This window comes from Streptomyces sp. NPDC050856, from assembly GCF_040653855.1.
In the GTDB taxonomy this organism is placed as follows: domain Bacteria; phylum Actinomycetota; class Actinomycetes; order Streptomycetales; family Streptomycetaceae; genus Streptomyces.
This window is the reverse complement of record NZ_JBFAGV010000005.1, coordinates 167,366-281,955: the sequence shown is the minus strand read 5'-3', so window position 1 is coordinate 281,955 and position 114,590 is coordinate 167,366. Positions and strand designations below refer to the sequence as shown.

At 73.5% G+C, this 114,590-nt stretch carries 98 protein-coding genes and 1 pseudogene (2 of these 99 running past the window's edge); 59 read left to right on the top strand and 40 right to left on the bottom strand.

The window, feature by feature from the left end; genetic code table 11:
• Together AB0H53_RS07535 and AB0H53_RS07530 are read left to right on the top strand one after the other, a co-directional pair.
• Positions 1-116, top strand: the final stretch of a protein-coding gene (locus AB0H53_RS07535) for an endonuclease domain-containing protein (RefSeq protein ID WP_362108524.1). 523 nt of this gene lie to the left of the window's left edge; 116 of the gene's 639 nt are visible here — the last part of the coding sequence; the start codon falls outside the window, past its left edge; the stop codon is at positions 114-116.
• Positions 117-462: 346 nt separating this feature from the next.
• Positions 463-687: a hypothetical protein gene (locus AB0H53_RS07530; protein WP_362108522.1), complete on the top strand. Its 225-nt coding sequence runs from the start codon at positions 463-465 to the stop codon at positions 685-687.
• A 635-nt stretch (positions 688-1,322) separates the two neighbouring features.
• On the opposite strand, the gene AB0H53_RS07525 is transcribed toward AB0H53_RS07530, so the two are convergent.
• The 3 genes from AB0H53_RS07525 to AB0H53_RS07515 all read right to left on the bottom strand — a co-directional run bounded on the left by AB0H53_RS07525 (position 1,323) and on the right by AB0H53_RS07515 (position 4,749).
• Positions 1,323-2,789, bottom strand: a complete 1,467-nt coding sequence (locus tag AB0H53_RS07525) for a catalase (RefSeq protein ID WP_362108520.1) — start codon at positions 2,787-2,789, stop codon at positions 1,323-1,325.
• Between the two features lie 177 nt (positions 2,790-2,966).
• Entirely contained in the window at positions 2,967-3,857 is an 891-nt protein-coding gene (locus AB0H53_RS07520; protein WP_362108518.1) for a 2-hydroxy-3-oxopropionate reductase, read from the bottom strand.
• 34 nt (positions 3,858-3,891) lie between these two features.
• Positions 3,892-4,749, bottom strand: coding sequence for a TIM barrel protein (locus AB0H53_RS07515; RefSeq protein ID WP_362108516.1), 858 nt, complete (start codon positions 4,747-4,749; stop codon positions 3,892-3,894).
• A gap of 172 nt (positions 4,750-4,921) precedes the next feature.
• On the opposite strand from AB0H53_RS07515, the gene AB0H53_RS07510 reads away from it, so the two are divergent.
• From AB0H53_RS07510 to AB0H53_RS07475, 8 genes are all read left to right on the top strand, one after another.
• Complete coding sequence (locus tag AB0H53_RS07510; RefSeq protein WP_362108514.1) at positions 4,922-5,191, top strand: hypothetical protein; 270 nt, start codon at positions 4,922-4,924, stop codon at positions 5,189-5,191.
• Positions 5,188-5,604: a helix-turn-helix domain-containing protein gene (locus AB0H53_RS07505; protein ID WP_362108512.1), complete on the top strand. Its 417-nt coding sequence runs from the start codon at positions 5,188-5,190 to the stop codon at positions 5,602-5,604. Before AB0H53_RS07510 ends, AB0H53_RS07505 begins: the two co-directional genes overlap by 4 nt.
• Before the next feature lie 151 nt (positions 5,605-5,755).
• Complete coding sequence (uraD, locus tag AB0H53_RS07500) at positions 5,756-6,268, top strand: 2-oxo-4-hydroxy-4-carboxy-5-ureidoimidazoline decarboxylase (protein WP_362108510.1); 513 nt, start codon at positions 5,756-5,758, stop codon at positions 6,266-6,268.
• A complete protein-coding gene (uraH, locus tag AB0H53_RS07495; protein WP_362108508.1) occupies positions 6,265-6,681 on the top strand; it encodes a hydroxyisourate hydrolase in 417 nt (138 codons plus the stop codon). Before uraD ends, uraH begins: the two co-directional genes overlap by 4 nt.
• A 7-nt stretch (positions 6,682-6,688) precedes the next feature.
• The gene (gene pucL, locus AB0H53_RS07490) at positions 6,689-7,612 is read left to right on the top strand and encodes a factor-independent urate hydroxylase (RefSeq protein WP_362108506.1); all 924 of its coding nucleotides are present in this window, start codon (positions 6,689-6,691) and stop codon (positions 7,610-7,612) included.
• Positions 7,613-7,681: 69 nt separating this feature from the next.
• Positions 7,682-9,082 carry a nucleobase:cation symporter-2 family protein gene (locus AB0H53_RS07485; protein ID WP_362108504.1) on the top strand — a complete coding sequence of 467 codons (1,401 nt, stop codon included), beginning with the start codon at positions 7,682-7,684 and terminating at the stop codon, positions 9,080-9,082.
• A gap of 74 nt (positions 9,083-9,156) precedes the next feature.
• Positions 9,157-10,542, top strand: a complete 1,386-nt coding sequence (locus AB0H53_RS07480) for an 8-oxoguanine deaminase (RefSeq protein WP_362108502.1) — start codon at positions 9,157-9,159, stop codon at positions 10,540-10,542.
• A 453-nt stretch (positions 10,543-10,995) separates the two neighbouring features.
• Positions 10,996-12,348, top strand: a complete 1,353-nt coding sequence (locus AB0H53_RS07475) for a nucleobase:cation symporter-2 family protein (protein WP_362108573.1) — start codon at positions 10,996-10,998, stop codon at positions 12,346-12,348.
• A 304-nt stretch (positions 12,349-12,652) separates the two neighbouring features.
• On the opposite strand, the pseudogene AB0H53_RS07470 reads toward AB0H53_RS07475, so the two are convergent.
• Positions 12,653-13,234: pseudogene (locus tag AB0H53_RS07470) on the bottom strand (TIGR03086 family metal-binding protein).
• Positions 13,235-13,338: 104 nt separating this feature from the next.
• Positions 13,339-14,148, bottom strand: a complete 810-nt coding sequence (locus AB0H53_RS07465; protein WP_362108500.1) for a hypothetical protein — start codon at positions 14,146-14,148, stop codon at positions 13,339-13,341.
• A 182-nt stretch (positions 14,149-14,330) separates the two neighbouring features.
• Here AB0H53_RS07465 and AB0H53_RS07460 point away from each other — a divergent pair, with 182 nt between their 5' ends.
• Both AB0H53_RS07460 and AB0H53_RS07455 read left to right on the top strand, forming a co-directional pair.
• Positions 14,331-16,484: a hypothetical protein gene (locus AB0H53_RS07460; protein ID WP_362108498.1), complete on the top strand. Its 2,154-nt coding sequence runs from the start codon at positions 14,331-14,333 to the stop codon at positions 16,482-16,484.
• Between the two features lie 65 nt (positions 16,485-16,549).
• On the top strand, positions 16,550-17,512 hold the full coding sequence (locus AB0H53_RS07455; RefSeq protein ID WP_362108496.1) for a fibronectin type III domain-containing protein: 963 nt from the start codon (positions 16,550-16,552) through the stop codon (positions 17,510-17,512).
• Between the two features lie 146 nt (positions 17,513-17,658).
• Here the strand turns inward: AB0H53_RS07455 and aceB are convergent, their stop codons facing one another.
• Both aceB and AB0H53_RS07445 read right to left on the bottom strand, forming a co-directional pair.
• Positions 17,659-19,290 carry a malate synthase A gene (aceB, locus tag AB0H53_RS07450; protein WP_362108494.1) on the bottom strand — a complete coding sequence of 544 codons (1,632 nt, stop codon included), beginning with the start codon at positions 19,288-19,290 and terminating at the stop codon, positions 17,659-17,661.
• A 236-nt stretch (positions 19,291-19,526) separates the two neighbouring features.
• Positions 19,527-20,159, bottom strand: coding sequence for a nucleotidyltransferase family protein (locus AB0H53_RS07445; protein ID WP_362108492.1), 633 nt, complete (start codon positions 20,157-20,159; stop codon positions 19,527-19,529).
• 340 nt (positions 20,160-20,499) lie between these two features.
• On the opposite strand from AB0H53_RS07445, the gene AB0H53_RS07440 reads away from it, so the two are divergent.
• Entirely contained in the window at positions 20,500-20,823 is a 324-nt protein-coding gene (locus AB0H53_RS07440) for a DUF5955 family protein (RefSeq protein ID WP_362108490.1), read from the top strand.
• 216 nt (positions 20,824-21,039) lie between these two features.
• Here AB0H53_RS07440 and AB0H53_RS07435 read toward each other — a convergent pair whose 3' ends face one another.
• Positions 21,040-21,858, bottom strand: a complete 819-nt coding sequence (locus AB0H53_RS07435) for an IclR family transcriptional regulator (RefSeq protein WP_362108488.1) — start codon at positions 21,856-21,858, stop codon at positions 21,040-21,042.
• Between the two features lie 317 nt (positions 21,859-22,175).
• On the opposite strand from AB0H53_RS07435, the gene allB reads away from it, so the two are divergent.
• Both allB and alc read left to right on the top strand, forming a co-directional pair.
• Complete coding sequence (allB, locus tag AB0H53_RS07430) at positions 22,176-23,522, top strand: allantoinase AllB (protein ID WP_362108486.1); 1,347 nt, start codon at positions 22,176-22,178, stop codon at positions 23,520-23,522.
• A gap of 4 nt (positions 23,523-23,526) precedes the next feature.
• Positions 23,527-24,657, top strand: coding sequence for an allantoicase (gene alc / locus AB0H53_RS07425; RefSeq protein WP_362108484.1), 1,131 nt, complete (start codon positions 23,527-23,529; stop codon positions 24,655-24,657).
• Positions 24,658-24,848: 191 nt separating this feature from the next.
• On the opposite strand, the gene AB0H53_RS07420 is transcribed toward alc, so the two are convergent.
• Positions 24,849-25,589: an SDR family oxidoreductase gene (locus AB0H53_RS07420; protein WP_362108482.1), complete on the bottom strand. Its 741-nt coding sequence runs from the start codon at positions 25,587-25,589 to the stop codon at positions 24,849-24,851.
• Between the two features lie 158 nt (positions 25,590-25,747).
• Here AB0H53_RS07420 and AB0H53_RS07415 point away from each other — a divergent pair, with 158 nt between their 5' ends.
• Both AB0H53_RS07415 and AB0H53_RS07410 read left to right on the top strand, forming a co-directional pair.
• Positions 25,748-26,368: a dihydrofolate reductase family protein gene (locus AB0H53_RS07415; RefSeq protein WP_362108480.1), complete on the top strand. Its 621-nt coding sequence runs from the start codon at positions 25,748-25,750 to the stop codon at positions 26,366-26,368.
• A 186-nt stretch (positions 26,369-26,554) separates the two neighbouring features.
• Entirely contained in the window at positions 26,555-27,736 is a 1,182-nt protein-coding gene (locus AB0H53_RS07410) for a cytochrome P450 (RefSeq protein WP_362108478.1), read from the top strand.
• Positions 27,737-27,812: 76 nt separating this feature from the next.
• Here the strand turns inward: AB0H53_RS07410 and AB0H53_RS07405 are convergent, their stop codons facing one another.
• The gene (locus tag AB0H53_RS07405; protein WP_362108476.1) at positions 27,813-28,838 is read right to left on the bottom strand and encodes a Gfo/Idh/MocA family oxidoreductase; all 1,026 of its coding nucleotides are present in this window, start codon (positions 28,836-28,838) and stop codon (positions 27,813-27,815) included.
• 159 nt (positions 28,839-28,997) lie between these two features.
• Here AB0H53_RS07405 and AB0H53_RS07400 point away from each other — a divergent pair, with 159 nt between their 5' ends.
• The 6 genes from AB0H53_RS07400 to AB0H53_RS07375 all read left to right on the top strand — a co-directional run bounded on the left by AB0H53_RS07400 (position 28,998) and on the right by AB0H53_RS07375 (position 34,716).
• A complete protein-coding gene (locus AB0H53_RS07400) occupies positions 28,998-29,717 on the top strand; it encodes a GntR family transcriptional regulator (RefSeq protein WP_362108571.1) in 720 nt (239 codons plus the stop codon).
• A 193-nt stretch (positions 29,718-29,910) separates the two neighbouring features.
• Positions 29,911-30,936: a substrate-binding domain-containing protein gene (locus AB0H53_RS07395; protein ID WP_362108474.1), complete on the top strand. Its 1,026-nt coding sequence runs from the start codon at positions 29,911-29,913 to the stop codon at positions 30,934-30,936.
• Positions 30,933-31,994 (top strand): ABC transporter permease, encoded by a 1,062-nt coding sequence (locus AB0H53_RS07390; RefSeq protein ID WP_362108472.1) that lies wholly within the window; start codon positions 30,933-30,935, stop codon positions 31,992-31,994. Before AB0H53_RS07395 ends, AB0H53_RS07390 begins: the two co-directional genes overlap by 4 nt.
• Complete coding sequence (locus AB0H53_RS07385) at positions 31,991-32,815, top strand: ATP-binding cassette domain-containing protein (RefSeq protein WP_362108470.1); 825 nt, start codon at positions 31,991-31,993, stop codon at positions 32,813-32,815. Before AB0H53_RS07390 ends, AB0H53_RS07385 begins: the two co-directional genes overlap by 4 nt.
• Positions 32,816-32,989: 174 nt before the next feature.
• Positions 32,990-34,165, top strand: coding sequence for an ROK family glucokinase (locus AB0H53_RS07380; RefSeq protein ID WP_362108468.1), 1,176 nt, complete (start codon positions 32,990-32,992; stop codon positions 34,163-34,165).
• The gene (locus AB0H53_RS07375) at positions 34,162-34,716 is read left to right on the top strand and encodes a hypothetical protein (protein ID WP_362108466.1); all 555 of its coding nucleotides are present in this window, start codon (positions 34,162-34,164) and stop codon (positions 34,714-34,716) included. The genes AB0H53_RS07380 and AB0H53_RS07375 overlap by 4 nt, the downstream gene beginning before the upstream one ends.
• A 225-nt stretch (positions 34,717-34,941) precedes the next feature.
• On the opposite strand, the gene AB0H53_RS07370 is transcribed toward AB0H53_RS07375, so the two are convergent.
• Positions 34,942-35,364: an ATP-binding protein gene (locus AB0H53_RS07370; protein WP_362108464.1), complete on the bottom strand. Its 423-nt coding sequence runs from the start codon at positions 35,362-35,364 to the stop codon at positions 34,942-34,944.
• Positions 35,365-35,516: 152 nt separating this feature from the next.
• On the opposite strand from AB0H53_RS07370, the gene AB0H53_RS07365 reads away from it, so the two are divergent.
• From AB0H53_RS07365 to AB0H53_RS07325, 9 genes are all read left to right on the top strand, one after another.
• The gene (locus AB0H53_RS07365) at positions 35,517-36,764 is read left to right on the top strand and encodes a helix-turn-helix transcriptional regulator (protein WP_362108462.1); all 1,248 of its coding nucleotides are present in this window, start codon (positions 35,517-35,519) and stop codon (positions 36,762-36,764) included.
• Positions 36,765-37,126: 362 nt separating this feature from the next.
• Positions 37,127-38,461: a 4-carboxymuconolactone decarboxylase gene (pcaC, locus tag AB0H53_RS07360; protein WP_362108460.1), complete on the top strand. Its 1,335-nt coding sequence runs from the start codon at positions 37,127-37,129 to the stop codon at positions 38,459-38,461.
• 42 nt (positions 38,462-38,503) lie between these two features.
• On the top strand, positions 38,504-39,136 hold the full coding sequence (locus AB0H53_RS07355) for an MBL fold metallo-hydrolase (protein ID WP_362108458.1): 633 nt from the start codon (positions 38,504-38,506) through the stop codon (positions 39,134-39,136).
• Positions 39,137-39,166: 30 nt separating this feature from the next.
• The gene (locus AB0H53_RS07350) at positions 39,167-39,946 is read left to right on the top strand and encodes an exodeoxyribonuclease III (RefSeq protein ID WP_362108456.1); all 780 of its coding nucleotides are present in this window, start codon (positions 39,167-39,169) and stop codon (positions 39,944-39,946) included.
• A gap of 74 nt (positions 39,947-40,020) precedes the next feature.
• Positions 40,021-40,464, top strand: a complete 444-nt coding sequence (locus tag AB0H53_RS07345) for a DUF6278 family protein (RefSeq protein WP_362108454.1) — start codon at positions 40,021-40,023, stop codon at positions 40,462-40,464.
• A gap of 180 nt (positions 40,465-40,644) precedes the next feature.
• Positions 40,645-41,388, top strand: a complete 744-nt coding sequence (locus AB0H53_RS07340; RefSeq protein WP_362108452.1) for an amino acid ABC transporter ATP-binding protein — start codon at positions 40,645-40,647, stop codon at positions 41,386-41,388.
• Between the two features lie 17 nt (positions 41,389-41,405).
• Entirely contained in the window at positions 41,406-42,329 is a 924-nt protein-coding gene (locus AB0H53_RS07335; protein ID WP_362108450.1) for a glutamate ABC transporter substrate-binding protein, read from the top strand.
• Positions 42,330-42,337: 8 nt separating this feature from the next.
• The gene (locus AB0H53_RS07330; RefSeq protein ID WP_362108448.1) at positions 42,338-42,982 is read left to right on the top strand and encodes an amino acid ABC transporter permease; all 645 of its coding nucleotides are present in this window, start codon (positions 42,338-42,340) and stop codon (positions 42,980-42,982) included.
• A complete protein-coding gene (locus AB0H53_RS07325) occupies positions 42,979-43,836 on the top strand; it encodes an amino acid ABC transporter permease (RefSeq protein ID WP_362108446.1) in 858 nt (285 codons plus the stop codon). The genes AB0H53_RS07330 and AB0H53_RS07325 overlap by 4 nt, the downstream gene beginning before the upstream one ends.
• A 34-nt stretch (positions 43,837-43,870) precedes the next feature.
• On the opposite strand, the gene AB0H53_RS07320 is transcribed toward AB0H53_RS07325, so the two are convergent.
• The 3 genes from AB0H53_RS07320 to AB0H53_RS07310 form a co-directional block, all read right to left on the bottom strand.
• Positions 43,871-45,487 (bottom strand): alpha/beta fold hydrolase, encoded by a 1,617-nt coding sequence (locus AB0H53_RS07320; RefSeq protein WP_362108444.1) that lies wholly within the window; start codon positions 45,485-45,487, stop codon positions 43,871-43,873.
• Between the two features lie 251 nt (positions 45,488-45,738).
• A complete protein-coding gene (locus tag AB0H53_RS07315; protein WP_362108442.1) occupies positions 45,739-46,917 on the bottom strand; it encodes an Ig-like domain-containing protein in 1,179 nt (392 codons plus the stop codon).
• Between the two features lie 144 nt (positions 46,918-47,061).
• On the bottom strand, positions 47,062-47,790 hold the full coding sequence (locus tag AB0H53_RS07310; RefSeq protein WP_362108440.1) for a hypothetical protein: 729 nt from the start codon (positions 47,788-47,790) through the stop codon (positions 47,062-47,064).
• Between the two features lie 104 nt (positions 47,791-47,894).
• Between AB0H53_RS07310 and ggt the strand changes: the two genes are divergently transcribed.
• From ggt to AB0H53_RS07265, 9 genes are all read left to right on the top strand, one after another.
• On the top strand, positions 47,895-49,697 hold the full coding sequence (ggt, locus tag AB0H53_RS07305; RefSeq protein WP_362108438.1) for a gamma-glutamyltransferase: 1,803 nt from the start codon (positions 47,895-47,897) through the stop codon (positions 49,695-49,697).
• 59 nt (positions 49,698-49,756) lie between these two features.
• Positions 49,757-50,149 (top strand): PPOX class F420-dependent oxidoreductase, encoded by a 393-nt coding sequence (locus AB0H53_RS07300; protein ID WP_362108436.1) that lies wholly within the window; start codon positions 49,757-49,759, stop codon positions 50,147-50,149.
• Positions 50,150-50,673: 524 nt separating this feature from the next.
• Positions 50,674-51,516 carry a nitrilase-related carbon-nitrogen hydrolase gene (locus tag AB0H53_RS07295; RefSeq protein ID WP_362108434.1) on the top strand — a complete coding sequence of 281 codons (843 nt, stop codon included), beginning with the start codon at positions 50,674-50,676 and terminating at the stop codon, positions 51,514-51,516.
• Entirely contained in the window at positions 51,513-52,799 is a 1,287-nt protein-coding gene (locus tag AB0H53_RS07290) for an aspartate aminotransferase family protein (protein WP_362108432.1), read from the top strand. The genes AB0H53_RS07295 and AB0H53_RS07290 overlap by 4 nt, the downstream gene beginning before the upstream one ends.
• Before the next feature lie 27 nt (positions 52,800-52,826).
• Positions 52,827-54,230, top strand: coding sequence for a dihydropyrimidinase (hydA, locus tag AB0H53_RS07285; protein ID WP_362108430.1), 1,404 nt, complete (start codon positions 52,827-52,829; stop codon positions 54,228-54,230).
• Between the two features lie 11 nt (positions 54,231-54,241).
• Positions 54,242-55,243 carry a TIGR03842 family LLM class F420-dependent oxidoreductase gene (locus tag AB0H53_RS07280; protein WP_362108428.1) on the top strand — a complete coding sequence of 334 codons (1,002 nt, stop codon included), beginning with the start codon at positions 54,242-54,244 and terminating at the stop codon, positions 55,241-55,243.
• A 173-nt stretch (positions 55,244-55,416) separates the two neighbouring features.
• Positions 55,417-56,874: an amidase gene (locus AB0H53_RS07275; protein WP_362108426.1), complete on the top strand. Its 1,458-nt coding sequence runs from the start codon at positions 55,417-55,419 to the stop codon at positions 56,872-56,874.
• A gap of 7 nt (positions 56,875-56,881) precedes the next feature.
• Positions 56,882-58,183 carry a VWA domain-containing protein gene (locus AB0H53_RS07270; protein ID WP_362108424.1) on the top strand — a complete coding sequence of 434 codons (1,302 nt, stop codon included), beginning with the start codon at positions 56,882-56,884 and terminating at the stop codon, positions 58,181-58,183.
• Positions 58,183-58,965: a hypothetical protein gene (locus AB0H53_RS07265; RefSeq protein WP_362108422.1), complete on the top strand. Its 783-nt coding sequence runs from the start codon at positions 58,183-58,185 to the stop codon at positions 58,963-58,965. Before AB0H53_RS07270 ends, AB0H53_RS07265 begins: the two co-directional genes overlap by 1 nt.
• 232 nt (positions 58,966-59,197) lie before the next feature.
• On the opposite strand, the gene AB0H53_RS07260 is transcribed toward AB0H53_RS07265, so the two are convergent.
• The gene (locus tag AB0H53_RS07260; protein ID WP_362108420.1) at positions 59,198-60,253 is read right to left on the bottom strand and encodes a biotin/lipoate A/B protein ligase family protein; all 1,056 of its coding nucleotides are present in this window, start codon (positions 60,251-60,253) and stop codon (positions 59,198-59,200) included.
• A 292-nt stretch (positions 60,254-60,545) separates the two neighbouring features.
• Between AB0H53_RS07260 and AB0H53_RS07255 the strand changes: the two genes are divergently transcribed.
• The 4 genes from AB0H53_RS07255 to AB0H53_RS07240 all read left to right on the top strand — a co-directional run bounded on the left by AB0H53_RS07255 (position 60,546) and on the right by AB0H53_RS07240 (position 65,275).
• Positions 60,546-62,375: a gamma-glutamyltransferase gene (locus AB0H53_RS07255; RefSeq protein ID WP_362108418.1), complete on the top strand. Its 1,830-nt coding sequence runs from the start codon at positions 60,546-60,548 to the stop codon at positions 62,373-62,375.
• Positions 62,376-62,416: 41 nt separating this feature from the next.
• On the top strand, positions 62,417-63,241 hold the full coding sequence (locus AB0H53_RS07250; RefSeq protein ID WP_362108416.1) for an inositol monophosphatase family protein: 825 nt from the start codon (positions 62,417-62,419) through the stop codon (positions 63,239-63,241).
• Between the two features lie 94 nt (positions 63,242-63,335).
• Positions 63,336-64,757 carry an NAD(P)/FAD-dependent oxidoreductase gene (locus tag AB0H53_RS07245; RefSeq protein ID WP_362108414.1) on the top strand — a complete coding sequence of 474 codons (1,422 nt, stop codon included), beginning with the start codon at positions 63,336-63,338 and terminating at the stop codon, positions 64,755-64,757.
• The gene (locus tag AB0H53_RS07240; protein WP_362108412.1) at positions 64,754-65,275 is read left to right on the top strand and encodes an O-acetyl-ADP-ribose deacetylase; all 522 of its coding nucleotides are present in this window, start codon (positions 64,754-64,756) and stop codon (positions 65,273-65,275) included. Before AB0H53_RS07245 ends, AB0H53_RS07240 begins: the two co-directional genes overlap by 4 nt.
• A 105-nt stretch (positions 65,276-65,380) precedes the next feature.
• Here AB0H53_RS07240 and AB0H53_RS07235 read toward each other — a convergent pair whose 3' ends face one another.
• Positions 65,381-66,631: a cytochrome P450 gene (locus AB0H53_RS07235; protein ID WP_362108410.1), complete on the bottom strand. Its 1,251-nt coding sequence runs from the start codon at positions 66,629-66,631 to the stop codon at positions 65,381-65,383.
• 181 nt (positions 66,632-66,812) lie between these two features.
• Here AB0H53_RS07235 and AB0H53_RS07230 point away from each other — a divergent pair, with 181 nt between their 5' ends.
• On the top strand, positions 66,813-68,936 hold the full coding sequence (locus AB0H53_RS07230; protein WP_362108408.1) for a SpoIIE family protein phosphatase: 2,124 nt from the start codon (positions 66,813-66,815) through the stop codon (positions 68,934-68,936).
• 543 nt (positions 68,937-69,479) lie between these two features.
• Here AB0H53_RS07230 and AB0H53_RS07225 read toward each other — a convergent pair.
• Entirely contained in the window at positions 69,480-69,650 is a 171-nt protein-coding gene (locus tag AB0H53_RS07225) for a hypothetical protein (protein WP_362108406.1), read from the bottom strand.
• A 295-nt stretch (positions 69,651-69,945) separates the two neighbouring features.
• Between AB0H53_RS07225 and AB0H53_RS07220 the strand changes: the two genes are divergently transcribed.
• The 4 genes from AB0H53_RS07220 (at position 69,946) to AB0H53_RS07205 (ending at position 76,510) form a co-directional block, all read left to right on the top strand.
• Positions 69,946-74,016 (top strand): SpoIIE family protein phosphatase, encoded by a 4,071-nt coding sequence (locus AB0H53_RS07220; RefSeq protein ID WP_362108569.1) that lies wholly within the window; start codon positions 69,946-69,948, stop codon positions 74,014-74,016.
• Complete coding sequence (locus AB0H53_RS07215) at positions 74,013-74,321, top strand: STAS domain-containing protein (protein ID WP_362108404.1); 309 nt, start codon at positions 74,013-74,015, stop codon at positions 74,319-74,321. Before AB0H53_RS07220 ends, AB0H53_RS07215 begins: the two co-directional genes overlap by 4 nt.
• A 204-nt stretch (positions 74,322-74,525) precedes the next feature.
• Positions 74,526-76,016: an AlkA N-terminal domain-containing protein gene (locus AB0H53_RS07210; RefSeq protein ID WP_362108402.1), complete on the top strand. Its 1,491-nt coding sequence runs from the start codon at positions 74,526-74,528 to the stop codon at positions 76,014-76,016.
• Entirely contained in the window at positions 76,013-76,510 is a 498-nt protein-coding gene (locus AB0H53_RS07205; protein WP_362108400.1) for a methylated-DNA--[protein]-cysteine S-methyltransferase, read from the top strand. Before AB0H53_RS07210 ends, AB0H53_RS07205 begins: the two co-directional genes overlap by 4 nt.
• Here AB0H53_RS07205 and AB0H53_RS07200 read toward each other — a convergent pair.
• The 3 genes from AB0H53_RS07200 to AB0H53_RS07190 form a co-directional block, all read right to left on the bottom strand.
• On the bottom strand, positions 76,507-77,238 hold the full coding sequence (locus AB0H53_RS07200; protein ID WP_362108398.1) for a Sir2 family NAD-dependent protein deacetylase: 732 nt from the start codon (positions 77,236-77,238) through the stop codon (positions 76,507-76,509). The genes AB0H53_RS07205 and AB0H53_RS07200 overlap by 4 nt on opposite strands.
• A 293-nt stretch (positions 77,239-77,531) precedes the next feature.
• A complete protein-coding gene (locus AB0H53_RS07195; protein WP_362108396.1) occupies positions 77,532-78,023 on the bottom strand; it encodes an NUDIX hydrolase in 492 nt (163 codons plus the stop codon).
• Positions 78,024-78,046: 23 nt separating this feature from the next.
• The gene (locus tag AB0H53_RS07190) at positions 78,047-79,120 is read right to left on the bottom strand and encodes an ADP-ribosylglycohydrolase family protein (protein WP_362108394.1); all 1,074 of its coding nucleotides are present in this window, start codon (positions 79,118-79,120) and stop codon (positions 78,047-78,049) included.
• A gap of 167 nt (positions 79,121-79,287) precedes the next feature.
• Here AB0H53_RS07190 and AB0H53_RS07185 point away from each other — a divergent pair, with 167 nt between their 5' ends.
• Positions 79,288-80,442 (top strand): glycerate kinase, encoded by a 1,155-nt coding sequence (locus AB0H53_RS07185; RefSeq protein WP_362108392.1) that lies wholly within the window; start codon positions 79,288-79,290, stop codon positions 80,440-80,442.
• A 217-nt stretch (positions 80,443-80,659) separates the two neighbouring features.
• The gene (locus AB0H53_RS07180; protein WP_362108390.1) at positions 80,660-81,208 is read left to right on the top strand and encodes a GNAT family N-acetyltransferase; all 549 of its coding nucleotides are present in this window, start codon (positions 80,660-80,662) and stop codon (positions 81,206-81,208) included.
• A 123-nt stretch (positions 81,209-81,331) separates the two neighbouring features.
• Here the strand turns inward: AB0H53_RS07180 and pssA are convergent, their stop codons facing one another.
• From pssA to AB0H53_RS07135, 9 genes are all read right to left on the bottom strand, one after another.
• Complete coding sequence (gene pssA / locus AB0H53_RS07175) at positions 81,332-82,192, bottom strand: CDP-diacylglycerol--serine O-phosphatidyltransferase (protein WP_362108567.1); 861 nt, start codon at positions 82,190-82,192, stop codon at positions 81,332-81,334.
• Positions 82,185-82,841: a phosphatidylserine decarboxylase gene (locus AB0H53_RS07170; protein ID WP_362108388.1), complete on the bottom strand. Its 657-nt coding sequence runs from the start codon at positions 82,839-82,841 to the stop codon at positions 82,185-82,187. Before AB0H53_RS07170 ends, pssA begins: the two co-directional genes overlap by 8 nt.
• A gap of 169 nt (positions 82,842-83,010) precedes the next feature.
• Positions 83,011-84,216: an acyl-CoA dehydrogenase family protein gene (locus AB0H53_RS07165; RefSeq protein ID WP_362108386.1), complete on the bottom strand. Its 1,206-nt coding sequence runs from the start codon at positions 84,214-84,216 to the stop codon at positions 83,011-83,013.
• A 2-nt stretch (positions 84,217-84,218) separates the two neighbouring features.
• Positions 84,219-84,731: a MaoC family dehydratase gene (locus AB0H53_RS07160; RefSeq protein WP_362108565.1), complete on the bottom strand. Its 513-nt coding sequence runs from the start codon at positions 84,729-84,731 to the stop codon at positions 84,219-84,221.
• Between the two features lie 5 nt (positions 84,732-84,736).
• Complete coding sequence (locus tag AB0H53_RS07155; RefSeq protein ID WP_362108384.1) at positions 84,737-85,696, bottom strand: CoA ester lyase; 960 nt, start codon at positions 85,694-85,696, stop codon at positions 84,737-84,739.
• The gene (locus AB0H53_RS07150; protein WP_362108382.1) at positions 85,693-87,705 is read right to left on the bottom strand and encodes a protein meaA; all 2,013 of its coding nucleotides are present in this window, start codon (positions 87,703-87,705) and stop codon (positions 85,693-85,695) included. The genes AB0H53_RS07155 and AB0H53_RS07150 overlap by 4 nt, the downstream gene beginning before the upstream one ends.
• On the bottom strand, positions 87,705-89,042 hold the full coding sequence (gene ccrA / locus AB0H53_RS07145; RefSeq protein WP_362108380.1) for a crotonyl-CoA carboxylase/reductase: 1,338 nt from the start codon (positions 89,040-89,042) through the stop codon (positions 87,705-87,707). Before ccrA ends, AB0H53_RS07150 begins: the two co-directional genes overlap by 1 nt.
• A gap of 447 nt (positions 89,043-89,489) precedes the next feature.
• A complete protein-coding gene (locus AB0H53_RS07140; RefSeq protein ID WP_362108378.1) occupies positions 89,490-90,317 on the bottom strand; it encodes a TetR family transcriptional regulator in 828 nt (275 codons plus the stop codon).
• A 91-nt stretch (positions 90,318-90,408) separates the two neighbouring features.
• A complete protein-coding gene (locus AB0H53_RS07135) occupies positions 90,409-92,190 on the bottom strand; it encodes a 3-hydroxybutyryl-CoA dehydrogenase (protein WP_362108376.1) in 1,782 nt (593 codons plus the stop codon).
• 349 nt (positions 92,191-92,539) lie between these two features.
• Between AB0H53_RS07135 and AB0H53_RS07130 the strand changes: the two genes are divergently transcribed.
• Positions 92,540-93,115: an adenylosuccinate lyase gene (locus tag AB0H53_RS07130; protein WP_362108563.1), complete on the top strand. Its 576-nt coding sequence runs from the start codon at positions 92,540-92,542 to the stop codon at positions 93,113-93,115.
• Positions 93,116-93,222: 107 nt separating this feature from the next.
• On the opposite strand, the gene AB0H53_RS07125 is transcribed toward AB0H53_RS07130, so the two are convergent.
• The 4 genes from AB0H53_RS07125 to AB0H53_RS07110 form a co-directional block, all read right to left on the bottom strand.
• A complete protein-coding gene (locus tag AB0H53_RS07125) occupies positions 93,223-93,753 on the bottom strand; it encodes a GNAT family N-acetyltransferase (RefSeq protein ID WP_362108374.1) in 531 nt (176 codons plus the stop codon).
• Complete coding sequence (locus AB0H53_RS07120) at positions 93,750-94,163, bottom strand: RidA family protein (RefSeq protein WP_362108372.1); 414 nt, start codon at positions 94,161-94,163, stop codon at positions 93,750-93,752. The genes AB0H53_RS07125 and AB0H53_RS07120 overlap by 4 nt, the downstream gene beginning before the upstream one ends.
• Positions 94,164-94,202: 39 nt before the next feature.
• Positions 94,203-95,816 carry an alpha/beta hydrolase gene (locus AB0H53_RS07115; RefSeq protein WP_362108370.1) on the bottom strand — a complete coding sequence of 538 codons (1,614 nt, stop codon included), beginning with the start codon at positions 95,814-95,816 and terminating at the stop codon, positions 94,203-94,205.
• A 105-nt stretch (positions 95,817-95,921) separates the two neighbouring features.
• The gene (locus tag AB0H53_RS07110) at positions 95,922-96,956 is read right to left on the bottom strand and encodes an Rv2578c family radical SAM protein (RefSeq protein ID WP_362108369.1); all 1,035 of its coding nucleotides are present in this window, start codon (positions 96,954-96,956) and stop codon (positions 95,922-95,924) included.
• 141 nt (positions 96,957-97,097) lie between these two features.
• On the opposite strand from AB0H53_RS07110, the gene AB0H53_RS07105 reads away from it, so the two are divergent.
• The 3 genes from AB0H53_RS07105 (at position 97,098) to AB0H53_RS07095 (ending at position 102,683) form a co-directional block, all read left to right on the top strand.
• The gene (locus tag AB0H53_RS07105) at positions 97,098-97,541 is read left to right on the top strand and encodes an SRPBCC family protein (RefSeq protein ID WP_362108367.1); all 444 of its coding nucleotides are present in this window, start codon (positions 97,098-97,100) and stop codon (positions 97,539-97,541) included.
• Positions 97,542-97,795: 254 nt separating this feature from the next.
• Positions 97,796-100,177, top strand: a complete 2,382-nt coding sequence (locus AB0H53_RS07100) for an MFS transporter (protein ID WP_362108365.1) — start codon at positions 97,796-97,798, stop codon at positions 100,175-100,177.
• A gap of 121 nt (positions 100,178-100,298) precedes the next feature.
• Complete coding sequence (locus AB0H53_RS07095; protein WP_362108363.1) at positions 100,299-102,683, top strand: SpoIIE family protein phosphatase; 2,385 nt, start codon at positions 100,299-100,301, stop codon at positions 102,681-102,683.
• A gap of 115 nt (positions 102,684-102,798) precedes the next feature.
• Here AB0H53_RS07095 and AB0H53_RS07090 read toward each other — a convergent pair whose 3' ends face one another.
• Positions 102,799-103,359, bottom strand: a complete 561-nt coding sequence (locus tag AB0H53_RS07090) for a hemerythrin domain-containing protein (protein WP_362108361.1) — start codon at positions 103,357-103,359, stop codon at positions 102,799-102,801.
• 203 nt (positions 103,360-103,562) lie between these two features.
• Between AB0H53_RS07090 and AB0H53_RS07085 the strand changes: the two genes are divergently transcribed.
• Positions 103,563-104,090, top strand: a complete 528-nt coding sequence (locus tag AB0H53_RS07085) for a hypothetical protein (protein WP_362108359.1) — start codon at positions 103,563-103,565, stop codon at positions 104,088-104,090.
• Positions 104,091-104,139: 49 nt separating this feature from the next.
• Here the strand turns inward: AB0H53_RS07085 and AB0H53_RS07080 are convergent, their stop codons facing one another.
• Together AB0H53_RS07080 and AB0H53_RS07075 are read right to left on the bottom strand one after the other, a co-directional pair.
• Positions 104,140-105,123 carry a TIGR03557 family F420-dependent LLM class oxidoreductase gene (locus AB0H53_RS07080; RefSeq protein WP_362108357.1) on the bottom strand — a complete coding sequence of 328 codons (984 nt, stop codon included), beginning with the start codon at positions 105,121-105,123 and terminating at the stop codon, positions 104,140-104,142.
• 179 nt (positions 105,124-105,302) lie between these two features.
• Positions 105,303-106,712: a PLP-dependent aminotransferase family protein gene (locus AB0H53_RS07075; RefSeq protein WP_362108355.1), complete on the bottom strand. Its 1,410-nt coding sequence runs from the start codon at positions 106,710-106,712 to the stop codon at positions 105,303-105,305.
• Positions 106,713-106,759: 47 nt separating this feature from the next.
• Between AB0H53_RS07075 and AB0H53_RS07070 the strand changes: the two genes are divergently transcribed.
• Both AB0H53_RS07070 and AB0H53_RS07065 read left to right on the top strand, forming a co-directional pair.
• Complete coding sequence (locus AB0H53_RS07070; protein ID WP_362108353.1) at positions 106,760-107,965, top strand: MFS transporter; 1,206 nt, start codon at positions 106,760-106,762, stop codon at positions 107,963-107,965.
• Between the two features lie 378 nt (positions 107,966-108,343).
• Positions 108,344-109,135 carry a response regulator transcription factor gene (locus AB0H53_RS07065; protein ID WP_362108351.1) on the top strand — a complete coding sequence of 264 codons (792 nt, stop codon included), beginning with the start codon at positions 108,344-108,346 and terminating at the stop codon, positions 109,133-109,135.
• Here the strand turns inward: AB0H53_RS07065 and AB0H53_RS07060 are convergent.
• The 4 genes in view from AB0H53_RS07060 to AB0H53_RS07045 are tightly spaced (at most 24 nt apart) and all read right to left on the bottom strand, a layout consistent with a single transcriptional unit that may run on beyond the window.
• Positions 109,092-110,429 (bottom strand): ATP-grasp domain-containing protein, encoded by a 1,338-nt coding sequence (locus tag AB0H53_RS07060; RefSeq protein ID WP_362108349.1) that lies wholly within the window; start codon positions 110,427-110,429, stop codon positions 109,092-109,094. The two genes, AB0H53_RS07065 and AB0H53_RS07060, sit on opposite strands and share 44 nt — an antisense overlap.
• Before the next feature lie 24 nt (positions 110,430-110,453).
• Entirely contained in the window at positions 110,454-111,992 is a 1,539-nt protein-coding gene (locus AB0H53_RS07055) for an amino acid adenylation domain-containing protein (RefSeq protein ID WP_362108347.1), read from the bottom strand.
• Positions 111,993-111,996: 4 nt separating this feature from the next.
• The gene (locus AB0H53_RS07050; protein ID WP_362108345.1) at positions 111,997-113,250 is read right to left on the bottom strand and encodes an MFS transporter; all 1,254 of its coding nucleotides are present in this window, start codon (positions 113,248-113,250) and stop codon (positions 111,997-111,999) included.
• Positions 113,247-114,590, bottom strand: partial view of a condensation domain-containing protein gene (locus AB0H53_RS07045; protein WP_362108343.1) — the 3' portion only. Its footprint extends 12 nt past the window's final position; 1,344 of the gene's 1,356 nt are visible here — the last part of the coding sequence; its start codon lies beyond the right edge, outside the window; it ends in the stop codon at positions 113,247-113,249. Before AB0H53_RS07045 ends, AB0H53_RS07050 begins: the two co-directional genes overlap by 4 nt.

Below are 114,590 nucleotides of genomic sequence, written 5' to 3'. Positions count from 1 at the left end.
TGTCCGTCGACCACGATCACGGCTGCTGCCCGGATGGTGCTGGGACTTGCGGGAGGGAAATGCGTCCGCGGCCTGGTGTGCCGTGCGTGCGACCACGGACTCGGGAAGGCCCCTGACAGCCCGGAACTCCCGCGCGCCGCAGCGCTGTACCTGGAAGGGCGCGCTTCCCGGTAGCCGTGCGAGGCACCCTCCTCGCTGCCGCGCCAGTACTCGTCCATCCGCCGCGCGGTCCACGGCGCGGCGATGCTGTGCGTGATGGACCGGGTGGGGCGGATGGCCGCCTGGGCGTCCGACTCGGGCTGTAACTCCATGCGCGTCGCAGCGGGATACCACGCCATGAACCCCCCTCTCAAGGAGCTCCCCTCGGTCTTACGTTCGGTAGTGATATACCCACAGTGTGTAGCCGTTTACTCATATGGCGGCACCCCGGGGTATCCCGGGAATCGGGGGTACCCGCTCCACATGGCTGAGGTTGTGGACGCGGACGAACTGCTCAGGCGGATCAGGGTGGCCCGGGACTGGGCGGCGGACGAGGAACAGCGCTGCGCGGACCGGGCCCGGGCGGGCGCGGACGGCGCCCCGGACGGCGCCCCGTCGTCCGACGAGGTGTCGGCGGCGGCGTACCGGGCGGTGCGCGTGGTGCTCGACAAGCTGATCGACCCCAGTGGGCACAGCGGCGGGACATGACGGCGCGCGCCCCACGGGCGCGGAGCCCGGCGCCGGACCGGGCCGGCGGCCGTGCCGACGCGGGGCCTCCCGCCCCGGGCGGGCGATTGCCGCGAGGCGCGGGGCCCTGGGGCGCGCCGCAGCGGGCCACGCGGGTGCGGACGTCGTCCACCGCGGTGCCGGGCGCGGGACCGTTGCCGGCCGTGCCTCCCTCGTCCGCTGACGCGCCGTCCGTTTGCCGTACCGTCCGTCTGCCGTGCTGGGCGGGAGAGGGCCGGACACGACGAAGCGCGGAGCCGGCGTGTGCGCCGGTTCCGCGCTTCGCCTGCCCCGGAGGGCTCGGCGACATGGGACCGCCCGACGGCGCGAGGCTGGCGCGACAGGACGTTCGCGCCGCCGGGCGGAGTGCAGGGGGAGGTGGTGGGGACCGCGGCGACGGAGGCCGCCGGCCGCCTTCCCTCAGGTCGAGAAGGGGGCCGGTGCTTCCTTACCACCGCACTGGCTCGCTCGCCGCCGCGGTCCTCCAGCCGTCCGCTCCGCCGGCCACCCCTCATCCGGGCCCGCGGTGCGGACTGCGTACGGCGGCTGACCTCCCGCCAGGTGCCGTACGCGGTCTCGGTTGCCGACCCGGCGCCGTGTCGCGGCGCCGGTGGGGCTCAGTCCTCGCGCAGGGCGCGGACCGCTTCCTCGACGCGCTTGCCGTACTCGGGGTCGGCGGCGTGGAAGTGGGCGAGGTTCTTCTCGATCACGTCGTCGCGGCCGACCTGGGACAGGCCGCCGGCGATGTTGGCGACCAGCCGGTCCTTCTCGTCCTTCGACATCAGCCGGTACAGCTCGCCCGCCTGGAAGAAGTCGTCGTCCTTCACGTGCAGGGGTGCCGGGTGGGTGCCGGTGTAGCCGGCGACGGCCAGCGGGGCGGAGAGCGCCGCGTCGGTCTGGGCCGGGCCGGCGTAGGAGTTGGGCTCGTAGTTCTTGTCGCGGCGGGAGCCGTTGCGGGTGGCCATGAGGCCGTCGCGGCCGTAGTTGTCCGCGGACCCGCCGGGAACGGCCTTGGGGGCGTTGACCGGCAGCTGGGTGTGGTTGACGCCGAGGCGGTAGCGGTGGGCGTCGGCGTAGGCGAACAGACGGCCCTGGAGCATCTTGTCCGGCGACGGACCGATGCCGGGCACGAAGTTGTTCGGCGAGAAGGCGGCCTGCTCGACCTCGGCGAAGACGTTGTCCGGGTTGCGGTCCAGGACCATCCGGCCCACGCGCTGGAGCGGGTAGTCGGCGTGCGGCCAGACCTTGGTCAGGTCGAAGGGGTTGAAGCGGTAGTCGGCCGCTTCGTGCGCCGGCATGACCTGCACGTACAGGGTCCACGAGGGGTGCATTCCGCGCTCGATGGCCTGGAGCAGGTCGGTCTGGTGCGAGTTGGCGTCCTTGCCGCCGACCTCGGCGGCCTGCTCGCTGCTCAGGCAGCGGATGCCCTGGTTGGTCTTGAAGTGGTACTTGACGAAGAAGGCCTCGCCCTGCGCGTTCGTCCACTGGTACGTGTGCGAGCCGTAGCCGTTCATGTGGCGGTACGAGGCGGGGATGCCCCGGTCGCCCATCAGCCAGGTGACCTGGTGCGTCGCCTCGGGGGCGTGTGCCCAGAAGTCCCAGACGTTGTCCGGCTCCTGCTTGCCGGTGAACGGGTCGCGCTTCTGCGAGTGGATGAAGTCGGGGAACTTGATCGGGTCCTTGATGAAGAACACCGGGGTGTTGTTGCCGACGAGGTCGTAATTGCCCTCCTCGGTGTAGAACTTGACGGCGAAGCCGCGCGGGTCGCGGACCGCGTCGGCGCCGCCCAGGGAGTCGGCGACGGTGGAGAAGCGTATGAAGAGCTCGGTGCGCCTGCCGACCTGGGAGAGGAAATCCGCCTTGGTGAAGCCGGTGACGTCGTCGGTCACCTCGAAGTAGCCGTACGCGCCGGAACCGCGCGCGTGCACCACGCGCTCCGGGATGCGCTCGCGGTTGAAGCGGGCGAGCTTCTCCAGCAGGTGCTGGTCCTGGAGGAGGAGCGGGCCACCGACGCCTGCGGTGGCGGAGTTCTGGTTGTCGGCGACCGGGGCGCCGGACTCGGTCGTAAGCACACGCTTCGACATGGTGACCTTCCGTACGTACGGGACCTGCTGGCGGTGCGAGGAGCGTAAATTCGCCTCGAACATCACGTCAACAGTTTGTTGAAAGTGAAGAGGGTGTTCCGGACGGCGCCGGCGCCTGGGCGCGACAGGACAGGTGTCGGCGACGGCACCGCCCGGAGCTCTGGGGAGGCGGGAGCCTCAGACCTGCCCGCCGGAGAGGCGCTCGACGGCACGCAGCAGGGCGGAGTGGTCGAGACCGCCGTCGCCCTGGGCGCGCAGCGAGGCGACCAGCTGGGCGACCACGGCACCGACCGGCAGCGCGGCGCCGACATTGCGGGCCGCGTCGGTGACGATGCCCATGTCCTTGTGGTGCAGGTCGATACGGAAGCCCGGTGCGAAGTCCCGGTTGAGGAAGTTGTCTTTCTTGCGGGTGAGCACGGTGGAGCCGGCCAGGCCGCCGTTGAGCACGTCCAGCGCGGCCCCGAGGTCCACGCCGGACTTCTCCAGGAAGACCACGGCCTCGGCGCACGCCTGGATGTTGACCGCCACGATGAGCTGGTTGGCGGCCTTCACCGTCTGGCCCGAGCCGTGCGGACCGCACAGCACGATGGTCCGGCCCAGCGCCTCGAAGAGCGGCCTGGCCTCGTCGAAGTCGGCCCGCTCACCGCCGACCATGATGGAGAGCACCGCCTCGATGGCGCCCGCCTCGCCGCCGGAGACCGGGGCGTCGAGGACGCGGATGCCCTTGTCGGCCGCGGCCTTCGCCAGGTCGACCGAGGTCTGCGGGGTGATCGAGGACATGTCGATCAGCAGCGCACCCCGCCCGGCGTTCTCCAGGATGCCGTCGGGGCCGTAGGCGATGGCCTCGACCTGGGGGGACGCCGGCACCATGGTGATGATGACGTCGGCGTCGGAGACGGCCTCGGCGATCGACGTCGCCGCCTTGCCGCCGGCCTTGGCCAGCCGGTCCAGCTTGTCCTGCTCCAGCGTGTAGCCGGTGACCTGGTAGCCGGCCTTGACCAGGTTCTCGGACATGGGGGAGCCCATGATGCCGAGACCGATCCAGGCGACCTTCGGGAGCGTGCTCATGCGGGTACCTCTCTCAAAACTCTGGTGCGTGACGTCAGTTGGCGGCCCGGAGCGGCCGGGGGAGCCACTCGAAGCTGTCCGCGCTCGGCCGGTCGCCGGCCTTGTACTCCAGGCCCACCCAGCCGTCGTAGCCGGCCGCGTCCAGGCGGCCGAGCAGGTCGGTGAAGTCGAGGCCGCCGGTGTCCGGCGCGCCCCGGCCCGGGTTGTCCGCGATCTGGACGTGGCCGGTCCGGTCGGTGTACTTCGCGATCACCTCGGTCAGGTCCTCGCCGTTCATCGACAGGTGGTACAGGTCCATCAGGAACTTGGCGTTGCCGAGCCCGGTGGCCGCGTTGACCCTGTCGACGACCTCGACCGCGGCCGGGGCGCTGACGAGCGGGTAGCGCGGTGATTCCGGCTTGTTGAGGGCCTCGATCAGCAGGATCGCCCCGATCCGGTCGGCGGCGCGGGCCGCCAGGGCCAGGTTCTCCAGGGCGAGTTCGTCCTGGGCGGCCGGGTCGGCACCGTCGACCCGGTTGCCGTAGAGCGCGTTGAGCGCGGTGCAGCCCACCGAGGCGGCGAAGCCGGCCGCCACGTCGATGTTGGCGCGGAAGCGCGCGGACTCCTCGCCGGGTACGGACAGGGCGCCACGGTCCGGGCCGGGCAGCTGCCCGGCGTAGAAGTTCAGCCCCACCAGCCGCGTGCCGGCGTCGTCCAGCGCCCGTTTCAGGGCGTCGAGCTCACTCTGCTCGGGCGTGGGGGTGTCGATCCAGGGCCACCACAGCTCGACCGCGGTGAAGCCCGCGGCGGCGGCCGCCGCGGGGCGCTCCAGGAGCGGGAGTTCCGTGAAGAGGATCGACAGGTTCACATCGAAGCGCTGGGCCTTGCCTGCGTCTTCTGAAAAGCGGGCCATGAGGGCGGCGCTCCTTCCGTATCGCGGAAGTTCGTTTCTGCGTATTGGAAGATTGCATGTGGGTCGGGAGGGCTGTCAAGAGGGGCCCGCCAGCCGGGCCCCCCGCACAACGGGTCATACCGTCCTGTTCCTGGCCGTCGGAGCGCCTTCGTGGCGGCGCTACGGTGTGGGCATGCAGCGATTGAGGGTCGAATTCACGACAGAGCCGTTCGATCTCGACGAGGCGCCCGCCCATGCCGTGGTGGCCCGCGAGGTGATTCAGGGCGCCGAGCTGGACGCCGTGGACGTCGGACCGTTCGGCAACACCGCCGAAGGCCGCGCGGAGGCCGTCCTGGGCGCGGTGGACGCGCTGCTGCGGCGCGCCCTGGAGGCCGGGGCCACCCGGGTCTCCCTCCAGGTCAACGTGGTGGACGGGAACGGGGCCGGGGAGGGGGAGAAGTGACCGAGCCGCGCGACCACCCCCTGGTCACCGCCGTCAAGCCGCTGGTGGACGCCATGGGCGGCGCCATGCTCCCGCCCGAGCGGGCCGAGCCCGACGACGTGGTCCTGGCCTGGGAGGGCGAGGAGGTGCTGGCCGTGCGGTTGCCCCAGCTCGCCGACTCGCTCGACCACATCCTGGCCGCGCTGGAGCGGCGGCACGGGATGCCGCTGTCCGAGCTCGACCGCAAGACCAAGCAGGCGGTCGTCCGCACGCTGGAGGCGCGGGGCGCCTTCTCCGTGCGGCACGGGGTGGAGACGGTGGCCGGCGCGCTGGGCGTCAGCCGGTTCACTGTGTACAACTATCTGAACCGGGAGAACGCGGCCAGGGGTGGCCGGGAGGTGTCCGGCGGGGCGGGCGCGGAAACCACTGAATGACCGCCCGGTGGCGCGGAGCCGTCGTCCGGGTGTCCGGGCGGCGGCTTTTGTGTTCCCGACTTTTCAACAAAGTGTTGACGTGATGTCGTCGCAGGGCGTTAGCTATCCGCAGCCCGTCCGAGTACGACGAAAAACAGCCACGGAGGCTCCCGTGACTTCGAGTCCGACACCGGGCCTCACCCGGTTCAACACCTCGGCGGACGGTGACGCGCTCGCCGCCCTGCACGAGGTGTGTGCCAGCTCGGCCTGGGCGAGCGCACTGCTCGCCCGCCGCCCCTACGCCACCACCGACGCCCTCCTCGCCGCCAGTGACGCCGCCACGGCCCGGCTGACCGCGCGGGACCTGGCCGAGGCGATGGCCGGGCACCCGCCGATCGGCCGGCCGAAGCCCGGAGACCCGGCCTCCTCCCGCGAGCAGAGCGGAATGGCCGGCGCCTCCGAGGCGCTCAAGGCCGAGATGCTCGAACTGAACCTGGCCTACCAGGAGAAGTTCGGGCATGTCTTCCTGATCTGCGCCACCGGCAGGACCGGTGAGCAGATGCGCGACGCGGCACGGACCCGGATCGGCAACTCGCCCGACCAGGAGCGGGAGATCGTCCGCGCCGAACTGGGCAGGATCAACCGCATCCGGCTCACCCGTCTCGTGGAGGAGGCAAGCGCATGAGCACGGAAACCACGGCATCGGTGTCCACGCACATCCTGGACACCAGCATCGGCCGCCCCGCCCGGGGCGTCACCGTCTCGCTCGCGGCCCGCAACGGCTCCGGCGCGGACTGGGCGGCGCTCGGCGGTTCCCGGACCGACGCCGACGGGCGGTGCAAGGACCTGCCGGCCCTGCCGGAGGGAACCACCCACGTACGTCTCGACTTCGAGACCGAGGCGTACTTCTCGACCCAGCACGGCGCCCAGCCGGGCGCCGACCAGCAAGCCGAGGCGCAGCAGGACGCCCCCCGCGTAAGGGACAGCGGTGCGTTCTTCCCCGAGGTGGCGATCACCTTCGCCGTCGTACCGGGCGAGCACTACCACGTACCGCTGCTGCTCAACCCGTTCGGCTACTCCGTTTACCGAGGGAGCTAGCAGACACATGCCCACGATTCTCGGCCAGAACCAGTACGGCAAAGCAGAGAACCGCGTCGTCAAGATCACGCGGGACGGCGACACCCACCACATCAAGGACCTGAACGTCTCGGTCGCCCTCTCCGGCGACATGGACGAGGTGCACTACTCCGGCTCCAACGCCAACGTGCTGCCCACCGACACCACCAAGAACACGGTGTACGCGTTGGCCAAGGAGCACGGCATCGAGTCCGCCGAGCAGTTCGGCATCCACCTGGCCCGCCACTTCGTCACCAGCCAGGAGCCGATCCACCGGGCGCGCATCCGTATCGAGGAGTACGCCTGGGAGCGCATAGAGACCTCCGACGCCAACTCCAGGTTCATCGGCGCCGACGAGGTCAAGCACTCCTTCGTGCGCAAGGGCCAGGAGACCCGCGTCTCGCAGATCACCTACGACGGTGAGAAGTGGGAGGTCATCTCGGGGCTCAAGGACCTGGTCGTGATGAACTCGACGAACTCCGAGTTCTGGGGTTACGTCAAGGACAAGTACACCACCCTCCAGGAGGCGTACGACCGCATCCTGGCCACCCAGGTCTCCGGCCGCTGGCGGTTCAACTGGACCGATGACGAGCAGCGCATGCCCAACTGGGAGAAGTCCTACGAGCAGGTCAGGAAGCACATGCTCCAGGCCTTCGCCGAGACCTACTCGCTCTCGCTGCAGCAGACGCTGTACCAGATGGGCGCGCGGATCATCAACAACCGGTCGGAGATCGACGAGGTTCGCTTCTCCCTCCCCAACAAGCACCACTTCCTGGTCGACCTCGAGCCCTTCGGGCTGAAGAACGACAACGAGGTCTACTTCGCGGCGGACCGTCCGTACGGTCTGATCGAGGCCACGATCCTGCGGGACGGCGTGGAGCCGCGGATCCCGGTCGACATGACCAACCTCTGACGCCAGGCCGCCCGCCGTCCACCAGCCCGCACCGGGCGGGGGACGGCGGGCGGACCGGAGGGAACACTCATGGCACAGCCTGCAAAGGGACCGGCGGAAGGCCCGTGTCCCACCCCACCGGCCCCGGGGGCGACCCCCTGCCACCCGGTGGACGAGAAGCCCCCCTTCCCGCGGCTCGTCCCCGCCGCGCTCCAGCACATCGCCGCCATGTACGCGGGCGTCGTCACCCCTCCGCTCATCATCGGCCAGGCCGTCGGCCTGGACGGGGGCGGGACGACCCGGCTGATCGCGGCGAGCCTGCTCGTCGCCGGCCTCGCCACCCTCCTGCAGACGCTCGGCGTCGCGGCGTTCGCCGGGAACCGGCTGCCGTTCGTCAACGCCGCGTCCTCCGCCGGCATCGCACCCATGCTCGCCATCGCCGAGACCAGCGCCCCCGGACACCAACTGCCCGCCATCTACGGCGCGGTGATGGTCGCCGGAGTGTTCTGTCTCGCCGTCGGGCCCTTCTTCGGCCGGTTGCTGCGCTTCTTCCCACCACTCGTCACCGGCGTCGTCATCACCCTCATCGGGGTGACCCTGATGCCGGTACCGGTGGCCTGGGCGCAGGGCGGGAACGAGCACACCGCCGATTTCGGTGCCATGAGGCACCTGGCGCTGGCCGCCTTCACCCTCGTCGTCATCCTGCTCTTCCAGCGCTTCGGCAGGGGCTTCGTCCAGCAGATCGCGCTGCTGCTGGGCCTGTTCACCGGCACCCTGGCGGCGATCCCGTTCGGAATGGCCGACTTCACCGCCTTGCGGGAAGCGCCCGTCGCCGCGCTGCCGGCCCCCTTCGCCTTCGGGGCCCCCGAGTTCCAGCCCGCCGCGATCCTCTCCCTGTGCGTCGTGATGCTGGTCCTGATGACGGAGTCGAGCGCCGGCATGCTCGCCCTCGGCGAGATCTGCGAGCGCCCCACCGACGGCGGGACCATCACCCGGGGCCTGCGCACGGACGGCTTCGCCACCCTCATCGGCCCGGTCTTCGGCGGCTTCCCGACCTCCGCCTTCGCCCAGAACGTCGGCGTGGTCTCGCTGACCCGTGTCCGCAGCCGCTACGTCGTCGCGGTCGCCGGCGGGGCGCTGCTGGTGCTCGGGGCCTTCCCGGTCCTCGGCGCGGTCGTCTCGCTCGTGCCGATGCCCGTCCTCGGCGGCGCGGGTATCGTCCTGTTCGGCTCCATCGCGGTCAGCGGCATCCGTACGCTCTCCGAGGCCGGACTGGACGACAGCTCCAACATCATCCTGGTCGCCGTCGCGCTCGGCGCGGGCATCATCCCGCTCGCCGCGCCCACCTTCTACGCCGGTTTCCCGGCCTGGGCACAGACCGTGCTCGGCTCCGGGATCAGCGCCGGAGCGCTGGTCGCGGTCCTGCTCAATCTGTTCTTCCACCACCTCGGCACCCGCAGCCGCCCGGCTGTGGCACTCAAATCCTCCTAGGGTCCTGCCGTGCCCTCCCCCGAGGACCCCGTCCAGGGGAATTCCCGCCACCATTGAACGAAGAAGGAAGCGCCATGGCACCTTCGGCAGCCCAGCGCATCGTGATCGAGAACTGCGCGATCGCGACCGTCGACGCCAACGACACCGAGTACGCCTCGGGTCACCTCGTCATCGCGGACAACAGGATCGAGTCCATCGGGGCCGGCCGGGCGCCCGGGGACCTGACGGATGTCGTGCGGCGCGTCGACGCCACCGGTCACCTGGCCACCCCCGGCCTGGTCAACACGCACCACCACTTCTACCAGTGGATCACCCGTGGCCTGGCCACCGACCACAACCTGTTCAACTGGCTCGTCGCCCTCTACCCGACGTGGGCACGCATCGACGAGCCGATGGCCTACGCGGCGGCCCAGGGCTCGCTCGCGATGATGGCCCGCGGTGGTGTCACCACCGCCATGGACCACCACTACGTCTTCCCCAAGGGCTCCGGCGACCTGTCCGGCGCGATCATCAAGGCCGCGTCCGAGATGGGCGTGCGCTTCACCCTCGCCCGGGGCTCGATGGACCGCAGCGAGAAGGACGGCGGTCTGCCGCCGGACTTCGCGGTCGAGACCCTCGAAGGCGCGCTCGCCGCCACCGAGGAGACCGTCAGGAAGCACCACGACGCCTCCTTCGACGCCATGACCCAGATCGCGGTCGCCCCCTGCTCCCCCTTCTCCGTCTCCACCGAACTGCTCAGGCAGGGTGCCGAGCTGGCCCGCCGCCTCGGCGTACGGCTGCACACCCACGGCTCGGAGACGGTGGAGGAGGAGAAGTTCTGCCACGAGCTGTTCGGCATGGGCCCCACCGACTACTTCGAGTCCACCGGCTGGCTCGGCGAGGACGTGTGGATGGCGCACTGCGTCCACATGAACGACTCCGACATCGCCGCCTTCGCCCGTACGAGGACCGGTGTCGCCCACTGCCCGTCCTCCAACGCGCGCCTCGCCGCCGGTATCGCCCGCGTCCCCGACATGCTCAGGGCGGGCGTCCCGGTCGGCCTGGGCGTCGACGGCACGGCCTCCAACGAGTCCGGTGAGCTGCACACCGAGCTGCGCAACGCGCTGCTGATCAACCGCCTGGGTGCCCACCGCGAAGCCGCCCTGAACGCCCGCCAGGCACTGCGCCTGGGTACGTACGGGGGCGCCCAGGTGCTCGGCCGAGCCGACCAGATCGGCTCGCTGGAGGCGGGCAAGCTCGCCGACCTCGTGCTGTGGAAGGTCGACGGCCTGGCCCACGCCTCCATCGCCGACCCGGTCACCGCCATCGTCTTCGGCGCGGCGGCCCCCGTCACCGCGTCGTTCGTCAACGGCCGGCAGATCGTCCAGGACAACCGGCTGCTGACCGCCGACGAGGACGCCATCGCCCGCTCGACCCGCGACGAGGCCCGGCGCCTCGCCCGTATCGCCGCCCAGGGCTGACCCGGGCGTACCACGCGCCCGGGCCGTCCCGGGCGCCCGTCGCCACCCGGCAGCGAGCCGGGTGGGCGATCCACCGAGTCCGGTCGGGGGGGACGGCCCTCGACCGGTCGCCGGGGACCCGAGCGGGGTCCACGGCAGCCGCGCCGGGGGGTGCCGGTCCGAAGAACGGAACGGCACCTCCCGGACGGTGAAGCACGCCCGTCCCCTGGTCGACCCCCCACGTCGCTGTTCGCACCACCTGTCACACAAGCACCACTCGCACCACCTCCCTGACACCCGCGTCGCGCCGCCGACGTGTAACCGACCGGAGGAACCGCCGTGGCCGCCGAGCCCAGGTTTCGCAACGACGCAGATGCCACCGACCCAGCCGGTACCGCCGGGGCCGACCCCGCGGGCCCCGAAGCCCCCGCCGACCGCAAACACCCGGTCGACGAGAAGCTCCCGCCCCTCAGGATGTTCACCAGCGGCCTCCAGCACGTGGCCGCGATGTACGCGGGTGTGGTGGCCCCGCCGCTGATCGTCGGAGCGGCCGTGGGGCTCTCCGCGACCGAACTCACCTTCCTCACCGGCGCCAGCCTCTTCACCGCGGGCCTCGCCACCTTCCTCCAGACCCTCGGCGTGTGGAAGATCGGCGCCCGGCTGCCGTTCGTCAACGGCGTCACCTTCGCGGGCGTCGCCCCGATGCTCGCCATCATCGACACCACCGACGACAAGGCCGATGCCATCCCCGTCATCTTCGGCGCGATCATCGTCGCCGGGATCCTGGGCTTCATCGCCGCTCCCTTCTTCAGCAAGCTGGTCCGGTTCTTCCCGCCGGTCGTCACCGGAACGGTCATCACACTGATCGGCCTGTCGCTGCTGCCGGTCGCCTTCGGCTGGGCGCAGGGACCCGACCCCAAGGCGGTGGACTACGGCTCCACCACCTACCTCACCCTCGCGGCCGTCACCCTCCTGCTCGTCCTGGTGCTGCGCCGGTTCACGCACGGCTTCGTCAAACAGATCGCCGTCCTGATCGGCCTGGTCCTGGGCACGCTGATCGCCATACCCTTCGGCGTCACCGACTTCAGCCCGGTCACCGAGGCGGACATCGTCGGCTTCCCGGCCCCGTTCCACTTCGGGGCCCCGCAGTTCGCCCTCGCCGCCATCGTCTCCATGTGCGTGGTGATGCTCGTGTCGATGACCGAGTCGACCGCCGACATGCTGGCGCTGGGCGAGATCGTGGAGAAGCCCGCCGACGAGAGGACCATCGCGGCCGGCCTGCGCGCGGACACCCTCGGCTCGGCGATCAGCCCGCTGTTCAACGGCTTCATGTGCAGCGCCTTCGCGCAGAACATCGGACTGGTCGCCATGACGGGGATCCGCAGCCGCTTCGTGGTCGCGGCGGGCGGCGGCTTCCTGGTCCTGATGGGCCTGTGCCCGGTCGCGGCCTCCCTCATCGCCGTCGTACCGCGCCCGGTGCTGGGCGGCGCGGGGGTGGTCCTCTTCGGTTCGGTCGCCGCCAGCGGTGTGCAGACCCTGGTCAGGGCGGGTCTGGAGAAGGACAACAACGTCCTGATCGTGGCCGTCTCCCTGGCGGTCGGGATCATCCCCATCACGGCGCCGGAGTTCTACCACGCCTTCCCGGAGACCGCGAAGATCATCCTGGACTCCGGCATATCGACGGGCTGCGTCGCCGCCGTCCTGCTGAACCTGGTCTTCAACCACCTGGGCGGGCACGGCGACGCCGACGAGGTGACGGCCCCGATGGAGCCGGGCGACGAGATCTCCGGGACCCGCGCCGCGAAGGCGCTGCCGACGACGCACTGACGGTGTCCGTGCCGTGCCCGGGCGCCTGCCCCGGCACGGCACGGGCGGCCGGGGCAGGTGCCCCGGAGCGCGCTCGCTCCGCACGGGTGACGCCCACACCGGGGGCCACGACCGTGCGGAGCCGACACCGTCGCGGTGGGGAGACCGGGTGAGTCCGGCTGCCGCTGTGCCCGGTGACCGGGCGGCCGGGCGGCCGGCGGCCGGTGGCGCGCCACCGGCGGTCCGGTGGCCCGTGGGGCGGGGCCGGCGGTCCGGTGGCGCGGCTCCGGGCGCGCCCCGCCTGCCCGGCCCGCGGGGACGCCGGTCAGCCGGCTGCCGGCTGCCAGTCCGGTCGCCGTCCGCTCAGACCGACCACCCGGTCCAGCAGTGGCGCGTCGTCCGGCACCGGGACGGGCACGCCGAACAGGCCCTCGCTTCCAGGACCCTCGGCGGCCGGGGCCAGCAGCGCGTACGAGACCCGGAGCGAGGCATCGTCCGGCGCGTACGGCAGGCCCGTGGCGCGCGCCAGGTCCCAGCCGTGGACCAGCACCTCGTTCAGGGCGACCGCGCCCGCCACCTCGCCCGGCAGTGTGACCCCACCCGCTCGGGTGGTGCCCCGTCAGGCGTCCGGCGCCCGCCACGCCTCGGCGAGTTCGGCGAGGCGGCGGGGCAGGGAGACCCGCCAGTCCTCGTCGAGCACCGGCCGGACGGACTGCGGGGGTGTGTCGGTGGTCGGTCCGAGGTCCTTCCTCGCGGCGTCCCGGAAGGCGACCGCGAGCCCCGTGAGGTGCCCGAGCAACTCCCGCACGGCATAACCGGGACAAGGGGTCGGCGCGCCGAGCCGGTCGTCGGTGACGCCGTCCAGCAGCCGGGACACCCGACGGGTCACCGGTACGAGATCGTGCATGGTCGCCTCCATGTGTGCCTGGTCCGTACGAGTACTGACCGCCACGCGCCCCGGAACTCATCGCCGATGCGCCCATCGCCGTTTCCCCTTTCCCTCGCGGTCTGTCAGCCGATCCTGCGCCGGCACTCGGCCGCCAGGCGCGGATACGCCTGCGCGATCGCCCCGTACACCCGCTCCCGCAGCAGCCGCTCGGCCTCCGCCCGGCCGGACGTGCCGAACAACCCGTCCAGCAGCGCGTCGTACCGCTTGAGCGCGTACCGCAGGTAGTCCACCTGCCACCGCACCAGCGCTCCTGGTTCTCCGGGGGGCTCGGAACCCGGCAATCCGGACCCAGCGGCCGGTCGCCCGGCCGGGCGGGCGACCGGCGCCCCCGCCGCCGGGGCCCGAGGCACCCCTTCCCGCCGGGTGCCCGGGCCCGGCGCCTGCCCGGCGCCCCGTGGTCCGGCGGCCCGCGCCCCTCGCGCGCCGGGCGACCCGGCCCACGGTCCTGCACCCGGCTCGACCCCCGCCCCCGGCCGGCCAGGGGGGCGGCCCGGCGTGCCGGGTGCCGACCGGCCGGCGGCCAGGAACTGCCGGTGCCGCACCGCCCGTTTCTCCAGCTCGGCCGCGGGCAGGATGGGCACCTCGATCGGCTGCGCGCGGATCGCCGTGAGCACGGCCCGGCGTCTCCGGTCGGCGGCCACCCGGGTGGCCGCCGAGCCACGTCCGGCCGCGGCGGCGCACACCGCGAACTCCGGAGCCCGCTCCACCGCCTCCACACGCGCCAGCAGGTACAGCCGTACCGGCGCGACCGACCACTGGCGCGGGTTGCGCCCCTGCACGTCCGGATCGCCGAGCAGCTCCCGCACCATGGCATCGGTCCAGCCGCGCTCGCGCAGACCGGCGTGCGTCACATACGTCATACGGTCCGTCACAATCCCCCCTTGATTGCTACAGAGAGTGACCAGACCAGTGAAGCGCACCCCACTGACACTCACCGTCCCGGAGCCCGTGGACCTCCCGCCCGGCAGGCGCACAGGCTCCCGCCCATCACCCGATAGGGCAACGCGCTCGCGGCAACGCCCCCCGTCCGGCCGGGCGCCCATACGCTCCCCGCGTGACCCGTACCACTGCCACCACCCACGACCTGAACACCGGGCTCGACGACTTCCTCGCCCGGGCGAGGACCGGGCAGGGCGTCACCCTGCCGGCGCGCCCCGCCGACGCCGTGCTCACCCTGCTGGCACTGCGCGGCGCGGACCGTCGCACGGGCGTGCCGGAACCGACGCCCGAGCTGCTGCGGCGCGTGCTCCACGAGGACCTGCCCGGACTGCTGCACGCCGGCCCGGACGAGCTCGCCATGGTGCCCGCCGTGTTCACCGCACTGGCCGACCGGGTGCGGGCGGCGAACCGGCTGAACGCCAAGCGCCACGCGCGCCTGCTCGCGGCGGTCGACGAGGCCGTCCCGGAGTTCCGGCGGGCCATGGCCGATCCCCACAACCTGACCTGGCCCCGCTGGTACGCCGCACTGCTCGACGCGGACGGCGTCGACACGTCCGACCCCGCGGCCGTCCGGGCGTGGCTGGCCGCCCATGCCGCCGCACCCCGCGCGGAGCGCCCGGCGCTGCCCCCGCAGGTGCGCCGCGCCAACGTGGCCTGCCGTACCTTCACCGCCCGGACGCTGCTCACCGAAGCGCTGCTCGCCGCGCCGGCGCCGGCGCCGGAGCCCGGGTCCGGTACCGGCCCCGCCCCCGCCTGGGACGCCGACGAACTCGAACAGCGCGCGGCCGAGCTGACCGACCGCTGGACCGCCGCGGGCCTCAGCGCGGCGCTCGCCGGCCCGTACGCCGAGCTCGCTCCGGGCCCCGAGGAGCTTCCGCACGCCGCCCTGGCGGACCTGATGCTCAACGAGCACCTCGACTACTACGGCTATTCGGGGGTGCCGCTGCCCCCGCTGTCCGGGCTCCCCGCCCCCGAGGAGGTCCGGGGCCTGGTGCGCGCGGCTCCCCTCCCGGCCGCCCTGGCGGCGGGGGCGGTCGACCCGTCCCTGCGGGAACTCGCCGAGCGGTGCGGGTTCCCCGGCCCGGCCTCCGCCGTCTGGGCCGAGGGGACCCCGCGGGAACTGACCGAGCTGGCCGCCGACGTCCTGGCCGCCACCGTGGAGCGCGTCGCGGCGGACGCGGAGCCGTCCGACCCGTACGCCCTCGACGCGGCCCACCTCCTCTACTCGCTCCACGAGCGGGGCGGCACACCGGAGTCGGTGGCGCGGAAGGCCTCCGACATGGCCGACTGGCCGGTCGACCCCGAACTGGAGGACGCCCCGTTCCCCGTGCCCGACAGCGCGCCGGCCGAGTACACCGCCCCGTCGGCGCGGGAGCTCTCCGCCCTGCTCCGCCAGCCGGAGGTGACCGAGGCGCAGCGCGGCGAACTGGCGGCGCACGCACGCGAGTTGGCGGCGGTCGTGGACCGGCTGGCCGGGACCGGGTGTGTCTTCCGCACCGGCGACGCCTACGGCCTGACCGCGCTCGGCAAGGCGGTCATGTGCCACGTCATGGCCGTCGCCGGGATCCCCGCCCCCGGCCCGGAGGACATCGTCGCCTGGGACGCGCACGAGACCGTCGCCGCGGTCAGGAACTGGCCTCCCGCCATCGCCGCCGCGGCCGTCACCGCGTGGACCGCCGGGCGCGGCGGCACCGACGAGGCGTGGGCGGAGCTGCTCGCGGCCGTCTCCGCCGCCAAGGCCGGCACCTTCCACGACATCTCGACGCCCACCCTCCTGGCCCACCTCGACCTCGCCGGGGTTCCCGCCGGTCCGCTCCACGCCGCCCTCGCCGACCCGGTCACGGGCGCCTACGTCCAGCGCCTCCTGGCCTCGCGCGGTGCGGACGTGGCGGCGGAGGGGGTGCCGCTCGGCGCCCGTGCGGTCCTGGTCCTCGACGAACTGCACCTGCGCTGGACCGAGGACATGCGGGCGGCCATCGCCGTGGCCGCCGAGGGACGGGCGGCCGAACCGGCGCCGAGCGCCCTTCTCGACGCCTTCGACACGGCCGCCGCCGACTGGCCGGGCGGCGCGCCCGCCCTGGTCCGGGCCTTGGCCGCCGCCGATCCTGCCGGATCGGCGCGCCTGCTGGAGGACCTGCGCGACCGCCACCCCGACAGCCGGGTGGCGGAAGCGGCGGGGCGGGCGGTGAGGACCGCCAGGAGCGCCCGGACCGCGACCGGCGCCAGGAAACGGCGGGCCGGCGGCAGTCGGCCGCCGCACAGGGGTTGATGGCGGGGCCGCCCTTGTGACATATAGGTCTGGACCAATCAGTGTCCGGACCCGGAGGCCCGACCGTGCGACGACCCCCCACCCTCACGGCCACGGCCTGCGCGGCCGCCCTGCTGCTCACCGCCTGCGGAACCGACGGGCCCCCGGCGGACACCGAGCGGCCCTCCACCCCCACGGGCGTGACCGCGCAGGCCGGCAGCGCCTCCTCGGTGCACGTGATGTGGCAGCCCGCCACCGACAACAGGGCGGTCACCGGGTACGAGGTGTTCCAGAAGGGCGCGAAGGTGAAGTCCCTGCCGGCCGGCCGGACGATGGTCGACATCGAACGGCTCGCGCCCTCGACCGCGTACAGCTTCACCGTCCGGGCCCGGGACGCCGCCGGGAACCTGTCCGCGCCGAGCGCCGCCATACCCGTCACCACCCCGGCGGCCAGCCCCGGCGACCGCACCCCGCCGTCCCGCCCTCCGGCTCCGCGCGGCACGGTCCAGGGGGCCAGGGCGGTCACCCTGAGCTGGGGGCGGGCCTCTGACAACGAGGCGGTCACCGCGTACGACATCTACCAGGAGGACTCCCGCGTCCACAGTGTCCCCGGCACCACCACCAGCGCGCGGCTCACCGGACTGCGCCCCGGCACCGTCTACACCTTCACCGTGCGGGCCCGCGACGCGGCCGAGAACACCTCCCCCGACAGTGAGCCGGTGGACCTCACCACGGCGTCCGCGCCCGGCGACGACACCCCCACCGCCCCCACCGGTCTCACGGCCACCGCCCGCGGCGACACCGTCCGGCTCAGCTGGACTCCCCCCAGGACGGGCGCACCGGTCAAGGAGCACCAGCTCTTCCTGAACGGCAGGTTCGCCACCACCGTCGTCTGGGGGGACGCCCCGCCTCCCGGCACGGCGACGTACACCTTCACCGTGACCGACAAGCCGGGCACCCGTTACAGCGTCAAGCTCCGGGCCAAGCTCCCGGACGGCACGTGGGGCGACTTCTCCGCCCAGCGCACGGTGGTGGCCGGCGAGCGCTGAACCCCCGCGTCGTTCGTGCGGGCCGCCGGCCGCGGGCCGCCGGCCGCGGGTCGCGCGTCGCGGGGGTCGCCAGCCGCCGGTCGCGGGTACGCCGCCGCCCCCTGGTGCTGTGCGGTACCAGGGGGCGGCGGGGTCCGGCCGGGGCGTCAGCCGACCAGGCGCTCGTAGGCGGGGAGGGTCAGGAAGTCCGCGTAGTCCTCGTCCAGGGAGACCTGCAGGAGCAGGTCGTGGGCCTGCTGCCACTTGCCGGCGGTGAAGGCGTCGTCGCCCAGTTCGGCGCGGATCGCGGCCAGTTCCCCGGCGGCGACCTCGCGGGCCAGTTCCGGGGTGGCCCGCACGGTCCGCCCTTCGTGCGCGAACTCGACACCCGCGTTGATCCACTGCCAGATCTGCGAGCGTGAGATCTCGGCCGTGGCCGCGTCCTCCATCAGGTTGAAGATCGCCACCGCGCCCAGCCCGCGCAGCCATGCCTCGATGTAGCGGATGCCCACCTGGACGGCGTTGCGCAGGCCCTCGTAGGTCGGCTCTGCGTCGAGCGAGTCGACGGCGATCAGATCGGCGGCCGACACCGACACGTCCTCGCGGAGGCGGTGCTTCTGGTGGGGCCGGTCGCCCAGCACCGCGTCGAAGGAGGCCATGGCGATCGGGACCAGGTCGGGGTGGGCGACCCAGGAACCGTCGAAGCCGTCGCCGGCCTCGCGGTCCTTGTCGGCCTTGACCTTCTCGAAGGCCACCTTGTTGACCTCGGGGTCCTTGCGGGACGGGATGAACGCCGCCATGCCGCCGATCGCGTGGGCGCCGCGCTTGTGGCAGGTGCGCACCAACAGTTCGGTGTACGCGCGCATGAACGGGGCGGTCATCGTCACCGCGTTGCGGTCCGGGAGGACGAACTTCCGGCCGCCGTCACGGAAGTTCTTGACGATCGAGAAGAGGTAGTCCCAGCGGCCGGCGTTCAGGCCCGAGGCGTGGTCGCGCAGCTCGTAGAGGATCTCCTCCATCTCGTACGCCGCCGTGATCGTCTCGATCAGGACGGTCGCGCGGACGGTGCCCTGCGGGATGCCGACGTAGTCCTGGGCGAAGACGAAGATGTCGTTCCAGAGGCGGGCCTCCAGGTGCGACTCCGTCTTCGGGAGGTAGAAGTACGGGCCCTTGCCCAGGTCCAGCAGGCGCCGCGCGTTGTGGAAGAAGTACAGGCCGAAGTCGACCAGCGCGCCGGGGACCGGCCGGCCGTCGAAGCGCAGGTGACGCTCCTCCAGGTGCCAGCCGCGCGGGCGCATGACGACCGTGGCGAGCTCCTCGGCGGGCCCGAGGGCGTACGACTTGCCCGTGCGGGGGTCGGTGAAGTCGATCCGCCGCTCGTACGCGTCGATCAGGTTGAGCTGGCCCAGGACGACGTTCTCCCAGGTGGGGGCGGAGGCGTCTTCGAAGTCCGCGAGCCAGACCCGGGCGCCCGAGTTCAGGGCGTTGACGGTCATCTTGCGGTCCGTCGGGCCGGTGATCTCGACTCGGCGGTCGTCGAGCGCGGCCGGGGCCGGCGCGACCCGCCAGCTCTCGTCCTCCCGGATCCGCGCGGTCTCGGGGAGGAAGTCCAGGGTGCTGGTACGGGCGATCTCGGCGCGGCGCTCGGCCCGGCGGGCGAGGAGCTCGTCACGACGTGGCGTGAAGCGCCGGTGCAGCTCGGACACGAAGGCCAGGGCCGCGTCGGTGAGGACCTCTTCCTGCCGGGGCAGGGGCTCGGCTTCGACGATGGCCAGCGGGGACGGCGCCGGTGCGGACATGAGATGTCACTTCCTTCAGCGGGCTTCAGAGGGCGCCGGGCGGTCGCCGGGCAGTTTCGCGGGCGGCACTGAGTGCCGCTGGAGCCGAGATACGGTCGCGGGCGCCTTTTGACGTTCAGGAGCTTCTGATCAGTGGATACTAGTTTCCTCATGGTGGAAGCTCAATGGTCTGTTGATGTCGAGATTCTCCGGCTCGACACAATGTGGCGCTGGGTGCCACCGCGCACACGCGCCGTTCACTCCAGGCGCCCCAAGTCGGCCTCCGTGTCGATGTCGTAGGGCTCCGCCACATCCGAACAGTCGACGAGCTCGATCGCACCCTCGTGCTCCTTCAGGTAGGCGCGGGCCCCCCGGTCGCCGGTGGCGCTCTCCGCGACATCCGTCCACCGCTCGGCGCCGAACAGCACCGGGTGGCCGCGCTTCCCGCCGTAGTACGCCGAGGCCAGGGAGGCGGGGGAGTGGTGGGCGGCGAGCAGCCGGGCCACCGCCGCCGGGCCGATCCCCGGCTGGTCCACCAGGGTGACGACGACCGCCTCCGCGTCCGTCCCGGCCAGCGACGCCAGGCCGGCGCGGAGCGACGAACCCATGCCCTCCTCCCAGGCCGGGTTGACGACCAGCACGCAGCCGGGCAGCGGGGCCCGCTCCCGTACGGTGCCGGCGGCGGCCCCCAGCACCACGTGCACCGTCCGGCAACCGCCCTCCCGCAACGCCGCCACCCCGTGCTCCACCAGGGGCCGGCCGCGGTGCTCCAACAGTGCCTTGGGGCGGCCGCCCAGCCGCCGCCCGCCGCCTGCCGCGAGCAGCAGCCCGGCGACCGGCGGTGCGCCGGGTGGGTTCGGTGTGCCGTGCGTTGTCGTCGTAGGTCCCATGGGCAGTGCATACCCCATGGGTCGCCGGAGCGGGGAGGGGCCGCCGGCCGCCGAACGGGGCGATCCGGGCCGGACCGGAGCTCGTTGGTGATGTCGGACTTGTCACAGCCCAGCGGGACTCCTGAACCGGGCTAACTCCGACATGTATCGCGTTTTGCCCCGCTGGACGCGCCGCAACGCGTCCGAATATCGAACAGAACGGCTAGGCCACCCCCTTCCGTGTGGCACGGGGGTCGGGCACATGCCGATAATCTTTCCGCGAGCCGGGTGACCGACCATCACCGGGACGGGCCGCACCGCGCGGGCATGTGCGCAGACGCAGAAGAAGGTGGGGAGAGCTTTGTTGCCGAGCGTGGGACAGAGGCGCGTGACCGGCACCGGCGCCGACGCCGGCGAGGACCCGAGGGTCATGGAGCTGAGCGCCGCCGTGTCCCGGCTCCGGCGTGAGCTGGCCGGGCACCCGGCGGAGTTCATGGACCGGGGAATCGCGGAGGACGAGCTCGCCGCGCTGGCCGCGATGGCGGCCGACGGCGCCCCCGAGGTCCGCCGGCTGCGCCGCTCGCTGCTGCTGGTCGCGGGGGCCATCGGCTCGGTCAGCGCCCTGGCCACCGCCCTGGCCGCCGTACGCAACGCGGTCGAGCTGTTCGGCGACGCGCCCCGCTAGCCGGGCAGACCGATCCGGCCGGGCGGGCCGCCCGGCCCGACCGCCGCGCGGCAGTGATCCGCCCGGCCCGACCGCACCGCGCTTGAGCGTCCGGCCGGGCATGCCGCCCGGCCCTACCGGGCGCGGACGACCGGTGCTCCCTGTCCCGCCCGCCCGGAACGCGCCGGACCGGAAGGCCCTGGCCCCTGCTGCCCGGCCCGCCGCCCGTGCGCGGGCTCAGCCCTGCGGGCCGTTGGCCGAGGTGCTCGCCAGGGCCGCCGACAGGTCCCGCGCCACCTCCTGGAGGACCGGGACGATCCTCTCGGTGGCCGCCTCCGTCACCCGGCCCGCCGGGCCCGAGATGGAGATGGCGGCGGAGGTGGGCATGTCGGGCACCGGGACCGCGAGGCAGCGCACCCCGATCTCCTGCTCGTTGTCGTCCACCGCGTACCCGGCCCGGCGCACCAGCTCCAGGGCGTCCAGGAAGCCCTCGGGCGTGGTGATCGTCCTCTCGGTGGCGGCCGGCATGCCGGTGCGGGCGAGCAGCGCCCGTACCTCCTCCGGCGGTGTGTGCGCGAGCAGCGCCTTGCCCACGCCGGTGGAGTGCGGCAGCACCCGGCGGCCCACCTCGGTGAACATCCGCATGGAGTGCTTCGAGGGGACCTGGGCGACGTAGACGATCTCGTCGCCGTCGAGCAGCGCCATGTTGGCGGTCTCGCCGGTCTCCTCGACCAGGCGGGCCAGGTAGGGGCGGGCCCAGGTGCCGAGCAGCCGGGAGGCGGACTCGCCGAGGCGGATCAGGCGGGGGCCGAGCGCGTAGCGGCGGTTGGCCTGCTGGCGTACGTAGCCGCAGGCGACCAGGGTGCGCATCAGGCGGTGGATGGTGGGCAGCGGCAGGCCGCTGCTGGTGGAGAGCTCGCTCAGCCCGACCTCGCCCCCGGCGTCGGCCATCCGCTCCAGAAGGTCGAAGGCACGCTCAAGGGACTGCACACCGCCGTTCCCGTTCCCGGAGGCGGGCTTGGCGGCGTCGGTGGTGCTGGCGCTGGACGTCGGCACGTCAACGGTCCTTTCGAGGCGGATGGACAAGCCAGCAGCCTACCGGTCCGCCCGGCCGGGCACACTGCCCGAACCCGGGCGTCCTCGCCGGTCAGGGCCTGTTTGTCCAGGTGTCCGCGGGGCCGCGCGGGGGCCCGCCGGCGCCGTGGGTGTGGATAGCTACGTGCTCTTGAGTGAAAACCTCTTTCCACTTCATGGAAACATCCAAGCCGCCCTGGCGCCACCCCCGCGGCGGCGGGAGGCTCTTGACGGGGCAGGTCCGGAGGTGAAGACTCCTTCAACAGTTCGTTGAAATCCAAGGTCGTGGACGGGGATGGATGGGGAACGTGGACGTGAACCTGGTACTGCGCTCGACGCGCGTCGTCACTCCTGAGGGGACGCGGGCCGCGTCGGTCGCCGTCGCCGGCGGGAAGATCGCGGCGGTGCTGCCGTACGACGCCGAGGTGCCCGCGGGCGCCCGACTGGAGGACGTCGGCGACGACGCCGTGCTCCCCGGCCTCGTCGACACGCACGTCCATGTGAACGACCCGGGCCGGACGGAGTGGGAGGGCTTCTGGACCGCCACCCGCGCCGCGGCGGCGGGCGGCATCACCACCCTGCTCGACATGCCGCTCAACTCGCTCCCGCCCACCACCACCGTGGCGCACCTGCGGACCAAGCAGGACGTGGCCCGGCCCAAGGCGCACATCGACGTGGGCTTCTGGGGCGGTGCCCTGCCGGACAACGTCAAGGACCTCCGTCCGCTGCACGACGCCGGCGTCTTCGGCTTCAAGTGCTTCCTGTCGCCGTCCGGCGTGGAGGAGTTCCCGCAGCTCGACCAGGAACAGCTCGCCACCTCGCTGGCCGAGATCGCCGGCTTCGGCGGCCTGATGATCGTCCACGCCGAGGACCCGCACCACCTGGCCGCCGCGCCCCAGCGCAAGGGCCCGCGGTACGCCGACTTCCTCGCCTCCCGGCCGCGCGACGCCGAGAACACCGCCGTCGAGAACCTGATCGACCAGGCCCGGCGGCTCGACGCGCGCGTGCACGTCCTGCACCTGTCGTCCAGTGACGCGCTGCCGCTGATCGCCGCCGCCAAGCGTGAGGGGGTGCGGATCACCGTGGAGTCCTGTCCGCACTTCCTCACCCTCACGGCCGAGGAAGTGCCCGACGGGGCGACCGAGTTCAAGTGCTGCCCGCCCATCCGGGAGGCCGAGAACCAGGACGCCCTGTGGCAGGGGCTCCTCGACGGCACCATCGACTGCGTCGTCTCCGACCACTCGCCCTGCACCAGCGACCTCAAGGTCCCCGACTTCGCCGACGCCTGGGGTGGCATCTCGTCCCTCCAGCTGGGCCTGCCCGCCATCTGGACCGAGGCCCGGCGCCGCGGCCGCACGCTGGAGGACGTCGCCCGCTGGATGTCCACCGCCCCGGCCCGGCTCGCGGGCCTGGACGACCGCAAGGGCGCCATCGAGCCCGGGCGCGACGCCGACTTCGCGGTCCTCGCGCCCGAGCGGACCTTCACCGTCGACCCGGCCGAGCTGCACCACCGCAACCAGGTCACGGCGTACGCGGGCAAGACCCTGCACGGCGTCGTGAAGTCCACCTGGCTGCGCGGGACGCGCATCGCGCAGGGCGGAACCCTCGCCGAGCCCAGCGGCCGGCTGCTCGAAAGGAACCAGTGACATCGTGACCGCCATTGCCCGCTTCACCGGCGACGCCCGCCCGTACGGCGGCGGTGACCCCTACGCCGACTACCGCACCGCCGACTTCCCCTTCACCGACCTGGTCGACCTGGCCGACCGGCGGCTCGGCGGTGGCGTCGTCGCGGCCAACGACGAGTTCTTCGCCGAGCGCGAGAACCTGCTCAAGCCGGAGCCCGCGGAGTTCGACCCCGAGCACTTCGGCCACAAGGGCAAGATCATGGACGGCTGGGAGACCCGCCGCCGGCGCGGCGTCTCCGCCTCCGAGCCGCACCCCACGGACCACGACCACGACTGGGCGCTGGTACGCCTCGGCGCTCCCGGAGTCGTACGCGGCGTCGTCGTCGACACCGCGCACTTCCGCGGCAACTACCCCCAGGCCGTGTCCGTGGAGGCCACGTCCCTGGCGGGCTCCCCGTCGCCGGACGACCTGCTCGCCGACGGCGTGGAGTGGACCACCCTCGTACCGCGCACGGCGGTCGGCGGCCACGCGGCCAACGGCTTCGCCGTCGACGTCGAGCGGCGCTTCACCCACCTGCGCGTCAAGCAGCACCCCGACGGCGGCATCGCGCGGCTGCGGGTGTACGGCGAAGTCGCCCCCGACCCGGCGTGGCTGGGCGTGCTCGGCGCCTTCGACGTCGTCGCGCTGGAGAACGGCGGCCGGGTCGAGGACGCCTCCGACCGCTTCTACTCCCCGGCCACCAACACCATCCAGCCCGGGCGCTCCCGCAAGATGGACGACGGCTGGGAGACCCGCCGCCGCCGCGACAAGGGCAACGACTGGATCCGCTACCGGCTGGTCGAACGGTCCGAGATCCGCGCGGTCGAGATCGACACCGCGTACCTCAAGGGCAACAGCGCCGGCTGGGCCGCCCTGTCGGTGAGCGACGGCTCGGACACCTGGACCGAGGTGCTGCCCCGCACCCGCCTCCAGCCCGACACCAATCACCGGTTCGTCCTGCCCGCCCCGGCCACCGGCACGCACGTCCGCGTCGACATCTATCCCGACGGCGGCATCTCCCGACTGCGCCTGTTCGGCTCCCTGACGGACGACGGCGCCGAGCGCCTGTCGGCCCGCCACGAGCGGCTGGACCGGGGGGACGCCCCCGCCGAGTGACCCGGGCGGTCACGACACCCGCCCGTTCCCGCGGGGGCGCACCGGCCGACAGCACCGGCGCGCCCTCGCGGCCCCCGTCCCCGGCGCGCCCCCGTTCCCGGCCCTCCGGGCGGTCCCTCGCACCTGCGGCACCCGGGTCGCTTCCCGGCACGCCGGTCGTGCCTGGCCGTGACCGGCGCGCCGGTCACGGCTCAGGCGGCGTGGCCGCCGTCCACCGCGAACTCCGCGCCCGTCACGTACGCGGCCTCCTCGCCCGCGAGGAACGCCACCAGCGCGGCCACCTCGCCCGGCGCCCCGAACCGGCCCAGTGCCGTCAGCGCGCTCTGGCCCTCCGCGTACGGCCCGTCCGCCGGGTTCATGTCGGTGTCCACCGGACCGGGGTGGACGATGTTCGCCGTGATGCCCCGGTCGCCCAGCTCCCGGGCCAGCGCCTTGGTCAGGCCGACCAGCGCCGACTTGCTCGTGGTGTACAGCGTCCCTCCCGGGCCGGGCACGCGCTGGGTCATGCAACTGCCGATCGTGATGATCCGCCCGCCCCGGCCCATCCGCGCGGCCGCCGCCTGCGACGCCAGGAAGGTGCCTCGCACATTCACCGCGAGGACCCGGTCGACGTCCGCCCCGGTCAGGCCCTCCAGCGGACCGATCAGGCCGACCCCGGCGTTGTTGACGAGGACGTCCAGCCGCCCGAACGCGTCGGCCGCCCGCCGCACCGCCCCCGCCACCTGGGCCGCCTCCGCCGAGTCGGCGCGCAGGGCGAGCGCCCGCCGGCCCGTCGCCTCGATGCCCGCCGCGACCTCGCGGGCCGCCTCCGTACCGCGTAGGTAGGTGAAGGCGACGTCCGCGCCCTCCCGCGCCAGCCGCAGCGCGATCGACGCGCCGATACCCCGGCTGCCGCCGGTGACCAGTACCGCCCGTGTGTCCGTCGTGGACATCCCGTACCTCCGTCAGAAGTGGTTACGGGCTCCATCACAGCCGAGCGGCGCACGCGGCACCGGCGGGAAACGGACCCCGCCCCCACCGATGAGTTCCGTCCGCGGGCGCGGTCCGCACTGGTGGCAGACGATGAAGACCTGAACGAAAGGCACCGGCCATGGCTCAGCTCACCCTCACCACCTTCCTGTCGCTCGACGGCGTCACGCAGGCCCCCGGCGGCCCCGACGAGGACCGCAGTGGCGGCTTCGAGTACGGCGGCTGGCTCGTTCCCTTCGCGGACGAGGACATGGGCCGCTTCATGGACGAGGTCTTCGACCGCGCGGACGCCTTCCTGCTGGGACGCCGGACGTACGAGATCTTCGCCGGGTACTGGCCGCAGGTCACCGACGAGGACGACCCCGTGGCCTCCCGGCTCAACGCCCTGCCCAAGCACGTCGTCTCCACGACCCTGGAGAGGGCCGACTGGCACAACTCCACCGTGCTCCACGGCGATCTGGTCCAGGAGGTGAACCGGCTCAAGCGGGCACCCGGCCGCGAGATCCAGGTCCACGGCAGCGCCCGGCTCGCCCAGAGCCTGATCCGGCACGGGCTGGTCGACGCGTACAACCTCCTCGTCTTCCCCGTCCTCCTCGGTAAGGGGCGCCGCCTCTTCCCCGACGGCGGCCTGCCCACCGCCTGCGAACTCACCGGACACCGCACCACCTCCACCGGTGTCACCATCCAGACCTACCGCCCCACCGGGCCCGCCCGGTTCGGCACGTTCGAGCCGGGGGAGTGACGCCGGCGCCGGCAGCCCCCGCCCGCTCCGGGCCGGCCGGGGCGCCGGGGTGGCGCGGCGTTGCCGCCGGCACGCGCGGGGAGCGCCGCTGGCTGCCGCCGCCGGACCTGGCCGGCCTTCGGCCCCGAGCTCCTGGCGCACGACGCGGGCCTGCCGGACACCGACGACTGCGCATAGGCTGGGCCGATGGCGGTCATCGATCTGGGCGAGTACGGGGCGCGGTTCACCGCCGACCCGTACCCCTACTACGCCGAGCTGCGCGCGAAGGGCCCCGCCCACCAGGTGCGCACCCCGGACGGTGGTGAGGTGTGGCTGATCGTCGGCCACGCGGAGGCGCGGGCCGCGCTCGCCGACCCGCGGCTGTCCAAGTCGCCCGCCACGGCGGGCCTCACCATGCTGGACGAGCAGGTCGTCGGCCCCAACCTGCTGGTGCTGGACCCGCCGGACCACACCCGGCTGCGCAGGCTGGTGGCCCGCGAGTTCACCGCGCGGCGCGTGGAGAGCCTGCGCCCGCGCATCCAGCGGATCACCGACGACCTGATCGACGCCATGGCCCCGGCGGGGCGGGCGGACCTGGTGGACGCCCTCGCCTTCCCGCTGCCCATCACCGTCATCTGCGAACTGCTGGGAGTGCCCACCGCCGACCGGGAGGCGTTCCGCGCCTGGTCCACCGAGATCGTCGCCCCCACCGGCGCGCAGGCCGAGGGCCGGGCCGTGCACGATCTGGCGGCCTACCTGGACGCCCTCATCGAGGACAAGCGCCGCACCGAGCGCGCCGACGACCTGATCGGCGCGCTGCTGCGCACCCGCGCCGAGGGCGGCGACCGGCTCTCGGCCGCCGAACTGCGCGCCATGGCCTACCTGTTGCTGATCGCCGGCCATGAGACCACGGTCAACCTGCTCTCCAACGGGGTGCGCGCGCTGCTCGGCGACCCCGGCCAACTGGCCGATCTGCGCGCCGAACCGGAGCTGATCGACGGCGCGGTGGAGGAGATGCTGCGGTACGACGGCCCGGTGGAGACCGGCACGCTACGGTTCGCCCGCGAACCGGTTCCGGTCGGCGACACCGTCGTCATCCCGGCGGGCGCGGCGGTACTGGTGGGCATCGCCGCCGGCGACCGCGACCCGGCCAGGTTCCCCGACCCGGACCGGTTCGACATCCGCCGCGACACCACCGGCCACCTGGCCTTCGGTCACGGCATCCACTACTGCCTGGGCGCGCCGCTGGCCCGTATGGAGGCCCGCGTCGCGCTCCGCGCCCTGCTTCAGCGGCTCCCGTCCCTCTCCCTCGACCCGTCGGACGGCCCCCTGGAGTGGCTGCCCGGCCTGCTCATCCGCGGCGTCCGCCGCCTGCCGGTCCGATGGTGAACGGGTGACCGGGTCGAGCCGGCCCGACCGGAGCCCGGCCCGGCCCAGGGGCGGTCGGGGCAGCGCGGGGGCCTGGTCAGCGGGCGGCGGCGACCCGGGCCGTCTGCTCGATCTCGTCCGGCCGCACCGGGCGCCGCTCCCTGCGTGACAGCTCGCACGCCTCGGCCACGCACAGCGCCCGCAGCGCCTCGCGGCCGTCGCAGGGGTTGCCGATCGCGCCGCGCGCCAGCCGGAGGAACGCGTCCAGCTCCGCCTCGTACGCCGGGGCGAACCGCGCCAGGAACCCCGGCCAGGGGCTGCCGGCCGGGGGTGGGCCGAGCGGTTCGGTGGAGGTGATCGGGGTGCGGTCGTCCAGGCCCACCGCGATCTGGTCCCGCTCGCCGGACAGCTCCATCCGTACGTCGTAACCGGCGCCGTTGCAGCGGGTGGCCGTGGCGGTGGCGAGCGTGCCGTCGTCCAGGGTGAGCAGCGCGGCTGCCGTGTCCACATCACCCGCCTCGCGGAACATCGGCGCGCCGCCGTCCGCGCCCGTGGCGTACACCTCCACGATCTCCCGCCCGGTGACCCAGCGCAGGATGTCGAAGTCGTGCACCAGGCAGTCCCGGAACAGGCCGCCGGAGAGCGGGAGGTACGCGGCCGGCGGCGGCGCCGGGTCGGAGGTGATCGACCGGACGGTGTGCAGCCGGCCGAGCCGCCCGTCCCGTACCGCTTCACGGGCCGCGCGGTAGCCGGTGTCGAAGCGGCGCATGAAGCCGATCTGGAGCGGGGTGCCGGCCGCCTCGACCGCGCGCAGCGCGCCGAGCGTCGCGGCCGGACCCAGCGCGATGGGCTTCTCGCAGAAGGTGGGCAGACCGGCGCGGGCGGCCCGGGCGATCAGCTCGGCGTGGGAGGCGGTGGCCGAGGCGATCACCACCGCGTCCACGCCCCAGGCGAAGACGTCGTCGACGGCCGGAGCGGCGGTCGCGCCGATCGCGGCGGCGACCCCTGCCGCCCGCGCGGCGTCGGCGTCTGCGACGACCAGTGCCCCGACCTCGGGGTGGCGGCTGAGCACCCCCGCGTGGAAGGCCCCGATACGTCCCGTGCCGATCAGTCCGATGCGCATGGCCCCCAAGGTGGGGCCGGCGCCGGCACCCTGTCAAGCATTTGTCCTGACAAATGGACTTCACAACTTCCCGTCAACATGGCCGGCCGATACGCTCGGGCCGTGTCCAAGCAGACGAGAGATGACGAGACCGATCCCGTCGCACGGCTGCCGCTGCGCGTGGACCGCACCAGCCCGGTCCCCCTCTACTTCCAGCTCTCCCAGCAGCTGGAGGCGGCGATCGAACACGGGGCGCTCACCCCGGGAAGCCTGCTCGGCAACGAGATCGAGCTGGCCGGCCGGCTCGGCCTGTCCCGGCCCACCGTCCGCCAGGCCATCCAGTCCCTCGTCGAGAAGGGCCTCCTCGTCCGCCGCAGGGGCGTCGGCACCCAGGTGGTGCACAGCCAGGTCAAGCGCCCGCTGGAGCTCAGCAGCCTGTACGACGACCTGGAGGCGGCCGGCCAGCGTCCCGCCACCGTCGTCCTGGCCAACCGGGTCGAGCCGGCCACCGCCGAGGTCGCCGCCGTCCTCGGCGTACCCGAGGGCAGCGACGTACGGTTCCTGGAGCGGCTGCGGAGCGCGCACGACGAGCCCATGGCGCGGCTGCGCAACCACCTGCCGCTCGGGCTGCTGGACCCCGGCACCGAGCAACTGGAGGCCACCGGGCTGTACCGGATGATGCGCGGCGCGGGCGTCACCCTGCACAGCGCCCGCCAGCGGGTCGGGGCGCGGGCCGCCACCGGCGCGGAGGCGGACCTGCTCGGCGAGGAGGAGGGCGCCCCGCTGCTGACGATGGAGCGCACCACCTTCGACGACACCGGCCGGGCCGTCGAATTCGGCTCGCACGTCTACCGGGCGTCGCGGTACGCCTTCGAGTTCCAGCTCCTGGTCCGGCCGTGACACCCGGAGCGCGCGAGAGGCGCGAGGCACCGGGGGTGAGGCGTCCGGCCCGCGAGCGGCCGGGGGCCGCCCCAACCCCCTGGACATCCGGAATATCCCCATGACCGATACTTGGCCAGTCGGGACGCGGCGTATCGCCCCCCGGCCGCTCCAAGGAGCACACCCAGCAGTACAGGGAGAAGGGCACGGCGTCGTGGCAAGGGTTGGGACAGGAGTACGCGCGTTCCGCGCGGTGCTGGCGGCGGTGCTCGGAGCCTCCCTCGTGGGAGCGCTCGCCGGCTGCAGCAGCACCGGCGGCAAGCGCGCCGAGGACGCCCGCAAGGCGGCGGCCGCACAGGGACGCTCGGCGGTGAACACCCCGAAGTGGACCATCGCCATGGTCACGCACTCCGGAGACGGCGACACGTTCTGGGACATCGTCCAGAGCGGCGCCAAGCAGGCCGCCGTGAAGGACAACATCAACTTCCTCTACGCGCACAGCGACGAGGGACAGCAGCAGGCGCAGCTCGTCGACTCCTACATAGACAAGAAGGTCGACGGCCTGATCGTCACGCTCGCCAAGCCCGACGCCATGAAGGCCGCCGTGGCCAAGGCTGTCAGGGCGGGCATCCCGGTCGTCACCGTGAACTCGGGCGCCGAGCAGTCCAAGGCCTTCGGCGCGCTCACCCACATCGGCCAGGACGAGACCGTGGCCGGTGAGGCGGTCGGCGAGGAGCTGGACCGGCGCGGCCGCAAGAAGGCCCTGTGCGTCCTGCACGAGCAGGGCAACGTCGGCCACGAGCAGCGCTGCGCCGGGGTGCGCGAGACCTTCGGCGGCGACCTGCAGAACCTCTACGTCGACGGCACCAACATGCCCGACGTCCAGGCGTCCATCGAGGCCAAGCTCCAGACCGACCGGGCCATCGACGCCGTGGTCACGCTGGGCGCGCCCTTCGCGGACGCCGCCGTCCAGGCCGGGAAGTCCGCCGGGTCGAAGGCCGAGGTCGACACCTTCGACCTCAACGCCAAGGTCGCCACCGGACTGCGCGACGGCTCCCTCGGCTTCGCCGTCGACCAGCAGCCCTACCTCCAGGGGTACGAGGCCGTCGACCTGCTGTGGCTCTACCGCTACAACGCCGACGTCCTCGGCGGCGGCCGTCCCGTCCTCACCGGCCCGCAGATCATCACCGAGAAGGACGCCGCCCGGCTCCAGGGGTACACGGAGCGGGGGACCCGATGACCACCCAGGCGCCACCCGCGAAGGACCGCGCGGCCACCACCGGTGACGAGCGGCTGCTGCGCACCTCACCGCTGCGCAGGCTGCTGGGGCGCCCCGAGCTCGGCTCGGTCGTCGGCGCCCTCGCCGTCTTCCTCTTCTTCGCCGTCGTCGCCGACGGCTTCCTGCGCGCCTCCAGCTTCGGCACCGTCCTGTACGCGGCGTCGACCATCGGCATCATGGCCGTTCCGGTCGCCCTGCTGATGATCGGCGGGGAGTTCGACCTGTCGGCCGGTGTGATGGTGACCAGCTCCGCGCTGATCTCCTCGATGACCAGCTTCCAGCTCACCGCGAACGTCTGGGTGGGCGTCGGGGTGTCGCTGCTGCTCACGCTGGCCATCGGGTTCTTCAACGGCTTCATGCTGACCCGCACCAAGCTGCCGAGCTTCATCATCACGCTCGGTACGTTCCTGATGCTGACCGGCCTGAACCTGGGCCTCACCAAGCTGATCAGCGGCACGGTGTCGACCAAGTCGATCGCCGACATGGAGGGCTTCGCCTCCGCCCGGAAGCTGTTCGCCTCCCACGTCACCGTGGGCGGCGTCGACCTGAAGGTGACCATCCTGTGGTGGTTCGCCCTGGTGGCCCTCGCCACCTGGGTCCTGCTGCGCACCCGTTTCGGCAACTGGATCTTCGCCGTCGGCGGCGGCGCGGACGCCGCCCGGGCCGTCGGCGTCCCGGTCCACCGGACCAAGATCGGCCTCTATACGGGCGTGGCGTTCTGCGCCTGGGTCTCCGGGCAGCACCTGCTGCTCTCCTTCGACGTCGTCCAGTCCGGCGAGGGCGTCGGCAACGAGCTCATCTACATCATCGCGGCGGTGATCGGCGGCTGCCTGATCACCGGCGGATACGGCTCCGCGATCGGCTCGGCGGTCGGCGCGTTCATCTTCGGCATGACCAGCAAGGGCATCGTGTATGCGGAGTGGAACCCGGACTGGTTCAAGTTCTTCCTCGGAGCGATGCTCCTTCTGGCGACCCTGCTCAACGCCTGGGTCCGCAAGCGCGCGGAGGCCACCGCATGACCGCCCTGGTGGAACTGGACGACGTCAGCAAGTACTACGGCAACATCCGCGCCCTGGAGGGCGTCTCCCTGGAGGTCCACGCCGGTGAGATCTCCTGCGTCCTGGGGGACAACGGCGCGGGCAAGTCCACCCTGATCAAAATCATCGCCGGGCTGCACACCCACGACGGCGGGACCTTCCGCATCGACGGCGAGGAGACCTCCCTGGCGTCGCCGCGCGAGGCCCTGGACCGGGGCATCGCCACGGTCTACCAGGACCTCGCCGTCGTCCCCCTCATGCCGGTGTGGCGCAACTTCTTCCTCGGCTCCGAGCCCACCAGGGGCGCCGGCCCCTTCAAGCGCCTCGACGTCGACCTCATGCGCGAGACCACCCGCGCGGAGCTGCTGCGCATGGGCATCGACCTGCGCGACGTCGACCAGCCCATCGGCACCCTGTCGGGCGGCGAGCGCCAGTGCGTGGCCATCGCGCGCGCGGTCCACTTCGGCGCCAAGGTACTGGTCCTGGACGAGCCGACGGCGGCCCTGGGCGTCAAGCAGTCCGGTGTGGTCCTGAAGTACGTGGCGGCGGCGCGCGACGCGGGTCTCGGCGTGGTCCTCATCACGCACAACCCGCACCACGCGTACCTGGTGGGTGACCGCTTCGTGCTGCTCAAGCGGGGCCGGATGGCCGCCGCCCACACCAGGGACTCCGTCACGCTCGACGAACTGACCCGCCAGATGGCGGGCGGCAGCGAGCTGGAGGACCTCCGCCACGAGCTGGAACGGGCCCCCGCCCCGGGTCGGACCGGCGGCCACGACACCGCCCCGCCGTCCGGCCCCTGATCGCGCGCGCCGCCGCCCCCCTCCGCGTACCTGGCAGAATCGGGGGCGGCGGGCGCCGTCCGCCGCCGGATGCCCAGCCAGCCGGCTGCCCCCCACACCCGCAGGGACGACAGGACTCGTGCGAGCACCCAGCCGCCACAGCACCCGATTCGTGCGTGGGAAGGAGTCCGGCCGATGAGCACCTACCGCGACCTCACCCACCGCGGCTCCGCCCGTGCCACCGTGCTGCGCACCGTCGGCACCCGTGAACGCCGCTCGCACCTGACCGCGCCCCGCGTGCCCACCGTCGGCATCGACATCGGCGGTACGAAGGTGATGGCGGGCGTCGTCGACGCGGACGGCGTCATCCTGGAGACCCTGCGCACCGAGACCCCCGACAAGTCCAAGAGCCCGAAGGTCGTCGAGGACACCATCGTCGAGCTGGTCCTGGACCTGTCGGACCGGCACGACGTCCATGCCGTCGGCATCGGCGCCGCGGGCTGGGTCGACGCCGACCGCAGCCGTGTCCTGTTCGCCCCGCACCTGGCGTGGCGCAACGAGCCGCTGCGGGATTCGCTCCAGGGCCGCCTCGCCGTCCCCGTCATGGTCGACAACGACGCCAACACGGCGGCCTGGGCGGAGTGGCGGTTCGGCGCGGGTCGGGGTGAGGACCACCTCGTCATGATCACTCTCGGCACCGGCATCGGCGGCGCCATCCTGGAGAACGGCCAGGTCAAGCGGGGCAAGTACGGAGTCGCCGGCGAGTTCGGGCATATGCAGGTGGTGCCCGGCGGCCACCGCTGCCCGTGCGGCAACCGGGGCTGCTGGGAGCAGTACAGCTCCGGCAACGCCCTGGTGCGCGAGGCCCGCGAGATGGCGGCGGCCGACTCACCCGTCGCCTACAACATCATCGAGCGGGTCAAGGGCCACGTCCCCGACATCACCGGACCGCTGATCACCGAGCTGGCCCGCGAGGGCGACGCCATGTGCGTGGAGCTGCTCCAGGACATCGGCCAGTGGCTCGGCGTCGGCATCGCCAACCTGGCCGCCGCCCTGGACCCCTCCTGCTTCGTGATCGGCGGCGGCGTGAGTGCCGCCGACGACCTGCTCATCGGCCCGGCCAGGGACGCCTTCCGCCGCCACCTCACCGGCCGCGGGTACCGCCCCGAGGCCCGGATCGCCAAGGCCGAACTGGGTCCCGAGGCCGGCATGGTCGGCGCCGCCGACCTCGCCCGGCTCGTGGCCCGCCGCTTCCGCCGCACCAACCGCCGCCGCGTGGAGCGCCATGAGCGCTACGAGCGGTACGCGCAGGTCATCCGGAACGGCGGGATCACCCGCACCGACCGCACCACCCAGGAACCCTCGTCATGAGCGTGCCCTCCCAGCCCCTCTGTCCCCGGCAGCGCCGGCGCATGATCCGGCGCCGGGTGCTGACCGCCGTCGTCATCGTGCTGCTGATCGGCATTCCGGCGGGCTACCTGGTGATCTCCGCCCAGCAGAGCCGCGACAGCGGCCGGGACAAGGAGGCGGAGTCCTCCGTCACCGGCCTCCGGGACAGCTGGCCCTCCAAGATGAAGCGCCGGGTCTTCGAGGTGCCGATCCCGGCGAAGTCGACCGACGTGGCCTACTTCGAGACCAGCAACTGGAGGACGAGCAGGCTGTACGTCCAGTTCACCACCAGCGGCGCGGGGCTCGACGACTTCCTGGACGACGTCGGCACCAGCCGCTCGGCACTCGAAGCCGGGGACGTCACGATCAGCGAGCGCGACGCCGGGACGGTCGGCTGGGAGTTCCCGCCGCGCAAGGACTGGGCCGCCACCACGCACCGCCAGGCCGACCCCCGGCCCAGCCAGGACATCACCGTCGACCTCACCGAACCGGCCGCCCCGCGCGTGTACGTCGTCTCCACCGCGACCCCCTGACAGCCGCGCCCGGCCGGCGACCGGGTCCGCCCGGTGTTCCGGCGGGCCCCCGATCCCGCTGCCGGGCCAGTGGTACCGCAGCACGTCGGGGCCGGGCGGCACCTGCCGCGAACTACGGCCGCAGCAGCCACGTGTCGCCCCGGACGTCCGTGACGATGCCGCGCCGGTCGGCGTCCGTGTCGTGGACCAGGTCACCCACCCACGCGCGCCGTTCCCGCTCGCCGGTCATCGGTGGTCCTTCCCGCGCAGCTCCGCCCACACCCGTTTCCCCCACGGCAGCGGCTCGGTGCCCCAGTCCGCCGCCAGGGCCGCCACGAGCACCAGGCCGCGTCCGCCCTCGTCCTCCGGGCCCGGCTCCCCGCGCATCGGAGGCGCCTTGGACAAGTCCACGACACCGATTCGCACGCGCGACGCCCCGGGGCGCTCCACGACGACTCGGACGGAGTCCCGCCGGGCGTGCCGGACCGCGTTGGCCACCAGCTCGGTGACGATCAGGGCGCCGTCCTCGGCCACGTCGTCCAAGCCCCAGGCGGTCAGTGCGACGCGCACCAGACGCCGGGCGGTCGCGGCGCTCCCGGGCTCACGCGGCAGGGTCTGGCTGTACCCGGGGTGCCCGGTCGGGCGTGCCCGCGTCGTGGGTTGCTGCATGTCGGTCTGCTTCCTCGGATCGGCCGAGCCCCGGGGCCGTGCACACGGTCACCGGAGCGCTGTCCGTTCATGCAAGCAGGGCCGCCCGATCACGCGGAGGAGCCAACCAGGGGGCCAGGGAGGGGCCACACTGGTCAGCGAAGGGGGCCAGCATGACAAGCACTGACCGGCGGCGGGAATTCGGCGCCTACCTTGCCAGCCTGCGGCGGCACTCCCGCCGCTCGCAGCCGCAGTTAGCTGCCGCGCTGTGCGCCGTTTCCGGTGCCCAGTCGATCACCCGGAACGAGGTGTCCCGGTGGGAGCGCGGCGAGCGCATCCCGGACGTGTGGCTGCCCACCTTCGCCCAAGTACTCGGCGTGCCGCTGCACGAGCTGGAGCAGGCCGCCGCATACGCGCGGGGTGATGCCCAGGCCGCTCTTCCCGGAGTCGCGGCCACCCTGGCCGACCTTTGCCCCGCCGGAGAGGCGCTGGAACCCCCGACGGCCCCCTGCGGCCGCCGGATTGGCGCTACCACCGTGGAGGGGCTGGCGGCCCGTGTGCACGGCCTCCGGCTCGCCGACGACGTGCTGTCCGGCGGCGATCTGATCGTCCCAGCCTTCCGTGAACTGCATGCCGCTGTGCGCCTGTTCCGCGAATCGAGCCATTCCGAGAACACCGGGCGTGACCTGCTGGTCCAGATTGGCGAGTTGGGTCAGATCGCCGGTTGGATCGCCTCGGACGCCGGGCGCGGAGAAGACGCGGAACGGGCGTACCGGCTCGGGATCTCCGCCGCTCGGCAGGCGGGTGACGCGGTGCTCGTGGCACAACTCGCGAGCAGCCTCGGCTACCACCTGTCGAACACCGGTCGGGAGCGGCCGGGGCTGGACCTGGCGAAGGCGGCGGTGGCCGAGGCCGGAACGGACGCTCCGGCCGCGACGCGTGCCCTGTTCCTGGACCGCGTGGCCTGGGCGCACACGCGCGCCGGAGAGCCGCAATCGGCCCTCCGGGCACTCGGGCAGGCACACACCGCCCTTGACACCCCGGGCGGTGCTCCGGCGCCCTCATGGGCCTACTGGGTGAACCGGCAGGAACTGGAAGTCATGGACGCCCGAGTGCTCACGGAACTGCACCGGCCGCTGCGCGCCGTGCCCCTTCTCCAGGACGTGCTGGGACGCTACGACGTCACTCACACCCGGGAGGTGGCGTTGTACCGGTCGTGGCTGGCGGTGGCGCTGGCCGACGCCAACGAGCCCGAGCAAGCGGCTGAGGAAGCCCGTCTGGTCATCGAGACGTCCGGAGACCTGTCCTCGGAGCGGACGGCGGCGCGGGCCCGGACAGTGCTGCACCGCTTGAAGGCTTTCGAAGACGTGCCGGAGGCGCGCGAGGTGCTGATCGACCACGGACATCTGCTGCTTACGTAAGGGTGGCAGGTGCCCGCGCCTGCTGCAGCGGCGAGTGGCACGAGGGCAGCGGGTACGTGCTGCGTGGACGCACGTGGCGCCGCGCTGGACGGCCGGCGACCGGGCGCCCGCGCCCACCGGGGCATGGACGGCAACGGCCCGCGCGGGGTCCGTCTGTACGATGCCCGGGCGTCCTGCTTGACGTACCTCGCCACGACGGCGTGCCCCGCCGCCGCCCGCCGGGCGGGCCGGGCACTCCGATGTGAGGACCACGGGGAGTGGTACGCGCAGCCGGACGCGGCCGACCTGCTTCCAGCGGCGAGGGCGTGGGGAGGTCCAGTGGGAGGCGTGCGACAGATCGTGACAGACGAAGGTGTGAACCGGTGAGCGAAGCCAAGATCGAGACGCTGCAGTACCGCTTTGACGGGCCGGAAGACGCCCCTGTCCTGATCCTGGGCCCGTCCCTGGGCACCACCTGGCACATGTGGGACCGGCAGATACCCGAGCTGACCCGGCAGTGGCGGGTCGTCCGTTTCGACCTGCCGGGCCACGGCGGCGCCCCCGCCCGCCCCGCGTCCGCCGTCGCCGAACTCACCGACCGGCTGCTCGCCACCCTGGACGGGCTGGGCGTCCAGCGCTTCGGTTACGCCGGCTGCTCCATCGGCGGGGCCATCGGGACCGACCTGGCCCTGCGTGCCCCGCACCGGCTGGCCTCGCTCGCGCTGATCGCGTCCTCGCCCCGGTTCGGCACCGCCGACGAGTTCCGCCAGCGCGGCGTGATCGTCCGTACCAACGGTCTGGACCCGATGGCCCGCACCGCTCCCGAGCGGTGGTTCACACCGGGCTTCGCCGCCGCCCAGCCCGCCATCGTCGAATGGGCCGTGCAGATGGTCCGCACCACCGACCCGGGCTGCTACGTCGCCGCCTGTGAGGCGCTCGCGGCCTTCGACGTCCGCTCCGCGCTGGGCCGGGTCGGCGTGCCCACCCTGGTCCTGGTGGGCTCCGACGACCGGGTCACCGGTCCTGCCGAGGCGCGCACCCTGGTGGCCGGCATCCCCGACGCCCGCCTCGCGGTGGTCCCCGGCGCCTCCCATCTCGCCCCGGTCGAGCAGCCCGCAGCCGTCACCGACCTGCTCGTCCACCACTTCTCCACCTCGTGGCAGGACACCGTGGCGGCGCTCGCCGCACCGCCCGTCGTACCGCTCGCGGTACCGGCCGCCGCCGTCCCCGCCGCGTCCCCGCCCGGCCCGGTCGCCGCGCCGCCGATCGGACCGCCGGCCGTACCGGCCGCCGAGACCGCGACGGCCGCGCCCGCCCCGGTCGCCGCCCCGGGGCGCCCCGACCCGTACGAGGCCGGGATGAAGGTGCGCCGGGAGGTGCTCGGCGACGCGCACGTGGACCGTGCCATGGCCGCCGCGGACGACTTCACCGGCGACTTCCAGGAACTGATCACCCGCTACGCCTGGGGCGAGGTGTGGACCCGCGAGGGTCTGGACCGCCGCACCCGCAGCTGCGTCACCCTGACGGCGCTGGCCGCCGGGGGCCACCTGGACGAGCTGGCCTTCCACACCCGCGCGGCCCTGCGCAACGGACTGTCGCCCGCGGAGATCAAGGAAGTGCTGCTGCAGACCGCGATCTACTGCGGTGTCCCGGCCGCCAACTCGGCCTTCCGGGTCGCCCAGCGGGTCATCCGCGAGGAGACCACCCCGGAGGGGTGACGGACCGGGGCGCGACCGTACGACGAGGAGGAGGATGCCGCCATGAAGCTGACGAAGAAGTCCCACGCCTGCGTCCGGCTCGAGAAGGACGGGCGGACACTCGTCATCGACCCGGGCGGGTTCAGCGAACCGGACGCGGCACTGGGCGCCGACGCGGTCCTCGTCACCCATGAGCACCCCGACCACTTCGACGAGGGCCGGCTGCGGGCCGCCCTGGAGGCCGACCCGGCCGCCGAGATCTGGACGCTCCGCAGCGTCGCCGACCGGCTCTCGGCGGCCTTCCCCGGCCGCGTCCGCACCGTCGGCCACGGAGACACCTTCAGCGCGGCGGGTTTCGAGGTCGAGGTACACGGCGAACTGCACGCCGTCATTCACCCCGACATCCCCCGGATCACCAACATCGGCTTCCTGGTCGACGGATCGGTCTTCCACCCCGGCGACGCGCTCACGGTCCCCGGCCGGCCGGTGCGGACGCTGATGCTCCCGGTGATGGCCCCCTGGAACAAGACCTCCGAGGTCGTCGACTACGTACGGGAGGTCGCGCCGCAGCGGGCCATCGACATCCACGACGCCCTGCTCACCGACCTCGCCCGGCCGATCTACGACCGCCAGATCGGGCTGCTGGCCGGCGCCGACCACGGCCGGCTGGCCCCGGGGGAGTCCACGGATCTGTGACTGTCACACCTCGCCGCTAGGCTGTGGGACATGCGCATCGCCACCTGGAACGTCAATTCGATCACCGCTCGGCTGCCCCGTCTGCTGGCCTGGCTGGAGAGCAGCGGCACCGACGTGCTGTGCGTCCAGGAGACCAAGTGCACCCCGGAGCAGTTCCCCACCGACGAGCTGCGCGAGCTCGGTTACGAGTCGGCGGTGCACGCCACCGGCCGGTGGAACGGCGTGGCGCTGGTCTCCCGGATCGGCCTGGACGACGTCGTGGCGGGCCTGCCGGGCGGGCCTGAGTACGAAGGCGCGCTGGAGCCCCGCGCCATCTCCGCGACCTGCGGCCCGGTACGGCTGTGGTCGGTGTACGTGCCCAACGGCCGCGAGGTCGCCCACGACCACTACGCCTACAAGCTGCGCTGGCTGGAGGCGCTCCAGGCCGCCGTCGCCCCCGACGCGGCCGGACAGCGCCCGTTCGCGGTGCTCGGTGACTTCAACATCGCACCGACCGACGACGACGTCTTCGACCGCTCCTTCTTCGAGGGGTCCACCCATGTCACCGAGCCCGAGCGGGCCGCGCTGAGCGGGTTGCGCGGGACCGGACTCACCGATGTGGTGCCGCGTCCGCTGAAGTACGAGCACCCCTTCACCTACTGGGACTACCGCCAGCTCGCCTTCCCCAAGAACCGGGGCATGCGCATCGACCTGGTGTACGGCAACAAGCCGTTCGCCGACGCGGTCAAGGACAGCTACGTCGACCGCGAGGAGCGCAAGGGCAAGGGCGCGTCCGACCACGCGCCGGTCGTCGTCGACCTCGACGTCTGAAGGCCCCGGGGCCCCGGTCCGGCATCCGCGCGCCCTGTGGTGCGCCGGGCCCCCGAAGTGCGAGGCTGGGCGGTATGAACATCCCCTTCCTGGACGCCTGGCGCAGACGGCACGGCGAGGAGCGGAGCCGGGCCCTGGTCACCGCCGCCGTCATGGCCGACCCGGAGGGCATCACCGAGCTGCTCTCCGAGTGCGGTCTGCTGCGCTCCCGTGCCCAGGAGTCGGGCGTCCGGCTGGACGACACCCCCAGGTCGTTGCAGGCCGTCGACCAGTTGCCGCCGCGCTGGCGCGACGACCCCGAGGAGCTGCCCTCGCTGGGCAACGACGCCGGCCTCTATCTGGGCACCGTGATCGTGCGTACGGTGCCGGGCGCGGCCTGGCACGTCTGGCCGGGCGGGCAGCCGGTGGTGCGGCTCGGCTCGGGGCGGGAGATCGATGTCGTGGGAGCCGGACTGGAGTGGGCGATGAGCGGTTCGCCGGAGCTCTCCCAGGTCTACGCGGAGGCCGCCGAGGGCTGATTCCGCCCTCCTCCCGCCCTCCCCGGACTTCCCCGGTGGTCGCCCCGCGGGCCTCTGATTCCCGTTGTTTCAGTAAATACGGCTAATGCCCGGTTCATGCGTGTCGGCGAGTGAAGTCCCTTTTCGCGATGGATAGTTTGCGCGGACCTCGACACAGGTGAGAAGGGGGCGGGGCAGCGTATGGCCGTCGATCCGTTGATCGAGCTGCGGGACGTGAACAAGCACTTCGGGGCCCTGCACGTCCTGCGGGACATCGATCTGACCGTCGGCCGCGGGGAGGTGGTCGTCGTCATCGGCCCCTCCGGCTCGGGCAAGTCGACGCTGTGCCGGACGATGAACCGGCTGGAGACGATCGAATCGGGCCGGATCACGATCGACGGACAGCCCCTCCCCGGCGAGGGCAGGGCGCTGGCCGGGTTGCGCGCCGACGTCGGCATGGTCTTCCAGTCGTTCAACCTCTTCGCCCACAAGACCGTGCTGGAGAACCTCTCGCTGGCCCCCGTCAAGGTCCGCAGGCGCGGCAAGGAGGACGCCGACCGGCGCTCCCGCGAACTGCTGGACCGGGTCGGCCTGGCCGACCAGGCGGACAAGTACCCGGCACAGCTCTCCGGTGGCCAGCAGCAGCGGGTGGCCATCGCCCGGGCCCTCGCCATGGAGCCCAAGGTCATGCTCTTCGACGAGCCGACATCGGCCCTCGACCCCGAGATGATCAACGAGGTGCTGGAGGTCATGCTGCAACTCGCCCGGGACGGCATGACCATGGTCGTCGTCACCCATGAGATGGGCTTCGCCCGTTCCGCCGCCCACCGTGTCGTCTTCATGGCCGACGGCCGGATCGTGGAGGAGCGCACCCCCGAGGAGTTCTTCACCAGCCCGCGCAGCGACCGCGCCAGGGACTTCCTCGCCAAGATCCTCAAGCACTGACCGGGGGTGCCGGACCGATGACGCGTACGCGTACCGCACGAGCCCTGGCGGCACTCGCGCTCGCCGCGCTGCTCGCCACCGCGAGTGCCGCCTGCGGCAAGGAGGGCAGCCCGCCGGTCAAGGGCCCGCGAGCCGGGCAACTGCCCCGCTACCGGGTGGCCGAGGGCTTCCGGCTGCCGGACTCCCCGACCTGGAACCGGGCGAAGCGGCGCGGCCACCTCGTCGTCGGGGCCAAGGAGGACCAGCCGTACCTGGGCGAGAAGGACCCGGCCACCGGCCGCTACGCGGGGTTCGACATCGAGATCGCCAGGATGACCGCGGCCTCCCTCGGCTTCGACCCGGCCGGGACCGAGTTCCGGACGATCGCCTCCGCCAACCGCGAGACCGCCCTGCAGAACGGGCAGATCGACTACTACGTCGGCACCTACACCATCAACGACAACCGCAAGAAGCTCGTCGGCTTCGCCGGCCCCTACTACCTGGCCGGCCAGTCCCTCCTGGTGCGGGCCGGCGACGACGACATCCGCGGCCCCGGCGACCTCGCCGGGAAGAGGGTCTGCTCGGCCGCCGGTTCCACCCCGTTCCAGCGGATGGAGGCGGACCATCCCGAGGCGGACCTGGTCGCCTACGACACCTACTCCGTCTGCGTGGACAACCTCCTGACCTACCAGGTCGACGCGGTCACCACCGACGACACCATTCTCATGGGGTACGCGGCCAAGGTCCCCGACGAGCTGAAGGTGGTCGGTGAGCCCTTCTCGGAGGAGCCCTACGGCATCGGCGTCCCCCGCCCCGACAACGCCCTGCGCTTCGCCGTCGACGACGCCGTCGAGGCGCACGGGAGGAACGGCGACTGGAAGAGGGCGTACGACGCGACGCTCGGCCTGTCCGGCGTGCCGGCGCCCGAGCCCCCCGCCGTCGACCGCTACCCGGCGAGCTGAGGCACACCATGGACGTACTGACGCAGAACTTCTCCCTGTACGGCAGGGGATTCCTCGGCACCGTCGAACTCACCGCCTACTCCTCCCTGCTGGCCCTGGCGCTGGGCTTCCTGATGGCCTCGTTCCGCGTCTCACCCGTCGGCCCGCTGCGGGCCCTCGGCACGGTGTGGGTGACCGTCCTGCGCAACACCCCGCTCACGCTGCTGTTCTTCGCCGTCCTGCTCGGCCTGCCGCGCTTCGGGCTGGTGCTCCCGTTCACCCTGTTCGCGGTGCTCGCGCTGGGCTGCTACACCTCCGCCTTCATCTGCGAGGCACTGCGCTCGGGCATCAACACCGTGCCCAGGGGCCAGGGAGAGGCGGCCCGCAGCCTGGGCATGTCGTTCGGCCGGACGCTCCGCCACGTCGTGCTGCCGCAGGCGTTCCGCGCCGTGATCCCGCCGGTCGGCTCCACGCTGATCGCACTCGCCAAGAACTCGGCCATCGCCGGCGCCTTCAGCGTCACCGAGCTGCTCGGCACCTACAAGACGCTCAACGAACTGGGGTACAGCATCATCTGGACCTTCGTCTGGATCGCCCTGGGATACCTGATCATCACCCTCACCATCAGCGCGCTCTTCAACGTGCTGGAGCAGCGCTGGGGAGTCGCCCGATGACCGAGTCCACCGCCCTGTACGACCTTCCCGGCCCCCGGGCGCGCCGGCGCCACCTCGGGTACGGGGCCGCGGCGTCGCTGCTCATCCTGGTTCTGCTCGGCTGGCTCGCCCACCTGCTGTGGGACACCGGGCAGTTCACCGCCACCAAGTGGACGCCGTTCCAGTACCAGGGGATCCAGGAACTGCTGCTGCGGGGCCTGGGCAACACCCTCAAGGCGTTCGCCTGCGCGGCGGTCCTCTCGGTCGCCCTCGGTGCCGTACTGGCCGCCGGGCGGCTCTCCGAGCACCGGGCGCCGCGCTGGGCGGCCACGCTCGTCGTCGAGTTCTTCCGGGCCATGCCCGTGCTGGTGATGATCTTCTTCATCTTCGTGGCGCTGAAGGCGCACCCGCTGCCCGCGCTGGTGGCCGGGCTGACCCTGTACAACGGCGCGGTACTGGCCGAGGTGTTCCGTACCGGCGTCAACTCGGTGGAGCGCGGGCAGCGGGAGGCGGCGTACTCGCTGGGCATGCGCAAGACGCAGGTCATGGCGTACGTCCTGGTGCCACAGGGAGTCCGTGCCATGCTGCCCGCCGTCATCAGCCAGCTCGTCGTCGCCCTGAAGGACACCTCGCTCGGCTTCCTCATCACCTACGAGGAGTTCCTGCACGCGGGGAAGCTGATCGCGTCCAGTCTCGACTACGATCTACCGTTCATCCCCGTGGTGATGGTGATCTCGCCGATCTACATCGGGATGTGCATGCTGCTCTCCTGGTCCGCCACCCGGGTGGCCAGAAGACAGCGCCGCAGTCCCACGACGGAGGCCGTTGCTGTCGCACCGGCCGAACCAGGGACGCTGCTGCCGGGAAAGCAGTAGCGGGGGGCCATGCCCGCCCGGCAGCGGCCGGAGATCACTTCTCGCGCAGCGGTACCGACACGTAGGACGGGTCGGACGGCGGCGAGGAGAAGGTCAGCCGCGCGCCGGACGGGTTGTGCTCGATGTACAGCGGGTCGACGGTGTCGACGACCAGCGCGAGCCGGTGGCCGGCCGGGACGTCGTAGGCGGTGGAGTACAGCTCCAGGTCCACGGCGAACGGCCGGCCGGGCGTCTTGCCGTGGAAGGTGTACGGCGCGGTGCTGACCAGCTTGCCGAGGCCGAGCGGCCCCACGTCGTAGAGGTACGCGACGAGGGTGCCGCTCTCCTTGGTGGCGGTGACGGTGGTGTGCAGCTTCGCCGTGCCCCGCACCCGCTGGGCCGCGTCGTACCGCTCGGACTGCCAGACCGCGGCGACGGAGCGGGGCAGCAGCGGAATGGAGGCCACCGGGGGCAGCTTCAGGAACTGGTCCAGGGCGCTGGAGAGCATGATGACGCCGCCGTTGGCGCCCGAGTCGATGTTGGCCGTGATGTCCTTCGTGCCGTCGAGCGCGATCCGGCGCTCACCGGCGGCAACGGACTTCCAGTCCGGGTAGCCCTCGTAACCGCCGCCGGTGCGGGACCGCAACTGGACCGGCTGCTCCCGGTCGATGCCGTTGTCGGCGCCCTTGAGGTGGCGGTCGAACCAGCGGTGGGCGTTGGTCCAGGTGTCGTTGGGCAGGCCGAGCAGGCCGGCCGCCTCGGCGGTGGCGTGGTCGCCGGGTATCAGCTCCAGGCGCTTGGGGCCCTTGAGCTTCTCGTAGAACGAGGCGTACTGGTTGGGCGGGAAGATGGTGTCGCCCCAGGCGTTGCCGAGCATGATGGCGGCGCCGTTGGCGTTGATCTGCTCCAGTGTGAAGGCGGGGGAGCGCTTGGCGCCCCACGCGATCATCTCCTGCTCCTTGTCCAGGTTGGAGGAGAGGAAATCCTTGAGGGTCTGCTGGAGTTCGGGGCTCGGACGGCCGGTGAGGTGGCCGGTGACACCCAGCATGGCGGTGGCCTGGAGGTGCTGGGTGCGGCCGCTGTAGATGGAGTCGATGAGGTCGGCCCAGCCGCTCATCGCCACCACGGCCTTGACGCGCTTGTCGTGCCCGGCGGCCAGCAGGCTGATGCCGGCGCCGTAACTCACGCCCGCCATACCGACCCTGTCCGGGTCGGCGGGGGTGTTGGCCAGCGCCCAGTCGATGACCTTGGAGGCGTCGGCGACGTCGGGCGGGCCCGCCACCTCGATGTGGCCGCCGGACTGCCAGAAGCCGCGCGAGTTGTAACTGACCACCACATAGCCGGCCGCGGCCAGCTTCCTGGCCTGGGCGAGGTACTCGACCTGCGGCATGGCCCAGCTCGTGGGCAGCACGATCACCGGGAAGCGCCGGGTGCCGTCGGCGCCGGCCGGGGTCACCACATTGGCCTTGAGCACGGTGCCGCCGTCACCGGTGATGTCGACGAACCGGACACCGGCGGATTCGGCGGCTTGGGCGCTCGGGACCGCGCCCGGGTCGGTGCCGGAGGGCGCGGCGGCCGTGGCGGGCGCGGCCGCGAAGGCCACCCCGGCCACCAGTGCCGCCGAAACGGCGCCGGTCGTCGTCGTACGCAGGGCCTTGCGCGGCTGTACCACGGGCCACTCCCTCGCTCGAAGGCTGAAAAGTGACCCGACGGTAACCGCGTTGGCTTACCGATGGTAACCACCCGGCAAGTTACGGCCGGGTAACGATATTGAACCGCATGTCAATCGCCTGGTCAACGGCCCGGGCACGGAGACCCCCACCTCGGGGCGGGGCCGGGCGGACCGGCCGTCAGGACCTGTCGCCCGCACGGCCGTCCCGGCCGGCCTCCGGACCGGCCCCGGGACCGGAGCGCCGCCGTCCGTCAGCGCAGCGCGCTCTTCGCCCGCCACTCGGGCCAGGAGATGTTCCACTCCCCGTATCCGTTGTTGAGCGCCTGGGTGCCCTTGGCGTCCTCGCCGGTCACCTCGAAGGGGTCGCCGACCTGCGCCTCGTCGTAGACCCACTTGGCGTCGCCGTCGCTCATGCCGATGCAGCCGGAGCTCCGGTTGGCGTTGCCGAAGTACGCCCGGTTCCACGGCGCCGCGTGCGCGTACATGCCCGACCAGGTCAGCCGCATCGAGTAGTCGACCATCTTGTCGTAGGCGTCGCCCAGGCCGACCGTCTCGGAGCGCATGTTGATCGTGCCCTCCTTCGCCATGAGCACGGTCTTCCCCCGCCAGGACGCCTTGTCGCCGCCGGGCGTGCCGCCGGACATCGGCACGTCCCTGACCTCCTGGCCGTCACGCACCAGCTTCAGCCGGTGGTGGTCGAGGTCCACCTCGACCACCTGGCTCCTGCCGATGGTGATGTCGGTCCTGTAGTCCCGCACGAACCAGCCGCCCGCGCCCGAGTCGACGCCGTTCAGCTCGGCCTTGAGGGTGACCTTGGTACCGGGCTTCCAGTACTTCTCGGGGCGCCAGTCCACCCGGTCCTTGCCCGACCAGTCCCGCATCCATCCCCAGGAGCCGACCGTGTTGTTCGAGGTGGTCACCTTGAGGTGCTTCTCCACCTCCGCCCTGTTCTTCACCGGGTTGTCGAAGACGATCGACAGCGGGTGGGCGATGCCGACGGTGGTGTTCTTGCCGGGGGCGAGGTTCAGCTTGTTGACCCTGTCGGGCGCGGCGGTCGTGAAGTCGGCCTTGGCGCTGCCGCCCCTGTCGTCGCGCGCCTCGACCGTGTAGCCGGTGCCCGGAGCGGCCTTGCGGGCCGACGTCCACGTCCTGCCGTCCGCCGCGACCCGGCCGCCCAGCGTCGCGCCCTTGGAGTCGGTCACCGTGACCTGCTGGAGCCTGCCCTCGGCGAGGGTCACCCGGACGGGCTCACCGGCCCTGGCCTGCTTGCCGGACGGGTTCACCGAGATCCGGGCACCGGGATCGGGCTTCTCGTCGGCGCCGGCGCTAGGCGAGCCGCCCGAGCACGCGGTGAGGGCGGCCGCGGCGATGACCGCGGTGCCGGCCAGGGCGGCGGTGCGGAACGGGGTGCGCGGGCGTGTGCGGCTCAACTGGAAAACCTCCGATGTGTTCTGTCGTCCCTGGGGGAGAGGGCGATCAGAGGTCACGGGTTGCCGGAAATCCGGAAATTCCCTGCTCTGCCCGCTGTGACAAGTCCGACATCGGCCACCGCGCCGGTCGCACAAGCCCGCACGCTATGGCGCCGCCGCCGCCGGCGCGGGCTGCCGTGCCGTGTCCGTCACATCCGCCACCAGCTCCACCACGTCCGGCCCGTACGCCTCCGAGTTGACCACCTTCAGCAGCAGGACGAAGGAACCGTCACCGTGCCGGCGGGCCAGCGGCTCGTGGTGGCGGGCCAGGTAGCGGGCGGCGGCCTGGTTGGTGATGGCGCGCTGGCCGCACAGGAGGAACACCGGGCGGGCGCCCTCGCCGGCGGTGAGGCGGGCCAGGATGACGTACTCACAGGTGCCCGCCTCCAGCCGGTACGTCTCCGGGCCGATCCGGAACGCGCCGCGGTCCGGGCCCGGCTCCGTCCGGGTGTCCACCAGCACCCCCGGCAGCAGGGTCCGCAGATGGGCCTCCATGCGGCGGTTCGAATAGGGCCCGCCCAGGCAGAACTCCGTACGCTCCCCGAAGCCCTGCTGCGCGGTGTCGTGGTGCACGATCCGCGCGTGGGCGTCGCAGTCCTTGATCAGGGCGGACAGTTCGAGGAGCGCGAACACGTCGAAGCGGTGCACCGCCCCGTCGCCCCCCGCCTCCCGGTTGACCACGAGCAGGCACTCGGCGTTCTGCGGCAGCCCGAAGAAGCCCTGCTTGCGGCGGAGCCGGCGGCGCCACAGGGCCGTACGGGCCAGCCAGCCGAGCGAGGCACTGACACCGGTGGCGATGACGCCGAGCGCGATGTTGAGCAGGTCTTCGTACATGGCCGCGCATGCTAGCGGGGGCGCGGACCGTTGTTCGAGGCGGTCCTGGTATCGGGCCCGGTGTGAAGTTACGCTCGCCGGACGGTCGTTGACTGGAGGTATGGATGCGTCGGTCCACAGCACGGAACGTCTCGCTCGCCGCGGTCGCCGCGACGGTCCTCTCGGTGGGCGCGGCGGCGCCACCCGCCGACCGGACCGCACCGGCCAAGGTGCCGGTCGCCGTCGGGTACGGCGGGGCGGTCGCCAGTGTGGACCCGGACGCCTCGGCCGCCGGCATCGAGGTGCTGCGGCGCGGCGGCAACGCCGTGGACGCGGCGGTGGCCACCGCCGCGGCGCTGGGTGTCACCGAGCCGTACTCGGCGGGCATCGGCGGTGGCGGCTACCTCGTCTACTACGACGCCCGAAGCCGCCGGGTCCACACCGTCGACGGCCGTGAGACCGCCCCGCTGTCCGCCGACGCCTCCCTCTTCCTGGAGGACGGCAAGCCCATCCCGTTCGAGGAGGGCATGACCAGCGGGCTGAGCGTCGGGACCCCGGGCACGCCCGCCACCTGGGACACGGCACTCGACGCCTGGGGCAGCAAGTCGCTGCGGGACCTGCTGAAGCCGGCCCAGCGGCTGGCCAGGGACGGCTTCACCGTCGACGCCACGTTCCGGGCGCAGACGCAGGCCAACGAGGCGCGCTTCCGGGACTTCCCGGCGTCGGCCGACCTTTTCCTGCCGGGCGGACGGCTGCCGGTGGTCGGGTCGGTCATCAGGAACCCGGACCTCGCCCGTACGTACGAGAAGCTCGGCCGGCACGGGGCGGACGCCCTGTACCGGGGCGACCTGGCCCGCGACATCGTCCGGACCGTGCGCAGACCGCCGGTGCGCGAGGGCGCCACCCGCGAGGTGCGCGCCGGTGACCTGACCATGCGTGACCTCGCCCGGTACCGGACCGAGCGGCGCCGGCCCACGAAGGTCTCGTACCGGGGCCTGGACGTCTACGGCATGGCGCCCTCGTCGTCGGGCGGCACGACCATGGGCGAGGCGCTGAACATCCTGGAGCGGACCGACCTGTCACCGGAGGCCGCCTCCCAGGACCGCTACCTCCACCGCTTCATCGAGGCGAGCCGGATCGCCTTCGCGGACCGGGGCCGCTGGGTCGGCGACCCGGCCTTCGAGGACGTACCGGTCAAGGGCCTGCTGTCGCAGCGCTTCGCGGACTCGCGAGGCTGCCTGATCCGGGACGACAAGGCCCTGACCAGCCCGCTGGCCCCGGGCGACCCCCGGCACCCGAAGCGGTGCGCGACCGGCGGCACCGCGGTCCCGACGACGTACGAGGGCGAGAACACCACGCACCTCACGGTGTCCGACAAATGGGGCAACGTCGTCAGCTACACGCTCACCATCGAGATGACCGGCGGCAGCGGCATCACCGTGCCCGGGCGGGGCTTCCTGCTCAACAACGAGCTGACCGACTTCTCCTTCTCGCCCGCCGACCCGGCGGTCCACGACCCGAACCTGCCCGGCCCGGGCAAGCGCCCGCGCTCCTCGATGTCCCCGACGATCGTGCTGGACGACCGGGACCGCCCGGTCCTGGCGCTCGGCTCGCCGGGCGGCGCCACCATCATCACCACGGTCCTGCAGACCCTGACGGGCGTGCTGGACCGCGAGCTGCCGCTGGTCGAGGCCATCGCGGCGCCCCGGGCCAGCCAGCGCAACCAGGCGACCACGGAGCTCGAACCCGCCCTGTACACCGGCCCGTCGCGGGCCCGGCTGGAAGCCCTGGGGCACGCGTTCCGGCAGAACCCGGAGATCGGCGCGGCGACCGGCGTCCAGCGCCTGCCCGACGGCCGCTGGCTGGCCGCAGCGGAGAAGGCCCGCCGGGGCGGCGGCTCGGCGATGGTGGTCCACCCGGCGGGGTGAGCCCGCGCCGTCCGGGCGCCGCCGCGCCCGGACGGCCGCCCGGGGCGTAGTCTCGCCGGGTGATACCCCAAGGCCTGCGGCACGGCCGCTACATCAGTCTGACCACCTTCCGCAAGGACGGCACCGGGGTCGCCACTCCGGTGTGGTACGCGGTGGAGGGTGACGAGATGTTCGTCTGGACGCGCGCCGACTCCTGGAAGGTCAAGCGGCTGCGCCGCGACAGCCGGGTCCTCGTGGCACCCTGCGACGCGCGGGGCAACGTGGCCGAGGGGGCGGAGCGGATGGCGGGCACCGCCCGGCTGTCGACCGACCTGAAGCAGGTCCGCCGACTGCTGGCCCGCAAGTACACCTGGCAGTTCTGGCTGGTGGACGTGCCGGCGACCGTCGTGCGGCGGGGCAGGCGCCCGCACATCGCCATCGTGGTGCGGCCGGCCGACGAGCACCGCCCCTAGCCTGCCGTGACCCGTGCGGCGCCGCAGCCCGGGCCCGCGCCCGGGGCGGGCCGGGTCGGGGCGGGTCGGCCCGTTCCCGCCGTCGTCCCGGACGCGGCCCGCCGCGCCGCGTTCCGGCGCCCGGCCGCCCGCACCGCGCTCCGACGCCCGCGCGGGCGCTGAAACGAGAACCGGTCGTCGGCCCCCGGCGTGCCGTGCCGAGCCGCCGCCCGGCCCGCCGGATACGCCCGCCACCGCCGTTGCCGCCGTTGCCGGCCGCCGACCGGGCCGTGCACCCGCCGTCCGCGCCGTGTCGCCGCCGCACGAGCGCCGCCCCTCGGCACGCCGTGGCCCGGCATCCGTACGCCCCGACGGGGCGAGGTCCGAATTCGATCACTGTGGACCACTTGGGTACGAAACATGATCGACTCCGTCGGTTCCCGGCGGCGGTCTTGCTCAGCGATGTGACCGGGCTTACGTTCTCCCTCTACGCACCGCGTCTACATGCGTAGAGGCTCTCTGACGCCGTGCCGAAGGAGCAGCTCATGTCCCACGTCGTGCGCGCCGCACTGGTCCAGGCGACCTGGACCGGCGACACCGAGTCGATGATCGCCAAGCATGAGGAGCACGCCCGCGAGGCGGCCCGGCAGGGGGCCAGGGTCATCGGCTTCCAGGAGGTGTTCAACGCTCCGTACTTCTGCCAGGTGCAGGAGCCCGAACACTACCGCTGGGCCGAACCCGTCCCGGACGGCCCGACCGCCCGCCGCATGCGGGACCTCGCCCGGGAGACCGGCATGGTGATCGTCGTGCCCGTCTTCGAGGTCGAGGGAGCCGGCTTCTACTACAACACCGCCGCCGTGATCGACGCCGACGGCTCGTACCTCGGCAAGTACCGCAAGCACCACATCCCGCAGGTCAGGGGTTTCTGGGAGAAGTACTACTTCAGGCCGGGCAACCTCGGCTGGCCGGTCTTCGACACCGCCGCGGGCAAGGTCGGCGTCTACATCTGCTACGACCGGCACTTCCCCGAGGGGTGGCGTCAACTCGGCCTCAACGGCGCCCAGTTGGTGTACAACCCCTCCGCCACCCACCGCGGGCTCTCCGCGCACCTGTGGCAGCTCGAACAGCCGGCCGCGGCCGTGGCCAACGAGTACTACATCGCCGCCATCAACCGCGTCGGCCGCGAGGAGTACGGGGACAACGACTTCTACGGCACCAGCTACTTCGTCGACCCGCGCGGCCAGTTCGTCGGTGACCCGGCCTCCGACAAGGAGGAGGAACTGCTCGTCCGCGACCTCGACCTCGGCCTCATCGACGACGTACGGCAGACCTGGGCGTTCTACCGGGACCGCAGGCCCGACGCGTACGAGGGGCTGGTGCGGCCGTGAACGACCTGCACGCCCGCCACCGGGCCGTCCTGCCGGACTGGCTCACGCTGTACTACGACGACCCGGTGGAGATCACCCACGGTGAGGGCCGGTACGTCTGGGACGCCCACGGCAGGCGCTACCTCGACTTCTTCGGCGGCATCCTCACCACCATGACCGCCCACGCCCTGCCCGAGGTCACCAAGGCCGTCACCGAACAGGCCGGGCGGATCCTCCACACCTCCACCCTCTACCTCAACCGCCCCATGGTCGAGCTGGCCGAGCGCGTGGCGAGCCTGTCCGGCATCCCCGACGCCCGGGTCTTCTTCACCACCTCCGGCACGGAGGCGAACGACACCGCCCTGCTCCTGGCCACCGCCCACCGCCGCTCCGGCCAGATCCTCGCCATGCGCAACAGCTACCACGGACGGTCCTTCTCCGCCGTCTCCGTCACCGGCAACCGCGCCTGGTCGCCCACCGGCCTGTCCCCGCTCCAGACGCTGTACGTGCACGGCGGAGTGCGCACCCGGGGGCCCTACGCCCACCTGTCCGACGCGCGGTTCATCGAGGCGTGCGTCGCCGACCTGGAGGACCTGCTCGGCCACACCGGTGACGTCGCCGCGCTGATCGCCGAACCCGTCCAGGGCGTCGGCGGCTTCACCTCCCCGCCCGACGGGCTGTTCGCGGCGTTCCGCGAGGTACTGGACCGCCACGGCGTCCTGTGGATCAGCGACGAGGTGCAGACCGGCTGGGGCCGGACCGGGGACCACTTCTGGGGCTGGCAGGCGCACGCCGCGGCCGGCCCGCCCGACCTGCTCACCTTCGCCAAGGGCATCGGCAACGGCATGTCCGTCGGCGGCGTCGTCGCCCGCGCCGGCATCATGAACTGCCTGACCGCCAACTCCATCTCCACGTTCGGCGGCTCGCCGGTCACCATGGCCGCCGGTCTCGCCAACCTCTCGTACCTCCTCGAACACGACCTCCAGGGCAACGCCCGGCGGGTCGGAGGGCTGCTGCTCGCCCGGCTGCGCGCCGTCACGGCGGGCGTCCCCCGGGTACGGGAGGTGCGCGGCCGCGGCCTGATGATCGGGATCGAGCTGGTGCGGCCCGGCACGGACGAGGCCGACCCGCGGGCCGCCGCCGCCGTCCTGGAGGCGGCCCGCGAACAGGGGCTGCTCATCGGCAAGGGCGGCGGCCACGACACCAGCGTCCTGCGCGTCGCCCCGCCGCTCTCGCTGACCGTCGCGGAGGCCGAGGAGGGCGCCGCCGCCCTGGAACGGGCCCTGCGCTCCATCGACCTGTGACCGCCGACCTCACAAGGGGCCGAAGCCATGAGTACCCGCACCCTGATCCGAGGCGGCCTGGTCGTCACCGCCGCAGACGAGATCCACGCCGACGTCCTCGTCGAGGACGGCCGCGTCGCCGCGCTCGCCGCCCACCACACCGCCGTGGCCGACGCCTGGACCGCCGACCGGACGATCGACGCGACCGGGAAGTACGTCGTCCCCGGCGGCGTCGACGCCCACACCCACATGGAGATGCCGTTCGGCGGGACCTTCGCCTCCGACGACTTCGAGACCGGCACCCGGGCCGCCGCCTGGGGCGGCACCACCACCATCGTGGACTTCGCCATCCAGCGGCGCGGCCAGACCCTGCGCGAAGGGCTCGACACCTGGCACGCCAAGGCCGACGGCAGGTGCGCCGTCGACTACGGCTTCCACATGATCATGGCGGACGTCAACGAGCGGTCGCTCAAGGAGATGGACCTGCTCGTCGAGGAGGGCGTGGCCAGCTTCAAACTGTTCATGGCCTACCCCGGTGACCTGTACAGCGACGACGGGCAGATCCTGCGGGCCATGCAGCGCGCCTCGTACAACGGCGGGCTGATCATGATGCACGCCGAGAACGGCATCGCCATCGACGTCCTGGTCGAACAGGCGCTGGCGCGCGGCGAGACCGACCCCCGCCACCACGGCGAGGTGCGCAAGGTCCTGCTGGAGGCGGAGGCCACGCACCGCGCCATCCAGCTCGCCCGGGTCGCCGGCGCCCCGCTGTACGTCGTGCACGTCTCCGCGGAGGAGGCCGTCGCCGAGCTCGCCGCCGCCCGTGACAAGGGCCTGCCGGTCTTCGGCGAGACCTGCCCGCAGTACCTGTTCCTGTCCACCGACAACCTCGCCGAACCGGGGTTCGAGGGCGCCAAGTACGTCTGCTCCACACCGCTGCGGCCGCGCGCGCACCAGGCCGCGCTCTGGCGCGGCCTGCGCACCGACGACCTCCAGGTGGTCTCCACCGACCACTGCCCCTTCTGCTTCAGCGGCCAGAAGGAGCTGGGCCGCGGCGACTTCTCCCGGATCCCCAACGGGCTTCCCGGGGTCGAGCACCGGATGGACCTGCTGCACCAGGCCGTCGTGGACGGGCACATCAGCCGCCGCCGGTGGATCGACATCGCCTGCGCCGCCCCGGCCCGGATGTTCGGCCTCTACCCGAAGAAGGGCACCATCGCCCCCGGTGCCGACGCCGACATCGTCGTCTACGACCCGCACACCGAGCAGACGCTGTCGGCCGGCACCCACCACATGAACGTCGACTACTCCGTGTACGAGGGCAGGACCGTCACCGGCCAGGTGGAGACCGTCCTGTCGCGCGGCGACGTCGTCATCGACGGCCGCGCCTTCACCGGCCGGGCCGGCCACGGCGTCTACGTCCCGCGTTCCACCTGCCAGTACCTGAGCTAGAGGGGCCGGACATGGACTTCGGACTCGTCCTGCAGACCGACCCGCCCGCCTCGGCCGTCGTCGGCCTGATGCGCCGCGCGGAGCGCAACGGCTTCCGCTACGGCTGGACCTTCGACTCGGCCGTGCTGTGGCAGGAGCCGTTCGTCATCCACAGCCGGATCCTGGAACACACCCGGAAGCTGACCGTGGGGCCCATGGTCACCAATCCCACCACCCGGACGTGGGAGGTCACCGCGTCGACGTTCGCCACGCTCAACGACATGTACGGCAACCGGACGGTGTGCGGCATCGGACGCGGCGACTCCGCGATGCGCGTCGCCGGCCGCCGGCCCGACACCCTGGCCCGGCTCGGTGAGGCGATCGACGCCATCCGCGACCTGGCCGAGGGCCGGGAGGCGGTCGTCGAGGGGCGGCCGCTGCGGCTGCCCTGGGTGCGCGAGGGCAGGCTGCCGGTCTGGATGGCGGCGTACGGGCCGAAGGCGCTCGCCCTGGCGGGGCGCAAGGCGGACGGGTTCATCCTCCAGCTCGCCGACCCGTACCTCACCGAGTGGATGGTCGGGGCGGTGCGCCGGGCTGCCGAGGACGCCGGGCGGGACCCCGCCTCGGTGACGGTCTGCGTCGCCGCACCCGCGTACGTCGGGGACGACCTCGGGCACGCCCGCGAGCAGTGCCGCTGGTTCGGCGGAATGGTCGGCAACCACGTCGCCGACCTGGTCGGCCGGTACGGCGAGCACTCCGGGCTGGTGCCCGAGGCCCTCACCTCGTACATCGAGCGGCGCGAGGGGTACGACTACGGCCACCACGGCCGGGCCGGCAACCCGTCCGCCGCCTTCGTGCCCGACGAGATCGTGGACCGCTTCTGCCTGCTGGGGCCGCCCGCCGCGCACATCGAGAAGCTCACGGCCCTGCGTGAGCTGGGGGTGGACCAGTTCGCGGTGTACGCCATGCACGACGCCAAGGAGGCGACGATCGACGCGTACGGCGCCGAGGTCATCCCCGCGCTGAACGGCTGACCGTCCGCTCCGGGGCACGCCCCGCCCGGCACCCGCCCCGGCCCGCGCCGCCCCGCACGTTCCCCGGCGCACACCCCGTGACGGCCGGACTCGGGGTGACGGGCGGCTTCGGGTGACGGGCGGCTTCGGTGACCGGCTGACAGCCTCCTCGGCCGGTCAGTAGCCTTCCTGTCATGTCCACTGAGGGAATGGCGGCGCTGGCAAGGAAGTTGACGGAAGGTCAGGCCACGTCGGTCGCGCTGGTCCAGGAGTGTCTCGACCGTATCGGGAGGAGCCAGGACTCGCTCAACGCCTTCCGCTGCGTACGCGCCGAAGCCGCCCTCACCGAGGCGGCGGCCGCCGACCGCAGGCTCGCGGCGGGGGAGAGGCTGCCGCTCCTGGGCGTACCGGTCGCCGTCAAGGACGACACGGACGTCGCGGGCCTGCCCACCGCCTTCGGCTGCGACGGCGGCATTCCGCCCGCCGGGGCCGACGGCGAGGTGGTGCGCCGGTTACGGGCCGCCGGCGCGATCGTCGTGGGCAAGACCAACTCCTGCGAGCTGGGCCAGTGGCCGTTCACCGAGGGTCCCGCCTTCGGCGCCACCCGCAACCCGTGGCACACCGACCACACACCGGGCGGCTCGTCCGGCGGATCGGCCGCCGCGGTCGCCGCGGGCCTGGTGCCCGCCGCCCTGGGCTCCGACGGCGCCGGTTCCATCCGGATACCCGCCGCCTGGACCCACCTCGTCGGCATCAAACCGCAGCGCGGCCGGGTCTCCGTCCACCCCTACACCGACTGCTTCGAAGGCCTCACCGTCAACGGTCCCCTGGCCCGTACGGTCGCCGACGCCGCGCTGCTGCTGGACGCCGTGCGCGGCGCGCACCCCGACGAGCGGTACCACCCGGCGCCCATCGACGCCTCCGCGGCCGCCCGCCGCGACCCCGGGCGGCTGCGCGTCGCCCTCGCCTGGCGCCCCGCGTTCACCGCCACCCGCAACCCGGTGCACCCGGACGTCCGCCGGGCCGTCACCGGTGTCGCCGAGGCCCTGGCCGGGCTCGGCCACACCGTCGAGGAGGCCCGGCCCCGCTACGGGCTGATCGGGCTCGGTTTCCTGCCCCGCGCCACGGCCGGTATCGCCGCCTACGCCGACCGGCACCCCGCACCCGACCTGCTGGACCCGCGCACCCGCAGCGCCACCCGCACCGGCCACCGGCTCGGCGGCTGGGTGCTGCGCGCCGCCCGGGCCCGCGAGCGGCACCAGCAGCGGCGCGTCGGCGCCGTGTTCGACCGGTACGACGTGGTCCTCACCCCCACCACGGCGGCCCCGCCGCCCCGGATCGGCGCCTTCGACTCCCTGTCCGCCTGGCGCACCGACATCGCGATGGCGGCGGCCTGCCCGTACGCCTGGCCCTGGAACGTCCTGGGCTGGCCGGGCGTGAACGTCCCGGCCGGCTTCACCCGGGACGGGCTCCCGGTCGGGGCGCAGCTCCTCGGGCCGGAGGGCGGCGAGGAGCGGCTCATCTCACTGGCCGCGCAACTGGAGGACGACCGCCGGTGGTACGAGCAGCGCCCGCCCGCCCTCGGCACGGCGCCCGGTGCCTCCCGCGCCCCCCGCGGGCGACTTGGGGAGCGCTCACCGCGATCACTATGATCCGGCGATGATCATAAGAAAACGGCTGGCCGCCGCGGTCTGCGGCCTGCTGGTCACCCTGACGGGCGGACCGTCCCCGGCAGCCGCCCTGGCCGATGACGGGGAACCGGCGCGGAAGCAGGCGCCCAAGGTCGAGCTGGTGCTGGACGTCAGCGGCTCGATGCGGGCCCGGGACATCGACGGCATGACCCGCATGGCGGCCGCCAAACAGGCGTTCAACGAGGTGCTGGACGCCGTGCCCGCCGACGTCCTCCTGGGCATCCGTACCCTCGGTGCCGACTACCCCGGCAAGGACCGCCGGACCGGCTGCAAGGACACCCGGCAGCTCCACCCGGTCGGCCCGCTGGACCGCACCGAGGCGAAAGCCGCCGTGGCCACCCTGGCGCCCACCGGCTGGACGCCGATCGGACCCGCGCTGCTCGGCGCCGCCGACGACCTGAAGGGCGGCGAGGCCACCCGCCGCATCGTCCTCATCACCGACGGCGAGGACACCTGCGCGCCCCTCGACCCGTGCCAGGTCGCCCGGGAGATCGCCGCCAAGGGCATCCACCTCACCATCGACACACTCGGGCTGGTCCCGGACGCCAAGACCCGCGCCCAGCTGGTCTGCATCGCCGAGGCCACCGGCGGTACGTACACCTCGGTACGGCACACCGAGGAACTGTCCGAGCGGGTCAGCCAACTCGTCGACCGGGCCGCCGAGCCCACCCTCACCCCGGTCGCCACCCGGGGCGCGGACAGCTGCGAGAAGGCGCCCCTGCTCCGGCCGGGCCTCCACACCGACCGCGAGACGTTCGGCGAACACCGCTGGTACCGGGTCGACGTCCTGCCCGGCCAGGAGCTGCGCGCCTCGGTGAGCGTCGCCGCCGACCGGGCGGTCAACCAGGACTACGGGGTGCTGCTGCGCGCCTCGACCACCCACGGCCGCGAGATCGTGCGCGGCGAGGCGGCCGGCGACGGCCGCACCGACGTCATCTCCACCGGCCTGCGCTACCCCCGGCCGGACGCGGACGACTCCTTCTTCGGCTCCGGCTCGGACTCCGACACCGACAAGCCCGCCGCGGAGACCGTCTGTCTGCGCGTCAGCAACTCCTTCTCCGCACCCGCCTCGGTCAGGACCTCTCCGGGCCTGCCCGTCGAACTCAGCGTCGACATCGTGGACGGACCCGACGAGGCCGGTGACGCCGCCTTCCTCGGGCTCGGCCGCGGCTGGTGGCTGCTCGGCGTGCTCGTCCTGGCCGGCTTCGCGGCCGGGCTGCTGTGGGGCTGGGTCTCACGCTGGCGCGTCTCCGTCTGGAGGACCAACTGATGCGTACCGCACGGAAGACCACCGTCATCGCCCTGCTGGCGGGCAGCGCCCTGCTCGGCCTCCCGGGCGGCGCGGCGGCGGACAGCCCCACCCCGGACCCGACCGCCTCCGGCGGCGAGACCGCCGCGCCCACCGAGGCCGGCACCTCGTTCCGGACGGCCACCGCGGTACGCCCGGGGCAGCGCGCCACCGCACCGGCCTCGACCGGTGACTACCTCTACTGGCAGTTTCCCGCCGACGCCACCGAGCGGGCCACCGTGCGCGCGTCGGTGAAGCTGCCGGCCGCGCCCCGCTCGGCGCCCGCCACCTGGCAGATCGACGTCTACGACGGACTGCGCCGCCGCCAGGCCTGCCGCCACGGCAGCCAGACCCGCGCGGTGCCGGCCACGGCGACGTCGGTCGAACTCACCTGCCACCTGCGTACCGTGCGGGCCTGGGCCGAGCCCTGGTCGGACGATCCGCTGCCGGGCGCCTACTACGTCCGGCTGACCGCGGTGCGCCTCGCCGTGGCCGACACCGGACTGCCCTTCGACGCCTCCCTGGACGTCACCACCGCCTCCGCGGGCGGTGCGGCGGCGGTGGACGGGGGCCTGTCCACGCCGCTGGCGCAGGGCAGCGCCGCCCGGGTGGAGCCGGCGGACGGCTGGTCGTCGGGCCGGTGGTCCACCCGCTGGCTGTGGACCGCCGGCGGCGCGGCCCTGGCGGCGCTGGCCGGTATCGGCGGCTACACCCTCACCCGCGGCGCCGGTCGCCCGGCCGGAGTCCCGGGCACCCGCGCCTGACGGGGGCGCCGCGCACCTGGGCGCGGCCGGCGCGCGCCCAGGCCGCTCCCGGTCGCCGCCCCGGGAGGCCGGACCCGTACGGTGCCGGACCCGCACGGCCCACGTGCCGGACCCGCACGGCGCCGGCACGTGGGCCGGCCCGGTGGGGGCGTGCGGTTCGCGCCCCGGTGCCGGCGGGGCGGGCGGGCCCGTGCGGCGCGCCGTCGGGCCGGACCGGCACCGGCGGGGCCGCTTACGGCACGCGCGCCGTCCACTCGGAGGAGGCGAACTTCGTTTCCGCCAGGTCCCGGGCGCGGGCCAGCTCCTCGTCCGTGACGGTGCCGTCGGCCAGCCCGTACCGCTCGCGGAACGAGCCGATCATCCGCTCGATCACCGTCGTGCGCGGCAGGCCCGTCTGGCGGCGCAACGGGTCCACGCGCTTCTTGGCGCTCCTGGTGCCCTTGTCGGAGAGCTTCTCGCGGCCGATGCGCAGCACCTCCGTCATCTTCTCGGCGTCGATGTCGTACGCCATGGTCACGTGGTGCAGGACCGCTCCGTCCCCGCCGACCATCCGCTTCTGCGCCGCGCCGGCGATCTTGCCCGCTTCGGTGGCGATGTCGTTGAGCGGCTGGTACCAGGCCTTGATGCCCATGTCGCCGAGGGCGCCGAGCACCCAGTCGTCCAGGTAGGCGTAACTGTCGGTGAAGGAGAGCCCCTGCACCAGGGCGTCCGGCACCGACAGCGAGTACGTGATGGTGTTGCCGGGTTCGATGAACATCGCGCCGCCACCGCTGATCCGGCGGACCACGGTGATGCCGTGCCGCTCGGCGGCCTCGGTGTCGACCTCGTTGCGCAGTGACTGGAAGCTGCCGATGACCACCGCCGGGGCGCCCCACTCCCACACCCGCAGGGTCGGCGGCCGGCGCCCGGCCGCCACCTCGGCGGTCAGGACCTCGTCCAGGGCCATGTGGAGGGCGGGCGGCTGGGGCTCGTCGTGGATGAGCTGCCAGTCGTAGTCGGTCCAGTCGGTCGCGTGCGCGAGGGCGCGCCGCACGGCCACCCCGATGCCCTCGGTGGTCAGTCCGAACAACTGCGTCCCGGGCGGCAGCGCCGCGTCGATCCGCGCCGCGAGCCCGGACGCGTCGGTGTCCACGGGCGCGCCCTCCAGGGCTTCGTCGATGGCGTACAGCGCCTCGTCCGGTTCCAGGAAGAAGTCCCCGGCGACCCTCACGTTCCGCAGGGCGCCGTCCTCCGCGTCCAGGTCGACCACGACCAGCTTGCCGCCGGGGACCTTGTACTCACCGTGCACCGTTCACCTCTCCTGTCACACCGGAACCGGGCCCTCATGTCACCCTATGCGCCACCCCGTGCCGTTCCGCCCCCGTTCGGCGGTCCCGCCGGACGCCGCCCGGCCCGTCCTTCGGGTGATCGCTTACGGCCGGGCGCCCGGCGCCCCGCCGCCCGGCCGGGCCGAGCCGCCGGGGCGGGGCGCCCTTGCGCCGACGGGTGTCCCGGTGCCGTACTGCACTGCCGGGCCCGGGGCGGTGGCACCACCCCGGGCCCGGCACGCACCGTCCCCCGCACCCCTCGGAGAGGCCCGCATGTTCACCACCCGGCCCACCCTGCGGGGCACCTTCGGCATGGTGTCCTCCACCCACTGGCTCGCCTCGCAGTCCGCCATGGCCGTCCTGGAGGGCGGCGGCAACGCCTTCGACGCCGCGGTGGCCGCCGGATTCGTCCTCCATGTCGTCGAGCCCCACCTCAACGGCCCGGCCGGTGAGGTGCCGGTCCTGCTGGCGCCCGCCGGCGGGCGGGTCCGGGTGCTGTGCGGACAGGGACCCGCCCCGGCCGGCGCCACCCCCGGCCACTACCGCTCCCTCGGGCTGGACCTGGTCCCCGGCACCGGCCCGCTGGCCGCCGCCGTGCCCGGGGCCTTCGACGCCTGGATGCTGCTGCTGCGCGACCACGGCTCCCAGTCCCTGGCCGAGGTCCTGCGGTACGCCATCGGCTACGCCGAGCACGGGCACCCGCCCGTGGCCCGGGTCGGCGAGACGGTCGCGACGGTGCGCGCGCTCTTCGAGCGGGAGTGGACCTCGTCCGCCGAGCTGTACCTGCCGGACGGCCGGCCCCCGGCCCCGGGGAGGCTGCTGCGCAACCCCGCCCTCGCGCGCACCTGGCGCCGGCTGGTGGACGAGGCGACGGCCGCCGCCGGCGACCGCGCCGGCCAGATCGAGGAGGCCCGCCGGATCTGGCGCACCGGGTTCATCGCCGAGGCACTGGTACGGCAGTCCCGGCGGCCCACGCTGGACACCAGCGGAACCCGCCACACCGGCACCCTCACCGCCTCCGACCTGGCCGGCTGGTCCGCGACGTACGAGGACCCCGTCACCCACGACTGGAACGGCTGGACCCTGTGCAAGGCCGGCCCCTGGAGCCAGGGACCGGTGTTCCTCCAGCAGCTCGCGCTCCTCCCCGGGCGTCTGCCCGCCCACGGCTCCGCCGACTACGTCCACCTCCTCGTGGAGGGCTGCAAGCTCGCCATGGCCGACCGCGAGGCCTGGTACGGGGACGCGGCCGGTGTCCCGCTGGACGCCCTGCTGTCGGCCGCGTACAACGCCCGCCGGCGGACGCTGATCGGCGCCCGGGCCTCGTTCGAACTGCGCCCAGGCAGCCCCGACGGGCGGCCCCCGAGGCTGAGCGCGCACGCCGCCGCCGTCGCCCGGGGCGGCCCCGGACGCCACGCGGCGGGCGTCCCGGACGCTCCCGGGCCCGTCCCGGACGCCCCCGGGCTCCCGTACGCCGCCGGGGCGGGGGAGCCGACCGTGACCGGCGACGGCACCACCCGAGGCGACACCTGCCACCTCGACGTCGTCGACCGGTGGGGCAACATGGTGGCGGCCACCCCGAGCGGCGGCTGGCTCCAGTCCAACCCGGTCGTCCCGGAACTGGGCTTCCCGCTCGGCACCCGGCTCCAGATGGCCTGGCTGGACCCCGGCCTGCCGAACACCCTGACCCCGGGGCGCCGCCCGCGCACCACCCTCACCCCGTCGCTGGCGCTGCGCGACGGCGTGCCCGTCATGGCCTTCGGTACGCCGGGCGGCGACCAGCAGGACCAGTGGCAGCTCCACTTCTTCCTCGCCGTCGCCCACGGCGGGCTCGACCTCCAGGCCGCCATCGACGCGCCCAACTGGCACAACGACAGCTTCCCCGGCTCCTTCCACCCGCGCGCCATGCGGCCGGGCTCCGTCACCGTCGAGGCCCGGATGGCGGAGACGGTGGTGGCGGAACTGCGCCGCCGGGGCCACCACGTCACCGTCGGCGGGCCCTGGTCCGAGGGGCGGCTGTGCGCGGTCGCCCGGGACCCGCGCACCGGTGTCCTGTCGGCGGCGGCCAACCCCCGCGGAGCGCAGGGTTACGCGGTGGGGCGCTGAGCACACGACGGGATGTCGGTGAAGCGTGCTTAGCTGGACACATGATCGATGAGTTTCTCGACGGATCCCTGTCCGATGTCGAAGAGGCGGTGCGCAAGGCGGCGGCCGCCGAGATCGTGCCGCGCTGGCGCCAGCTCGCCGCCCACGAGATCATCGAGAAGACCGGCCCGCACGACCTGGTGACGATCGCCGACCGCGCCGCCGAGGAGCACCTGACCCAGTCGCTCACCGCGCTGCTGCCCGGCTCCGTGGTGGTCGGCGAGGAAGCCGTGCACGCCGACCCGCGGGTGTACGAAGCGCTGCGGGGCGACGCGCCGGTCTGGATCGTGGACCCGGTCGACGGCACCCGGCAGTTCGTGCGCGGTGAGGCCGGCTTCTGCACGCTCGTCGCGCTCGCCGTGCGCGGTGAGGTGCTGGCGTCCTGGACGTTCGCGGCCGCGCGCGACCAGATGGCCGTCGCGGTGCGCGGCGGCGGCGCGACGCTGAACGGCACGGCGATGCGGGCGGGATCCCCCGCCCCCGGCGCCGAGCTGCGAGTCGCGATGTCCCACCCCGACTACACCACCCCGGAGCAGAAGGCCGCCCTGCTGGGGCTGCGCGCCGAGGGCGTCCGGGCCCGGCCGTGCGGTTCGGCCGGGATGGAGTACCTGGCCGTGGCCCGGGGCGAACTGGACGCGGTCGCCTTCAACTGGGAACTCGCCTGGGACCACGCGGCGGGCCTGCTGCTGGTCACCGAGGCGGGCGGTGCCCAGACGACCCTGTCGGGCGAGCCGTACCGTGTCACCGGCGGCAACACCCTGCCGTTCACCGCGGCCCGCGACGCGGGCACGGCGGCGCGGATACGCGCCTTGCTGAGCGCCCGGTAGCCGTGGCCCCGCCGACGCGGGCCCGGCCCCCGGCCGGCCGCCGCACCCGAATATCCTGAACACCTTGGCCATCGGCTGACGAAGGAGTGCGAACGTGCCGTCGATGCTCGATGCCGTCGTCGTGGGGGCGGGCCCCAACGGACTGACCGCCGCCGCCGAACTGGCCCGCAGGGGCTTCTCCGTCGCCGTCTTCGAAGCCCACGGCACCGTGGGCGGCGGGGCCAGGACCGAGGAGCTCACCCTGCCCGGCTTCCGCCACGACCCGTGCTCCGCCGTGCACCCCCTGGGTGTCGGCTCACCCGCCTTCAAGGCGATGCCACTGGCCCGGTACGGACTGGAGTGGCTGCACCCCGAGCTGCCGATGGCGCACCCCTTCGACGACGGCACGGCCGCCGTGCTGTCCCGCTCCGTGGCCGAGACCGCCGCCTCCTTCGGCCCCCGGGACGCCGGCACGTACCGCAGGCTGGTCGAGCCCTTCCTGGGCAAGTGGGACACCCTCGCCCGGGACTTCATGTCCCTGCCGCTCACCGCCCTGCCGCGCGACCCGGTCACCCTGGCCCGCTTCGGCCTGGCCGGGCTGCCACCGTCCACCTGGCTGATGCGCCGGTTCCGCGACGACCGGGCCCGCGCCCTGTTCGCCGGACTCGTCGCCCATGTCATCGCCCCGCTGTCCGGCCCGGCGACCGGTGCGATCGGGCTGGTCTTCGCGCTCGCCGCGCACGCCGGCGGCTGGCCGATGCCGCGCGGCGGCTCGCAGGCCGTCGCGGACGCCCTCGCCGGGTACGTGGCGGACCTCGGCGGCAGCGTCCACACCTCCTACGAGGTCAAGCGCCTGGACGATCTGCCGCCCGCCCGCGCGTACGTCTTCGACACCTCCCCGACCGCCCTGGCGCGTATCGCCGGTTTCGGCGGCTTCTACGACCGGTACCGCTACGGTGCCTCCGTCTTCAAGATCGACTACGCCCTGGACGGCCCCGTCCCCTGGACCGCCGCCGAGCCCCGCCGCGCCGGCACCGTCCAGATCGGCCCCAGCAGCCGGGAGATCAGCACCGCGCTCGTCCAGGCGTCGAGCGGCACCGCCCCCCGCACCCCGTTCCTGATCACCGCCCAGCCCAGTCTGGTCGACCCCTCCCGGGCCCCCGAGGGCAAGCACGTCTTCTGGGCCTACGGCCATGTGCCCAATTCCTGGCGGGGTGACCTCACCGACGCCGTCGAGCGGCAGATCGAACGCTTCGCCCCCGGCTTCCGTGACCGCGTCCTCGCCCGCGCCACGGCGGGGCCGCCCCAACTGGCCGCGCGCAACGCCAACTACATCGGCGGCGACATCGCCTGCGGCGCCGCCAGCGGCCTCCAACTGCTGCTGCGGCCCCGACTCTCGCTCTTCCCCTACAACACCCCGCACCCGGCGGTCTTCCTCTGCTCCGCCGCGACCCCGCCCGGCCCCGGCGTGCACGGCATGTCCGGGCACAACGCCGCCAAGGCGGTCTGGCGCCACCTCCGCAAGGCCCCGTCATGACCGGCCACCACCCCGTCCTCACCCTGGTGCGCGGCGACATCACCGAGCAGCACGTCGACGCCGTCGTCAACGCCGCCAACTCCTCGCTCCTGGGCGGCGGCGGGGTCGACGGCGCCATCCACCGCCGCGGCGGCCCCGAGATCCTCGCGGAGTGCCGCCGGCTGCGCGCCTCGCACTACGGCCGCGGCCTGCCCACCGGGCAGGCCGTCGCCACCACGGCGGGCCGGCTGGCCGCCCGCTGGGTCATTCACACCGTGGGCCCGGTCCACAGCCCCGGCGACGACCGTGCGCACCTCCTCGCCTCCTGCTACCGCGAGTCCCTGCGCGTGGCGGACGAGCTGGGCGCCGGGACGGTCGCCTTCCCCGCCATCTCCACCGGCGTCTACGGCTGGCCCATGGACGACGCCGCCCGCGTCGCGGTGGAGACGGTCCGCGACACCGCGACGGCGGTGGCCGAGATCCGCTTCGTCCTCTTCGACGAGCGGGCGTACGAGGCGTTCGCCGCCCGGGTGCGCTGACGCCGCACGGCGCCGACGGCCCCCGGCGCGCCGACGCCGACCGCACGCGGCGCCGGTCCGGGACGCCGTCGCGGGGCGGCCGGCACGGCCGGGTCGCGCGGTGCGCTACCCGGCGGCGGGGCGCACTCCGGTGATCGTGAGGCCGCTGCGAGGACGGGTCGGGACGCGGCGCAGGGGAATGGTCAGGTCCTGCGGCGGTACGTCGTACTCCAGCCGGGAGAGCCGGACGCAGACGGCCTCCAGGAGGGCGATCGTGACGGCCTCGCCGGGGCAGCGGTGGCCGGTGGAGGGATCGCCGCCGCCCTGGGGGACCAGCTCGTCGCGTTCGACGGGCCGCTCCAGGAAGCGTTCGGGGCGGAAGGCGTACGGGTCGCCCCACAGCCCGGCGTCGTGGTTCTGGCCGTACAGGTCGAGCATGACCAGGGCGCCGGCCGGGATGTCCTCGCCCCGCCAGGTCAGGTCGGCGGCAGCCCGGCCGCCGGTGAACGGCGCGAAGGGGTAGAAGCGGCGCACCTCGTGCACGAACGCCGCCGCGAAGGCGGTGTCCCCGGCCCGGAGCCGCTCGCGGTTGCCGGGCCAGCGGTGCAGGGCGTGGCCGGCGAAGGCGACGAACCAGGCGACCGCGACCGTCGGGCGGATGACGTTGAGGAGCTCCACCGCGGCCGTACGGGCGTCCAGCCGCCGGCCGTCGGCGTCGCGGTGCTCCGCGACCGTGGCGAGGACCGAGCCGTCCGGCACGGCGCGGGTGCCCGCGCGCACCTCGTCCACCAGGCCCGCCAGCCAGGCCTCGCGCCGGCCCCGCGCCCTGCGGGCGCGCCAGTGACGCGGCCCGGCGGTGGCGAAGCCGTCCACCAGGGCCACCAGGTCCCGGGCCAGTGGATCGACCCCGGCGGGCTCCAGCGGCACCCCGGCCCAGCGGCACACCCCGGCGGTCAGCACCTTCGCCGCCTCGTCGAACAGCACGACGGCCGGCCGCCGGGCCCAAGACGCCACGGCCTCGTCCCACGCCCCGGTGACCTGCTCGACCAGGTCGGCGACCCGCGCCGGGGGCGCGAGCAGGGACAGGAACATCGCCTTGCGCGCCCGGTGGGCCTCGCCGTCCAGTGTGTGGACCGGCCCCTCGCCGAACAGGGTGGCGCGCACCGGCTCGGGAACGGCCTGGTGGCGGCGCACGTGCCGCTCGTCGTAGAAGAACCGGACGGCGTCCGGCCCCCGCAGGGCCACCGCGTGCCGGCCCATCACCCGCCCGCGCGCCACGGGACCCGTGGCGCGCCGCATCCGGTCGGGCAGCCAGCCGTAGCCCTCCAGCAGAAGGGCCGCGGTTCGGTCGAGGACGGGGTGACGGCTGGGGCGCATGGGCAGCGGGTGCCCTGAGGGGACACCGGAAAACGCGCGCCCGACCCGGCCCCCGAGCCGTACCGCCGCCGGGGAGATCGGGAAGACTGGGCGTATTGTCCATTTATGACGGCTTCTGGACGCGGTGCGGGCGGGCTCCTCAGGGAGCCCGACGTGTGTACCGCCGGGAGGTGGTGAACCCATGCCGGACTCCGCCGGAGACGGGGTGCGGATGCTGGAACCGGCCGTGGCCCGCATCGTCCGTGACACCGGGGCGTCCGTGGCCATGGTCTACCTCCTGCCGCCGGGGGAGCGGACCCTCCAGCTCGCCCTGCTCAGCGGTGTCTCCCGGGAGTTCGCCGCGCCGTGGACCCGGGTGGCGCTGGCGGACCCGATCCCGGTGGCCGACGCCGTACGGGAGGAGGACCTGATCTGGATCGGCAGCCAGGAGGAGATGGGCCGGCGCTACCCCCGGCCCGCGCTCGTCCTGCCCTACCCGTTCGCCCTGGCGGCCGCCCCCATCACGGCGGACTCCGCACCACTGGGAGGACTGGTGCTGCTGTGGCCGGGCGGGGGCCCGGCGCAACTCGGGCAGCGGGAACGTGAGGCGGTGCGGGGCGGCTGCGACCACCTGGCGGAGCTGCTGCGGCGGGCGGCCGACGGCGGCCGCCCGGTACGGCCCGGGCACCGGCCGCGCGTCCTCGCCCCGCGGCGCGCCCGCACCCCCGACCCGGCCGAGGCCGAGGCGGCGGTGGCGTTCGTCGACCGCCTGCCGGGCGGAAGCTGCGCGCTGGACCTGGAGGGCCGCATCACCTTCCTCACCTCCGCCGCCGCGGGTCTTCTGGGGGAGGACGCCCGGCGGCTGATCGGCGCCCTGCCGTGGGAGGTCCTGCCCTGGATGGACAACCCCACCGTGGAGGACCGCTACCGGGCCGCGCTCATCAGCCGCCAGAGCACGTCCTTCACCGTGTTGCGCCCCCCGGCCCAGTGGCTGACCTTCGCCCTCCACCCGGACGACTCCGGGATCAGTGTGCGCATCACTCCGGCGCCCGCCCCCGGGAGCGCCGCGCACCCGGCCGATCCCCCCACCGCCGCGTCCCTGCCGAGCCGGGCGACCGCCCTCTACCACCTGATGCACCTGGCGGCCACGCTGACCGAGGCGGCCGGCGTGCGCGATGTCGCGGACCAGGCCGCCGACCAGCTCGTCCCCGCCCTGGGCGCCCAGGCGATGACCCTGTTCGTGGCGGAGGAAGGACGGCTGAGGATCATCGGTCACCGCGGGCACCGCGGCCACCCCGCCGAGGTCCTGGCCCGGTTCGACGGGGCTCCCCTCGATTCCGACGCCCCCACCGCGCGGGTGCTGTCCACCGGCATGCCCCTGTTCTTCGCCAGCCCCGCGGAGCTGCACGCCGACTTTCCCACCGCCGTCATCCTGGGCGACATGAAGGCGTGGGCCTTCCTGCCCCTGGTGGCGTCCGGTCGGCCGGTCGGCTCCCTCGTACTCGCCTACGGGCGAGCCCGGCCCTTCTCGCCGGGCGAACGCGCCATCCTCAGCTCGCTCGCCGGGCTGATCGCCCAGGCGCTCGACCGGGCGCGTCTCTACGACGCCAAGCAGGAGCTCGCCCACAGCCTCCAGGCCAGCCTGCTGCCGCACACCCTGCCCCGGATCGACGGGCTCGACGTGGCGGCCCGCTACCTCCCCGCCGGGCACGGCGTGGGTGTCGGCGGCGACTTCTACGACCTGATCCGCCTCGACAGCACCACGGCCGCCGCCGCCATCGGTGACGTACAGGGGCACAACGTCGAGGCGGCGGCCCTGATGGGCCAGGTGCGCACCGCCGTCCACGCCTCCGCCGGCGCACCCCCGGGCGAGGTTCTCGCCCGTACCAACCGCCTGCTCACCGACCTCGACACCGACCTGTTCACCAGCTGCGCGTACGCCCACATCGACCTGGCCGGCCACCGGGTGCTCCTGGCCACCGCCGGTCACCCGCCACCGCTGCTGCGCCACCCGGACGGGCACACCGAGGTGGTCCCGGTCCCACCCGGGCTGCTGCTCGGTATCGACCCCGCCGCCCGGTACGGCACGACGGACATCGCGTTCCCGCCGGGAGCCCTGCTCGCCCTCTACACCGACGGCCTGGTGGAGACCCCGGGGGTCGACATCGACCACGCCATCGGCGCCCTGGCGGAGCGGCTCACCCAGTGCCGGGGCACCGGACTGGCCGGCATCGCCGAGACCCTGGCCCACCGGGACCGCCCCGAGACCTCCCATCACGACGACATCGCGCTGCTGCTCATCGGCGCCGCCGCGACCGGCGGCTGAGGGCCCCGGCCCCGGACCGGGAGGCCGCGCCGCCCACCGTGCGGCACGCCGGCCACCGCCGGTGGCCGCCGGGCGAGAGCCGGGGCGCGCCGATCCGTACGGGGCCCAAACCCCGGACCCCGTACCCGGGCCCCGTACCCGGACCCCGTACCCGGCCCGGTACGCCGGGCGCCCTGTGCCCCGGACCCAATGCCCCGAGGGGGCCGGGCGAGTTGGCTCGGCTGCCGGACTTCCGCGGCCCGGCCGGCCACCCGTGGCCCGGAAGTGGCCCGCCGTGCCCGCCCGCCCGTGGCGCCACCGGCGAGGCGGCCCGCTCCCGGACACGCGCGTCCGCCCGCCGGGGAACCCGACGGGCGGACGGTCGGACCTCTCCGGCGCACCCGGCGCGCCCGCCGCCGACCGGCCGGGAACGCCGGGTCGCGGCCCCGCCGAGCGCGGGGCGGGTCGAGCGCGGGGCGGGTCGAGCGCGGACGCGGGTCGGGCACCGCCCCGGTCGGCGCGGCGCGGGGCCGGGGCGGCGGGGGTCCCGCCCGGGGCGCGGGACTACTTCTCCTCGAAGTCCTCGCGGCTCACACCCGCTTCCTCCAGCGCCTCCTTGATCGTGCGACCGGTCCCGCCGGCCGACTCCTCGGCGGCGTCGGCGGCGTCGCCGGTGTCCTTCACGATCTCGTCGGTCGTCCCGGTCTTCGGCCGGTTCTCCTCGGGCACAGTCACGGCGACTCCCTTTCTCCTGTGGTGCGTGGGGGCCACGGGGTGCGACACCGCCGCGGCACACCGCACGACTGTCCGCACAAAAGCAACATAAACCGCAAAACCTCCGTGCCTGCGGTGTGGGGACCCTCACTCGTGCGGGTGCGCGCGGCCGCCGGTCCGATCACCGATGATGAGTCCGTCGTTTCGGGGCAGGCTGCCCGATGGCGCCCGGTGGGGCGGTGGTGGCCGGAGAAGGGCAGGAGAATTGGCCGAGCGGACCAGGTCGTCCGAGCTGGTGTTCCCCGGGGACGGCCAGATGGCGCGGCGCATGCGGGACCACGACTGGGGCAGGGAGCCGGGCCCGGTGGAGACGTGGCCGGAGAGCCTGCGGGCCGCCTGCCGCATCTGCCTGACGTCCCGCTTCCCCATGGTCCTGTGGTGGGGGCCGGATCTGCGGTTCTTCTACAACGACGCCTACCTGCCCCTGCTGGGCACCAAGCATCCCGCGCTGGGCAAGCCGGGCGCGGAGGTGTGGCCGGACATCTGGCACATCATCGGCCCGATGCTCGACTCGGTGCTGGCCACCGGGCAGGCCACCTGGTCCGAGGACCTGCTGCTGCCGATGAACCGGCACGGCTACCTGGAGGAGTCGTACTGGACGTACTCCTACAGCCCCCTCCACGACGACGACGGCAGGGTGCGCGGGGTGTTCACCGCCGTCAGTGACACCACCGAACGGGTCATCGGCGAGCGCCGCCTGGCCGCGCTGCGCGACCTCGGCGCGCAGGCCGGCACCGCCCGCAGCGCCGAAGAGGCCTGCCAGTTGGTGGCGCAGGCGCTCACCCGTGCCGGGCGGGACGTGCCGTACGCCGAGATCCACCTGCGCCGGCCCGAGACGGGGCAGCTCACCCTCGCCGCGGCCAGCCCGCCGGGCGCCGTCCCGCCGCCGTCGCCGGACGGCCCCGGCGGGTGGCCGCTCGCCGAGGCGCTGAGCGGGGGCCGTCCGGTGGTGCTGGACGACGTGGCCGCCCGGTTCGGCGCGCTGCCCGCCGGCGGCTGGCAGACGCCGCCGAAGCAGGCGATGGTGTTCCCGCTGCCGGGTGAGACGGGCGCGGAGCCGGTCGGTGCCATCGTCCTGACGGCCAGTGCCGGACGGCGCCTGGACGACTCGTACCGCACCTTCCTCGACCTGGTGGCCCGGCAGACCGCCGATCTGGTCAACGGGGCGGTGGCCTACCAGCTCCAGCGGCGGCGGGTGGAGGAGCTGGCCGAGCTGGACCGGGCGAAGACGGTGTTCTTCTCCAACATCAGCCACGAGTTCCGCACCCCCCTCACGCTGATCATGGGGCCGGTCCAGGAGCTGCTGGACGAGCCGGCCGCCGCCGACCGGGACGTCCGCGAGGAACTCGGCCTGATCCGGCGCAACGCCATGAGGCTGGGCAAACTCGTCAACACCCTGCTCGACTTCTCCCGCATCGAGGCCGGCCGTATGCAGGCCCGCTTCCAGCCGGTCGACCTGGCCGAGTTCACCGCCGAGCTCGCCAGCGTCTTCCGCGCCGCGATCGAGAAGGCGGGACTGGACTTCGACGTGGACTGCCCCCCACTGCCCGAACCGGTGTACGTGGACCGGGAGATGTGGGAGAAGGCCGTACTGAACCTGCTCAGCAACGCGCTGAAGTTCACCTTCCACGGCTCCGTCCGCGTCCGGCTGCGCGCCGAGGACGGGCAGGCCGTGCTGCGGGTGTCCGACACCGGGATCGGTATCGCGGCGGAGGAGATGCCCCGCCTGTTCGAACGGTTCCACCGCGTCTCCAGCGTCCGCGCCCGTTCCCACGAGGGCAGCGGCATCGGGCTGGCCCTGGTGCGCGAGCTGATGGGCCTGCACGGCGGGACGATCACCGCGCGGAGCCGGCCGGGCGAGGGCACCACGTTCACCGTCCGCCTGCCGTTCGGCAGCGCCCACCTGCCGCAGGACAGCCTGGCGCCGTCCGAAGCCGACGGGTTCTCCGGCGCGGTGGAGCCGTTCGTCCAGGAGGCCCTGCGCTGGCTGCCCGACGAACCCGACGCCCCCTCGCCCGGCCTGGCCCCGCCCCCGGCGCCCCTGCCGTCCCAGCTCGGCACGCCGGCGCCCCGCCCGCGCGTCCTGATCGCCGACGACAACGCCGACATGCGCGAGTACCTCCGGCGGCTGCTGCGCGCCGGCTGCGAGGTGGAGGCGGTCAGCGACGGCGAGTCGGCGCTGGCCGCCGTCCGGGCCCGGCCGCCGCACCTGGTCATCAGCGATGTGATGATGCCGGGCCTGGACGGGCTGCAACTGGTCCGGGCACTGCGCGGCGACCCCCGCACCGCGGGCGTGCCCGTCCTGCTGCTGTCCGCGCGGGCCGGGCAGGAGGCGGCCATCGAGGGCCTGGAAGCGGGCGCGGACGACTACCTGGTCAAGCCCTTCTCCGCCCAGGAACTCCTCGCCCGGGTACGGGCCAACGTCAAGCTCGCCCGGCTGCGCAACCACCACGCCACCTGGCGCGCGGCCCTGATCGACTCCCTCCAGGAGGCGTTCTTCGTCTGCGACGAGACCGGTGCCGTCGTCGAGATCAACACCGCCTTCACCGACATCCTGGGATACGGGCCCGAAGACCTGCCCTACCGGCCGCAGCACCCCTGGTGGCCGGACGAGAAGGCCGACCCCGAGGCACACCGCCAGGTCAGCGAGGCGTTCACCCGGGTCGTGGCGGAGTCGAAGGGCGCGTACACCATCCCGGTCACCCACCGCGCCGGGCACCGGCTGTGGGTCGCCGCGAACTTCAACGAGGTGCGTGACCCCGACACCGGCCGGCGCCTGGTGGTGGGCACCTTCCGCGACGTCACCACCGAGCACTTCGCCGCCCAGCGGGAGGCCGCGCTGGCGGCCCTGAGCGTGCGGCTGGCCGGCGCGGAGAGCCTGGACGCGGCACTGCGGGCCTCGGTGGACGAACTGCGCCAGCTCTGGCAGGCACGCCTGGTCGTGGCCGCCGCCTGGAACGAGCGCGGCGAGGTGCACCGCGTCGCCGCCACCCCGGAAGCCGACTGGGAGGACCTGCCGCAGGACGTGCGCGCGGCCGTCGCCGCCCTGCGCGGCACCATCCCGCTCAAACCGGTCAGCGAGGCCGCCGGGGTGGGCATCGCCCTGGACCACCTCGGCGGGCCGCTGGCCCTGTGGATCGTGCCCGACCCGCACCGGCCCCTCAACGGCGAGGACCACGCGGTACTGACCATCCTGTCGGGCCACCTGGGCCAGGCCCTCCAGCGCATCCACTCCTTCGACCAGCAGCGCGAGGTCGCGCTCACCCTCCAGCGCGCCATCCTGGGCCCGCCCCGCCTGCCCCCCGGCTTCGCCGTCCGCTACGAGCCCGCCGCCCGCCCGCTGGAGGTGGGCGGTGACTGGTACGACACGGTGGAACTGGCCGACGGGCGGATCGGCATCGTGGTCGGGGACTGCGTCGGCCGCGGCCTGGCGGCCGCCACCGTCATGGGCCAACTGCGCAGCGCCTGCCGGGCGCTGCTGCTCCAGTCCACCGGCCCCGCGCAGACCCTGGCCGCACTGGACCACTTCGCCGCCCTCATCCCCGGCGCGCTGTGCACCACCGTCTTCTGCGGCATCCTCGATCCCCACACCGGGGAACTCACCTACAGCAGCGCGGGCCACCCGCCGGGCATCGTCGCCCGGCCCGACGGCACCACCGAACTGCTGGACGGGGGACGGGCCACCCCGCTCGCCGTCCGCCCCGGCCACCCGCGCCCCGAGGCCACCCGCACCCTGCCCCCCTCGTCGGTGCTGCTGCTGTACACCGACGGACTGGTCGAACGCCGCCGGCTGTCCCTCGACTCCGGCATCGCCCAGGCGGCCCGGGCCGCGGGGGAGGGCGTCGACGACCCGCTGGACGCCCTCGCCGACAGGCTCATGGCGCACCTGGAGCCGCAGTCCGGGTACGACGACGACGTCGCCGTCCTCCTCTACCGCCACCCGCAGCCGCTGGAGGTCGTCTTCGCCGCCGAGTCGGCCGAGCTCGGCCCGGTCCGCGACCGGCTGCGCCAGTGGCTCGCCCGGCTGGATCTCGCGCCCCGGCTCGCCCAGGACATCCTGATCGCCGCCGGGGAGGCCTGCGCCAACGCGATCGAACACGGGCACCGCGACAGCCCCGGCGGGCAGGTGCGCCTGGCCGCCTCGGCGAGCGCGGAGACCCTCCGGCTGACCGTGTCCGACTCCGGCCGCTGGAAGGAGCCCACCCCCGGCGCCAACCCGCACCGGGGCCACGGCCTGGGCCTCATGCGGGCCCTGATGGACGAGGTCGCCCTCACGACGGACGAGACGGGTACCACCGTCGACATGCGAACCAGGAGCCGCCGATGAGCACACCGCTGACCGTGACCCTCCACCACCGGGACGACGGCACCCCCGTCGTCGCCGTGTCCGGGGAGATCGACATGAGCAACGCCGCGACCTTCCGCGGCGCGCTCGACCGGGCGGCCGAGGAGGCGTCGTCCGACGGCGACCGGCTGGTGGTCGACCTCACCGAGGTCGAGTACCTGGACAGCGCCGGGCTGACCGCGCTGTTCGGCCACGCGGAACGGCTCGACGTCCTGGCCCCGCCGCTGCTCGACTCGGTACTCACCGTCTCGGGCCTGGCCGACCTGGCCCGCGTCCGCATCGGCTGAGCCCCGGCCGCCCGGCCCGCCACCGGGGTGTGCCGGGGCCGGCCGCCGCCCCCTCCCGGCCGGTGGGTGTGGCCGGGGCGGATCGCGGCCGGCGGCCCGGGCGGCCCGGCCGCCGACAGGGGCGGGAACGCGCTCCTGCCCGGGGGAAGGCTGATGTCGTTTTTCCGCCAGCCCTCCGCCGCCCCCGTCCACGATGCTTGAGCCATGCACACCGACACCGAGCGCTGCGTGCGGGCCGTCCGGTCCAAGGACGCCCGCTTCGACGGCTGGTTCTTCACCGCCGTGCTGACCACCGGGATCTACTGCCGTCCGAGCTGCCCGGTGGTGCCGCCGAAGGCCGAGAACATGGTCTTCCACCCGAGCGCCGCCGCCTGCCAGCAGGCGGGATTCCGGGCCTGCAAACGGTGCCGCCCCGACACCAGCCCCGGCTCCCCGGAGTGGAACGCCCGCGCCGACGCCGTCGCCCGGGCCATGCGCCTCATCCGGGACGGCGTGGTCGACCGCGAGGGCGTACCGGGCCTGGCGGCCCGGCTCGGCTACTCCACCCGGCAGGTCGAACGCCAGCTCCTCGCCGAACTGGGCGCCGGCCCGCTCGCCCTGGCCCGCGCCCAGCGCGCGCAGACCGCGCGCCTGCTGATCGAGACCACCGCGCTGCCCATGGCGGACGTCGCCTTCGCGGCCGGGTTCTCCTCGGTCCGCGCCTTCAACGACACCGTCCGCGAGGTCTTCGCGCTCGCCCCCGGCGCGCTGCGCGCCCGAGCCGCCCCGGGCCGGTCCGGGCCTCCCGCCACCCCCGGGGTCATCGCGCTGCGACTGCCGTACCGCGCCCCGCTCAACCCCGACAACCTCTTCGGCCACCTGGCCGCGACCGCCGTCCCCGGCGTCGAGGAGTGGCGTGACGGTGCCTACCGCCGCACGCTCGCCCTCCCGCACGGGCACGGCATCGTCGCCCTCGCCCCCGGTCCCGGCCACATCGCCTGCCGCCTCCTGCTGACCGACCCGCGCGACCTCACCCTGGCGATCAGCCGGTGCCGCTGGCTGCTCGACCTGGACGCCGACCCGGTCGCCGTCGACGACCGCCTGCGCACCGACCCGCTGCTGGCGCCGCTCGTCGACCGGGCCCCGGGCCGGCGCGTCCCCCGTACCGTCGACGCCGCCGAGTTCGCGGTACGGGCGGTGCTCGGCCAGCAGGTCTCCACTGCCGCCGCCCGCACCCACGCCGCCCGCCTCGTCGCCGCCCACGGCCACCCCGTCGACGACCCCGAGGGCGGCCTCACCCACCTCTTCCCGGACCCGGCCGCGCTCGCCGCCCTGGATCCCGGAGCCCTCGCCCTGCCGCGCAGCCGCCGCGCCACGCTCACCACCCTGGTGGGCGCCCTCGCCGGCGGCTCGCTCCGCCTCGGCCTGGACAGCGACTGGGAGGAGGCGCGCGCCGACCTCCTGGCGCTGCCCGGTTTCGGGCCGTGGACCGCCGAGGTGATCGCCATGCGCGCCCTCGGTGACCCCGACGCCTTCCCGGCCACGGACCTCGGTGTCCGGCGCGCCGCCGCCGGGCTGGGCCTGCCGGCCACCCCCGCCGCGCTCACCGCCCGCGCCACCGGGTGGCGGCCCTGGCGCGCGTACGCCGTCCAGTACCTCTGGGCCACCGGCACCCACCCCGTCAACCACCTGCCCGCCCGAGGACCCCACCGATGATGCGACAGCACACCGTCGTCGACAGCCCGTACGGCCCGCTCACCCTGGTCGCCACCGATGGCGTCCTCAGCGGCCTCTACATGACCGGCCAGCGCCACCGCCCGCCGGAGGAGACCTTCGGGCAGCCCGACCCGCGCCCCTCCGGCGAGGTGGTCCGCCAGCTCGACGCCTACTGCGCGGGCCGGCTGACCGCCTTCGACCTGCCTCTGCACCTGGCCGGTACGCCGTTCCAGCGCCGCGTCTGGGAGCTGCTGCGGACCATCCCGTACGGCGAGACCCGCAGCTACGGCGAACTGGCCGGCGCGCTCGGCGCACCCCGCGCCTCCCGCGCCGTCGGCCTCGCCAACGGGCGCAATCCGATCGGCATCATCGTGCCGTGCCACCGCGTCGTCGGCGCGAGCGGCGGCCTGACCGGATACGGCGGCGGCCTCGACCGCAAGCGGCGCCTGCTCGCCTTCGAGAGCGGCCGGCCCGCGGACAACGCGCTGTTCTAGGCGGAGCCGTCGGCCAGCCGCCGCAGCAGCGCCGGCAGCGCGGTGCCGATCGGCTCGCGGACGACCTCGTCCGCCAGCTCGTCGTACGGGGTGGGCTCGGCGTTCACGATGATCAGCCGGGCCCCGTGCTGGGCCGCCAGTCCCGCCAGCGAGGCGGCCGGCCGCACCTGGAGCGTCGAACCCACCACGACGAAGACCTCGGCCGCCTTGGTGACCGCCACCGCCTCGCCCAGCACCACCGGATCCAGCCGCTGCCCGAACATCACGGTCGCCGACTTCAGGATCCCGCCGCACGCCTCGCACGCCGGGTCCTCCTCACCCGCCTCGACCCGGGCCAGCGCGTCGGCCATCGAGGACCGCGCCCCGCACCCCGTGCAGACCACCGCGCGGGCGGTGCCGTGCAGTTCGAGCACCTTGCGCTCCGGCATCCCGGCGAGCTGGTGCAGCCCGTCCACGTTCTGCGTGATCACCCGCACGGCGAAGCCGGGGGTCCGCGCCAGCTCGGCGACGGCCCGGTGCGCGGCGTTCGGGCCGGCCGACAGCGCGCCGGTGTCGCGCCGCATCCGCCAGGCCCGGCGCCGGATCTCCGGGTCGGCCATGTAGTACCCGTAGGTGACCAGCTTCTCCGCGTCCGGATCACGCCGCCACAGCCCGTCGGGGCCGCGGTAGTCGCTGATACCGGAGTCGGTGGAGATACCGGCACCGCTCAGGACCGCGACAAGAGTCATGCCGCGAGGTTACGCAGCCCCGCCCCACCGCCGCGAACGGGATTCCGCGCCCGGTGCCGGGGCCCGGGCCCGGCCGGGGTCACCGCCGGTCTCGATGCCGCACGCGGGGTGGACCTCACGGTGCCGGCGGGTCCCGGCAGACCGCGGGTCACCGCCGGGCCCGTCGTGCGCGACCCGTCCGGCGGGATCACCGGAGGCGCGCCGGGAGGCGGCCGCACGGCCGGGGCCGAGCCGTGGGACCGCCACCGCCGAGCCTGCCGCCCGGCCCGTCCGGCGCCCCGCCCGGGCCGCGGTCAGCGCGCCGGGCGGCCGTTCTCCAGCTCCACCGCGCCCCCGCCCCGCGCCAGCGCGTCCAGCGCGGCGAGCACCCGCGGACCCAGCGAGCCGAGCAGGTAGGTGGTGAGCTCCTCGCGCTCCACCAGCTTCCAGGAGATCAGCTCCTCCTCCTGGAGCCGGATCGACCGGAACTGCTCACCGCTGAGCACTCCGCCGTCGTACACGTACGCGACGATCGGTGGCCGGGCGGCCCCGTGCGCCCAGTCCACCGCGAGCAGCGGACCCAGGTCGACGTCCAGGCCGATCTCCTCCAGCGTCTCCCGCCGGGCGGCCTCGCGCGGGGTCTCACCCGCGTCGGACTCGATGGTTCCGCCCGGCAGGGCCCAGCCCTCGCGGTAGTTCGGCTCGACGAGCAGGACACGGCCCTCCCCGTCCCGGAAGAGGGCGGCCGCCCCGGCCAGGACACGGGGCAGTCCGGCGAGGTACGCGGCGTAATCGGTGGTCGTCACCCTGACCAGCCTAGGGGGTGTCCTCAGTGCGCCTGCGCCAGCCGGACCGTCCGCGCCGCCAGCTCACCGATGCGCACACCGTCGAACCCGAACACGGCGCTGCGCACCAGGTCCTCCAGCGGGTCCGTCCAGTGGCGCGGGATCCCGGAGGCCCCGTACAGCACGCCCGCGACCGAGCCCGCCGTGGCACCGTTGGAGTCGGTGTCCAGGCCGCCCCGTACGGTCAGCGCCACGGTTCGGGTGAAGTCCCCGGCCCCGTACAGCAGGCCGGCGGTGATGACGGCGGCGTTGGGGACCGTGTGTATCCAGTGCAGCCCCGCCGTCTCCCGCTCCAGCTCCGCCAGGGCCGCGGCCCACGGCAGGCCCGCCTCGTGGAGCGCGGTCGTGTGCCGGACGGTGCGCGCGAGGCGGCTGCTCGCCGGGACGGCCGTGAGCGCCGTGTCGAGGGCGGCGCGCGGGCCCGCGGAGGTGAAGGCCGCCGCGATCAGGGCGGCCGCCCACATCGCGCCGTACACGCCGTTGCCGGTGTGCGAGAGCACCGCGTCGCGCCGGGCCAGGGCGGCGGCGCGGCGCGGGTCGCCGGGACAGGTCCAGCCGAAGATGTCGGCGCGGATGAGCGCGCCGATCCACTCCCGGTACGGATTGTCGCGGGTGGCCGTGAGCGGCGGCCGGAGCCCGTTGGCGAGGTTGCGGTAGGCCGCCCGTTCGGCGGTGAACGTCTGCCGGTAGGGCAGGCACAGCAGCCACAGCTCGCCGACCTGCTCGGTGGTGAAGGTGAAACCGTGCGTCTCCAGCAGGTGCAGCCCGAGGATCGCGTAGTCGACGTCGTCGTCGCGGCAGCTGCCGTGGATGCGCCCGCGCACGCACTCGCGCCACTCCGGGCGCAGCTCGAACCGCTCGAAGCCGAGCGCGTCCGGCGGTGGCCCGGGGAGGTAGTCGGTGAGGGGCAGGGCGCCGGTGGCGCGCAGGTAGCGGTCGATCCGCTCGCGCGTCCAGTAGTCGCCGCGCTCGACCGGCTTGCCGAGCATGTTGCCGGCGACGCGCCCCGACCAGCCGCCCAGGATCCGGTCGGTGAGTTCCGCGTGCTGTAGGCCCATACCTCCGGCGTACACCCCTCCCTCGTCCCGGCGCGACCGCGACCGGCCGCCGGAAGGCGGCCACCATGGCGGGACATATGGGGGTATCCGGGGGTGGCATGCCGTCTGACCATGCGGATAGGGTCGGCCTCGGCGCGACTGCACGTTCGAAAGCAAGGGATGCAAGGGTGACGGACGGAGCAGTAACCGAGGCCGCGCGGGTTCTGGTCGCGGCTGACAAGTTCAAGGGTTCGCTCACGGCCGTACAGGTCGCGGAGCGGGTGACGGCCGGGCTCCGGCACGTCGTCCCCGGGGTCGAGGTCGTGACGCTGCCCGTCGCGGACGGCGGCGACGGCACGGTCGCGGCGGCGGTGGCGGCCGGCTTCCGGCGCCACGAGGTTCGGGTGACCGGGCCGCTGGGCGAACCGGTGACCGCCGCGTTCGCACTGCGCGACGGCACCGCCGTGGTCGAGATGGCGGAGGCGTCCGGGCTCCAGCTCCTGCCGGAGGGGGTCTTCGCGCCGCTCACGGCCACCACCCACGGCTCGGGCGAGTTGCTGCGCGCCGCGCTGGACGCGGGCGCGCGCACCATCGTCTTCGGCGTGGGCGGCAGCGCGACCACCGACGGCGGCGCGGGGATGCTCGCCGCGCTGGGCGCCCGTTTCCTGGACGCCGACGGCAGGCCGGTGGGGCCGGGCGGCGGCGGTCTGCGGGACCTGGCCTCCGCCGACCTGTCGGAGCTGGACGCCCGCTTCGGCTCCGTCGACCTGGTGCTGGCCAGCGACGTGGACAACCCGCTGACCGGCCCGAAGGGCGCGCCCGCGGTCTACGGCCCGCAGAAGGGCGCCTCGCCGGGAGAGGTGGCCGAGCTGGACGCGGCGCTGACCCGTTTCGCCTCCGTCCTGGCCGGCTCGCTCGGTCCCCGGGCCACCGCCCTGGCCGAGGCGCCGGGCGCGGGCGCGGCGGGCGGCATCGGGTACGGGGCGCTGGTCGCCCTGGGGGCCCGCTTCCGGCCGGGCATCGAGGTCATGCTCGACGTGCTGGGCTTCGCCCCCGCGCTGTCCCGGGCCACCTTGGTCATCACCGGAGAGGGCTCCCTGGACGAGCAGACCCTGCACGGCAAGGCCCCGGCGGGCGTCGCCGCCGCGGCCCGGGCGGCGGGCGTGGAGGTCGTCGCCGTCTGCGGCCGGCTGGCCCTCCCGCCGGAGGCCCTGGGCCGCGCGGGCATCCGCCGGGCGTACCCGCTGACCGCGCTGGAACCGGACCCGGCGAAGTGCATCGCCCAGGCCGGCCCCCTGCTGGAGCGGGTGGCGGCCGACCTCGCACGGGACTTCCTGTCCTGACACCACGCCCCGGGGCGGCCTCGCGGCGGGGCGATGGCACCGGTCAGCAGCGGCGCGGGCCGTGGGCCCAGTGCGGGCGTCGAAGGAGGACGAGGTGTTGTCCACCCACCCCCGGGGGTCACGCCCGCACCCGGTGTCCCGGTACTCACACCCGGGGCCGGCCGACCGGGGAAGCCCGCGTCACCGGGCGGTAACGCGCGCGTGTGAGGCTGTGCCCATGAGTGATCACACCCGGCTGGAACACCGTGTCGAGCAGCTCACCGCCGACTCCGTCCACCACGCCCGGGACGGGCTCGCCGCCCTGCTGGTGGACGCGGTGGACAGCGGCGCCTCCGTCGGCTTCCTGGCGGGCCTCGGGCGGGCCGATGCCGCCGCCTGGTGGCGGGACGTCGCCGGGGAGGTCGAGCGGGGCGGTCGGAGCGTCTGGGCGGCGTACGGGGCGGACGGCCGGGTCCACGGGGTGGTGACGCTCGTCCGGGCGGCCGCGCCGAACCAGCCGCACCGTGCGGAGATCTCCAAGCTGCTGGTCCACCGCGACGCCCGCGGCCGGGGGCTGGGCGGACGGCTGCTGGCGGCGGCCGAACGGGCGGCGGCCGAGGAGGGTCGGACCCTGCTGGTGCTGGACACCGAGTCGGGCAGCGGGGCGGAGCGGCTGTACCGCGCGGCGGGCTGGACGCGGGCCGGGTCGGTCCCCGGCTACGCGCTCGACCCGTCGGGCGTCCCCAGGCCCACCACGTACTACTACAAGGCACTCGGCCGGCCCTGAGGGCACGCGCGGGTCCTGCGGGCACTGGAACGGGCCGGGCACACCGGAAAGGGCTCGTCCGGCACACGAAAGGGCCCGGGCACCTCTTCCGAGGTGCCCGGGCCCTTCACTCGCGTACCGGGGCTACGGCAGCTGCGCCGCCCGCGCCTCCCGGTTCACCCGCCGGTTGTCGCGGAAGGTGTTCACCCGCCGCGCCGTGGCGAACAGCGGGATGACCGCGCCCAGGACCACCTGGAGCGCGCAGCCGGTCTGGAGCAGCAGCTGGCCGCCCGGGGCGTCGAACGCCCACGCCGCCAGCAGACCCATCGCGCCCACGATCCAGCTGAGCATCGCCACCGCGAGGACGCCGCGCGGCTTGGGGTACTCCACCCGGCTCACCATCAGCCAGGCGGTACCGATGATCGCCAGCAGGGTCGGGATGAACGGCAGCTCCAGCAGCACGATCGACACGACCGTCAGCGCGCCGAAGGGGCTCGGCATGCCCTGGAACATGCCGTCCTTCATGGTCACGCAGGAGAATCTGGCCAGCCGCAGCACCACCGCCAGCAGCACCACGATGGCGGCCACCGCGGAGACCCGCTGGTGCGCGTCGTCCGCGACCATCCCGTAGACGAGCACGAAGTACGCCGGGGCCAGCCCGAAGCTGATCAGGTCCGACAGGTTGTCCAGCTCGGCGCCCATCGGCGAGCTGCGGAGCTTGCGCGCCACCAGCCCGTCGCACAGGTCGAAGATCGCCGCCAGCAGCATCAGGATCACGGCGGTCGCGGCGCTGTGCCGCGCCATGCCGGTCTCCTGGCTGCCCGTGAGGTGCGGGATGAGGATCCCCGTGGTGGTGAAGTACACCGCCATGAAGCCGCACGTGGCGTTGCCCAGCGTCAGCGTGTCCGCTATCGAGAGGCGGAGCGAGAGAGGCATCTCCTCCGCCTCGTCGGCCTCCGCCTCCGCGTCGGCGACCCAGGTCGCCTGTGTGTCGGGATCAATCACGGTCAATTCGAGTCACCCCCGCAGTCGTGGTCTGACCGACCTCGACAGCGACGTCGACACCTTCCGGAAGGTAGATGTCAACGCGCGATCCGAAGCGGATCAGACCGATGCGGTCGCCCTGCTCGACCTTGGCGCCCTGTGCCAGGTACGGCACGATGCGCCGGGCGACGGCACCCGCGATCTGCACCATCTCGATGTCACCGAGCTCGGTGTCGAAGTGCCAGACAACGCGCTCGTTGTTCTCGCTCTCCTTGTTGAACGCCGGCACGAACCCGCCGGGAATGTGCTCGACGGACGTCACCGTGCCCGCCAGCGGGGCGCGGTTGACGTGGACGTTCAGCGGGCTCATGAAGATGGCGACCCGGGTCCGGCCGTCCTTCCACGGCATGATGCTCTGCACCACACCGTCGGCGGGCGAGATGACCCGGCCCTGCGCGATCTCGCGCTCGGGGTCGCGGAAGAACCACAGCATGCCGGCCGCCAGGGCGGTGGTGGGCACAGCGATGGCCGCGGCGCGCCTGGAACGGCGCGAGCGGGCGAGGCTGAGTGCTGCGGTGGCGACGGTCGGCAGGAGCCACGGCGATGCTCCGCGCGCGAGGCGTACGCCGACACGGCTGTCGCGAGGTGCAGAGGTTTGGCTGTGGGGCATGGATGACCTTCGTAGCGGATGATGCCGCGCGAATGCGGGGGACGGCGGCGTTTCCGGCGATGCTATCGGTTGCGAGCCGCAACTGGGCAAGCCAGAAGCCGAGTCGGCGGCCGGAAGACGATGACAGGGTGTGATCTTCTTCGCGGCCGAACCGCCTCAAAACAGACAATCAACCCTGGAATCGGTACTCCTCGAGCAGCCGACGACCAATGATCATTTTCTGGATCTCGGCGGTACCTTCGCCGATCAGCAGCATCGGTGCCTCCCGGTAGAGGCGCTCGATCTCGTACTCCTTGGAGAACCCGTAGCCGCCATGGATACGGAAGGCATCCTCGACCACTTCCTTGCAGTACTCGGAGGCGAGGTACTTCGCCATCCCTGCTTCCAGGTCGTTTCGCTGCCCGGAGTCCTTTTTGCGCGCTGCGTTCACCATCATGGCATGAGCGGCCTCGACCTTGGTAGCCATCTCGGCCAGTTTGAACTGAATGGCCTGGTGCTGGGCGATCGGCTTGCCGAAGGTGTGGCGCTGCTGGGCGTAGGAGACGCCGAGCTCGAACGCACGCTGCGCGACGCCACAGCCACGTGCCGCCACATTCACCCGCCCGACCTCGACACCGTCCATCATTTGGTAGAAGCCCCGGCCGGTGGTCCCACCCAGGACACGATTGGCCGGAATGCGCAGTCCGTCCATGATCAGTTCGGTGGTGTCGACACCCTTATAGCCCATTTTGTCGATTTTCCCGGGGATGGTGAGACCCGGCCGGACCTCGCCGAAGCCGGGCTCCTTCTCCACCAGGAAGGTCGTCATGGACTTGTGCGGGGCGGTTCCCTCGGGGTGCCCTTCGTCACTTCGGACGAGAACGGCCACCAGGGTTGACGTGCCGCCGTTGGTCAGCCACATCTTCTGGCCGTTCAGGACGTACTCGTCGCCGTCCTTGACCGCCTTCGATGTGATCGCGGACACGTCCGAGCCGAGCGCCGGCTCCGACATCGAGAACGCGCCCCGTACCTCGCCGGCCGCCATCCGGGGCAGGAAGGTGTCCTTCTGCTCCTGGGTGCCGTGCTGCTTGAGCATGTACGCCACGATGAAGTGGGTGTTGATGATCCCCGAGACGGACATCCAGCCGCGGGCGATCTCCTCCACGCACAGGGCGTACGTGAGCAGGGACTCGCCCAGACCCCCGTACTCCTCGGGGATCATCAGACCGAAGACGCCCAGCTCCTTCAGGCCGTCGACGATGTCCTGCGGGTACTCGTCGCGGTGCTCCAACTGGGTGGCGACCGGGATGATCTCCTTGTCGACGAAGTCCCGGACGGTGGAGATGATCTCCTGCTGCACGTCGGTGAGGCCGGGGGTCTGCGCGAGTCGGGCCATGGCTACTTCTCCTGCTGCTTCAACTCGGGGCGGCCGGGCTGCTCGCCGCCGCGCTCCTTGATGTACTGCTCGGTGGGCACCATCACCTTGCGGCGGAACACGCACACCAGCGTGCCGTCCTGCTTGTAGCCCTTGGTCTCGACGTACACGATCCCGCGGTCCGACTTCGACCTGGACGGCGTCTTGTCGAGCACGGTGGTCTCGCCGTAGACGGTGTCGCCGTGGAAGGTCGGCGCCACGTGGCGCAGCGACTCGACCTCCAGGTTGGCGATCGCCTTGCCCGAGACGTCCGGTACGGACATTCCCAGCAGCAGCGAGTAGATGTAGTTGCCGACGACGACGTTCCTGCCGAAGTCCGTCGTCCTCTCCGCGTAGTTGGTGTCCATGTGGAGCGGGTGGTGGTTCATGGTGAGCAGGCAGAAGAGGTGGTCGTCGTACTCGGTGACCGTCTTCCCGGGCCAGTGCTTGTAGACGGCTCCGACTTCGAACTCTTCGTAGGTGCGGCCGAACTGCATGGTGCTCACGCCTCCGGGGCTTCGAACTTGGAGGTACGGGTCATGCCGGCCGCGCGGCCCTTGCCGGAGATGACCAGGGCCATCTTGCGGCTGGCCTCGTCGATCATCTCGTCGCCGAGCATCGCCGAGCCCTTCTTGCCGCCCGCCTCGGAGGTGTAGTACTCGTACGCGTCCAGGATGAGCTCGGCGTGGTCGAAGTCCTCCTGGGAGGGTGAGAACACCTCGTTGGCCGCCTCGACCTGACCGGGGTGCAGCACCCACTTGCCGTCGAAGCCGAGGGCCGCGGCGCGCTGCGCGACCGCCTTGTAGCCCTCGACGTTCTTGATCTGCAGGTACGGGCCGTCGATCGCCTGGAGGTCGTTGGCGCGGGCCGCCATCAGGATCTTCATCAGGATGTAGTGGTACGCGTCGGCCGGGTACCCGGGCGGCTGCTCGCCGACCACCAGCGACTTCATGTTGATGGACGCCATGAAGTCCGCCGGGCCGAAGATGATGGTCTCCAGGCGCGGCGACGCCTGGGCGATCGCGTTGACGTTGTTGAGACCCTGGGCGTTCTCGATCTGCGCCTCGATGCCGATCCGGCCGACCTCGAAGCCCATCGTCTTCTCGATCTGCGTCAGCAGCAGGTCCAGCGCCACGACCTGCTGGGCGTCCTGCACCTTCGGCAGCATGACGCAGTCGAGGTTCTGACCCGCGCCCTCGACGACCGTGACCACGTCGCGGTACGTCCACTCGGTGGTCCAGTCGTTGACCCGTACGACCCTGGTCTTGCCCGTCCAGTCGCCCTCGTTGAGGAACTTCACGATGGTGTGCCGCGCCTCGGGCTTGGCCAGCGGCGCGCAGGCGTCCTCCAGGTCCAGGAACACCTGGTCGGCGGGGAGGCCCTGGGCCTTCTCCAGGAAGCGCGGGTTGGAGCCGGGTACCGCCAGGCAGGAGCGGCGCGGGCGGAGACGGTTGACCGTCATGCGGGGACCTCCAGAGGGTCGAGCTTGTTCGCGTTGCGGATCTCGTCGACGATACGGCCGATGATCTCCGTGATGCCGAAGTCCTTCGGGGTGAAGACGGCGGCCACTCCCGCCCGCTTCAGTGCGGCGGCGTCGGCACTGGGGATGATCCCGCCGACGATGACCGGAATGTCCGTGGCGCCCGCCTCGCGCAGCCGGGACAGCACGTCCGGCACCAGCTCGGCGTGCGAACCGGACAGGATCGACAGACCCACGCAGTGCACGTCCTCGGCCAGCGCGGCGTCCACGATCTGCTCCGGGGTCAGCCGGATGCCCTGGTAGACCACCTCGAAGCCGGCGTCGCGCGCGCGTACCGCGATCTGCTCGGCGCCGTTGGAGTGCCCGTCCAGGCCGGGCTTGCCCACCAGCAGCCGCAGCCGGCCGGAGCCCAGCTCGGCGGCCGTCCGGGTGACCTTCTCCCGCACCGCGGCCAGCGGGGTGCCCTGCTCGGCGGCGACCGCGACCGGCGCGGACGACACGCCCGTCGGGGCCCGGAACTCGCCGAACACGTCCCGCAGGGCCCAGGACCACTCGCCGGTGGTGACGCCCGCGCGGGCGCACTCCAGGGTGGCCTCGAAGAGGTTGCCGTCGCCGGCTGCCGTCGCCTTGAGCCGGGCCAGGGCCTCCTGCGCGCGGTTCTCGTCGCGGTTGTCGCGCCACTCGTGGAGCTTGGCGACGACGCGGGCCTCGTTGGCCGGGTCCACCGTCATGATGGCGGTGTCCAGGTCGGCGGTGAGCGGGTTGGGCTCGGTCGTCCGGTGGATGTTGACGCCGACGATCTTCTCCTCGCCGGACTCGATCCGGGCGCGCCGCTCGGCGTGCGAGGAGACGAGCTGCGACTTGAGGTAGCCGGACTCGACGGCGGCCATCGCGCCGCCCATCTCCTGGATCCGGTCGATCTCGGCCAGGCACTCCTCGACCAGGGCGTCGACCTTGGCCTCGACGACGTGCGAGCCGGCGAAGATGTCCTCGTACTCCAGCAGGTCGCTCTCGTGCGCCAGGACCTGCTGGATGCGCAGGCTCCACTGCTGGTCCCAGGGCCGGGGCAGGCCCAGCGCCTCGTTCCACGCCGGGAGCTGCACCGCCCGCGCGCGGGCGTCCTTGGAGAGGGTCACGGCCAGCATCTCCAGGACGATGCGCTGGACGTTGTTCTCCGGCTGCGCCTCGGTCAGACCGAGGGAGTTGACCTGGACGCCGTAACGGAACCGGCGCTGCTTGGGGTCCTCGATGCCGTACCGCTCCCGCGTGATGCGGTCCCAGATGCGGCCGAAGGCGCGCATCTTGCACATCTCCTCGATGAACCGGACGCCCGCGTTCACGAAGAAGGAGATACGGGCGACCACATCACCCTTGCGCTCCTGGGGCACCTGCCCGGAGGCGAACACCGCGTCGAGGACCGCGATGGCCGTCGACATGGCGTAGGAGATCTCCTGGACCGGTGTGGCGCCCGCCTCCTGCAGGTGGTAGCTGCAGATGTTGATCGGGTTCCACTTGGGGATGTGGTTCACCGTGTAGGTGATCATGTCGGTGGTCAGCCGCAGCGACGGACCGGGCGGGAAGACGTGCGTCCCGCGCGACAGGTACTCCTTGACGATGTCGTTCTGCGTCGTCCCCTGGAGCTTGGTGATGTCCGCGCCCTGCTCCTCCGCGACCACCTGGTACAGCGCCAGCAGCCACATGGCGGTGGCGTTGATGGTCATGGAGGTGTTCATCTGCTCCAGGGGGATGTCCTGGAACAGCCGGCGCATGTCACCGAGGTGCGAGACCGGGACCCCGACCCGGCCCACCTCGCCGCGGGCGAGGATGTGGTCCGGGTCGTAGCCCGTCTGCGTCGGCAGGTCGAAGGCGACCGACAGACCGGTCTGCCCCTTGGCGAGGTTGCGCCGGTACAGCTCGTTGGACGCCTCGGCGGTCGAGTGACCGGCGTACGTCCGCATGAGCCAGGGGCGGTCCTTCTTCCGTTCCGTCATCAGATGTTCCGGAAGCGGTTGATGGCGTCGATGTGCTTGTCCCGCATCTCCTGGTTCTTCACGCCCATGCCCTCCTCGGGAGCCAGGCACAGCACGCCGACCTTGCCCTGGTGGAGGTTGCGGTGGACGTCGTACGCGGCCTGGCCGGTGTCCTCCAGGGAGTACACCTTCGACAGGGTGGGGTGGATCTTGCCCTTGGCGATCAGGCGGTTGGCCTCCCACGCCTCGCGGTAGTTCGCGAAGTGCGAGCCGATGATGCGCTTCAGCGACATCCACAGGTAGCGGTTGTCGTACTCGTGCATGTAGCCGGAGGTCGAGGCACAGGTGGTGATCGTGCCGCCCTTGCGGGTGACGTACACGGACGCGCCGAAGGTCTCGCGGCCGGGGTGCTCGAAGACGATGTCGATGTCCTCGCCGCCGGTGAACTCGCGGATGCGCTTGCCGAAGCGCTTCCACTCCTTGGGGTCCTGGGTGCGCTCGTCCTTCCAGAACTTGTAGCCCTCGGCGCTGCGGTCGATGATCGCCTCGGCGCCCATCGCGCGGCAGATGTCCGCCTTCTGCTCGCTGGAGACCACACAGATCGGGTTGGCGCCGCCTGCCAGCGCGAACTGCGTCGCGTAGGAGCCGAGGCCGCCGCTGGCGCCCCAGATCAGCACGTTGTCGCCCTGCTTCATGCCGGCGCCGTTGCGGGAGACGAGCTGGCGGTAGGCGGTGGAGTTCACCAGGCCCGGTGCCGCCGCCTCCTCCCAGCTGAGGTGGTCCGGCTTGGGCATCAGCTGGTTGGACTTGACCAGCGCGATCTCCGCCAGGCCGCCGAAGTTGGTCTCGAAGCCCCAGATGCGCTGCTCGGGGTCGAGCATCGTGTCGTTGTGGCCGTCGGAGGACTCCAGCTCGACCGACAGGCAGTGCGCGACGACCTCGTCGCCCGGCCGCCAGGCGTTCACCCCGGGGCCGGTGCGCAGCACGACGCCCGCGAGGTCCGAACCGATGATGTGGTACGGGAGGTCGTGGCGCTTGGTCAGCTCCGAGAGCCTGCCGTACCGCTCCAGGAAGCTGAAGGTCGAGACCGGCTCGAAGATCGAGGTCCAGACGGAGTTGTAGTTGACCGACGACGCCATCACGGCCACCAGGGCCTCGCCCGGGCCCAGCTCGGGCAGCGGCACGCTGTCGACGTGCAGGGACTTCCGCGGGTCCTTCTCGCGGGTGGTGAGACCGGCGAACATCTCGGTCTCGTCCTTGTGCACGGTCACCGCGCGGTAGGACTCGGGGAGCGGCAGCGCGGCGAAGTCGGCGGAAGTGGTGTCCGGCGACTGGATCGCGTCCAGGATTTCCTTCACGGTGTTGCCTCCGGCGAAGCGGTCCGGGAATCGACGAGGGGATCCCGGTGGGGTTGACGGGTGGTGCTGCTGTGGAGGTGTGCCGTCGGTTCGGCGGGTGGTGCTCGGCGGCGCTGGTGGCGCGGGAGGTTGCCTGTGACGCAGGCGTCCGGGCGCGCGACCCGGGTGACCCTGGACGGGGAGGGTTGCGGGGACAGCCGGCGTGCGAGAGGTCTCTGCACGCCGGCCGCCCGGACACCCTCAACGTATGGCACGGCGTGCCAGCTCGCAAGACACTGGGTGCCAACAATTTCACTCAGTTGTCATCCGCCGATCACAGATGAGCGATGATCGATCGAGCATGCCCCATGTCGGCCGGTAAACGGCGAACGCCCGCCCGGCTGGAGGTGATGTCCAGCCGGGCGGGCGTACGAGGGAGGGCGGCGGCCGGCCGGCGGCCGGCCGGGCTCAGCGGTCCCTGAGGGCCTTCTCGATGGTGCGCATGACCTCGTCCAGCGGCGCGTCCGTACGGGCCACCGCCACCAGTACGTCGCCGGTGGTGCCGGTACTCGCGGCCGGGGGCTTCGCGGGGGCGGTGCCGGCGGCGCGGCCGGCGCCTATGCCGGTGCCGAACGTCTCCCGCACGATCGCGAACGCGTGGTCGAGCTGCGCCTCCACGTCGCCCTGGCCGCCGGCCCGCAGCCAGCGGCGCAGTACGTGGTTGTGCGCCGTGACGACCGCGGACGCGGCCACCTCCGCCAGCAGCGGGTCGTCGTTGCCGGCGTGGTGGTCGCGCTCGTCGAAGTGGCCCAGCAGATAGCGGGTGAACAGCCGCTCGTAGCGGGCCACCGAGGCGATCTCGCGCTCCCGCAGGGTGGGCACCTCGCGGGTGAGGCGGTAGCGCTCCACCGAGACCGCGGGGGAGGCCGCGTACATCTTCATGACTTCCTTGATGCCCCGGCAGACCGTGTCCAGCGGGTGCTCGTGCGCCGGGGCCGCGTTCAGGACCGCCTCCGCCCGCACCAGGGTGTCGTCGTGGTCGGGGAAGATCGCCTCTTCCTTGGAGCGGAAGTGGCGGAAGAAGGTGCGGCGGGCGACCCCGGCCGCGGCGGCGATCTCGTCGACCGTGGTCGCCTCGTACCCCTTGGTGGCGAACAGTTCCATGGCCGCGGCCGCCAGCTCACGGCGCATCTTGAGCCGTTGGGCGGCGGCGCGGCTGCCCGCGGCGCTTTCCGGGGCGTCGGTCGCGGCCGGGGGGCGGGAAGTCCGGCGGGCGGAGTCAGCGGGCTGGGACATGACCTGAACGTACTGCATCCGTGCAGGAGAGCGCGCCTGCGGGGCCGGGCCGCCCGCGCCGTCGAGCAGCCCGCCCCACTCCCCGTACGGCTCAGCGCCGGGCATATTCGCGGAAGCCACGTCCCGTCTTGCGGCCCAGGCAGCCCGCGGCCACCAGGTGCTCCAGCAGGGGCGCCGGGGCCAGGCCCGGGTCGCGGAACTCCCGGTGCAGCACCCGCTCGATGGCGAGCGAGACGTCGAGGCCGACCACGTCGAGCAGTTCGAACGGCCCCATCGGATAGCCGCCGCCCAGCTTCATCGCCGCGTCGATGTCGTCGAGCGAGGCGTAGTGCTGCTCGACCATCTTGATCGCGTTGTTCAGGTACGGGAAGAGCAGCGCGTTCACGATGAAGCCGGCGCGGTCCCCGCAGTCCACCGGGTGCTTGCGGATCCTCGTCGTGACCTCCCGGACGGTGGCGTGGACGTCGTCGGCGGTCAGCACCGTACGCACCACCTCGACCAGCTTCATCGCCGGCGCCGGGTTGAAGAAGTGCATCCCGATGACGTTCTGCGGACGGGAGGTGGCGCGGGCGCAGGCCACGACCGGCAGCGAGGAGGTGGTGGTCGCGAGCACCGCGCCCGGCTTGCAGATCTTGTCCAGGGTGGCGAAGAGCTGCTGCTTGACCTCCAGGTCCTCGGCGACCGCCTCCACCGCGAGGTCCACCTCGGCGAACGCGTCCAGCGAACCGGCCGGAGTGATCCTGGCCAGCGTCTCGTCACGGGCCTCGCCGGTCATCCGTCCCTTGTCCACCGAACGCGCCAGCGACTTGGCGATCCGGGCCTTGGCGGTCTCGGCCTTCTCCGGCGAGCGGGCGGCGAGCACCACGTCGTAACCTGCCTTGGCGAACACCTCGGCGATGCCGCTCGCCATGGTGCCGGAGCCGGCGACCCCCACAGCGCGCACCTCCCGGCCGGTGCCGGCCGCCGTCCCCTCGGCGGGGGTGAGCGCGTCGGGCACCACGGTGCCGCTGCCGGGCGCCTCGTAGGTGTAGAAGCCGCGGCCCGCCTTGCGGCCGGTCAGGCCCGCCTCGCTCAACTGCTTGAGGACCGGCGCGGGCGCGTGCAGCCGGTCGTGCGACTCCGCGTACATCGCCTCCAGGACGGTACGGGCGGTGTCGATCCCGATCAGGTCGAGCAGGGCCAGCGGGCCCATGGGCAGGCCGCAGCCCAGCCGCATGGCGGCGTCGATGTCCTCCCGGGAGGCGTACCTGGCCTCGTACATCGCCGCGGCCTGGTTCAGGTAGCCGAAGAGCAGTCCGTCCGCGACGAAACCCGGCCGGTCGCCGACCGCGACGGGCTCCTTGCCGAGGTCGTGGGCGAGCCGGGTGACGGCGTCCACGGCCTGGGGCGCCGTCAGCACCGAGGAGACCACCTCGACCAGCTTCATCGCCGGGGCGGGGTTGAAGAAGTGCAGACCGAGCACCCGCTCGGGGTGTGCGGAGTCGGCGGCCAGCCGGGTCACCGACAGGGCGTTGGTGCCGGTGGCGAGGATCGCCTCCGGACGGACGATGGAGTCCAGCGCGCGGAAGACCTGCTGCTTGGTCTCGTACGACTCCGGCACGACCTCGATGACGAGGTCGGCGTCGGCCGCGGCCTGGAGGTCGCCGAAGGTGCGGAAGCGGGCGAGGATGTCGCGCCGTTCCTCCTCGGTGATCCGGCCTCGCGTCACCGAGCGGGCGGTGGCCGTCTCCAGCGCGGTGACCGCGCGGCGGGTGGCGGCCTCGCTGATGTCGATGCCGACGACCTCACGGCCGGCCCGGGCCAGGACCTCGGCGATACCGGTGCCCATGGTGCCGAGGCCGACGACGGCGATGGTGGAGAGAGGGGTGTCCATCAGGGGACTCCAGGGATGAGTGACGACTGATGAGGGGAGCGCGCGGGGGCACGTGCGGGTGCCGGGGGATACACGGGCGCCGATACGCCGGCGGGCGTACCGCGCGCCGGAGAGCGCGGGGTCGCGGTGGAGAAGCGACGGGCTCTGTCCCGGAGCCACGCCGTACGAGTGCCGAACCGACGGACACTCTCGCGGCGGCTGCGTCACCAGGCCGCCGTGAGACGCGGGTGGTAACCCGCTCAGTTGAGCTTAACCGGCGGGTAACGAGCGCGCCAGCCCTGGGAACCGGTCGGACGATGTGATCTGGATCGCCGCCCGGCTGGCTACGCTGACGGGCATGGACGAGGCCATGGACGAGGAGCTGCGGTCCCTCGCGGACCGGTTACGGGACGAGGCCGGGGGCGCGGTGGCCCGGTACGAACGGCTGCTGGCCACCCGGGACGGCGAAGAGCTCGCCGCCGTCCTCACCGCGCCGGGGGAACCGCTGTGGGCGCGTGAGCTCGCCGCCTTCCGGCTGGGGCTGGCCGGTGACCGCCGCGCCTTCGAAACCCTCATCCTGCTGCTCAACCACCGCGACCCCGAACGGTGCGTCTCCGCCGCGTACGCCCTGTCGCGGCTCGGCGACCCGCGCACGGCGAGGGCCGCCGCGGCGCTGGCCACCAATGAGCTGCGCGTCGCCTACGCGCTGGTACCGGTCCGGCTGCTGGCCGGACTGCGCGCCCCGGAGTCCGTGCCCTCGCTGATCACCGTGCTGGAACGGCGCCTGGCGGTGGGCGACCCGCACTGGCGGGTGGGCGTCGCGTGCGCGGAGGGCCTGGGCGCGCTGGCCGACCCGCGCGCCCGGCCGGTTCTGGAGGCCGCCCGGGCCCACCCCCGCCTGGCCCGCGCGGCAGCGGCCGCGCTCACCCGGCTGCCCCGGGGCTGACCGCCGCGGCGGGGGCCGGCGGCCGGGACGCCCGGACGCCACCGCGCCGGCCCCCGGCCGGGCCCGGCCCCTCGCCGGTGCCCCCCCGTCCGGCGCCGGGGGGCGGTTCAGGGGCGCAGCGACCGGGCGTAACGCAGCTCCATGAGCGTGGTCCCGGCCACCTGCCAGGGCTCCTCCGCGCCGTCCGGGGCGAAGCCGGCCGCCTCGTAGAAGCACCGCGCCCGGGTGTTGCCCGTCAGGACCCACAGCCGCAGGGCCGGGTACCCGGCGGCGGTCGCCCGGGCCACCGACTCCGCGAGCAGCGCCCGTCCCGCACCGGTGCCCACCTGGTCCGGCCGGACGTACACCGCGTACAGCTCGCCGTCGCCGGCAGCTCCCTCGTCCGCCCGGTACGGGCCGTGGCAGGCCCAGCCGACCACCGAACCGGCCCGCTCCGCGACCAGATCGACCACCCGGGCGCCCGCCTCCGCCAGGTGCCTGCGGCGCACCTCCGTGTCCGCCTCGACGCTCATCGCCCGCAGGTACCAGCGGGGCAGCAGCCCCTGGTAGGCGGTCTGCCAGCCGCGCACCCGGACCTCGGCCACCGCCGCGCAGTCGTCCTCGGTCATCCGGCGCACCCGCACCGGTGCCGCGGTCATGGTCGGGGGTCCACCGGGACGAGCGCGAAGGCCTCGGTCTCCACCAGCAGTTCGGGACGGAACAGCGCGGTCACCTGGACCGCCGAACTGGCCGGCGGGCGGGAGGTGTCGATGACCTCGTCACGTGCCGCCCGGACCGCGGGCAGGTGGGCGACGTCCGTGACGAAGTACGTCAGCTTCACCACGTCGTCGAAGGAGGCGCCCGCCGCGGCGAGGCACCGGCGCAGGTTCTCGAAGACTTGGCGGGCCTGGGCCCCCGGGTCGCCCTCGCCCACCACTTCACCGTCCGGGCCGATGGCGCACTGCCCGGATATCGCGATGAACCGGCCGGTGCCCCACACGACATGGCTGTAGCCGGAACCGGGGGAGACGCCGTCAGGGGCGCGCAGATGGGTGAGGTGCGTCGTCATGCGCCACATCCTGCCGCAGGCCACTGACAGCGCGGCCGGTCACCTCACGTGGCCCAGCAGTCCCTGCGGTACCGCACCGCCCGTCCTGCCACCCGTGGCCGGGTCCGTCCCGCCGCCCGTGACCCCGGCGGGCTTCCCACCGGCCGCCCGGCCCGCCGACGGCTCCGGCTCCGGGGCCGGAGCGCACTCCGCGTCGGCGGCGCCGCCGTTCCGGCCGCCGCGCGGCACCTCGCCGGTCTCCAGGTACCTGGCCAGGTGCCGGTCCAGGCAGGCGTTGCCGGCCAGCGTGATCGCGTGGTTGCCGCCGCCCCGCTCGACGACCAGGCTCGAACCGCGCAGCCGGTGGTGGACGGCGACCCCGCCCTCGAAGGGTGTGGCCGCGTCGTCCGTGGCCTGGAACAGCAGCACCGGCGGCAGGTCGTCGTTGGTGACGTCCGGCGGGGTCAGCGACTCGACCGGCCAGAACGCGCAGGGCGCGTTGTACCAGGCGTTGTTCCAGGTGGAGAAGGGCGCCTTGACGTGCACGTCCCAGCTGTCCCGGTGCCAGACACCCCAGTCGCGCGGCCAGCCGGCGTCCCGGCACTGCACCGCCGCGTAGACGGAGTAGCCGTTGTCGTCCGACGCGTCGTGCGCGGCGAGCCCCTGATGGGCCGACACCAGCGGCGCGGGGTCCTTGTCGTTCACGTAGGCGGAGAACGCCCCCGCCAGAACCGGCCAGAAGCCGTTGTAGTAGCCGCCGGGCAGGAAGGTGTCCTCCAACTCGGCCGGGCCGACCCGCTTGCCCGCCGGCCGGGTCCGGAGCTCGGCGCGCATGGCGTACCAGCGGGCCTCGACCCTCGCCGGGTCGCTGCCCAGCCGGTAGACGTCGTGGTGCTTGGCCACCCAGGCCAGGAACGCCTTGTGGCGGGCGTCGAAGGCGAAGTCCTGGGCGATGTTCACGTCGTACCAGACGCCGTGCGGGTTGACGACGGAGTCCAGCACCAGGCGCCGTACCCGGTGCGGGAAGAGCTTGGCGTAGACCGTGCCCAGGTAGGTCCCGTAGGAGTAGCCGAAGTAACTGATCCGGGGCGCGCCCAGGGCCTGCCGGATCACATCGAGGTCCTTGGCCGTGCTGACGGTGTCGATGTGCCGCAGCAGGGGGCCGTACTTGTCGCCGCAGGCCCGGGCGAACGAGGCGGCCCGGGCCAGGTTCTCCCGCTCGGCCCGCTGGTCGGCCGGTACGGAATCGGGCCGCGGCGGCGCGAAGTGGCCGGGCCGGCAGTCGAGGGCCGGCCGGCTCGCCCCCACGCCGCGCGGATCGAAGCCGACGATGTCGTACTGGGCGGCGACCTTCGCGGGCAGTGAGGCGGCGACGAATCCGGCCATCGACCGGCCGCTGCCACCGGGGCCGCCCGGATTGACCAGCAGCGGGCCCTGCGAGGTCTTCGCGGTGTGCGCGATACGGGAGAGCGCGAGGGTGATCCCCTCACCGCCCGGTTCGTCGTGGTCCAGCGGCACCCGCACCGAGGCGCACTGGAGCTTGGGGTACTGCTTGGTGGCGCACCCCTTCCAGGTGAGGGAAGGGGTGCGCGGCTCGGCGGCCGACGGACCCGCCGCGATCGCGCCCGCCACCAGCGCCCCGGCGGCGATCAGTGCCCCTGCGCGTCTTTGCATACGGCCTCCCGAGCCGGCGGAACGGGACTGCACGGGACACAGCCCTCGGCGCATCGTCCCCGCATTCCGGCCCGGGAGGGCATGGGTGCGGCAGAGTTGACCCGTTCAGAGGAGGGTCAGCTGGGTGCCCCCGGCGGCACCGGCCGCCCCCGGCGGCGGGGCCGGGAGGCGCCGGGCCACACTCCGCCGTGCCGGGCCCACGCCGAACTCGTCCGCCAGTTCGTGCACCTGCCGGGTGATCCGGCGCTGGTACCACTTCGGCGCGTAGGCGCCGTCCGCGTACAGCCGCTCGTAGCGGCGCACCAGGTGCGGGTGGTGGCGGCCCAGCCAGGCCATGAACCACTCCCGCGCGCCCGGCCGCAGATGCAGCACCAAGGGGGTCACCGACGTCGCTCCGGCGGCGGCGATCGCGCGGACGGTGGCCCGCAGTTGGTCGGGGTGGTCGCCCAGGAAGGGGATGACCGGCGCCATGAGGACCCCGCAGCCGATGCCGTGGCCGGTCAGCTCCCGGACCACGTCCAGGCGGCGCTCCGGCGGGGGAGTGCCCGGCTCGACGGTCCGCCACAGCTCGTGGTCGGTGAAGCCGACGGACACACAGATGCCCACGTCGGTCACCTCCGCCGCCTGCCGCAGCAGGTCCAGGTCCCGGAGGATGAGGGTGCCCTTGGTGAGGACGGAGAACGGGTTGGCGTGGTCGCGCAGGGCGGCGATGATCCCGGGCATCAACCGGTAGCGGCCTTCCGCGCGCTGATAGCAGTCGACGTTCGTGCCCATCGCGATGTGCGCGCCCTGCCAGCGCGGTGAGGCCAGTTGGCGGCGGACCAGCTCGGGCGCGTTGACCTTGACCACGATCTGTGAGTCGAAGCCGGTCCCGGTGTCCAGGTCGAGGTAGCCGTGCGTCTTGCGGGCGAAGCAGTACACGCAGGCGTGCGTGCAGCCCCGATAGGGATTGACCGTCCATTCGAACGGCATGCGCGAGGCGCCCGGCACCCGGTTCACGATCGAACGGGCCCGCACCTCGTGGAAGGTGATCCCCCGGAACTCGGGGGTGTCGAAGGTGCGGGTGGTCACGGCGTCCGCGCCGAAGAGCACGGGATCCGCGGCCACGGCGGGGTTCTCACTCAGGTTGTCCCAGCGCATGACGTCTCCTCGGTGGTTCCTCGGCGGCACTGGAGCAGAGAATAGAACAAACGTTCCCATGATCGCCTCCGGGGATTTGGGCCCGGCCGGCGCAGGTGGTTGGCTGGTGCTCCCCTTAGGAACGAGTGCTGGAGGCAGGGCATGGCGCAGGTCGAGGCCACGACGGAGCGGGTCATCGCGGCGGACGCGGAGACGGTGTTCGACGCGCTGGCCGACTACCGGGACACCCGCCGGAAGCTGCTGCCCGAGCACTTCAGCGAGTACGAGGTGCGCGAGGGCGGCGACGGCCAGGGCACCGTCGTCCACTGGAAGCTCCAGGCGACCAGCAAGCGCGTCCGGGACTGCCTGCTGGACGTCACCGAGCCCACCGGCGGGGAGCTGGTGGAGAAGGACCGCAACTCCTCCATGGTCACCACCTGGACCGTCACCCCGGCCGGGGAGGGCCGCTCCAGGGCCGTCGTCACCACCGTCTGGAACGGCGCGGGCGGTATCGGCGGCTTCTTCGAGAGGACCTTCGCCCCCAAGGGCCTGGGGCGGATCTACGACGAGGTGCTCGCCAAGCTGGCCGCCGAGGTCGAGAAGTGACCGGCTGACCACCGGGCGGCCACGGCCGCGGTCACCGGTTCGGGTGGTCTTCCCGACGGCCCCCCGGCGCGCGGGACGTACCGGACGCGCCGGGGATTTCCGTCGAACCCCCTGATGAACGCCCCGAACGGGACTCCGGGCGCACCCGCCGTCGTCTCCCGCGCCCCCCGCCGGTCACCATGTCCGGGTTGCGCCGTCCGAGTGCGCGACGCGAAGAATGGCGCCGCGCAGACGCGACGGAGGGGAGCGGTTTCGTGGGCGGGTTCTCGCTGGTGCAGAACGGGCGGCAGGCGGCGCCACCGCCCCCCGGCGAACCGGCCACCGCGCCCCCGCGCGCCGTGCCGCCCGGACCCGGCCGGGTACGCCTGGCCGCGGCCGGTCTCCTGCTCGCGCTGCTGCTCGCCGCGCTCCAGCAGATGATCGCCGTCACCGCGCTCCCCGGGGCCGCCGACGGGCCCCGGGGGCCCGGCCGGCCGCCCTGGGCCACCACGGCCCACCTCCTGGCCACCGCCGTCGGCGCCCTGCTGTTCGGCAGGCTCGGCGACCTCCGCGGCCGCAAGGGCGCCTTCCAGTTCGCCGCCGCCGTCTTCGTGGCCGGCTCCGCGCTGGCCGGCTGGTCACGCACCACGGACCAGCTCATCGCCTTCCGCGCCCTCCAGGGCATCGGCGCGGGCGGTCTGGTCGTCGGCGCCCAGGCGATCATCACGGACATCGTCCCGGCCCGGGCACGCGGCCGGTACACGGGGCTCGTCTGCGCCGCCTTCGGCCTCGGCTCCGCCGCCGGACCGCCGCTCGGCCACCTCCTCACCGGCCAGGTCTCCTGGCGCTGGTGCTTCCACGGCGCCGTCCCCCTCACCCTGCTCGCCCTGACCGCGGTCACCGCCGCGCTGCGGACGACCGGCCCGAAGCCGTCCCGACCGGCCGTGCCCGGACGCTTCGACATCCTGGGCGCGCTGCTGCTCACCGCCGCCTCCACCTGCCTGGTCCTGCTGGCCGGCTGGGGCGGTACGCGGTACCCCTGGGGCTCCCGGGAGGTCGCGGGCCTGGCCTGCGGAGCCGCCGGGACCCTGCTGCTGCTGATGGTGGTCGAGAACTACGCGCCCCAGCCCCTCGTCCCGCTGCGGCTCTTCCGCGACCGGGTGTTCGTCCTGGCCGGCGTGACCGGCGCCGTCCTCGGGGCCGCGCTGTTCGCCGCCGCCGGCTGCCTGCCGCTCCTCCTCCGGGCCGTCCCCCCCGACGGCGCCGCCGGGCCGGATCCGCTGACGCTGCCCCTGGCGGGCGGCGTCGCCGTCGGCGCCGTCCTGTCCGGTTGCCTCGTCGGCCGCACCGGCCACCACAAGCTCCACCCGGTCCTCGGCTGCGCCGCCGCGGCCACCGGCATGTGGCTGCTGTCCCGGACGGACGCCGGCGCTCCGCGCCTGGAGCAGGGCGCCTGGCAGGCCGTACTCGGCGCCGGTGTCGGCCTGGCGCTGCCGGTCCTCGTCCTGGCCGTCCGCGACGCCGTGCCGGCCGCCGACGCCGGCAGCGCCACCGTCGCCCACCACTACTTCCGCCAGCTCGGCGGCTGCCTGGGCGCCACCGCCTGCGGCGCCCTCCTCGCCGACCGCCTCGCCCGCACCCTCCCCGGCGGGGCGCCCGCCGGAGCGGAGCTGCCGCCCGGGGCCCTGGACGGCCCCGCGGACGCCGCCCGGCCGGCGCACACCCTGCCGGCCGCCCTGCGGGACGGCTACGTCCAGGCGTACGCCGGGACGGTGCCGGGGATCCTGCTGCTGCTCGCCGCGCTGCTCGCACTGGGCCTGGTCCTCGCCCTGTTCCTCCGGAGCGGACCGCCGGCGACCCTCCGCGTCCCGTCGGCCAGCACGGCGCCCGGGCCCCTTTTCGGGGTCCCGGTGTCCGGCACCGTCCGCCACCCCGACGGCTCGCCCGTACCGCTCGCCGCCGTCACCCTCATCGACGGGCACGGCCGGCAGGTCGGGCGGGCCACGAGCGGGGACGACGGGCGGTACGCGCTGAGCGCGCCCGGCAGCGGGGCGTACGTCCTGGTCGCGGCGGCGGGCGGACACCGGCCGCAGGCCGCCACGGTGACGGCCGGCGAACGGCCGGCCGAGCTCGACGTGGTGCTCGGCGGCGTGGGGCGGCTCGCCGGAACCGTCCGCGCCGCCGACGGCACGCCCCTGCCGGACGCGACGGTCACCCTCACCGACGGACGCGGTGACGTGGTGGCCGGCGCCCGCGGCGGACGCGAGGGCGGATACGTGATCACCGGCCTGGTGGCGGGGGCGTACACCCTGGCGGCCGGCGCCCCCGGTTTCCGGCCCGCCGCGCTGCCGGTGGAGGTGGACGCCCTCCGCGAGACCCGGCAGGACGTCGAGCTGACCGGCGGGGCGATGCTGTGCGGGGCGGTACGGGCCCCCGGCGGCCGGCTGGTCGAGGACGCGCGGGTGACGCTGCTGGACGCGGTGGGAAATGTGGTCCACACACTCACCACGGGCCCCGAGGGCACATTCCGTTTCGCGGACCTCTCAGCGGGCGAGTACACGCTGATCGCGGCCGGGTACCCGCCGGTCGCCACCGTCCTGCAGGTGGCGGGCGGCGGGGGCACCGAACGCGATCTCCGGCTCGGGCACGGGTACTGATTGGCCGTCAGTTCCGTTCTCCGGTCGGCCGATTCCCCGGACCCCCGGCGCACAACGGCGCGCGGGTCGTACCGTGGTGACACAGCCGCGGGTCCCCGTGGCGGGGAAGGAGCCCGACCCCATGGACAGTGGCGCCGAGCAGCCGCTCCCGCAGCCGTCCCCGGCGGCGGCCGGCACTCCGCTGGCACTGGTCGTCGTGGACCACGACGGCCTGGTGTCGCACTGGTCGGACGGCGCCCGGCTGCTGTTCGGGCCCGGTGGTGGGGCAGCGGTCGGGCAGCCCGCCGTCGAACTGCTGCCCGTCTCCGGCGCCCTGGCCGAGGACCGGGGCGACCCCTGGCACGACCTGCCCGGGCTCGACACCTCGCTGAGCGGCGGCACCTCCTACCCGGCGGCCGGCCGCGCCCGGCTGTCCGGACCCGGCGGCGAGCGCACCGACGTGCTGTGGTGGGCCTACCCGCTGGTCGGCCCGGGACGTGAACGGCTGCTCGTCCTGGCCGCGGACGCGACTCGGTTCGCCGGCGCCGACGGGCCCGCCGGACCGGAGGACGGGGAGGACGGGGAGGGCGAGCGGATCGCGCCCGGCTTCGCCCTGCACACCGACTTCCCCGGGCACTCCGACATGGCCCGGCGGCTCCCCGGCATCCTGCCGGGCATGGACGGGCGCACGGCGGACCGGGTCGTCTCCCAGGTGCTGGAACTGGGCTACCCGGTGGTGGAGTTCAGCCGGCACGAACGGCTGCCGGTCACCCCCGACTGGGGTGTGCCCCGCCGGGCGGGAGGCGGCACGCGGCACCGGCCGGCCCAGCGGGAGGCGGACCTCGAGTACGCCGCCGTGCGCGAGCGGCTCGAATTCCTCAACGAGGTGAGCGGCCGCATCGGTTCCTCGCTCGACCTGGCCCGCACGATCCAGGAGGTCGGCGCGGCGGTGGTGCCCCGGTTCACCGACGTCGCGGACACCTACCTGCGCGAGCAGGTGGTGGCGGGCGAGGGGTTCCCCGACGGACCACCCGACGCCACCACCCTGTGGCACCGGGTCGCCGTCGAGCACACCGAGGAGCCGGGCCGCTGGGACGACGTGGTGCCGGTCGGCGAGTCCCTCCCCTTCCCCGTGCACACCCCGTTCTTCCAGTGCGTGACCAGCGGTGAACCGGTCCTGGTCCCGCGCATCGGCGAGGAACTGGCCGAACGGATCGCCGCCCGGTTCGAGAAGCGCGACATCCGGCCGCTGATCAGCGGCCGGTCCATGCTGGTGGTGCCGCTCAAGGCCAGGGACGCGGTGCTCGGCTTCATGATCCTGCTGCGCGGCCCCGGGCGCCCCGTCTTCGACGACATGGACCGGGTCACCGGCTCCGAACTCGCCGCGCGGGCCGGGCTCGTCCTGGACAACGCGCGGATGTACACGTACCAGGAGAGCGTCGCCGACCTGCTCCAGGACGCCATGCTGCCCAAGGCCGCCCGGCGCACGGCCGGCTGCGACACCGCCACCCGCTACCTGCCGGGCACCCTGCTGGGCCGGGTCGGCGGCGACTGGTTCGACGCCGTCGAGCTGCCCGGGTCCAGGACCGCGCTGGTGGTGGGGGACGTGATGGGCCACGGGCTGACCTCGGCCGCCATGATGGGCCAGTTGCGCACCGCCGTCCAGACCCTCGCGGCCCTCGGTCTGCCGCCCGCGCAACTGCTGCGCAACCTCGACGACCTGGCGCAGCGGCTCGGCGAGCACTACCTCGCCACCTGCCTGTACGCGGTGTACGACCCGGTCGGCGGCGAACTGCTGCTGGCGAACGCCGGCCATGTGCCGCCGGTGCTGGTCCGGGCGGCGGACGGGCGCAGCCGCCTCCTCGACCTGCCGACCGGCGCCCCCATCGGCGTCGGAGGGGTGCCCTTCGAGACGGTACGGGTGCCCGTCGCGCCCGGCGACCGGCTCGTCATGTGCACGGACGGGCTGGTGGAGATGCGCGGCGAGGACATCGGGGTGGGGCTCACCACGCTGTGCGCGTCGGCCGCCCACCCCGCCGCCTCCATGGACGACGCCTGCGACACCATCGTCCGGGCCCTGGGTGCCCGTGGCGGCCGCAAGGACGACGTCGCCCTGCTGATGGCCCGGCTCAACGGCATCCCACCCGGTGACGTCGCCCGCTGGGAGCTGGACCCCGAACCGGGGCAGGTGCCCCGCGCCCGCCGGCTGGTGCGGGAACAACTCGCCGCCTGGGGCCTGGAGGCGCTGGGCGGCACCGTCGAGCTCCTGGTCGGCGAGGTCGTCGGCGACGCGGTACGGCACGCTTCCGGCACCCGGCCGGTGGAACTGCGCCTGGTGCGGACCGACGTGCTGCTGTGCGAGGTCACCGACGACGGGGACACCCCGCCGGCCCTGCTGGGCACGGGCCCGGGGGACGAGCGCGGGCGGGACCTGCGGCTGGTGAGCGGCCGGGCCGCCGAGTGGGGCGCGAACCGGGCCGGTGACGGTACCTCGGTGTGGTTCCGGCTGCCGCTGCCCAGGGCGTGACCGGGCCGGCCGTGCCCGGCCGTACCCCGGTACGCGCCGGAGGTCCGCCGGCGGGCCGGGCGGTGGCGCCCCGGGCGGTGGCGCGCCGGTCGGCGCCCGGCCGGGTACGCCCCGCTCAGCTCCTGCCGCGCCCGGACATCGCGTCGCGCAGCCGGTCGACGAGCCCGGCGCCCCGGTCGAGGAGCTTGTTGGCCGGCGGCCGGTCGGGGGCCGCGGGGTGGGGGCGGGTCGGCGCCGTCCTCTTGGCCTGCCGGACCTTCTCGCCCAGCCGCTCGAGCTGCTCGGCCGAGCAGGCGTTCCGCAGCCGTGGGAAGAGGTTGTCCTCCTCGTCCAGGACGTGCGCCCTGATCTCCGTCATCAGCTTGCTCATCAGTACGTCGAAGCGCGGGTCGTCCGCCTCGCAGCTCTCCAGGTCCTTCATGGTCCGCTCGGCGGCCGTGTGGTCGTTCAGCTCCTTGTCCGCCAGCGCGTCACCGCCGACGATGTGCTCCCTGACCGCCGGGTAGAGGTACTCCTCCTCGGCGACCGCGTGCCGGACCAGCTCCATGGTGGCCTGGTCCGCGTACCGCTTGCGCATGGGGTCGCCGGACGGCAGTTCCTCGATGTTGGTGAAGAGCTCCTCCACCTCCTCGTGGTCCCGGGTCAGCTCGTCGATGACGTCTCCGCCGTGTCCCATGTCCTTGCTCCTTCGCGGGGGAAGTCGGCTTTCCGTATCACCATCAAACTCCGCCGCCGTCACGCTTCGCGTATTGGTGCTCGCTCAGCGTGTCGCTGGCGGTGCCGGCGGTCACCGCTCCGCCGTGAGCTGGGCCATTCCGCGGTGGCCGGCCCCGGGGTACGGTGCTGGCCGCACCCGCCTCGCACCCGGACGGACCAGCAGTGCCCGCAGACCTCACCCCGCTGATAGCGGCGACCGCGCAGTGGCTGACGCGCGCCTATCCGTCCGGTGGCGGGGCGCTGGACCGGGTGCTGGCCCAGACCCAGGCGCGGCAGGCCGCGACGGTGGCCGCCTGGCTGCGCTATCCGACGGAGCTGGACGCCGCGCTGGTCACCATGGCCGGGCCCGGGGGCTCGGGCCGGCTCGACCGGATCACCGGGGCGGACGGCTCCGTCGCCGGCGACCCGGAGCGCCATCCGTGGCGCACCTGGGTCGACGAGGTCGTCGCGAGCTGGGCGGCCTGTCTGCTCGGCACACCGGGGCTGGCGGGCAGTGCCACGGCCGCCCTGTCCGGCTCCGGTCACCTGGGGGAGGTCCGGGTCGACTTCCGCCGCCTGGTGGCACCGGACGAGCACGACCTGCGGGCCGCCGCGCTGCTGCGCCACCCCGACCTCCTCGCCCCGGTGGCCGAGCTGCACCGCGCCGAACTGCTGGTCCGCCTGAAGCGGGGCACGGCGCTGACGGGGTGAGCCCGCACGGCGTGCCGGTACCGGTGCCGGCGCCGCGCCGGGGCCGGGGTCACCGGTCCGACGCGCCGCCGGGGCGCAGGCCCCTGATCCGCCCGTCGAGCTCCCGCCGGTAGAAGTCGATGAAGCCGTCCGGGTCGGGGCCGGCGTTCTGCATGACCAGCATGTCGAAGCCGGCGTCCACGAAACCCTGCGCGACCTCGGTGTACCGGGCCGGGTCCGGACCGCAGGCGAACTTCTCCAGGATGTCCTCCTCGCGCACGGTGGTGGTCGCCGCCTCGAAGTTCACCGGGTTGGGCAGCTCGCTCATCACCTTCCAGCCGGTCACCGCCCAGCGCGAGGTCTCCAGGGCCGCCTTGGCCGCGCCGCGCTCGTCGGGCGCCCAGGCCATCGGGACCTCGGCGTAGCGCGGGCCGTCCCCGCCCGCCTCCCGGTACCCCTGGACGATCTCCGGCTTGGCCTCGGTGGCGAACAGCCCGTCGCCCAGCTCGGCGGCGATCCTGGTCGACACCGGGCCGCTGGCGGCCACCGCGATCGGGGGCAGCTCGTCGGGCAGGTCGAACACCCGGGCGTCCTCGATCCGCAGGTGCTTGCCCTCGTACGAACGGTAGCCGCCCAGCCAGAGCAGCCGGATGATCTCCAGCGCCTCCCTGAGCATCTCGTGCCGGGTGCTGACCGAGTCGGGGAAACCCTGGCCCACGACGTGCTCGTTGAGCCGCTCCCCGGAACCGACGCCCAGGGTGAAGCGGCCGTCCGACAGCAGCGCCATCGTCGCCGCGGCCTGGGCGACGATCGCGGGGTGGTAGCGCACGGTGGGGCAGGTCACGCCGGTCGCCAGCCCGATGCGGTCGGTCTTCGCCGCGATGCTGCCCAGCACGGTCCAGGTGAACGGCGAGTGCCCCTGGTTGTCCAGCCAGGGGTGGTAGTGGTCGCTGATCTCCACGAAGTCGAAGCCCGCCTCCTCGGCGAGGACCGCCTGCCGTACCAGCTCCGCCGGGCCGAACGACTCGGACGCCAGTTTGTACCCGATCTTCATATGCTCCTCGTCCCCTCGCGCGCCTCCGGTCCGCGCAGAGGTACCCCGCACGCACCGGGGGCGTAACGGGGCCGCGGCCCGGTCACCCTTCTGCCCCTGACCGCGCGCCGGACACCACGCCGCGGTCCGTCCGGTGCCCCTCGCCGGTGGCCCCCGCTCTCCCGCCAGGCGACGGGTGTTCAGGGGCGGCCCGAGAGCACGTCGGCGACCGCGGCGATGCCGGCCGTGATGGCGCGCTCGCCCACGTCGCCGAAGCCCAGGACCAGTTGCGCCGGTGTCGTCGCGCCGGAGGCGCGGCAGGCGCTCATGCCGTACAGGCCCACCGACCTGGCCCGGGCCGCAGCGACGACGGCCCGCTCGTCGGCCGAACGCCCCAGGTGGGCCACGGCGTGGAAGCCGGCGGCGAGGCCGGTCAAGGCCACGTCCGGGGCGTGCTCGTCGAGCGCCGCCACGAGCGCGCCCCGCCGGGTCGCGTAGGTGGCCCGCATCCTGCGCAGATGCCGGTCGTACCGGCCCGACTCGATCATCCGCGCCAGGGCGAGCTGATCGAGGGTGGGCGAGCCCCGGTCGCTCACCTGCTTGATCTCCACCAGCGACTGGGTCAGCGAGGGCGGGCAGAGCAGCCAGCCGATGCGCAGGGCCGGGGCCAGGGACTTGCTGACGGTGCCGATGGAGATCACCCGGTCCGCCGCCAGGCCCTGCAACGCGCCCACCGGCTCCCGGTCGTAGCGGAACTCCGCGTCGTAGTCGTCCTCGATGACGACGCCGTCCCGCCGGCCGGCCCACTCGATCAGAGCGAGCCGCCGCTCGGGGGTGAGCGCCACACCGGTCGGCCACTGGTGGGCGGGCGTCACGACGACCGCCCGGGCCCCGGTCGCGGCCAGCGCCCGGACGTCGACGCCCTGCCGGTCGACCGGTACGGGGACCGCCTCCAGCCCCGCCGAGGCCGCGACGGCGCGGGCGGAACCGGGTGATCCGGGGTCCTCGTAGGCCACGGTGCGGATACCGTCGCGGGCCAGGGCGCGCAGGGCCAGGCCGAGGCCCTGCGCGTAGCCGGAGCAGATGACGATCCGTTCGGGGTCGGCCGCGGCGGCGCGTACCCGCCGCAGGTAGCCGGCCACCACGTCGCGCAGGACCGCGCTGCCGCGCGGGTCGCCGTAGTCGAGTTCCGCGGCCGGCATGGCCCGTGCCGCCTCACGCATCGCCCACAGCCAGTCGGTGAGGGGGAAACTCCGCAAGTCCGGTACGCCCCAACGGAAATCGGCCGTCAGGGGCGGGGGCGCGGTGGGCGCCGGGGCGGGGGCAGCGGGTCCGCAGGCCCCGGCCGCCACCCGGGTGGCCGAGCCGACCTGCGCCAACAGGTAGCCCTCGGCCTGGAGTTGGGCATAGCAGTCCTGGACGAGGCCCCGGGAGAGGCCGAGGCCACGGGCGAGTTCGCGCGAGGAGGGCAGCCGCTCGCCCGCGCTGAGCCGTCCGGTGCGGATGGCCTCGCGCAACTGGCGCTCGACCTGCGAGCGCAGCGGTTCGCCGCTGTCGCGCTCGACGGCGATCAGGAGTTCGGGTGACAGACCGGACCACTGGAGGGGCACGGAATTGGAGCTTACCGGCGATCCACCCGCGGCCGTACGGTCGGCTCATGACCATGTCGACCGACTCCCCGGGGCCGACTCCGCCACCCGCGGCGCGGCCGGCGTTGCTGACGCGTCCGCTGATGGTGCGCCTGGTGAGTGTGATCGGCGCGTCGGCGAGCTTCTACCTGCTGCTGTCGGTGGTGCCGCTGTACGCCGGGGAGACCGGCGCGGGCGGCGGCGGCGCGGGGGCGGCCACCGGCGCGCTGATGCTGGCCACGGTCCTCGGCGAACTGGTCGCGCCCCGGTTCGTCACCCGCTGCGGCTACCGCGTGGCGCTGGCGGCGGGGCTGTTCCTGCTGGGCGCTCCGGCCCTGGTGCTGACCGCCTTCTCCGGCATGGCCTGGATCGTGGTGGTCTGTCTCCTGCGGGGGCTGGGGTTCGCGCTCACGGTCGTGGCGGGCGGGGCGCTGACAGCCTCCCTCATCCCGGCCGAGCGCCGTGGTGAGGGCCTGGCGCTGGTCGGCATCATCTCCGGTGTGCCGTCGCTGATCGCGCTGCCGCTGGGCGTCTGGCTCGCCGCGCACGTGGGGTACGGGCCGGTGGCCGTGGCCGGCGGGGCGCTCGCGCTGGCCGCGATCGTCTCGGTGCCGTGGCTGCCGGACCGGGAACTGATGGCGGGGCCGGCGATCGGCGTGCTGGCCGGGGTGCGCGAGGGCAGGCTGCTGCGACCCGCCCTGGTCTTCGCGAGCACCGCGCTGGCCGCCGGCATCGTGGTGACCTTCCTGCCGCTCGCCGTCCCGTCGTCGTCCGCCGGTCTGGTGGCCGTCGCGCTGTTCGCGCAGCCCGCCGCCTCCACCGTCGCCCGCTGGGTCGCCGGGCGCCAGGGCGACCGGCGCGGCTCCTCCCGGCTGGTCCTGCCCGGCCTGCTCGTGTCGGCCGTGGGCATGCTGGTGACGGCGCTGACCCACAGCCCGGTCGCGGTGGTGGCCGGTGTCGCCCTGTTCGGCGTCGGCTTCGGCATCACCCAGAACGCCACCCTGACGCTGATGTACGCGCGTGTGCCCGCCTCCGGGTACGGCACGGTCAGCGCGTTGTGGAACTTCGCCTATGACGCCGGCATGGGCATCGGCGCGGTGGGCTTCGGCGTGGTCGCCGGCCTGACGGGTTACCCCTGGGCGTTCGTCCTGACCGCCGCCCTGATGCTCGCCGCCCTGGGGCCGGCCTGGCGGGACCGCCCCGCGAAGCCGGGCCCCGGTACGGACGCCTCCTGAACCCCCCCCGGCGCGGTGGAATGTCCCCGCTCCGCCGACTTGTGCCCTGTTCCGGAGACGACGTCCCGTCGGAATAATTCAATCCGCAACATTCAGTGCCGATGTCACAGGACACGGGCCGCAAATCGGTGGACAAACTATGACGTCGTGACGTAACTTTTCTGCCATGCTCTCAACTCCCCGCATTGGCCGGCCGGTTAACGGTTCTTGAGAAAGAATTCAGCTCCGCCGGCCGTGAGCCGGCGGAAGTCGTGGACGAGACGACCGAGTTTGCGCGAGTCACGCAAGCGTTCCACAAAGACGCCTGCGTAAGCCATCGAACGCAATCGACTGAATGCCCGTGGACACAATCGAAGACGGGATGGATAAGGCCTTCTCATGCTCGTGAGCAAAACGCTGTCAGGAACCGCCACATTACACAACCCCCATGCGGAGGAAGCCGATTCCGCAGGCGACGAGAATTTAGCAGCACGACGAAAACGCATCCCGGACCCGGTCGAGAACTCGTCGGACCGGCCGGGTGTCGGAGTCGCGGTCCTGGCGAGCCGCACGCTGATGCGGGTCGCACTCCGCACCGTCATCACGGAATCCCCGGACATGGAACTGGTGGCAGAGGCCACCACCCCGCAGCAACTGAACCGGATTCTGGCCATGGAGGCCCCGCGGATCGTCCTCCTCGACGACGCGGACCCGGCCTGGGAGACCGCCGACGTCCTGCGCCGCGTCCGCCAGCACGGGCACCGGGTGGGGGTGATCATCCTCAGCGATCCGGCCACCATGGACGGGGCGCTGGAGTACCTCCGCACGGGCGCCGACGCCGTCGTCCTGAACGACGGGGCGCAGGACGAGGTCGCCGCCGCGGTCCGGGCGGTGTCGGCGGGACACGCCGTCATCCCGCCGCCGCTCGCCCGGAAGCTGGTCGACCTGGTCGGTGGCCGTGTCCCCCCGCTCCCCGCGGGTGATCAATTGTCCACGCTGACCGCGCGCGAGCAGGAGATCTTCGAACTGGTCATCACCGGGATGTCCAACCAGGAAGTGGCGCGGGCGCTCGTGCTCAGCGAGCGAACGATAAAGTTCCACGTCTCCAATCTGCTCCGCAAGCTCGGTGTACGGAACCGTACCCAGGCTATTGTCTACGCGCGTGACCGTTGTCTGCCGGAGGCCCGATGAGACCGCCCGCGGGGAGCGTCGCGTCGAGTGCGGCGGTGTCGAGAACCGCCGGCCCCGCCGGAAAATCGAAGGTGAACGTCAGGCGAGCGCGAGCGGAATCGAGTACGCGCAGCATTTCGTCATGGCTGGACGCCCGGCCGAACAGGATGTCCAGATCGGTCGTGGAAACACCTCCGGAAATCGAAGCGCCCGGGCGTACAAAAGCTCGGTACCCTGACACCCCCTCAGTATTCCGGAGCTCCTTGGCGCCGTCAACAGATACCAGTCGGCACGGCAGGGGAGGGGCCTGATTCATGAAATGGAAAACGACGTCCCCGGGAGAGACGAAGGCGGCCCGGACGGGTTCTCCGAGTGCCACGAGTCCGGCCATCCGAATCATGTCCTGACCCGAGGCCCGCAGCACCAGTTCGCCGAGGTGTCCCCCCAGCCGTCCGTTGACCTCGATGAGCCTGGGACCCGCCGGGGTCAGCTTGATCTCGACATGGGTCAGTCCGTTCTCGACCCCGAGGGCGGTGACGGCTCGGCCGGCGAGGTCCAGGACCCGCCGCGTCTCGGGGGCGGACAGCACCGCGGGGAGGAAGGAGCCCCGCTCGCGGAACGGCGGAAGCAGCCGGAACTTGCCGGTGACGCCCAGGTGCGCGACCCGGCCCCGCTGGACGACGCTCTCCACCGACACCTGGTCGCTGAACTCGCCGCCGGGCCGGCCCGGCAGGTACTCCTCGACGACGAAGCCGGTCTCCTCGTCCGCCTCCGCCAGGCGGGCGAGGAGACCGGGGACGTCGTCACCCCCGTCGATCCGGTAGGTGTTGCGGCTCCCCTCGCTGACCACGGGCTTCACGATCGCCGGGTACCCGACCTCCGCGAGGGCCGGAGGCAGGCCGTCGAGAGCGGTGACCCGCCGGCAGCGGACGCTGTCCACGCCGGCCTCCCGCAGGCAGGCCCGCTGGCGCCACTTGTCCGTCAGACGCTCCACGGTCCGCCGGTCGTGGAACTCCAGCCCCAGCCGGCCGGCGAGTTCCGCGGTGACCGGCAGCATGCGCTCGCTGAAGGTGACGACGCCCTCCGCACCGGCCCGCCGGAGCCGCGCGGCCGCCCGGTCGGGTCCGTCCGCCAGGGAGACCACCTCGCCCATGTCCCGCAGCAGCGGCAGCAGCGGCTCGGTGTGAGCGTCCTCGGGGTCCACCACGAAGACCAGTGGGGCGACCGGCGAGAGCGATGCGGTGATCTCGGCGACCGACGCGGCTCCCCGGTCGTAGACGACGGCCAGCCGGGGGCGGTGCGACGCGTGTTCCATGGGTGCTCCGAATCCGACGGGGGCTCAGCCGGCCGTGGGCCAGTCGAGGGCGGGCGTGGTGGCCAGAGCGGCCCGGTCCAGCTTGCCGTTGGCGTTGACCGGCAGGGCGGAGACGCGTACCAGCCGGTGCGGGACCATGTACGGCGGCAGCAGGGCGCGCAGATGGGCGCGGACGGTGGCGGGGGCCGGTGCGTCGGGCTCCCGCAGCACCACATGGGCGGACAGGACCTTCTGGCCCGCCCTGTTCAGCCGCACCGAGCAGGCGGCCTGCCGGACACCGGACAGGGACAGCAGCGCGGCCTCGATCTCCCGCAGCTCGATCCGGTGCCCGCGGATCTTGACCTGGTCGTCGGTCCGGCCGATGTAGTGCAGCCGGCCGGCCCCGTCCCGAACCGCCCAGTCACCGCTGCGGTAGTGGCGCACCCCCGTAGCGGCGTCCACCACGAACCGCTCGCGCGTCAGTTCCGGCCGGCCGAGGTAGCCGTCGCTCACCCCGCTGCCCGACACCCAGATCTCGCCCGCCTCGCCGTCGGCCACCTCGCGCCCGGCGGCGTCGCGCAACGACACCGCGAGGTGCGGGAGCGGCACACCGACGGGGGTGCGGTCGGCACGCGCCGCGCGGACCGCGCCGGCGTCCAGGAGCGTCCAGGTGACATGCACCGTGGTCTCCGTGATCCCGTACATGTTGACGATCCGCACGTGCGGGGCGGCTCCCGCGTCGAACCACCCGGCGAGGTCCTCGGGCCGGATCGCCTCGCCCCCCAGGACGACGTAGCGCAGCCGGGGGAGCGGGTGCCCCGAGCGCAGCACCTCCTTGGCCAGGAAGCCGAAGATGGACGGTGTCTGGCTGAGGACGGTGACCCCCGCGGCGTCCAGCAGGGCGACCAGGGCGGCCGGGTCCGTGCCGGCCGACCTGGGGACGATCAGGGCCGTCCCGCCGGTCGTCAGGGCGCCCCACAGCTCCCACACGCTGAAGTCGAAGCTGAACGAGTGGGACACCGCCCAGACGTCGGCCGGCCGCAGGTCGAGCACCTGCCCGCAGGCGTCCAGGAGCGCGGTCACCTGCGCGTGCCGGACCACGCAGCCCTTGGGCGTACCGGTCGAGCCCGACGTGTGGATGACATAGGCGGTCTCCGGGGACACCGGCCAGCACAGGTCGCCACGGGCGGGGGGCCGGGCCGCGACCGTGAAGCGGCCCGCCTTTCCCAGCGGCACCTCGTCCGCCTCCAGCGCGGCGTCGGTGACGACGAGTCGCGCACCGCAGTCGTCCCGGACGAACAGGCGCCGCTCCGTGGGGTGTTCGGGGTCGATCGGCACATAGCCCCGTCCACTGCGCAGGACGCCCAGCAGCGCCACGGGCGCGAACCGGGTGCGGCCGGCGCGGACGGCGACGAGACGGTCGGTCGCGGCGGCGACCTCCCGCAGGGCCGAGGCGATGTCGGCGCTCGCCCGGCGGACCTCGTCGTAGGTGAGGGAGCCCTGCTCGTCGGCCACGGCGGTCTTCGCCGGGTCACGGCCGGCCATCTCCTCGAAGCGGCCGGATATGGTCGCGCGATCACACATGTCGTCACGCCTCACTGGGGATCCGGGACTTGGTCGCGGCGTGCGTCATGGGGACGACCGCCAGCCCGCCCGCGCCGATGACGCAGGCCAGGTAGAACCATCCGTTCGGTCCCTGGGAGATGGCGACCGACACCACCAGGGCCGGGCCGTAGATCTCCTCCAGGGCGCTGCCGGCGGAGAAGATCCCGGCGTACCGCCCCTGCTCACGGGCCGGCGCCAGCCCGAAGGACAGCCCCCAGTCACCCGCCGACTGCAGCAGTTCGGCCACCGTCAGCACCACCACGGACAGCAGGACGACGGCGAGCAGGACCTGGCCGCCCCGTCCCGCCGTGCCGGCGAACAGGACGCACGAGACGGCCGAGAAGGCCGCGGAGGCGGCCAGCGTCCTGGCCGCCCCCCGGACATCCTCCGCGGTGCGGCTCAGCAGCGGCTGGAAGACCACCGCCAGAACCGTGTTCACCACGAGCATCGCCGCCACCGTCCACCCCGGGGCGTCGGTGTGCCCGGTCAGCCAGAGCGGCAGGCCGACGTTGAGGATGCTGACATGCAGCGCCAGCAGCCCGTTCACCAGCCCGAGAGCCGCCACGGAGGTGAGCCGGCGGGCCGGTGACGCGGGGGCCGGCCCGTCCTTCACGAGGGGTGCCGCCGCTGCGGGCCCCGTCTCTCCCGCCATCCGGGTGGGCAGCGACACGGTCACCACCGCGCAGCACACGTACGCCGCCACGGCGGCCAGCACCAGTACGGAGAAGGCCGTACGCGTGCCGATCGCCAGGGCCGGCGCCGCCACCAGCGCGCCGATCGACATCCCCACGTTCATGGTGCTGCGCAGATAGGCCTGGGTGCGCACCCGGTCCGTGGGGCCCATCACCTCCGGAACCAGCGCCCGGCGGGCGATGCTCCCCGCCCGGTCCACCGCCCCGAGCCCCACCACGAGCGCCGTCACCGCCAGGTGGGCGTGGACGAAGAGGAACGGCACGACGGCCGCCGCCTGGCACAGCACCAGCGTGACCGCCGTCCTGCGCGCCCCCCAGCGGTCCGAGAGGTGACCGGCCGGTACGGCGACCGTCACCGCCGCCAGGCCCGCGCCGGTCATGGCCAGGCCGATCCGGCCGGCGTCCAGGTCGAACACGGTGGCCAGGAAGACGATGACCGACGAGGTGAAGACGCCCCTGCCGAACGCCACGAGCAGGGTGGCCCACAGCAGCAGCCGCGTCGGCCGGTCGCCACCGACCAGGGACCGGGCACCGATCGGTTTCACGGCCGCTCCGCCCCCAGGGCACGCACCCAGTCGCGCAGGGTGCCCTCGACCCTCTCCCACAGCCGCTCCACCGCCCGCTCCGGGTACCAGTCCGTACGGTGGTGGACGGTCACCGAGATCCCGTCGGGCCCTTCCACCGGCAGGACGGCGACGGCCGCGTCGAGGGTGAAGCCGGGCAGGGCCAGCGGCCGGGACTCGCAGTGGGCGAACCCGCTGTCGTCCAGCAGCCGGTTCATGCTCGCCGGCTGGGGGTTGAAGGAGAGGTACGGGACGGAGCTCGGAGCGCCGAAGGACTCGGGCCGCATCCGGGCGATGATCCGCCCCCAGGGAACCGAGGCGCTGACGTCGATCGCCCGCATCGCCGCCCGGTTGAAGTGGTCCAGGAACGTCCTCGGGTCACCGGCCGCCGTACGCTCGGTCGCCACCACGACCCGCCCCGACAGGAACCCCACGGTCCGCCGGACGGCGGCCGCCTCCCGGTTGGCGGTGACCATGGTCGTCCCCACCGCGGGCTGGTCGCCGAGCGTGTGGAGCGCGTGGTGGACGGCCGCGTGGATCCAGGCCCACTTGCTCATCCGGGACGCGCGGGCGCCGGCGGCCAGCGCGTCCGCCAGGTCCCGGGGGATCCGGGTGCGCAGCAGGCCCGGGTCGTCGTACCCGGCCGTGGCCGCTCCGGTGAACCCCTCGTAGCGCAGCTCCGGTATGGGGCCGACGTGCCGCAGGCTGTGGGCCAGCCGGTCCACCGTGGCCCGGCCGGCCTCGGACTCCAGATGGGCGTTCTGCCGGCGCACGTGCTCGGGGAAGGGGAGCGAGGCGCCCGCCGGCGGGTCGGCCGGCAGGCCGAGCTCCAGGCGGTAGAACGCGGTCAGGTCGCGCATCAGGACGTGCAGCGACCACAGGTCGCTGACGAGATGGTCGGTGACCAGGGCGAACAGGTGGTCCGTGCCGCTCTCGACGAGGACGAGCCGGGCCAGCGGACCGTGCTCCAGGTCGAACGGGGCGTCCTCCAGCTCCGCCAGCAGCCGCGCCGCCTCCTCCCCGGCCGGACCGGCGGCTCCCGGCGGCCCGGACGGGGCCCGCACCAGGTGGAGCCCGGCCGGCGCGGCCGGCCGGTCCAGGCGCCATCGCCGGCTCTCCGGGTCGAAGCCGCACCGCAGGACGTGGTGCGCCGACTGGAGCCGGTACCAGGCGCGTTCCAGCGCCGGGACATCCAGGGGGCCGCTGACGCGCAGCGTCGTCGAAGGGTGGCTGGACCGGTAGGTCCCGGCCGCCGCGTCCACCGCCATCTGGCCCAGGCGGTGCCGCTGCGCCCAGGACGGCTCTTGTTCCGCGTACACCTC

Bases quoted from the DNA above. Each gene is read 5' to 3' on its own strand.
- AB0H53_RS07530 (WP_362108522.1), top strand. From the start codon at position 463: ATGGCTGAGGTTGTGGACGCGGACGAACTGCTCAGGCGGATCAGGGTG.
- AB0H53_RS07525 (WP_362108520.1), bottom strand. From the start codon at position 2,789: ATGTCGAAGCGTGTGCTTACGACCGAGTCCGGCGCCCCGGTCGCCGAC.
- AB0H53_RS07520 (WP_362108518.1), bottom strand. From the start codon at position 3,857: ATGAGCACGCTCCCGAAGGTCGCCTGGATCGGTCTCGGCATCATGGGC.
- AB0H53_RS07515 (WP_362108516.1), bottom strand. From the start codon at position 4,749: ATGGCCCGCTTTTCAGAAGACGCAGGCAAGGCCCAGCGCTTCGATGTG.
- AB0H53_RS07510 (WP_362108514.1), top strand. From the start codon at position 4,922: ATGCAGCGATTGAGGGTCGAATTCACGACAGAGCCGTTCGATCTCGAC.
- uraH (WP_362108508.1), top strand. From the start codon at position 6,265: ATGAGCACGGAAACCACGGCATCGGTGTCCACGCACATCCTGGACACC.
- pucL (WP_362108506.1), top strand. From the start codon at position 6,689: ATGCCCACGATTCTCGGCCAGAACCAGTACGGCAAAGCAGAGAACCGC.
- AB0H53_RS07485 (WP_362108504.1), top strand. From the start codon at position 7,682: ATGGCACAGCCTGCAAAGGGACCGGCGGAAGGCCCGTGTCCCACCCCA.
- AB0H53_RS07480 (WP_362108502.1), top strand. From the start codon at position 9,157: ATGGCACCTTCGGCAGCCCAGCGCATCGTGATCGAGAACTGCGCGATC.
- AB0H53_RS07475 (WP_362108573.1), top strand. From the start codon at position 10,996: ATGTTCACCAGCGGCCTCCAGCACGTGGCCGCGATGTACGCGGGTGTG.
- aceB (WP_362108494.1), bottom strand. From the start codon at position 19,290: ATGTCCGCACCGGCGCCGTCCCCGCTGGCCATCGTCGAAGCCGAGCCC.
- AB0H53_RS07445 (WP_362108492.1), bottom strand. From the start codon at position 20,159: ATGGGACCTACGACGACAACGCACGGCACACCGAACCCACCCGGCGCA.
- allB (WP_362108486.1), top strand. From the start codon at position 22,176: ATGGGGAACGTGGACGTGAACCTGGTACTGCGCTCGACGCGCGTCGTC.
- AB0H53_RS07420 (WP_362108482.1), bottom strand. From the start codon at position 25,589: ATGTCCACGACGGACACACGGGCGGTACTGGTCACCGGCGGCAGCCGG.
- AB0H53_RS07415 (WP_362108480.1), top strand. From the start codon at position 25,748: ATGGCTCAGCTCACCCTCACCACCTTCCTGTCGCTCGACGGCGTCACG.
- AB0H53_RS07410 (WP_362108478.1), top strand. From the start codon at position 26,555: ATGGCGGTCATCGATCTGGGCGAGTACGGGGCGCGGTTCACCGCCGAC.
- AB0H53_RS07405 (WP_362108476.1), bottom strand. From the start codon at position 28,838: ATGCGCATCGGACTGATCGGCACGGGACGTATCGGGGCCTTCCACGCG.
- AB0H53_RS07390 (WP_362108472.1), top strand. From the start codon at position 30,933: ATGACCACCCAGGCGCCACCCGCGAAGGACCGCGCGGCCACCACCGGT.
- AB0H53_RS07385 (WP_362108470.1), top strand. From the start codon at position 31,991: ATGACCGCCCTGGTGGAACTGGACGACGTCAGCAAGTACTACGGCAAC.
- AB0H53_RS07380 (WP_362108468.1), top strand. From the start codon at position 32,990: ATGAGCACCTACCGCGACCTCACCCACCGCGGCTCCGCCCGTGCCACC.
- AB0H53_RS07375 (WP_362108466.1), top strand. From the start codon at position 34,162: ATGAGCGTGCCCTCCCAGCCCCTCTGTCCCCGGCAGCGCCGGCGCATG.
- AB0H53_RS07370 (WP_362108464.1), bottom strand. From the start codon at position 35,364: ATGCAGCAACCCACGACGCGGGCACGCCCGACCGGGCACCCCGGGTAC.
- AB0H53_RS07365 (WP_362108462.1), top strand. From the start codon at position 35,517: ATGACAAGCACTGACCGGCGGCGGGAATTCGGCGCCTACCTTGCCAGC.
- AB0H53_RS07355 (WP_362108458.1), top strand. From the start codon at position 38,504: ATGAAGCTGACGAAGAAGTCCCACGCCTGCGTCCGGCTCGAGAAGGAC.
- AB0H53_RS07350 (WP_362108456.1), top strand. From the start codon at position 39,167: ATGCGCATCGCCACCTGGAACGTCAATTCGATCACCGCTCGGCTGCCC.
- AB0H53_RS07345 (WP_362108454.1), top strand. From the start codon at position 40,021: ATGAACATCCCCTTCCTGGACGCCTGGCGCAGACGGCACGGCGAGGAG.
- AB0H53_RS07340 (WP_362108452.1), top strand. From the start codon at position 40,645: ATGGCCGTCGATCCGTTGATCGAGCTGCGGGACGTGAACAAGCACTTC.
- AB0H53_RS07335 (WP_362108450.1), top strand. From the start codon at position 41,406: ATGACGCGTACGCGTACCGCACGAGCCCTGGCGGCACTCGCGCTCGCC.
- AB0H53_RS07330 (WP_362108448.1), top strand. From the start codon at position 42,338: ATGGACGTACTGACGCAGAACTTCTCCCTGTACGGCAGGGGATTCCTC.
- AB0H53_RS07325 (WP_362108446.1), top strand. From the start codon at position 42,979: ATGACCGAGTCCACCGCCCTGTACGACCTTCCCGGCCCCCGGGCGCGC.
- AB0H53_RS07310 (WP_362108440.1), bottom strand. From the start codon at position 47,790: ATGTACGAAGACCTGCTCAACATCGCGCTCGGCGTCATCGCCACCGGT.
- ggt (WP_362108438.1), top strand. From the start codon at position 47,895: ATGCGTCGGTCCACAGCACGGAACGTCTCGCTCGCCGCGGTCGCCGCG.
- AB0H53_RS07295 (WP_362108434.1), top strand. From the start codon at position 50,674: ATGTCCCACGTCGTGCGCGCCGCACTGGTCCAGGCGACCTGGACCGGC.
- hydA (WP_362108430.1), top strand. From the start codon at position 52,827: ATGAGTACCCGCACCCTGATCCGAGGCGGCCTGGTCGTCACCGCCGCA.
- AB0H53_RS07280 (WP_362108428.1), top strand. From the start codon at position 54,242: ATGGACTTCGGACTCGTCCTGCAGACCGACCCGCCCGCCTCGGCCGTC.
- AB0H53_RS07275 (WP_362108426.1), top strand. From the start codon at position 55,417: ATGTCCACTGAGGGAATGGCGGCGCTGGCAAGGAAGTTGACGGAAGGT.
- AB0H53_RS07270 (WP_362108424.1), top strand. From the start codon at position 56,882: ATGATCATAAGAAAACGGCTGGCCGCCGCGGTCTGCGGCCTGCTGGTC.
- AB0H53_RS07265 (WP_362108422.1), top strand. From the start codon at position 58,183: ATGCGTACCGCACGGAAGACCACCGTCATCGCCCTGCTGGCGGGCAGC.
- AB0H53_RS07255 (WP_362108418.1), top strand. From the start codon at position 60,546: ATGTTCACCACCCGGCCCACCCTGCGGGGCACCTTCGGCATGGTGTCC.
- AB0H53_RS07250 (WP_362108416.1), top strand. From the start codon at position 62,417: ATGATCGATGAGTTTCTCGACGGATCCCTGTCCGATGTCGAAGAGGCG.
- AB0H53_RS07240 (WP_362108412.1), top strand. From the start codon at position 64,754: ATGACCGGCCACCACCCCGTCCTCACCCTGGTGCGCGGCGACATCACC.
- AB0H53_RS07235 (WP_362108410.1), bottom strand. From the start codon at position 66,631: ATGCGCCCCAGCCGTCACCCCGTCCTCGACCGAACCGCGGCCCTTCTG.
- AB0H53_RS07230 (WP_362108408.1), top strand. From the start codon at position 66,813: ATGCCGGACTCCGCCGGAGACGGGGTGCGGATGCTGGAACCGGCCGTG.
- AB0H53_RS07220 (WP_362108569.1), top strand. From the start codon at position 69,946: ATGGCGCGGCGCATGCGGGACCACGACTGGGGCAGGGAGCCGGGCCCG.
- AB0H53_RS07215 (WP_362108404.1), top strand. From the start codon at position 74,013: ATGAGCACACCGCTGACCGTGACCCTCCACCACCGGGACGACGGCACC.
- AB0H53_RS07210 (WP_362108402.1), top strand. From the start codon at position 74,526: ATGCACACCGACACCGAGCGCTGCGTGCGGGCCGTCCGGTCCAAGGAC.
- AB0H53_RS07205 (WP_362108400.1), top strand. From the start codon at position 76,013: ATGATGCGACAGCACACCGTCGTCGACAGCCCGTACGGCCCGCTCACC.
- AB0H53_RS07200 (WP_362108398.1), bottom strand. From the start codon at position 77,238: ATGACTCTTGTCGCGGTCCTGAGCGGTGCCGGTATCTCCACCGACTCC.
- AB0H53_RS07190 (WP_362108394.1), bottom strand. From the start codon at position 79,120: ATGGGCCTACAGCACGCGGAACTCACCGACCGGATCCTGGGCGGCTGG.
- AB0H53_RS07180 (WP_362108390.1), top strand. From the start codon at position 80,660: ATGAGTGATCACACCCGGCTGGAACACCGTGTCGAGCAGCTCACCGCC.
- AB0H53_RS07170 (WP_362108388.1), bottom strand. From the start codon at position 82,841: ATGCCCCACAGCCAAACCTCTGCACCTCGCGACAGCCGTGTCGGCGTA.
- AB0H53_RS07165 (WP_362108386.1), bottom strand. From the start codon at position 84,216: ATGGCCCGACTCGCGCAGACCCCCGGCCTCACCGACGTGCAGCAGGAG.
- AB0H53_RS07160 (WP_362108565.1), bottom strand. From the start codon at position 84,731: ATGCAGTTCGGCCGCACCTACGAAGAGTTCGAAGTCGGAGCCGTCTAC.
- AB0H53_RS07155 (WP_362108384.1), bottom strand. From the start codon at position 85,696: ATGACGGTCAACCGTCTCCGCCCGCGCCGCTCCTGCCTGGCGGTACCC.
- AB0H53_RS07150 (WP_362108382.1), bottom strand. From the start codon at position 87,705: ATGACGGAACGGAAGAAGGACCGCCCCTGGCTCATGCGGACGTACGCC.
- AB0H53_RS07140 (WP_362108378.1), bottom strand. From the start codon at position 90,317: ATGTCCCAGCCCGCTGACTCCGCCCGCCGGACTTCCCGCCCCCCGGCC.
- AB0H53_RS07135 (WP_362108376.1), bottom strand. From the start codon at position 92,190: ATGGACACCCCTCTCTCCACCATCGCCGTCGTCGGCCTCGGCACCATG.
- AB0H53_RS07130 (WP_362108563.1), top strand. From the start codon at position 92,540: ATGGACGAGGAGCTGCGGTCCCTCGCGGACCGGTTACGGGACGAGGCC.
- AB0H53_RS07125 (WP_362108374.1), bottom strand. From the start codon at position 93,753: ATGACCGCGGCACCGGTGCGGGTGCGCCGGATGACCGAGGACGACTGC.
- AB0H53_RS07120 (WP_362108372.1), bottom strand. From the start codon at position 94,163: ATGACGACGCACCTCACCCATCTGCGCGCCCCTGACGGCGTCTCCCCC.
- AB0H53_RS07115 (WP_362108370.1), bottom strand. From the start codon at position 95,816: ATGCAAAGACGCGCAGGGGCACTGATCGCCGCCGGGGCGCTGGTGGCG.
- AB0H53_RS07110 (WP_362108369.1), bottom strand. From the start codon at position 96,956: ATGCGCTGGGACAACCTGAGTGAGAACCCCGCCGTGGCCGCGGATCCC.
- AB0H53_RS07105 (WP_362108367.1), top strand. From the start codon at position 97,098: ATGGCGCAGGTCGAGGCCACGACGGAGCGGGTCATCGCGGCGGACGCG.
- AB0H53_RS07095 (WP_362108363.1), top strand. From the start codon at position 100,299: ATGGACAGTGGCGCCGAGCAGCCGCTCCCGCAGCCGTCCCCGGCGGCG.
- AB0H53_RS07090 (WP_362108361.1), bottom strand. From the start codon at position 103,359: ATGGGACACGGCGGAGACGTCATCGACGAGCTGACCCGGGACCACGAG.
- AB0H53_RS07080 (WP_362108357.1), bottom strand. From the start codon at position 105,123: ATGAAGATCGGGTACAAACTGGCGTCCGAGTCGTTCGGCCCGGCGGAG.
- AB0H53_RS07070 (WP_362108353.1), top strand. From the start codon at position 106,760: ATGACCATGTCGACCGACTCCCCGGGGCCGACTCCGCCACCCGCGGCG.
- AB0H53_RS07065 (WP_362108351.1), top strand. From the start codon at position 108,344: ATGCTCGTGAGCAAAACGCTGTCAGGAACCGCCACATTACACAACCCC.
- AB0H53_RS07060 (WP_362108349.1), bottom strand. From the start codon at position 110,429: ATGGAACACGCGTCGCACCGCCCCCGGCTGGCCGTCGTCTACGACCGG.
- AB0H53_RS07055 (WP_362108347.1), bottom strand. From the start codon at position 111,992: ATGTGTGATCGCGCGACCATATCCGGCCGCTTCGAGGAGATGGCCGGC.